Source organism: Halomonas stenophila (assembly GCF_014192275.1).
In the GTDB taxonomy this organism is placed as follows: Bacteria; Pseudomonadota; Gammaproteobacteria; order Pseudomonadales; family Halomonadaceae; genus Halomonas; species Halomonas stenophila.
Genome location: NZ_JACHXR010000010.1, coordinates 1 through 115,343 on the forward strand (window position 1 = coordinate 1; position 115,343 = coordinate 115,343).

At 68.8% G+C, this 115,343-nt stretch carries 92 protein-coding genes (1 of these 92 running past the window's edge); 50 read left to right on the top strand and 42 right to left on the bottom strand.

The genetic code is table 11. The features are described 5' to 3' along the window. Nucleotides 1-10: 10 nt before the first annotated feature. Nucleotides 11-1,807 (bottom strand): Ig-like domain-containing protein, encoded by a 1,797-nt coding sequence (locus tag FHR97_RS15060; protein ID WP_183384621.1) that lies wholly within the window; start codon nt 1,805-1,807, stop codon nt 11-13. A 340-nt stretch (nt 1,808-2,147) separates the two neighbouring features. Between FHR97_RS15060 and FHR97_RS15065 the strand changes: the two genes are divergently transcribed. Then, on the top strand, nt 2,148-3,260 hold the full coding sequence (locus FHR97_RS15065; RefSeq protein WP_183384622.1) for a helix-turn-helix transcriptional regulator: 1,113 nt from the start codon (nt 2,148-2,150) through the stop codon (nt 3,258-3,260). A 129-nt stretch (nt 3,261-3,389) separates the two neighbouring features. On the opposite strand, the gene hrpB is transcribed toward FHR97_RS15065, so the two are convergent. Then, nucleotides 3,390-5,831 (bottom strand): ATP-dependent helicase HrpB, encoded by a 2,442-nt coding sequence (gene hrpB, locus FHR97_RS15070; protein ID WP_183384623.1) that lies wholly within the window; start codon nt 5,829-5,831, stop codon nt 3,390-3,392. Between the two features lie 176 nt (nt 5,832-6,007). On the opposite strand from hrpB, the gene FHR97_RS15075 reads away from it, so the two are divergent. After that, the gene (locus FHR97_RS15075) at nt 6,008-7,384 is read left to right on the top strand and encodes an NCS2 family permease (protein ID WP_246404062.1); all 1,377 of its coding nucleotides are present in this window, start codon (nt 6,008-6,010) and stop codon (nt 7,382-7,384) included. Here FHR97_RS15075 and FHR97_RS15080 read toward each other — a convergent pair. After that, entirely contained in the window at nt 7,371-8,054 is a 684-nt protein-coding gene (locus tag FHR97_RS15080) for a TetR/AcrR family transcriptional regulator (protein ID WP_183384624.1), read from the bottom strand. The genes FHR97_RS15075 and FHR97_RS15080 overlap by 14 nt on opposite strands. A 178-nt stretch (nt 8,055-8,232) precedes the next feature. Here FHR97_RS15080 and xdhA point away from each other — a divergent pair, with 178 nt between their 5' ends. The 4 genes from xdhA to guaD are packed head-to-tail and all read left to right on the top strand — an operon-like array spanning nt 8,233 to nt 14,379. Continuing rightward, on the top strand, nt 8,233-9,705 hold the full coding sequence (xdhA, locus tag FHR97_RS15085; RefSeq protein WP_183384625.1) for a xanthine dehydrogenase small subunit: 1,473 nt from the start codon (nt 8,233-8,235) through the stop codon (nt 9,703-9,705). Continuing rightward, on the top strand, nt 9,689-12,133 hold the full coding sequence (gene xdhB / locus FHR97_RS15090; protein ID WP_183384626.1) for a xanthine dehydrogenase molybdopterin binding subunit: 2,445 nt from the start codon (nt 9,689-9,691) through the stop codon (nt 12,131-12,133). Before xdhA ends, xdhB begins: the two co-directional genes overlap by 17 nt. Then, nucleotides 12,120-12,986: a xanthine dehydrogenase accessory protein XdhC gene (gene xdhC, locus FHR97_RS15095; RefSeq protein WP_183384627.1), complete on the top strand. Its 867-nt coding sequence runs from the start codon at nt 12,120-12,122 to the stop codon at nt 12,984-12,986. The genes xdhB and xdhC overlap by 14 nt, the downstream gene beginning before the upstream one ends. 34 nt (nt 12,987-13,020) lie before the next feature. Further along, nucleotides 13,021-14,379, top strand: coding sequence for a guanine deaminase (gene guaD, locus FHR97_RS15100; protein WP_183384628.1), 1,359 nt, complete (start codon nt 13,021-13,023; stop codon nt 14,377-14,379). A gap of 98 nt (nt 14,380-14,477) precedes the next feature. Here the strand turns inward: guaD and FHR97_RS15105 are convergent, their stop codons facing one another. From FHR97_RS15105 to FHR97_RS15130, 6 genes are all read right to left on the bottom strand, one after another. Next, nucleotides 14,478-15,473: an adenosine deaminase gene (locus FHR97_RS15105; RefSeq protein ID WP_183384629.1), complete on the bottom strand. Its 996-nt coding sequence runs from the start codon at nt 15,471-15,473 to the stop codon at nt 14,478-14,480. Nucleotides 15,474-15,499: 26 nt separating this feature from the next. Further along, complete coding sequence (cydC, locus tag FHR97_RS15110) at nt 15,500-17,245, bottom strand: thiol reductant ABC exporter subunit CydC (RefSeq protein ID WP_183384630.1); 1,746 nt, start codon at nt 17,243-17,245, stop codon at nt 15,500-15,502. After that, the gene (cydD, locus tag FHR97_RS15115; RefSeq protein WP_183384719.1) at nt 17,238-18,914 is read right to left on the bottom strand and encodes a thiol reductant ABC exporter subunit CydD; all 1,677 of its coding nucleotides are present in this window, start codon (nt 18,912-18,914) and stop codon (nt 17,238-17,240) included. The genes cydC and cydD overlap by 8 nt, the downstream gene beginning before the upstream one ends. Further along, the gene (cydB, locus tag FHR97_RS15120; RefSeq protein WP_183384631.1) at nt 18,907-19,908 is read right to left on the bottom strand and encodes a cytochrome d ubiquinol oxidase subunit II; all 1,002 of its coding nucleotides are present in this window, start codon (nt 19,906-19,908) and stop codon (nt 18,907-18,909) included. Before cydB ends, cydD begins: the two co-directional genes overlap by 8 nt. Before the next feature lie 3 nt (nt 19,909-19,911). Then, complete coding sequence (locus FHR97_RS15125; protein ID WP_183384632.1) at nt 19,912-21,330, bottom strand: cytochrome ubiquinol oxidase subunit I; 1,419 nt, start codon at nt 21,328-21,330, stop codon at nt 19,912-19,914. Between the two features lie 258 nt (nt 21,331-21,588). Then, entirely contained in the window at nt 21,589-22,572 is a 984-nt protein-coding gene (locus FHR97_RS15130) for a calcium/sodium antiporter (RefSeq protein WP_183384633.1), read from the bottom strand. Nucleotides 22,573-22,806: 234 nt separating this feature from the next. On the opposite strand from FHR97_RS15130, the gene FHR97_RS15135 reads away from it, so the two are divergent. From FHR97_RS15135 to FHR97_RS15175, 9 genes are all read left to right on the top strand, one after another. Further along, a complete protein-coding gene (locus FHR97_RS15135; RefSeq protein WP_246404064.1) occupies nt 22,807-24,048 on the top strand; it encodes a PqiA/YebS family transporter subunit in 1,242 nt (413 codons plus the stop codon). Next, a complete protein-coding gene (pqiB, locus tag FHR97_RS15140) occupies nt 24,029-25,711 on the top strand; it encodes an intermembrane transport protein PqiB (RefSeq protein ID WP_183384635.1) in 1,683 nt (560 codons plus the stop codon). The genes FHR97_RS15135 and pqiB overlap by 20 nt, the downstream gene beginning before the upstream one ends. Then, nucleotides 25,708-26,298 carry a PqiC family protein gene (locus tag FHR97_RS15145; RefSeq protein WP_183384636.1) on the top strand — a complete coding sequence of 197 codons (591 nt, stop codon included), beginning with the start codon at nt 25,708-25,710 and terminating at the stop codon, nt 26,296-26,298. Before pqiB ends, FHR97_RS15145 begins: the two co-directional genes overlap by 4 nt. A gap of 142 nt (nt 26,299-26,440) precedes the next feature. Beyond that, on the top strand, nt 26,441-27,748 hold the full coding sequence (locus FHR97_RS15150) for a DEAD/DEAH box helicase (protein WP_183384637.1): 1,308 nt from the start codon (nt 26,441-26,443) through the stop codon (nt 27,746-27,748). A gap of 87 nt (nt 27,749-27,835) precedes the next feature. Continuing rightward, on the top strand, nt 27,836-28,339 hold the full coding sequence (locus FHR97_RS15155; protein ID WP_183384638.1) for a hypothetical protein: 504 nt from the start codon (nt 27,836-27,838) through the stop codon (nt 28,337-28,339). A 4-nt stretch (nt 28,340-28,343) separates the two neighbouring features. Then, complete coding sequence (locus FHR97_RS15160) at nt 28,344-28,892, top strand: hypothetical protein (protein ID WP_183384639.1); 549 nt, start codon at nt 28,344-28,346, stop codon at nt 28,890-28,892. Beyond that, nucleotides 28,879-30,096, top strand: a complete 1,218-nt coding sequence (locus FHR97_RS15165; RefSeq protein WP_246404078.1) for an MFS transporter — start codon at nt 28,879-28,881, stop codon at nt 30,094-30,096. The genes FHR97_RS15160 and FHR97_RS15165 overlap by 14 nt, the downstream gene beginning before the upstream one ends. A gap of 84 nt (nt 30,097-30,180) precedes the next feature. Then, nucleotides 30,181-31,245, top strand: coding sequence for an asparaginase (locus FHR97_RS15170; RefSeq protein WP_183384640.1), 1,065 nt, complete (start codon nt 30,181-30,183; stop codon nt 31,243-31,245). 72 nt (nt 31,246-31,317) lie between these two features. Continuing rightward, a complete protein-coding gene (locus tag FHR97_RS15175) occupies nt 31,318-31,554 on the top strand; it encodes a DUF2789 domain-containing protein (RefSeq protein ID WP_183384641.1) in 237 nt (78 codons plus the stop codon). A gap of 29 nt (nt 31,555-31,583) precedes the next feature. On the opposite strand, the gene FHR97_RS15180 is transcribed toward FHR97_RS15175, so the two are convergent. Next, the gene (locus FHR97_RS15180; RefSeq protein ID WP_183384642.1) at nt 31,584-31,994 is read right to left on the bottom strand and encodes an SRPBCC family protein; all 411 of its coding nucleotides are present in this window, start codon (nt 31,992-31,994) and stop codon (nt 31,584-31,586) included. 105 nt (nt 31,995-32,099) lie between these two features. Then, nucleotides 32,100-33,515 (bottom strand): prephenate-dependent tRNA uridine(34) hydroxylase TrhP, encoded by a 1,416-nt coding sequence (trhP, locus tag FHR97_RS15185; protein ID WP_183384643.1) that lies wholly within the window; start codon nt 33,513-33,515, stop codon nt 32,100-32,102. 412 nt (nt 33,516-33,927) lie between these two features. Between trhP and queC the strand changes: the two genes are divergently transcribed. From queC to FHR97_RS15205, 4 genes are read left to right on the top strand one after another with little or no spacing between them, the layout of a single operon-like run. Next, nucleotides 33,928-34,647 (top strand): 7-cyano-7-deazaguanine synthase QueC, encoded by a 720-nt coding sequence (gene queC, locus FHR97_RS15190; protein ID WP_183384644.1) that lies wholly within the window; start codon nt 33,928-33,930, stop codon nt 34,645-34,647. After that, nucleotides 34,640-35,284: a 7-carboxy-7-deazaguanine synthase gene (queE, locus tag FHR97_RS15195; protein ID WP_183384645.1), complete on the top strand. Its 645-nt coding sequence runs from the start codon at nt 34,640-34,642 to the stop codon at nt 35,282-35,284. The genes queC and queE overlap by 8 nt, the downstream gene beginning before the upstream one ends. After that, on the top strand, nt 35,284-36,129 hold the full coding sequence (locus FHR97_RS15200) for a 6-carboxytetrahydropterin synthase (RefSeq protein ID WP_183384646.1): 846 nt from the start codon (nt 35,284-35,286) through the stop codon (nt 36,127-36,129). The genes queE and FHR97_RS15200 overlap by 1 nt, the downstream gene beginning before the upstream one ends. Beyond that, nucleotides 36,126-36,395, top strand: coding sequence for a YkgJ family cysteine cluster protein (locus FHR97_RS15205; protein ID WP_183384647.1), 270 nt, complete (start codon nt 36,126-36,128; stop codon nt 36,393-36,395). Before FHR97_RS15200 ends, FHR97_RS15205 begins: the two co-directional genes overlap by 4 nt. A 93-nt stretch (nt 36,396-36,488) precedes the next feature. Here the strand turns inward: FHR97_RS15205 and FHR97_RS15210 are convergent, their stop codons facing one another. Genes FHR97_RS15210 through FHR97_RS20540 form a run of 3 tightly spaced genes read right to left on the bottom strand, consistent with a single transcriptional unit; the run spans nt 36,489 to nt 41,517 of the window. Then, nucleotides 36,489-40,388 carry an ATP-binding protein gene (locus FHR97_RS15210; RefSeq protein ID WP_183384648.1) on the bottom strand — a complete coding sequence of 1,300 codons (3,900 nt, stop codon included), beginning with the start codon at nt 40,386-40,388 and terminating at the stop codon, nt 36,489-36,491. Between the two features lie 32 nt (nt 40,389-40,420). Beyond that, nucleotides 40,421-41,056, bottom strand: a complete 636-nt coding sequence (locus FHR97_RS15215) for a MiaE family protein (protein ID WP_183384649.1) — start codon at nt 41,054-41,056, stop codon at nt 40,421-40,423. Nucleotides 41,057-41,082: 26 nt separating this feature from the next. Next, nucleotides 41,083-41,517 (bottom strand): DUF1289 domain-containing protein, encoded by a 435-nt coding sequence (locus FHR97_RS20540; RefSeq protein WP_183384650.1) that lies wholly within the window; start codon nt 41,515-41,517, stop codon nt 41,083-41,085. Between the two features lie 236 nt (nt 41,518-41,753). Between FHR97_RS20540 and acnB the strand changes: the two genes are divergently transcribed. The 3 genes from acnB to FHR97_RS15235 all read left to right on the top strand — a co-directional run bounded on the left by acnB (nt 41,754) and on the right by FHR97_RS15235 (nt 47,170). Continuing rightward, entirely contained in the window at nt 41,754-44,354 is a 2,601-nt protein-coding gene (acnB, locus tag FHR97_RS15225) for a bifunctional aconitate hydratase 2/2-methylisocitrate dehydratase (protein ID WP_183384651.1), read from the top strand. Between the two features lie 376 nt (nt 44,355-44,730). Then, on the top strand, nt 44,731-45,216 hold the full coding sequence (gene rraA / locus FHR97_RS15230) for a ribonuclease E activity regulator RraA (RefSeq protein ID WP_183384652.1): 486 nt from the start codon (nt 44,731-44,733) through the stop codon (nt 45,214-45,216). A 70-nt stretch (nt 45,217-45,286) separates the two neighbouring features. Further along, nucleotides 45,287-47,170, top strand: a complete 1,884-nt coding sequence (locus tag FHR97_RS15235) for a glycerophosphodiester phosphodiesterase (RefSeq protein ID WP_183384653.1) — start codon at nt 45,287-45,289, stop codon at nt 47,168-47,170. A gap of 8 nt (nt 47,171-47,178) precedes the next feature. Here the strand turns inward: FHR97_RS15235 and FHR97_RS15240 are convergent, their stop codons facing one another. The 5 genes from FHR97_RS15240 to ppsA all read right to left on the bottom strand — a co-directional run bounded on the left by FHR97_RS15240 (nt 47,179) and on the right by ppsA (nt 55,267). Further along, on the bottom strand, nt 47,179-49,008 hold the full coding sequence (locus FHR97_RS15240; RefSeq protein WP_246404066.1) for a gamma-glutamyltransferase family protein: 1,830 nt from the start codon (nt 49,006-49,008) through the stop codon (nt 47,179-47,181). 57 nt (nt 49,009-49,065) lie between these two features. Beyond that, nucleotides 49,066-49,488, bottom strand: a complete 423-nt coding sequence (locus FHR97_RS15245; RefSeq protein ID WP_183384654.1) for a hypothetical protein — start codon at nt 49,486-49,488, stop codon at nt 49,066-49,068. A 52-nt stretch (nt 49,489-49,540) separates the two neighbouring features. Then, nucleotides 49,541-50,317: a universal stress protein gene (locus FHR97_RS15250; RefSeq protein WP_183384655.1), complete on the bottom strand. Its 777-nt coding sequence runs from the start codon at nt 50,315-50,317 to the stop codon at nt 49,541-49,543. Further along, on the bottom strand, nt 50,304-52,712 hold the full coding sequence (locus FHR97_RS15255) for a Lon protease family protein (protein WP_183384656.1): 2,409 nt from the start codon (nt 52,710-52,712) through the stop codon (nt 50,304-50,306). The genes FHR97_RS15250 and FHR97_RS15255 overlap by 14 nt, the downstream gene beginning before the upstream one ends. A gap of 182 nt (nt 52,713-52,894) precedes the next feature. Beyond that, nucleotides 52,895-55,267 (bottom strand): phosphoenolpyruvate synthase, encoded by a 2,373-nt coding sequence (ppsA, locus tag FHR97_RS15260; protein WP_183384657.1) that lies wholly within the window; start codon nt 55,265-55,267, stop codon nt 52,895-52,897. A gap of 245 nt (nt 55,268-55,512) precedes the next feature. Here ppsA and ppsR point away from each other — a divergent pair, with 245 nt between their 5' ends. Next, on the top strand, nt 55,513-56,346 hold the full coding sequence (gene ppsR / locus FHR97_RS15265; RefSeq protein ID WP_183384658.1) for a posphoenolpyruvate synthetase regulatory kinase/phosphorylase PpsR: 834 nt from the start codon (nt 55,513-55,515) through the stop codon (nt 56,344-56,346). 3 nt (nt 56,347-56,349) lie between these two features. On the opposite strand, the gene FHR97_RS15270 is transcribed toward ppsR, so the two are convergent. The 5 genes from FHR97_RS15270 to FHR97_RS15290 form a co-directional block, all read right to left on the bottom strand. Next, a complete protein-coding gene (locus tag FHR97_RS15270; protein ID WP_183384659.1) occupies nt 56,350-57,555 on the bottom strand; it encodes a CaiB/BaiF CoA transferase family protein in 1,206 nt (401 codons plus the stop codon). A 261-nt stretch (nt 57,556-57,816) separates the two neighbouring features. Continuing rightward, nucleotides 57,817-58,998, bottom strand: coding sequence for an acyl-CoA dehydrogenase (locus tag FHR97_RS15275; protein WP_183384660.1), 1,182 nt, complete (start codon nt 58,996-58,998; stop codon nt 57,817-57,819). 91 nt (nt 58,999-59,089) lie between these two features. Further along, on the bottom strand, nt 59,090-59,992 hold the full coding sequence (mmsB, locus tag FHR97_RS15280) for a 3-hydroxyisobutyrate dehydrogenase (protein WP_183384661.1): 903 nt from the start codon (nt 59,990-59,992) through the stop codon (nt 59,090-59,092). Nucleotides 59,993-60,319: 327 nt separating this feature from the next. After that, nucleotides 60,320-61,474 (bottom strand): enoyl-CoA hydratase/isomerase family protein, encoded by a 1,155-nt coding sequence (locus tag FHR97_RS15285; protein ID WP_183384662.1) that lies wholly within the window; start codon nt 61,472-61,474, stop codon nt 60,320-60,322. Nucleotides 61,475-61,496: 22 nt separating this feature from the next. Beyond that, nucleotides 61,497-62,663 carry an acyl-CoA dehydrogenase family protein gene (locus FHR97_RS15290; RefSeq protein ID WP_183384663.1) on the bottom strand — a complete coding sequence of 389 codons (1,167 nt, stop codon included), beginning with the start codon at nt 62,661-62,663 and terminating at the stop codon, nt 61,497-61,499. A 234-nt stretch (nt 62,664-62,897) separates the two neighbouring features. Here FHR97_RS15290 and FHR97_RS15295 point away from each other — a divergent pair, with 234 nt between their 5' ends. Then, nucleotides 62,898-63,341, top strand: coding sequence for a MerR family transcriptional regulator (locus tag FHR97_RS15295; RefSeq protein WP_183384664.1), 444 nt, complete (start codon nt 62,898-62,900; stop codon nt 63,339-63,341). A gap of 70 nt (nt 63,342-63,411) precedes the next feature. Continuing rightward, complete coding sequence (locus FHR97_RS15300) at nt 63,412-65,127, top strand: AMP-binding protein (RefSeq protein WP_183384665.1); 1,716 nt, start codon at nt 63,412-63,414, stop codon at nt 65,125-65,127. 114 nt (nt 65,128-65,241) lie between these two features. Here the strand turns inward: FHR97_RS15300 and FHR97_RS15305 are convergent, their stop codons facing one another. Together FHR97_RS15305 and nagZ are read right to left on the bottom strand one after the other, a co-directional pair. Continuing rightward, nucleotides 65,242-65,820: a hypoxanthine-guanine phosphoribosyltransferase gene (locus FHR97_RS15305; protein ID WP_183384666.1), complete on the bottom strand. Its 579-nt coding sequence runs from the start codon at nt 65,818-65,820 to the stop codon at nt 65,242-65,244. A gap of 33 nt (nt 65,821-65,853) precedes the next feature. Beyond that, nucleotides 65,854-66,867, bottom strand: a complete 1,014-nt coding sequence (gene nagZ / locus FHR97_RS15310; RefSeq protein WP_183384667.1) for a beta-N-acetylhexosaminidase — start codon at nt 66,865-66,867, stop codon at nt 65,854-65,856. 161 nt (nt 66,868-67,028) lie between these two features. On the opposite strand from nagZ, the gene FHR97_RS15315 reads away from it, so the two are divergent. Genes FHR97_RS15315 through FHR97_RS15330 form a run of 4 tightly spaced genes read left to right on the top strand, consistent with a single transcriptional unit; the run spans nt 67,029 to nt 69,674 of the window. Next, nucleotides 67,029-67,880, top strand: coding sequence for a prepilin peptidase (locus FHR97_RS15315; protein ID WP_246404068.1), 852 nt, complete (start codon nt 67,029-67,031; stop codon nt 67,878-67,880). A gap of 1 nt (nt 67,881) precedes the next feature. After that, complete coding sequence (coaE, locus tag FHR97_RS15320) at nt 67,882-68,511, top strand: dephospho-CoA kinase (RefSeq protein WP_183384669.1); 630 nt, start codon at nt 67,882-67,884, stop codon at nt 68,509-68,511. 54 nt (nt 68,512-68,565) lie between these two features. Further along, a complete protein-coding gene (gene yacG / locus FHR97_RS15325; RefSeq protein ID WP_183384670.1) occupies nt 68,566-68,799 on the top strand; it encodes a DNA gyrase inhibitor YacG in 234 nt (77 codons plus the stop codon). 5 nt (nt 68,800-68,804) lie between these two features. After that, complete coding sequence (locus tag FHR97_RS15330) at nt 68,805-69,674, top strand: DNA replication terminus site-binding protein (protein WP_183384722.1); 870 nt, start codon at nt 68,805-68,807, stop codon at nt 69,672-69,674. A 9-nt stretch (nt 69,675-69,683) separates the two neighbouring features. Here the strand turns inward: FHR97_RS15330 and FHR97_RS15335 are convergent, their stop codons facing one another. The 9 genes from FHR97_RS15335 to FHR97_RS15375 form a co-directional block, all read right to left on the bottom strand. After that, entirely contained in the window at nt 69,684-69,956 is a 273-nt protein-coding gene (locus FHR97_RS15335) for a hypothetical protein (RefSeq protein WP_183384671.1), read from the bottom strand. Between the two features lie 486 nt (nt 69,957-70,442). Next, complete coding sequence (locus FHR97_RS15340; protein WP_183384672.1) at nt 70,443-70,820, bottom strand: histone-like nucleoid-structuring protein, MvaT/MvaU family; 378 nt, start codon at nt 70,818-70,820, stop codon at nt 70,443-70,445. 305 nt (nt 70,821-71,125) lie between these two features. After that, nucleotides 71,126-72,802, bottom strand: coding sequence for a 30S ribosomal protein S1 (gene rpsA / locus FHR97_RS15345; protein WP_183384673.1), 1,677 nt, complete (start codon nt 72,800-72,802; stop codon nt 71,126-71,128). A gap of 178 nt (nt 72,803-72,980) precedes the next feature. Next, complete coding sequence (gene cmk, locus FHR97_RS15350; protein ID WP_183384674.1) at nt 72,981-73,670, bottom strand: (d)CMP kinase; 690 nt, start codon at nt 73,668-73,670, stop codon at nt 72,981-72,983. After that, on the bottom strand, nt 73,667-75,946 hold the full coding sequence (locus FHR97_RS15355) for a bifunctional prephenate dehydrogenase/3-phosphoshikimate 1-carboxyvinyltransferase (RefSeq protein ID WP_183384675.1): 2,280 nt from the start codon (nt 75,944-75,946) through the stop codon (nt 73,667-73,669). The genes cmk and FHR97_RS15355 overlap by 4 nt, the downstream gene beginning before the upstream one ends. A gap of 1 nt (nt 75,947) precedes the next feature. Then, nucleotides 75,948-77,039: a prephenate dehydratase gene (gene pheA, locus FHR97_RS15360; protein ID WP_183384676.1), complete on the bottom strand. Its 1,092-nt coding sequence runs from the start codon at nt 77,037-77,039 to the stop codon at nt 75,948-75,950. Between the two features lie 3 nt (nt 77,040-77,042). Then, on the bottom strand, nt 77,043-78,146 hold the full coding sequence (serC, locus tag FHR97_RS15365; protein WP_183384677.1) for a 3-phosphoserine/phosphohydroxythreonine transaminase: 1,104 nt from the start codon (nt 78,144-78,146) through the stop codon (nt 77,043-77,045). A 49-nt stretch (nt 78,147-78,195) separates the two neighbouring features. Further along, nucleotides 78,196-80,856 (bottom strand): DNA gyrase subunit A, encoded by a 2,661-nt coding sequence (gyrA, locus tag FHR97_RS15370; RefSeq protein WP_183384678.1) that lies wholly within the window; start codon nt 80,854-80,856, stop codon nt 78,196-78,198. Nucleotides 80,857-80,965: 109 nt separating this feature from the next. Continuing rightward, the gene (locus FHR97_RS15375) at nt 80,966-81,388 is read right to left on the bottom strand and encodes an acyl-CoA thioesterase (RefSeq protein ID WP_183384679.1); all 423 of its coding nucleotides are present in this window, start codon (nt 81,386-81,388) and stop codon (nt 80,966-80,968) included. Nucleotides 81,389-81,540: 152 nt separating this feature from the next. Here FHR97_RS15375 and FHR97_RS15380 point away from each other — a divergent pair, with 152 nt between their 5' ends. From FHR97_RS15380 to FHR97_RS15400, 5 genes are all read left to right on the top strand, one after another. After that, nucleotides 81,541-82,491: a recombination-associated protein RdgC gene (locus FHR97_RS15380; RefSeq protein ID WP_183384680.1), complete on the top strand. Its 951-nt coding sequence runs from the start codon at nt 81,541-81,543 to the stop codon at nt 82,489-82,491. Continuing rightward, complete coding sequence (locus FHR97_RS15385) at nt 82,488-83,675, top strand: 1-acyl-sn-glycerol-3-phosphate acyltransferase (RefSeq protein ID WP_183384681.1); 1,188 nt, start codon at nt 82,488-82,490, stop codon at nt 83,673-83,675. Before FHR97_RS15380 ends, FHR97_RS15385 begins: the two co-directional genes overlap by 4 nt. 4 nt (nt 83,676-83,679) lie before the next feature. Next, nucleotides 83,680-84,843 (top strand): cation diffusion facilitator family transporter, encoded by a 1,164-nt coding sequence (locus FHR97_RS15390; RefSeq protein WP_183384682.1) that lies wholly within the window; start codon nt 83,680-83,682, stop codon nt 84,841-84,843. Between the two features lie 75 nt (nt 84,844-84,918). Next, on the top strand, nt 84,919-85,635 hold the full coding sequence (locus FHR97_RS15395) for a transglutaminase-like cysteine peptidase (protein WP_246404072.1): 717 nt from the start codon (nt 84,919-84,921) through the stop codon (nt 85,633-85,635). A 4-nt stretch (nt 85,636-85,639) separates the two neighbouring features. Further along, on the top strand, nt 85,640-87,556 hold the full coding sequence (locus FHR97_RS15400; protein WP_183384683.1) for an EAL domain-containing protein: 1,917 nt from the start codon (nt 85,640-85,642) through the stop codon (nt 87,554-87,556). A 62-nt stretch (nt 87,557-87,618) separates the two neighbouring features. On the opposite strand, the gene FHR97_RS15405 is transcribed toward FHR97_RS15400, so the two are convergent. The 6 genes from FHR97_RS15405 to FHR97_RS15430 form a co-directional block, all read right to left on the bottom strand. Then, nucleotides 87,619-87,957: a tryptophan synthase subunit beta like protein gene (locus FHR97_RS15405; protein WP_183384684.1), complete on the bottom strand. Its 339-nt coding sequence runs from the start codon at nt 87,955-87,957 to the stop codon at nt 87,619-87,621. 104 nt (nt 87,958-88,061) lie between these two features. Next, nucleotides 88,062-91,247, bottom strand: coding sequence for a retention module-containing protein (locus FHR97_RS15410; RefSeq protein ID WP_183384685.1), 3,186 nt, complete (start codon nt 91,245-91,247; stop codon nt 88,062-88,064). Nucleotides 91,248-91,416: 169 nt separating this feature from the next. After that, the gene (locus tag FHR97_RS15415) at nt 91,417-92,028 is read right to left on the bottom strand and encodes a response regulator transcription factor (protein WP_183384686.1); all 612 of its coding nucleotides are present in this window, start codon (nt 92,026-92,028) and stop codon (nt 91,417-91,419) included. Further along, nucleotides 92,028-93,455 (bottom strand): HlyD family type I secretion periplasmic adaptor subunit, encoded by a 1,428-nt coding sequence (locus FHR97_RS15420; protein WP_183384687.1) that lies wholly within the window; start codon nt 93,453-93,455, stop codon nt 92,028-92,030. The genes FHR97_RS15415 and FHR97_RS15420 overlap by 1 nt, the downstream gene beginning before the upstream one ends. Next, on the bottom strand, nt 93,452-95,623 hold the full coding sequence (locus FHR97_RS15425; protein ID WP_343065611.1) for a type I secretion system permease/ATPase: 2,172 nt from the start codon (nt 95,621-95,623) through the stop codon (nt 93,452-93,454). The genes FHR97_RS15420 and FHR97_RS15425 overlap by 4 nt, the downstream gene beginning before the upstream one ends. Before the next feature lie 55 nt (nt 95,624-95,678). Beyond that, nucleotides 95,679-97,589 (bottom strand): TolC family outer membrane protein, encoded by a 1,911-nt coding sequence (locus tag FHR97_RS15430; protein ID WP_246404074.1) that lies wholly within the window; start codon nt 97,587-97,589, stop codon nt 95,679-95,681. Nucleotides 97,590-97,948: 359 nt separating this feature from the next. Here FHR97_RS15430 and FHR97_RS15435 point away from each other — a divergent pair, with 359 nt between their 5' ends. Both FHR97_RS15435 and thiI read left to right on the top strand, forming a co-directional pair. Beyond that, nucleotides 97,949-98,230 (top strand): hypothetical protein, encoded by a 282-nt coding sequence (locus FHR97_RS15435; RefSeq protein ID WP_183384688.1) that lies wholly within the window; start codon nt 97,949-97,951, stop codon nt 98,228-98,230. Nucleotides 98,231-98,339: 109 nt separating this feature from the next. Then, nucleotides 98,340-99,818: a tRNA uracil 4-sulfurtransferase ThiI gene (gene thiI, locus FHR97_RS15440; RefSeq protein WP_183384689.1), complete on the top strand. Its 1,479-nt coding sequence runs from the start codon at nt 98,340-98,342 to the stop codon at nt 99,816-99,818. 15 nt (nt 99,819-99,833) lie between these two features. Here the strand turns inward: thiI and FHR97_RS15445 are convergent, their stop codons facing one another. Then, entirely contained in the window at nt 99,834-100,532 is a 699-nt protein-coding gene (locus tag FHR97_RS15445) for a TVP38/TMEM64 family protein (protein WP_183384690.1), read from the bottom strand. A gap of 992 nt (nt 100,533-101,524) precedes the next feature. On the opposite strand from FHR97_RS15445, the gene FHR97_RS15450 reads away from it, so the two are divergent. The 14 genes in view from FHR97_RS15450 to FHR97_RS15515 are tightly spaced (at most 21 nt apart) and all read left to right on the top strand, a layout consistent with a single transcriptional unit that may run on beyond the window. Next, nucleotides 101,525-103,861: a phage tail sheath family protein gene (locus FHR97_RS15450; RefSeq protein WP_183384691.1), complete on the top strand. Its 2,337-nt coding sequence runs from the start codon at nt 101,525-101,527 to the stop codon at nt 103,859-103,861. Nucleotides 103,862-103,872: 11 nt separating this feature from the next. Beyond that, a complete protein-coding gene (locus tag FHR97_RS15455; protein WP_183384692.1) occupies nt 103,873-104,349 on the top strand; it encodes a phage tail protein in 477 nt (158 codons plus the stop codon). Nucleotides 104,350-104,370: 21 nt separating this feature from the next. Then, the gene (locus tag FHR97_RS15460; RefSeq protein ID WP_183384693.1) at nt 104,371-105,117 is read left to right on the top strand and encodes a T4 family baseplate hub assembly chaperone; all 747 of its coding nucleotides are present in this window, start codon (nt 104,371-104,373) and stop codon (nt 105,115-105,117) included. Nucleotides 105,118-105,129: 12 nt separating this feature from the next. Continuing rightward, the gene (locus FHR97_RS15465) at nt 105,130-105,987 is read left to right on the top strand and encodes a hypothetical protein (RefSeq protein ID WP_183384694.1); all 858 of its coding nucleotides are present in this window, start codon (nt 105,130-105,132) and stop codon (nt 105,985-105,987) included. Continuing rightward, nucleotides 105,988-107,340, top strand: a complete 1,353-nt coding sequence (locus FHR97_RS15470; protein ID WP_183384695.1) for a Pvc16 family protein — start codon at nt 105,988-105,990, stop codon at nt 107,338-107,340. After that, entirely contained in the window at nt 107,341-109,236 is a 1,896-nt protein-coding gene (locus FHR97_RS15475; RefSeq protein ID WP_183384696.1) for an ATP-binding protein, read from the top strand. Further along, nucleotides 109,233-109,934, top strand: coding sequence for a hypothetical protein (locus tag FHR97_RS15480; RefSeq protein ID WP_183384697.1), 702 nt, complete (start codon nt 109,233-109,235; stop codon nt 109,932-109,934). Before FHR97_RS15475 ends, FHR97_RS15480 begins: the two co-directional genes overlap by 4 nt. 11 nt (nt 109,935-109,945) lie before the next feature. Next, nucleotides 109,946-110,230, top strand: a complete 285-nt coding sequence (locus tag FHR97_RS15485) for a hypothetical protein (protein WP_183384698.1) — start codon at nt 109,946-109,948, stop codon at nt 110,228-110,230. 1 nt (nt 110,231) lies between these two features. Continuing rightward, nucleotides 110,232-111,485: a hypothetical protein gene (locus FHR97_RS15490; protein ID WP_183384699.1), complete on the top strand. Its 1,254-nt coding sequence runs from the start codon at nt 110,232-110,234 to the stop codon at nt 111,483-111,485. Further along, on the top strand, nt 111,482-112,033 hold the full coding sequence (locus tag FHR97_RS15495; protein ID WP_183384700.1) for a phage baseplate assembly protein V: 552 nt from the start codon (nt 111,482-111,484) through the stop codon (nt 112,031-112,033). The genes FHR97_RS15490 and FHR97_RS15495 overlap by 4 nt, the downstream gene beginning before the upstream one ends. Nucleotides 112,034-112,043: 10 nt before the next feature. Further along, entirely contained in the window at nt 112,044-112,364 is a 321-nt protein-coding gene (locus tag FHR97_RS15500) for a hypothetical protein (RefSeq protein WP_183384701.1), read from the top strand. Beyond that, nucleotides 112,345-112,737 carry a GPW/gp25 family protein gene (locus FHR97_RS15505; protein ID WP_183384702.1) on the top strand — a complete coding sequence of 131 codons (393 nt, stop codon included), beginning with the start codon at nt 112,345-112,347 and terminating at the stop codon, nt 112,735-112,737. Before FHR97_RS15500 ends, FHR97_RS15505 begins: the two co-directional genes overlap by 20 nt. After that, the gene (locus FHR97_RS15510; RefSeq protein ID WP_183384703.1) at nt 112,734-115,220 is read left to right on the top strand and encodes a baseplate J/gp47 family protein; all 2,487 of its coding nucleotides are present in this window, start codon (nt 112,734-112,736) and stop codon (nt 115,218-115,220) included. Before FHR97_RS15505 ends, FHR97_RS15510 begins: the two co-directional genes overlap by 4 nt. After that, nucleotides 115,217-115,343, top strand: partial view of a baseplate J/gp47 family protein gene (locus tag FHR97_RS15515; RefSeq protein WP_183384704.1) — the 5' end (the start) only. 2,120 nt of this gene lie beyond the right edge of the window; only the first 127 of its 2,247 coding nucleotides appear in the window; its start codon is at nt 115,217-115,219; its stop codon lies off the right edge, out of view. The genes FHR97_RS15510 and FHR97_RS15515 overlap by 4 nt, the downstream gene beginning before the upstream one ends.

Consider the following 115,343-nt stretch of genomic DNA (forward strand, 5'->3'; position numbering starts at 1 on the left):
GTCAGCAACGTCAAGTTCCAGGACGGGGAGCAGGTAGCCGATCAATCAGACAGGAATGCGGCCTGACCGCCATCCACCAGATTTGACGATAACTCATCACCACGAAGCCACCATCGCTCAGGGAAGCCACAGAGGGATATACTTGAGAGCTCTGGGTGTATGTACTGATCTGGAACTCCCCTGCCACGGCCGTGCCGTCGGCGGCATAGCGCTGCCCGTAGATACCATAGCTGGAGCCATCCTGATTATAGGACTCCCAAGCAGCCACGAAGCCGCCATCGGCTAGTGAGGCAATGGATGGATAAAGTTGGTTGCTGGTGGTGGTTGTATTGATCTGGAACTCATTTCCTACAGCCGTGGCGTCGGCGGCATAGCGCTGGCCGTAGATGCCCCAACCGGAGCCGTCCTGATCATCTGAGGACCAAGTCACCACGAAGCCGCCATCGACAAGCGAAGTCACGGCGACATCCCTCTGATCATTAGAGGTATGAGTATTTATCAGGAACTCCGATCCTACTGCCGTGCCATCTTCCGCATAGCGCTGACCATAGACGCCCCAACCGGAGCCGTCTTGGGAACTCCAGACCTGCACATAGCCTCCATCCGGTAACGCGGCAATATCATGAGACCGAAAGCCGGAGAAAAGATCGTCAATTGACACATTGGCCACATGGATCGGATCGCTGCCTAGTTGCGTATAGCCGTCGGGAACGCCAGACATACTGGACGCGATATCGACCGTGACGGTGGCAATCGAGGCTTCTCCGCTCTCGTCCACCACCATAAACTGAAAGTCGTCCGCGCCGCTTTCACCAACCTCCGGGGTATAGGTGAAGCTTCCATCGGCCTCGATGGCCACCGCGCCCTTCGCCGGCCCGGTCTCCAGCGTGAAGGTCAGTGGGTCGCCGTTATCCGGGTCAAAGGCCGTGAGCGACCCCGACGCCTCCCGGTCCTGGTTGGTGGCCACCAGGCTATCGATGGCGACCGGCGCGTCGTTCTTCCCGGTCACCGTGACGGTGACGTCGTTGGTGGCAGTGGCGCCGTGGGCGTCGGTGGCGGTTACGCCGATCACCACCTCGCGGGTCTCGCCCTCGGCCAGGTCCTGGAAATCGCTGCCCGGATCGAAGGTCAGCGTCGATCCGCTGATCGAGGCGCTGCCCTCGCCAGGGGCCGTGCTGATGGCATAGCCGAGGCTGGTGCCGTCGTCGTCGCTGTCGACGTCATCGCCCAGGGTGGCCAGGTCGACCGTGATGACCGCGCCGTCCTCAGCGGCGGCGCCGACCCCGGCGGCCAGCGTCGGCGCATCATTGCTGCCGGTGACGGTGACGGTGACCCTGGCCCAGCTCAGCGGACGGTTCCCATCCTGAATGGCGTAGATGAAGGAATCCGTCCATGTCTCGCCCTCGGCCAGGGCATGCAACTCATCCGCGATCGGCCGGATGTCATAGGCCACCACCTCGTTGCCTGTCGCGTCCTCGGTGATCCAGATCCGTGCCCCTTGTTCACTGCGATCGGGATCGTACCCTTCGGGACTCTCGATCTGCTCCAGGGTGTACTTGACGTCGGCGTCCTCGAGATCGACGACGCTATCCTCCCCTTCTTCCCCAGTATCCAGGGAGTACAGAACGCCGGCCCCGTCATCCAGGTCGTTACCCATGACATCGAAGAAGGTCACACCACTGATGAGGCCGCCGAACAAGGCATCCTCCGAGACGGCGTACTCGTCATCCACAGTGAGCGATTGATTGATAGTGGAGTTCCCTCCCCCCTGACCGCCATTGCCGTTATTGCCATTTTTCTTTGCCATGATGACCTCCCAGCACTGCCAACGTGATGAATAAGTGGCATACTCTCCTGGCCTTAAGACTGATGCCATCTCAGTGAATAAAGTTAAGAGACCACATCACCTACCGTCACCTTCGGGAGAGCCATATCTCCACGAGACTGGTAATGGATCGCTCGACAATCCATCCAGTCTCCATGGGTATGTAAACCATAGATAACCGAAAACAAACCACCCCTATCCAGATGGATAGTTCTAACCTAAACTAAGATAAAAAAGGATCACCCTCTCGCGAACAATACTTAATCAAGAACAATGATGACGACCAACTCATTGAAATATGGTTGATTTTTGAGGGTTAACGATGAACGCGGCGGTGCTTACCCTTATCGATGACATCTATTCCGCTGCGGCGGATGCAACTCGGTGGCCAGAAGTGGCACAGCACATCAAGCGCACGATCGGTGGGCACAGTGTCAACCTGGCGCTCGAGGACAGGCACGACCACCGCTTTAGTTTCTTTTTTACCGATGGAGCGAATGCTTCATCGATTGCGCATTACGAAAGCAACATCATTGAGCATGATGAGTTTGGGGCTGTCTTGGAAAGGCAAGAGGCTGGGACTTCTCTTCTGTCCCAAGACTTATGGGGAGAACGCGAGCTTTCCGAGATCTACCCCTACGAGGATTTCTATAAACCCCTGGGATACACCTACTTCAATTCTGGACTCTTCTACAGGGATGCGGCCTATCGCGGCTGGGTGTCGGTGGTGAGAAGCCTGCAAGACACGCCGTTTAGCCGGGATGAGCATTTGCTGATGAAAGCCCTGATGCCGCACCTCAACCGGGCCTTCTTGCTGAACCTGCAGCTGGTAGAGGCAACTCGTGTATCGCGGTTGGCTCTCGACGCCTTGGAGCGGGTATCGGCCGCTGTCCTCCTGCTGTCGGCAAGGGGACGCGTCCTGCAACACAATGCGTTGGCCGAGAGATATCTTTGCGCAACCCGCAAACTTACCGACTACCAGGACCTGAGGTTGCCCGATGCTGCGGCCAATCGGATGTTATACGACGCCATCACTCGGCAATTCGCGACATGCCTCCCCGATGCTCAGGCCTTCATCCCCTTCACCGATGAGACCATCAAGAAGGTTGCGTTGTGCTTTCCCTGGCGTTCGAGTCCGGCGCAAGTCGACTGGTTAGGGAGAGCCACTGGCAGCATCATATTCATCCTCACGCCGGGGGCTTCACAGCCGTCCACCATTCACCTGGAACAAGCCTATCAGCTGAGCAAGGCAGAGAACCGGGTGCTCATGGGGCTGCTGGAAGGAAATACCGCCGCTGAGTTAGCCGACCGACTCTTCGTGTCCCAACCTACCATTCGCTTTCATATCCGCAGTCTGTTGCGCAAGTTCGATAGCCGGAATCAGGCGGACATGATCATCAAGGCCTTAGGCTGTGGTGCCGTCCACCTGGGCTAAACGGTGTCATCCCACCCAGTTCGTCATGGAGTATTCTACTCGGCTGACGGGAAGTGGACTTGGGCATGGTGGACTCCTCCTTCTCAAAGGGTCAGATGTCCACCAAACCGGGTCAACTTCAGATCACGCCTAGAAACGCGGCTTAGTGCGCGCGGTGGCCTCGGCCGACCAGGGGTCCTCCGGCCAGGGGTGCTTGGGATAGCGCCCCCGCATGTCCTTGCGCACCTCCGGATAGCCGTTCGCCCAGAAGCTCGCCAGGTCCGCGGTCACCTGCAGCGGCCGGCGCGCCGGCGACAGCAGGTGCAGCAGCGGCGCGACCCGCCCGCCGACCAGCCGCGGCGCCTCGCGCCAGCCGAACACCTCCTGGAGCTTGACCGCCAGCACCGGCAACTCGCCGCGGTAGTCCAGCCGGACCCGCGAGCCGCTGGGCACCGCCAGATGGGTCGGCGCCAGCTCGTCGAGCCGCGAGCGCAGCGGCCAGTCGAGATGATCGAGCAGGATTCGGGCGAACGGCAATCGCTCCACCGCCTCGAGGCGCGTCAGCCCGTCGAGGTAGGGCCCGAGCCAGGCCTCGAGGTCGTCGAGCAGGGCGGCATCGGACCAGTCGGGCCAGGGCTCGCCCAGCTCGCGGCGCAGCAGCGCCACCCGGCCGCGGAGCTGCTCGGCGGCCTCGTCGAGGGGCAGGCCGCGGCGGCGCAGCGCCGCGAGCAGGGCCCGGCGCACCGCCTCCGGTGGCAGGTCGTGCAGGGGCCGTCGCTCGAGCACCACCGCCCCGAGACCGCGCCGTCGCTCGCCGACCAGCCGGCCCGCCTCATCGGACCATTCGAGGTGCTCGCGCCATTCGCCGGCCTCGGGGTGCAGGGCCGGCAGGCGCTCCGTGTCAAGGGCCGCGGCCCGGAAGATCCGCCCGCCGCCTGCCTCGCCGTCGAGGGCCACCGCCACCAGCAGCCCGGCGTGGGCCAGGGGGTGGTCGTCGGGCAGGGTCGCCTGGCCGCCGCCGGCCAGCCGGAAGCGACCGGGGGCGAGCCGCTGGGCGATGCGCTCGGGCCAGGCCAGGGCCAGCAATTCGCCCAGCGGGGCCAGGCTCGGCGCCTCGAGCCGGCAGCCCATGCGGCTCGCCAGCCGCCTGGCGTCGCGCTGCCAGGCGCGGTCCTCGCGGGGAGCCGCGAAGCGGCGCTCGAGTGCGGCGGCCAGGTCGCGCTCGTCATCGGCGTCGCGGCCCTCGAGCAGCGCGGCGAGGCCGCAGGCCAGGCCCTGCGCCTCGAGCTCGCCGGCCCGCTCCAGCATCACCGCCAGGCGCGGATGGGTGGGCCAGCGCGCACAGGCCCGGCCCAGCGCGGTCAGGCGATAGCCGTCGTCCAGGAGCCCGAGCCGGATCAGCAGCTCGCGCCCGGCGGACAGCGCCCCCGCCGGCGGCGGCGTGATCCAGGTCAGGGCCGCGGGGTCGGCGATCCCCCAGCGCGCCAGCTCGAAGGCCAGCGGCGCCAGGTCGGCCTGGCGGATCTCCGGCTCACGGTCCGGGGCCAACGGCTGCTCCTCCGCCCACAGCCGATAGCAGACGCCGGGGCCCTGGCGACCGGCACGCCCGCGGCGCTGGTCGGCGCTGGCCCGATTGACGCGCCGGGTCTCCAGGCGGGTCAGGCCGGTACGCGGCCGGAACACCGGCAGGCGCTCGCGGCCGGCATCGATGACCAGCCGTACCCCGTCCACGGTCACGCTGGACTCGGCGATGGCGGTGGCCAGCACCACCCGGCGGCGCCCCTGCGGGTCCGGCCGCAGCGCCCGGCGCTGGGTCGCCAGGGGCAAGCGGCCATGCAGCTCCATCACCGTCAGGTGCGGGGCCCGTGTCGACAGCTCCCGGGCCAGCCGGCGGATCTCGCCGACGCCGGGCAGGATCACCAGGGCGTCGCCGTCATCCGCTGCCAGGGCCTCGGCCACCACCGCCGCCTGGTGGCGGGCCGCGTCGTCCCGGGCCCGGGGCGGGCGGTAACGGGTCTCGACCGGGAACTGGCGTCCCGGGCAGTCGATCACCGGCGTGGCCTCGCCGAGCACGGCGGTGAGCGAGGCGACATCGAGGGTCGCCGACATCACCAGCAAGCGCAGGTCGTCGCGCACCGACTGGGTGTCCAGGGCCAGCGCCAGTCCCAGGTCGGCCTCGAGGCTGCGCTCGTGGAACTCGTCGAAGATCACGCCCGCCACGCCCTCGAGCAGGGGGTCGTCCTGAAACATGCGCGTCAATACCCCCTGGGTCACCACCTCGAGCCGGGTGGCCGGCCCCACCCGGGACTCGCCGCGCATGCGATAGCCCACGGTCTCGCCGACCGTCTCTCCCAACAGGTCGGCCATATGCCCCGCGGCCAGCCGGGCCGCCACCCGACGCGGCTCCAGCAGCAACAGCCGTCGGCCCCGACACCACTCGGCCTCGAGCAGGGCCAGCGGGACCCGGGTGGTCTTGCCGGCCCCGGGCTCGGCCACCAGCAGGGCCCGGGCATGGCTGGCCAGCGCCTGGCGGATCTCGGCCAGGCGGGCCTCGATGGGCAAGGCCGTCGGCGAGGCTCCCTCATCGTTCATGGTGGCATCGGTCTCCCATGGTGGCGCATCGGCACCTGCTTAATCGTATACAAAAATCACCCTGACTGTTGCCTAGTCGCCGACTTGTTGACTAGTCTTGAACACCGACAACCTGACCAAAAGGTCAAGTTGTCGGGATTCCGTCTCCATGCCGACCAACAACAAAGGTAAGACGCATGCAACATTCCTCCTCTGCCCGCCCCACGGACGTCACGGCGGGCGATGTCCCGCAGGCCGCTCCGGCTCCGTGGCTGGACACCTATTTCGGCGTCAGCCGCCGTGGCTCCACCCTCAAGACCGAGATACTCGCCGGCATCGCCACCTTCCTGGCCGGCATGTACATCATCGTGGTCAACCCCGCCGTGCTCAGCGACGCCGGCATCCCCTTCTCCGCCGCCCTCTCGGCCACGGTGCTGATCAGCTTCATGAGCAGCCTGGCCATGGGCCTCTATGCCCGCAATCCCATCCTGGTGGCGCCGGGCATGGGCATGAACGCCCTGTTTACCTATACCCTGGTGCTGGGCGCCGGCCTGACCTGGCAGGTGGCCCTGGGCTGCGTCTTCTGGTCCGGGGTGATGTTCGCCGTGCTGGCCATGTTCAACGTGCGCAAGGCGATCATCGAGGCCATCCCGCTATCGCTGCGCTACGCCATCACCTGCGGCATCGGGCTGTTCATCACCTTCATCGGGCTGCAGAACGCCGGCTTCATCATCGGCAGCGACGCCACCCTGGTCACCCTGGGCAACATGGATGCGAGCCTCGCGACCTTCTTCCTCGGCCTGGTGGCCACCGGCGTGTTCGTCATCCTGCGCTTCAACGGCGCCCTGATCATGGGCATCGCCCTGACCACCCTGCTGGCCGCGCCCATGGGCCGGCTGTGGGGCGACGAGGTCATGGTGGCCTGGAACGGCCTGGCCGCCTGGCCGGACTTCGGCGCGGTGATGCAGGTCGATATCGTCGGCGCCCTCAAGGTGGCCTACCTGCCGTTCATCTTCGTGATGCTGTTCACCAACTTCTTCGATGCCCTGTCCTGTTTCATGGCCCTGTCCGAGTCCGCCAACCTCAAGGACAAGGACGGCAACCCGCGCAACCTGAAGCGCTCCATGACGGTGGATGCCTTCGCCTCGATGATCGCCGCGCCGCTCGGCACCAGCGCCGCCCAGACCTTCATCGAGTCCGGCGCCGGGGTGGCCCAGGGCGGGCGCACCGGCCTGGTGGCGGTGGTCATCGCCCTGCTCTTCCTGCCCTTCCTGTTCCTGTCGCCGCTGCTGTCGCTGGTACCGGGCATCGCCACCGCGCCGGCGCTGGTGCTGGTCGGCCTGTTCATGATGGCGCCCATCGGCAAGATCGACTGGCAGCACTTCGATCAGGCCCTGCCGGCCTTCCTGGCGATCATCCTGATGCCGCTGACCTACTCCATCACCCTGGGCATCGCCTTCGGCTTCATGAGCTTCGTGCTGATCAAGGCGCTGACCGGTCGTCTGGGCGAGATCAAGCCGGCCATGTGGGTGAGTGCGGCGCTGTCGGTGCTGATGCTGCTCACCGCTCAGTGAGGGTCGCCGGATCCTCGGCCCGGGGCGCGGGGTGCCTCACCCCGCAGCCCTTGATGACCACCCGGGTCAGGAACTCGGTGATCTTCTCCAGGTCCTCGTCGCTGAGCGCGTCGCGACCGGTGATGCCCAACACCTGGGCCTCGAAGTCGGCGTAGTGCTGGGTCGAGGACCAGATCAGGAAGATCAGCCAGATCGGGTCGACCGGGTCCATCAGGCCCCGATCGGCCCACTCCCGGAACACCGCGGCCCGGCTCTGCACCCAGTCGCGCAGCTCGCCGCTGAGGTACTCCTGGAGGAAGGGCGCCCCGCCGAGGATCTCGCTGGCGAACAGCCGCGAGCCCTCCGGGTGACGACGCGAGATCTGCATCTTGGAACGGATGAAGGCCGAGAGCACCTCGGCCGGGTCATCCTCCGGCGAGATGTCGTCGAGCATGGCGTTCCAGCGTTCCATCATCCTCTCGAGCAGCCGGACGTAGAGCTTGCGCTTGCTGCCCATGTAGTAGAGGACGTTGGACTTGGGCAGCCCCGCCTGCTCGGCGATCTCCTGCAGGCTGGCCCCGCGGTAGCCATGGCGGGCGAAGACTCGCTCCGCCGCCGCCAGGATCGCTCGCTCGTTGCGCCGCCGGATGGCGCCCCCTTCCTGTTCGCTGATGTTGTCTACCTTGGCCATGGGCCCTCGCTGTTCGAACCGGTCATGGGGCGAAAGCTTGCCTGAGAGGCCGGGACCAAGGCAATTCGGCGGCCCGGAGAAAAAAATCGCTCCCGGCGCTTGCGAAAGCTGACCACATGGTCAAGAATCAATTCATCCCCTTGTCCTTCGGCCAACACAACCACAAACGGAGCCGGCCATGATCGACTTCTACCTCAACGGCAAGCGGCAGCACTGCACTGACGTGACCGCCGACACCAGCCTCCTCGAGCTGCTGCGCACACGACTCGGCCAGACCGGAACCAAGGAGGGCTGTGCCTCCGGGGATTGCGGTGCCTGCACCGTGGCCATCGGCGAGCCCGACACCAGCGGCGAGCTCGTCTACCACAACGCCAACGCCTGCATCACGCCGGCCCATCAGCTCGACGGCTGCCATCTGGTCACCGTGGAAGGGCTGGCGCGGGGTGACACCCTGCATCCCGCCCAGGCGGCCATGGTCGATTGCCACGGCAGCCAGTGCGGCTTCTGCACGCCGGGCATCGTGATGTCGCTGTTCACCCTCTACGAGAACCAGCGCCGCCAGCCGGCCCCGCTGACCCAGGCGCGCCTGGAGGAGGCCCTGGGCGGCAACCTCTGCCGCTGCACCGGTTACCGACCGATCCGTGACGCCGCCCTGACCATGGGCGACTACCCGGCGGCCGATCCCGAGTGGGCCGAGGATCCCCAACTGGGCGGCAACGTCGCCTGGCTGCGCCGCCCGCGCAACGGGGAGCCGGCCGCCGGGGGCCACTACGTGGCCCCCCAGGACCTCGCCGCCCTGCGCGCGCTCAAGGCCAAGCGTCCCGGCGCCCGGCTGGTCGCCGGCGGCACCGACCTGTGGCTCGAGACCACCCAGCAGCTCAAGGCGCTGGACGACATCATCGACGTGCGCCAGGTCGCCGAGCTGAACGCCATCGAGGAAACCGCCGACGGCTGGTGGATCGGTGCCACCGTGACCCTGGCGCGACTGACGCCGCTGCTCGCCGAGCCCTACCCGGCCTTCGAGCACCTGATGCACCGCTTCGCCTCCTCGCAGATCCGCAACCGCGCCACCCTGGGCGGCAACATCGCCAACGCCTCGCCGATCGGCGACACCCCGCCGGTGCTGCTGGCTCTCGATGCCCGGCTGCGTCTCGACGGCCCGCGGGGCAGCCGGGAGCTGCCCCTGGCGGACTTCTTCCTCGACTACAAGCGCACGGCGCTGGCCGAGGACGAATTCATCGCCAGCGTCTTCCTGCCGCGGCCGAGTGCCGAGCAGAATCTCAAGGTCTGGAAACTGTCCAAGCGTCGGGAGGACGACATCTCGGCGGTGCTCGCCGCCTTCGCCTGGCGACTCGAGGAGGGCGTGATGCGCGACGTCCATCTGGCCTTCGGCGGCATGGCGGCGATCCCGCGTCGGGCCCCCGCTGCCGAGGCGGCCCTGGAGGGCCGGGCCCCGGACGCCACCGCCTTCGCCGAGGCCCGCGCCGCGCTCGCCGAGGAACTGACGCCCATGTCGGATGTGCGCGGCAGCGCCGACTACCGCCGCCTCGCCGCCGGCAACCTGCTCGAGCGGCTGCGCCTGATGATCGCGGCCGATGCCGACAACAACAACCCTGCGACCAAGGTGACCCTCGATGCGTACGCTCACTGAACTCGACCTGCCCCGCGACAAGACCCGGCGCAACCAGGGGGACGCGCCCCTGGCCCGCGAGACCGTCGATCCTCAGGGTGGCGCGGGCACTTCCCGGGCCCACGAGAGCGCCATCAAGCACGTGACCGGTCGCGCCGCCTACATCGACGACATCCCGAGCCCCGCCGGCACCCTGCACGTGGCCCTGGGCCTGTCGCCGGTGGCCCACGGCCGGCTGACCCGCCTCGACCTCGAGAAGGTCAGGACCGCCCCCGGCGTGGTGGACGTCATCACCCTGGCCGACGTCCCGGGCCATACCGACATCGGCCCGGTCTTTCCCGGCGATCCCCTGTTCGCCGATGACGAGATCAGCTACGTCGGCCAGTGCCTGTTCGCCGTGGCCGCCGAGAGCCACAAGGCCGCCCGCCTGGCGGTCCAGGCGGCGGTGGTCGAGATCGACGAGCAGCCGGCCTCCCTGGACCCGGTCGCCGCCGCCGAGCGCGAGGACTTCGTGCGCCCCACCCATACCCACGAGCGCGGCGACTGGCGCCGGGCGCTGACCGATGCCCCCCACGTGCTGGAGGGCGAGCAGTTCGTCGGCGGCCAGGAGCACTTCTACCTCGAGGGCCAGGCCTGCCTGGTCCAGCCCAGCGAGGACGAGGGGGTGATGGTCTACACCTCCAACCAGCACCCCAGCGAGACCCAGAAGCTGGTCGCCGAGGTGCTGGGCATCCCCTTCCATGCGGTGACCATGGAGATGCGCCGCATGGGCGGCGGCTTCGGCGGCAAGGAGACCCAGGCCTCACCCTGGGCCTGCATCGCCGCCCTGGTCGCCCGGCGCACCGGGCGCGCCACCAGGATCCGCCTGCCCCGGGCCGAGGACAGCCGCGCTACCGGCAAGCGTCACCCCTTCCACAACCGCTATCGCCTGGGCTTCGACGACCAGGGGGTGCTGGCCGGCGGCGAGATCACGGTGATCGGCGACTGCGGCTATTCGCCGGATTTGTCCGACGCCATCGTCGACCGCGCCATGTTCCACTCCGACAACGCCTACTCGCTGGGCGACGCCCGGGTCACCGGCCAGCGGGCCAAGACCCACAAGGCCTCCAACACCGCCTTCCGCGGCTTCGGCGGCCCCCAGGGGATGATGATCATCGAGCGCGCCATGGACGACATCGCCCGTCACCTGGGCGAGGACCCGCTGACCATCCGCCAGCGCAACCTCTATCGCCAGGGCCGGGACGTCACCCACTACGGCCAGCGGGTCGAGCAGCTCGGCCTGCTGCATGACATCGTCGCCCAGCTCGAGACCAGCAGCGACTACTGGAACCGCCGCCGCGAGATCGCCGCCTTCAACGCGCGAAGCCCGATCGTCAAGAAGGGCCTGGCGCTGACCCCGGTGAAGTTCGGCATCTCCTTCACCGTCCAGCACCTCAACCAGGCCGGCGCCCTGCTGCTCGTCTACACCGATGGCAGCGTGATGATCAACCACGGCGGCACCGAGATGGGCCAGGGCCTGCACACCAAGGTCTGCCAGGTGGTGGCCCGGGAGCTGGGCCTGGACCTGGAGCGGGTGCGCATCAGCGCCACCCGCACCGACAAGGTGCCCAACACCTCGCCCACCGCCGCCTCCAGCGGCGCCGACCTCAACGGCCAGGCGGCCCGGGACGCGGCCTGCAGGCTGCGCGAGCGGCTGTTCGACTTCGCCAGCGCCCACTTCGACCGCGAGGCCGGTGGGCTCGACCGCGAGAGCATGCGCCTGGAGGACGGCCAGCTGGTGGCCGGCATTGGCGAGGCCGAGCGTCGCATCCCCTGGGGCGAGCTGGTCCAGGCGGCCTACCTGGGTCGAGTGTCGCTGTCCGAGAAGGGCTTCTACGCCACCCCGCTGATCCACTACGACCGCGCCACCGGCCGCGGCCGGCCCTTCTACTATTACGCCCACGGCGCCGCCGTGGCCGAGGTGGAAGTCGACACCCTGTCCGGCGAATACCGCCTGGCCCGGGCCGACATCCTCCACGACGTGGGCGATTCCCTGAACCCGGCCATCGACATCGGCCAGATCGAGGGCGGCTTCATCCAGGGCATGGGCTGGCTGACCAGCGAGGAGCTGATCTGGAACGACGCCGGGCGCCTGGTCTCGGACGGTCCGGCCACCTACAAGATCCCGGCCTTCGGCGACCTGCCCGAGACCTTCAACGTCGAGCTGCTCCAGGGCCACCCCAACTCCCAGGCCAGCATCTATCGCTCCAAGGCGGTGGGCGAGCCCCCCTTCATGCTGGCGATCTCGGTGTGGTCGGCGCTGCGCGATGCCCTGGCGAGCCTCGCCGACTACCGGGTGAGCCCGGCGCTGGACACCCCGGCGACGCCCGAGCGGGTGCTGATGGCCGCCGAGGCCCTGCGCCAGGCCCAGCAAGCGCCCGCCGCGAGGCCCGACCATGCACCGGCCTGAAGCCTGGCACGCGGCGCTGGACCGCCTGCAGCGCGAGGCCCGGCCCCACGCGCTGGCCAGCGTGGTGGGGGTGGCCGGCTCCACGCCCCGGGAGCCCGGCGCCAAGATGGTGATCACCGAGGATGGCGTCCACGACACCCTGGGCGGCGGCACCTTCGAGTGGCAGGTCATCGAGGCGGCCCGGGAGGCGCTGGCCGCGGGCCAGGCCGGCACGCGGCTGGAGGCCTTCCCGCTCGGCGGGCGTTCCGGGCAGTGCTGCGGCGGCTACGTGCACGTGCTGATCGAGCTGTTCGCCGGCGCCGAGATGTGCGTGGCGCTGTTCGGCGCCGGCCATGTGGGCCAGGCCCTGGTGGAGGTGCTCGCCCCCCTGCCCTGGCGGGTGCTGTGGTTCGACAGCCGCGAGGACGCCTTCCCGGCCACGGCAGTCGAGGGGGAGCGCGTGCGCCGGCAGCGCATCGCCCCGGGCGCCGAGGGTCCGGACGTGGCCGCCGCCGTGGACACCCTGCCCGCCGGCTGCCATGCCCTGGTGATGACCCATGATCACGCCGAGGATCGCGCCCTGGTCGACACCCTGCTCCGGCGCGGCGACTGCGCCTCCCTCGGCCTGATCGGCTCGCAGAGCAAGTGGGCGAGCTTCCGCCGCCGGCTGGCGGACGCGGGTCACGGCGAGGCGGCGCTGGCGACGGTGCGCTGCCCCATCGGCGTGCCCGGCGCCCATGGCAAGCGCCCCTACGAGATCGCCCTGGCCGTGGCCGCGGAGCTGCTGACCCTCAAGCCCGAGAGCGAGCGCCAGGACCGCCGCGGCGTGTCCCCCGAGACCCTGCGCGAGACCTTTTCCCCGTCACGTGACTGAGCGCCGGCCTGCCCGGCGCCCACCGGAGAGATTCATGACCGACCCACGTTCCCATATGCGCGTCCTGCGCGGTCCCCTGCTGAGCTTCGACGCCGACCCCGGCGATGGCGACACCCCGACGCCGGACAGCGTACGCTACCTGGAGGACGGCGCCCTCTGGCTGGTCGACGGCCATATCCGCGCCGTCTCCGACTACGCCACCCTGGCACCCCACCTGCCGGCGGGCCTCGAGGTGGTGGACTATTCGGGCAAGCTGATGCTGCCGGGCTTCATCGACAGCCATGTGCACTATGCGCAGCTCGACATCATGGCCTCCTACGGCCGCCAGCTGCTCGACTGGCTGAACGACTACACCTTCCCCGAGGAGTGCCGCTTCGCCGAGCGCGCCCATGCCGAGGCCGTGGCCGAGGCCTTCCTCGACGAGTCGCTGCGGGTCGGCACCACCACCGCCCAGGTGTTCTGCACCTCCCACCCGGGGTCGGTGGACGCCTTCTTCGCCGCCGCCAGGCGTCGCGGCCTGCGCATGCTGGCCGGCAAGGTGCTGATGGACCGCCATGCCCCGGAGGGCCTGGTGGACGACACCCTGGGCGGGCTCGCCGACAGCGAACGGCTGATCGGTGACTGGCACGGCAAGGGGCGCCTGGGCTACAGCCTGACGCCGCGCTTCGCCCCCACCTCGAGCCGTGAGCAGCTCGAGGCCACCGGCGCCGTGCTGCGCAATGCCCCCGACCTGCACCTGCAGACGCACCTGTCCGAGAACCAGGGCGAGATCGCCTGGGTCGCCGAGCTGTTCCCGGAATGCGAGGACTACCTGGCCGTCTACGAGCGCTTTGGGCTGGTGGGCCCGCGCAGCACCTTCGCCCATGGCATCCACCTGGACCAGGGGATGCGCCGGCGGCTGGCCGGTGCCGGGGCCAGCATCGCCTTCTGCCCCACCTCCAACCTCTTCCTCGGCAGCGGCCTGTTCGACCGCCAGGCCTGCCGGGAGGCGGGACTCGCCACCAGCCTGGCCAGCGACGTGGGCGGCGGCACCGATCTCTCGGGCCTGGCTACCCTCAAGGCCGCCTACCAGGTCGGCCAGCTGCTCGGCCAGCCGCTGACCGCCTGGCAGGGCTTCTACCGCCTGACCCTCGGCAATGCCCGGGCGCTGCACCTGGACGGCCAGGTCGGTCGGCTGCGCGAGGGGGGCGAGGCCGACATCGTGGTCCTCGATCCCGAGGCCACCCCGCTGCTGGCCCGGCGCACCGCCCATTGCCGGACCCTGGCCGAGCGCCTGTTCGCGCTGATGATGCTCGGCGACGACCGGGCCGTGCTGGCCACCTGGGCGGACGGCCGCTGCGTGCATCGTCGTGACGCCCACGCAGCGGAGGCGACGGCGCCCGTCGGCGCCTGATCACCGAGCAAGATGGGGTGTAGACCTTGGGCGACCCGGCAGCGGGTCGCCCCTTTTTTTGGCGGATTGTGGCCGACGGCGGGCCTGGGGGACGGGGCTTAGCGGCAGGCCGCGAGGCGGCGACGCAGCTCGGTGCGGCGCGCCTCGGGCATGAAGGCCGCCTCGATGGCGTTGCCGGCCAGGTCGAGGAAGACCTCCCGGGACCAGCCGAAGGCCCGGCGGCAGGCCAGGAAGTTGTCCAGCACGCCGCCGCCGAAGTAGGCGGGATCGTCGGAGTTCAGGGTCAGGGTCAGCCCGGCCTCCAGCAGCCGCGGCAGGGGGTGGTCCTCCATGCGCTCGACCACCTGGAGGCGCAGGTTGGAGAGCGGGCAGACGGTCAACACCATGGCCTCCTCGCGCAACCGCTCGACCAGGGTCGGATCCTCGAGGCAACGCACGCCGTGATCGATGCGGCAGACGTCCAGGGTGTCCAGGGCCTCGAGGATGTAGTCGGGCGGCCCCTCCTCGCCGGCATGGGCGACCCGGGCCAGGCCCAGGGCCCTGGCCCGCTGGAACGCCTCGGCGAACTTCGCCGGAGGATTGCCGAGCTCGGCGCTGTCCAGGCCCACCGCGTCCAGGGTCTCCCAGTAGGGGGCGGCCTCTTCCAGCAGCCTCAGGGCCTCGTCGGCGGGCCGGTCGCGCAGGAAGGCCAGGATCATCGCCGTCGACAGGTCGAGCTCACGCTCGGCCCGGCGCCTGGCCCGGCCCAGCCCCTCCATCACCGTGGCCAGCGCCACGCCCCGGGCCAGGTGGGCCTGGGGGTCGACGTGCATCTCCACGTGCACCACCCCCTCGTCGTGGGCCCGCCGGAAGTAGGCCATCGCCAGGTCCTCGAAGTCCTGGGCGGTGCGCAGCACGCTCATGCCCTGGAAGTAGAGGTCGAGGAAGGACTGCAGGTCGGTGAAGTCGTAGGCGGCGCGTATCGCCTCCACCGAGGCGTAGGGCAGCGACACGCCGTTGCGCTCGGCCAGCGCCATCATCAGTTCCGGCTCGAGGGTCCCCTCGATATGCAGGTGCAGTTCGGCCTTGGGCAGGCGCTTGAGGAAATCCCGCATGGCTCACCTCGCTAGGGTCCTTTGCCCTATCCTCCAAGATTCCGCGTCCGGGCGCAAAGGGCGTGTTGCGCTGCCGTGTCCAGCGCCAGGCGGCGCGTCACCCCCGGCAGCAGCCCATCGGCGGTGCCCGGGGCATGCACCAGGTAGAGCACGCTGCGTCCCCGGAGCCAGGCGTCCAGGCGCCCGGCCAGTCGCTCGGCCAGGGCCCGGTCCAGGCCCGCGAAGGGCTCGTCGAGGATCACCAGGCCCGGGTCGCGCAGCAGCAGGCGAGCCAGCGACAGGCGCCGGGCCTGGCCGCCGGACAGCCGCCGGCCGCCCTCGCCCACCCGGGTGGCGAGCCCCCGTGGCAGGCGATCGGCCCACTCGGCCAGTTCCACCACCGCCAGCACCTCCCAGAGCCGCGCCTCCTCGGCCGAGGGGTCGGCCAGGCGCAGGTTGGCCGCCAGGCTGTCGTCGAACAGCTCGGTGAGCTGGGTCAGGCAGGCCGTGCGCCGCCGCAGGTCGGCCTCGGCGATGGCGGCGAGCGGCCGGCCGGCGAGCCGCATGCGGCCCGCGCTCGGCACGAGCTGGCGCGTCAGCAATGCCGCCACGCTCGACTTGCCGGCCCCGGAGGCGCCATACAGGGCCAGGCGCTCCCCCGGCGCGAGGGCCAGGTCGAACCCGTCGAGGGCCGGGGTCAGGGCGCCGGGATAGCGCAGGCCGACCCGCTCCAGGGAGACCGCCAGCGGCCCCTCGGGCAGCGACGCCGTGACCGGGGAGGACGGTGGACGGCGGGCGGCCCTCAGGGCATTCAGCCGCTCGGCGGCGGCCTGGGTGGCGCCGGCCTGGGTGAAGGCCGAGGGCAGGGCCGTCAAGGCCTCGTTCAGCGCCAGCACGGCCAGGGGCATCATCACCATCACCGGCCCGGCCAGCTCGCCGCCCTGCCAGGCCCGGGCGGCCAGCCACAGCGCGGCGAGCCAGGTCGCCCCCGTGGCCAGTCCGGCCAGGGCGTTGCCCAGCGCCGCGGCGAGCCCCAGCCGCCGGTGGTCGGCGGCGAGCCGTGCCTCGACGGCCTCGAGCCGCTGGCGATGGGCCGCCAGGCTGCCATAGGCCTCGAGCTCGGCGAGGCCCTGGAGCTGCTCGATCACCCGCCCGCGCAGGCGCTCCAGCGCATCCACGCGACGCCGGCTGGCGGCCAGGCCCAGCCGCGCCTGGCCCAGGGTCAGCCACAGCCAGGCCAGGCCCAGCACCGCGGCCACCGTGCCCCCCACCGCCGGCGACCAGAGCGCCAGGAAGCCGGCCAGGGCGAGGATCGCCGCCAGGGCCACCGCCGCCGGCGCCAACAGGCGCAGGAAGAGGCTGTCCAGGGTATCGATGTCGGCGGTCAGGCGATTCAGCCAGTCACTGGCCCGCCGTCGGGCCAGGCGGGCGGCATCGAGGTCGGCGAGGACCGCGAACATCCCGGCACGCAGGTCGGCCAGCAGGCGCAGCACGGTGTCGTGGTTGTACAGGCGTTCCAGGTAACGGGCCACGGTGCGGGTCAGGGCGAAGGCGCGGATCCCCCCGCCGGGCACATAGACATCGAGCGTCAGCGCGGCACCGGCGGCCAGGGCGATGCCGGCCAGGCCCGTGGCGGTGATAAACCAGCCGGAAAGGGCCAATAACCCCAATGCCGAGGCCAGCGCCAGGGCCATCAGGCCGGCACCGGCCAGCAGGCGACGTCGTCGCCGTCCCAGCAGGCGCAGCCAGGGCCCCAGGGTGGCCCGCCACCCGGGCCGCGAGGGCTCAGCCATGAACCGTTCCCGCCTCACGGCCCTCGTGCAGATGCAGGACGCGCCGGGCCAGCGCCAGGGGGGCCGCCTGGTGACTGGCGATGACCAGGGTGCGCCCCTCCGCGGCCAGGGCGGCCAACCCCTCCAGCACCCGGGCCTCGCTGGCCGCATCCAGGCTGGCGGTGGGCTCGTCGAGGAGCACCAGGGGCGCCGGCGAGAGGAAGACCCGAGCCAGGGCCAGGCGCTGGGCCTGGCCCCCGGAGAGTCCCACGCCGCGCTCGCCGAGCCGCGTCTCGAGCCCGGCGGGCAAGGCGGCCAGCAGCTCGCCGAGCCCGGCCCGCTCGAGGGCGTGACGCAGGGCGTCCTCGTCGGCCTCGGGCGCGGCCAGGCGCAGGTTGTCGGCGAGGCTGCCGTGGATCAGCACCGGGCGCTGGTCCATCCACGCGAAGGCATGGTCCGCCGCCACCCGCCGCGCGCCCTCGGAGGGCCCGACGAAGCCCGCCAGCAGTTGCAGCAGCGTCGACTTGCCGGCCCCCGAGGGCCCGCTCACCCCGACGATCTCGCCCCGGGCGAGCGTCAGGTCCAGGGGGCCCAGCACCCGCCCCCGCTCGGGGTGCGAGACGCCGGCGCCGACGAGCTCGACGAGGCCCCCGGGGGCCTGGGGCATCGCCTCCCTGGCATCCGGGGGCCGGCGTGGCCGCTCCGCCAGCAGGGCCACCAGGCCCTCGGCGGCGCCCAGGGCCGCGGCCCGGTCGTGGTAGTGCTGGGCGAGGCTGCGCAGCGGCTGGAAGAATTCCGGGGCCAGCAGCAGCACGAGGAGCCCGCTGAACAGGGTCAGCGCGTCCGCCGGGCCATAGCCGATATAGCCCAGCAGGCCGAAGCCCACGTAGATGGCCACCATGGCGATGGCCACGGCTGCGAAGAACTCGAGGACCGCCGAGGACAGGAAGGCCAGGCGCAGGGTGCGCATGCTGCGACGCCGATAGTCGTCGGCGGCGGCATGCACCTCGCGGGTGGCCGCCCGGGTGTGGCCGAACAGCTGCAGGGTGGTGAGGCCCCGCACCCGATCGATGAAATGCCGCGACAGCCGCGAGACGGCGTCGAACTGCTCGCGGTTGAGCCGCTCGGCCCCCATGCCGACCAGGGCCATGAACAGCGGGATCAGCGGTGCGGCGAGCAGCAGGAACAGCGCCGCCAGCCAGTCCAGCCAGGCCACCACGGCGAGGATCAGCAGCGGCATGGCCACGGCCAGCTGACGCTGGGGCAGGAAACGGGCCACATAGCCGTCCAGGGCCTCGACCTGGTCCACGACCCGGTTGGCGAGACTGGCCGTGTGGTGGCCGGCGACGCCCACGGGCCCCAGCTCCGCCAGGTGGTCGAGCAGCTGCGCCCTGGCCCGGGTCCGCAGGCGCAGGCTGGCGGCGAGCCCGGCGGCGTCCTGGCCCCACTGGGCCAGGGCCCGCAACACGAGCAGCGCCGCCAGCGCCAGAAAGCCCGGCACCAGGGCCGAAAGCGGCGTGCCGTCCACCAGCAGGGCCGCCACCAGCCAGGCCAGCAGGGTCAGCTGGGCGACGGTCAGGCCGCCGGCGACGAGCCCGGCGGCCACCGCCAGGGCCAGCCACCGGCGCTCGGCGTGCGCCAGGCGCGCCAGCCAGCGGCGGGCGGTGAGCGTCTCGGTGGCCTCAGTGATACCCCTCGCCCTCCCGGACCTTGCCGCGGAAGATCCAGTAGGTCCAGGCGGTATAGGCCAGCACGATGGGAATCACGAAGAGCATCCCGAGCAGCAGGAAGAGCTGGGATTCCGGCGCCGAGGCGGCCTCCCAGAGGGTGTAGTCCGGCGGCACGATCACCGGCCACTTGCTCACCACCAGTCCCAGGTAGGTGAAGACGAACAGCCCCAGGGTGGCGATGAACGGCTGGCCCTCGCGGCGCTCCTGCACCGAGCGCCACAGCCAGGCCGCACTGGCCAGCGCCAACGCCGGGAAGATCCAGATCAGGTGCAGCTGGCCGAACCAGCGGTCACGCACGTAATCGTCGACGAAGGGCGTCCACAGGCTGATGACGGCGAACACCGCCAGCACCGCCAGCAGCAGCCGCGGGGCCAGCCGGTAGGCCCAGTCCTGGGTATGGCCCTCGCTCTTCATGATCAGCCAGGTGGCGCCGAGCAGGGCATAGCCCGCCATCAGGCCGACCCCGGTGAGGATGGTAAAGGGCGTGAGCCAGTCCAGGGGCCCGCCGACATAGACGAAGTCCTCCACGGCGAAGCCCTGGATATAGGTGCCCACGACCGCGCCCTGGGCGAAGGCGGCCACCGCCGAGCCCCAGCAGAAGGCGCGGTTCCACCAGCGGCGGTTGCGGTGGGACTTGAAGCGGAACTCGAAGGCGATGCCGCGGAAGATCAGCCCGGCCAGCATCAGGAAGACGCCGATATAGAGCGCCGGCAGGAAGACCGCATAGACCAGCGGGAAGGCCGCCAGCAGGCCGGCCCCACCCAGCACCAGCCAGGTCTCGTTGCCGTCCCACACCGGCGCCACCGAGTTCATCATCACGTCCCGGCTGCCCTCGTCCGGGGCGAAGGGGAAGAGGATCCCCACGCCCAGGTCGAAGCCGTCCATCAGCACGTACATGATCACGCCAAAGCCGATGATGGCGGCCCAGATCAGCGACAGATCGAACATTTCCATGGCTCAGCTCCTCCCCGGGTGGCTGGCGGCGTCTTCGAAGGGCACGTGGGCGGCGGAGAGGGGGCGCTTGGGCCGCTCGACCTCGTCCTCGTGGGGCGCCTCGGGCAGCATGCCCTGGCGGACCACCCGGGTCAGGTAGAGCACCCCGGCCCAGAACACCACGGCATAGACCAGGCCATAGCCGACCAGGGTGAACAGCGCCATGCCCCCGGTCAGCGAGGGGGTCACGGCCTCGGCCTGGCTCATGATGCCGTAGACCAGCCAGGGGGCGCGGCCGGTCTCGGTGACGAACCAGCCGGCGAGCACGGCCAGGAAGGGCGTCACCGACATCAGCCGCATCAGTTGCAGGTAGCCGCGATGCGCATGGAGCCCGAAGAGCCGCCCCTTGAGGCGCAGCCAGAGCCCGGCGACCGCCACGGCGATCATCGCGAAGCCCAGCCCCACCATGACGCGGAAGGACCAGAAGACGATCCACACCGGCGGCTGTTCCGCCGGGGGCACCTCACTGATCCCCGGCAACTCGCCGTCCAGGTGATGGGTCAGGATCAGGCTGGCCAGCCCCGGGATGCCGAGTTCGAAGCGATTCTCCTGGGCCTCCTGATCGGGCCAGGCGAACAGCAGCAGGGGGGCGCCCTGCCGGGTTTCCCAGTTGCCTTCCATGGCCGCCACCTTGGTCGGCTGGTGCTCCAGGGTGTTGAGGCCATGGAAGTCCCCCACCACCGCCTGGGTCGGGGCCAGCACCAGCAACAACCACAGGCACATGGAGAAGGCCTTGCGGTTGGCCTCGACGTCGCGGTCGATCAGCAGGTACCAGGCGCTGACGCCGGCCACCACGAAGCCCCCGGTGAGGAAGGACGCCAGCACCATATGGGTGAAGCGATAGGGGAAGGAGGGATTGAAGATCGCCTCGCTCCAGTCGGTGACGTGGAAGCGCCCGTCGATCAGTTCCATGCCCACCGGCGTCTGCATCCAGCTGTTGGCGGCGAGGATCCAGAAGGCCGAGATGAAGGTGCCGATGGCCACCATGATCGAGGCGAAGAGATGCACCCCCTGGGGCACCTTGCCGCGGCCGAACAGCAGCACGCCGAGGAAGGCCGCCTCCAGGAAGAAGGCCGTGACCACCTCATAGCTGAGCATCGGTCCGAGGAAGTTCGCGGCCGCGAGGGAGAAGTTGCTCCAGTTGGTGCCGAACTGGAAGGACATCACGATCCCCGAGACCACGCCCATGCCGAACACCACGGCGAAGACCCGTGCCCAGAAGATCGCCAGGCGCTCCCAGGCGGGGTTCTGGGTACGATAGAAGAGGCCATTGAGCACGGCGAGATAGGATGCCAGGCCGATGGAGAACACCGGGAAGATGGCATGAAAGGACACCACGAAGGCGAACTGCAACCGCGACAACAGCAGGGGATCTAGCTCCATGAGACACTCCTCGGTCCTGCGGGCGAAGGGGCAAGGATGCACCGGGCACTGGCCGTGCCCGGTGCATCGGACGCGGGAGCGTCCTGCCGCATTCATCGGTCGTGCCTGAACAGCCTAGCCAATCCCGACGGATGGCGGGCTCGCGCGTCACCCGGCCAGCGCACATTCAGGCAATCCCCGCCATCATACCCCCGGCACGGGACGAGGCGAGGTCTTGCCCGTGCCGGGCGCTGTGTCGCGTTGTCGCAGCCGGCCGGCTCAGGCCGTCGCGCTGCCGACCACCAGGCTGATCATGAAACCGATATAGGCCGTGTACATCGCCAGCAGTGCCCCGCCCTCGAGGCGGTTGATGCGCCCTGCCCGCCCCCGCCAGCCCATGGCGAAGACCATCATCAGCACGGTCATGGCGGTCATCAGGCTCCAGTCGCGCAGCAGCACCTCGCGGCCGGCGTCGATGGGCGCGATCACCGCGGCGAGCCCCACCACCCCGAGGGTGTTGAAGAGGTTGGAGCCCACCACGTTGCCGAGCACCAGGTCATGCTCGCCCCGCCGCAGGGCGCTCAGCGAGGACGCCAGTTCCGGCAGCGAGGTGCCCACGGCCACCACCGTCAGGCCGATGATCAGGTCGCTGACGCCGAAGCTCTGGGCGATGGCCACCGCCCCCCAGACCAGCAGCCGGGAGCTCGCCACCAGCAGCACCAGGCCGATGCCCGTCCAGGCCAGGGACGCGCGCAGCGACATGGGATGGGACGCCAGATCGGTCTCGGTGTCGGCGGAGAGGGGGTCGCTGCCATCGCGCAGCCCCTTGACGACGCTGACCGCCATGAATCCCCCCAGCAGCACCAGCAGCAGCACGCCCTCCAGGCGAGCGATGCCGCCGCCCAGCAGCAGCAGCGCCGACAGCAGGGTCGCGGCCCCCAGCACCGGCAGTTCCCGGCGGACCACACCCGAATGTACCGCCAGCGGCGAGATCAGCGCCACCAGGCCCAGGATCAGGCCGATATTGGCGATGTTCGAGCCGTAGGCGTTACCCAGGGCCAGGCCGGGATTGCCCTGCCCGGCCGCGATGGCCGAGACCACCAGCTCCGGCGCCGAGGTACCGAAGCCGATCACCAGCATGCCGATCAACAGGGGGGAAAGGCCGAGTCGTGCAGAGGTCGCGGCGGCACCGTCGATGAAGCGCTCGGCGCTCCATACCAGCAGGATCAGGCCTGCCACCACCGCCAGAACGGGAAGCATCATGGGATCTCCAAGGGGGAACATTCAGGCCCGCATGTTTGACTATGGTGCCCCCGGCGTCAACGTGACACACTCCGTAACAGTGCCGTTTATCGTCAGGAGGACCCCTCGCCAGTGCCAAGGCCGGCCTTTCGCCATGTCGCCCTGCCCCGGCAAGCGCCCCTCGTGGATCGCGCCCCGCCGGAAGTCCGGGTCTCCCGGCGACGCCTGCGCGCGTGCCACGAGTGCGACTGGCTGATGGCCCTCCCGCCCCTGCATGCCGGCGAGCAGGCCGTCTGCCCGCGCTGCCGCCATCCGCAGGTCCGACGCCACCGCTACCCCGCCCAGCGCAGCCTGGCCCTGTCCCTCGCCGCCCTGACGGCGCTGGCCCTGGCCGTGGCCTTCCCCTTTCTCGGCTTCAGCGTCAGCGGCGTCGGCAACCGCATCGAGCTGACCCAGACCGCCGCCCAGCTGATCGGCCACGCCGCGCCCCTGGTGGCGATCGCGGTGCTGTTGACCATCCTGGTGCTGCCGGCCCTCTACCTCGCCGGCGTCGTCTGGCTCCAGGCGGGGCTGCTGCGGGGCTCGCCCCTGCCGGCGAGCCGGGGCATCGCCCGCACCCTGGCCCATCTGGAGCCCTGGATGATGGCCGACGTCTTCCTGATCGGCACCCTGGTCAGCCTGATCAAGATCGCGGGACTCGCCCAGGTGGAACTGGGCCCCTCCTTCTGGGCCTTCGGGGCCTTCGCCCTGTTGCTGCTGGCCACCTCCCAGTCGGTGGATCGCGACTGGCTATGGTTCGCCCTGGCCGGGGAGCCGAGCGCCCCGGACGGCAGCCGCACCGGCGAGACCGCCGCCGCCCAGGGCCTCACCGGCTGCCCCACCTGCGGCCTGGTCAATCGACTCGAGGCCGACGGCAAGGGCCGCTGCCGGCGCTGCCACGAGCCCCTGCATTCGCGCCATCCGCGGAGCATCCAGCGCACCTGGGCGCTGCTCGCCGCGGCGGCCATCTGCTACGTTCCGGCCAACGTCTACCCGATCATGACCACCACCAGCCTGGGCCGCAGCAGCCCGTCCACCATCGTCGGCGGCATCGTCGAGCTGATCGAGATGGGCTCCTGGCCGGTGGCACTGGTGATCCTGGTGGCCAGCGTGATCGTGCCGGTGGGCAAGCTGCTGGCCCTGTCCTGGCTGTGCCTGGTGGCGCCCCGGGCCCACAACCACTTCGCGCTGTCGCGCACCCGGCTGTATCGGCTGACCGAGTTCATCGGCCGCTGGTCGATGGTCGACATCTTCGTGGTCGCCATCCTGGTCGCGCTGATCCGCGCCGGCAACCTGATGTCGGTCACGCCCGGCCCCGCGGCCCTGGCCTTCGGCGCCGTGGTGGTGCTCACCATGCTGGCGGCCATGAGCTTCGACCCCAGGCTGATCTGGGACATCCCTACGCCCCCGAGACCTGCAGCGGACAAGGACGCAGCCCATGAACGACTCGCCCCGTGACGACACGGCCGACGATGTGCACCGTGCCCGGGCCACGCCCCAGGCACCGCTCTCGCCGATCTGGATCGTGCCCATCGTGGCGCTGCTGATCGGCGCCTGGCTGGTCTACGACAACTACCTCGGTCGCGGTCCCCTGATCACCCTGACCATGGAGAGCGCCGACGGCATCGAGGCCGGCAGCACCCTGATCAAGACCCGCAACGTGGAGATCGGCCGGGTGGAGGCGGTATCGCTGTCGGATGACCTCTCCCGGGTGGTGATCAAGGCGCGGATGAAGCCCGAGGCCACCCCCCTGCTCGTCGAGGACAGCACCTTCTGGGTGGTCAAGCCGCGCATCGGCCGGGAGGGCATCAGCGGCCTGAACACCGTGCTCTCCGGCGCCTACCTGCAGCTCGAGCCGGGGCGCAGCGAGGAGGACGAGCGCACCTTCCGGGTCAGCGAGCAGCCGCCGGTGGCGCCTCCCGGGGCCGAGGGCCTGAGGGTCAACCTGATCAGCCAGCTGGGCAGCTCCCTGACTGTCGGTGACCCGGTCACCTACCAGGGCTTCGCCGTGGGCCGCGTCGAGGAGGCGGATTTCGAGGTGGAGTCCCGGCGCATGCACCACCGCATCTTCATCGAGAGCCCCTACCACCGCCTAGTCACCGAGAACACGCGCTTCTGGACCGCCAGTGGCGTCGACCTGCGTCTCGACTCCGAGGGCGTGCGCGTGCAGCTGGAGTCCCTGGAGGCACTGCTCGGCGGCGGGGTGACCTTCGGCGTGCCCGAGGACCTCCCCCGCGGCCTGCCCGCCGACCCCGACACCACCTTCACCCTCTATGCCGACGAGGACAGCGCCCGGCAGGGCACCTTCGATCGCTACCTCGAGTACGTGCTGCTGATCGAGGACACGGTCCGCGGGCTGAGCCGCGGCGCCCCGGTGGAGTTCCGCGGCGTGCGGGTCGGCACGGTGGCCAGCGTGCCCTGGAACTTCACCGCGCCCCAGCCCGACGGGCGGGACCGGCTGGCCATCCCGGTGCTGATCCGCATCGAGCCCCAGCGGCTGGGCATCGACAGCCAGGCGCTGGACCTCGAGGACTGGCGGGCTCGCTTCGACCGGCTCTTCCAGCGTGGCCTGCAGGCATCGCTGAAGAGCGGCAGCCTGCTGACCGGGGCGCTGTTCGTGGACCTGACCCTCGACCGCCAGCGGGCCGGCGAGTACCAGCCCGAGACCTTCGCCGAGCGCACCGTCTTCCCCACCACCTCCGGTGGCCTGGCCCAGATCCAGGCCCAGGTCACGGCCCTGCTCGACAAGCTCAACGAGCTCGAGGTGGCGCCGATCCTCGACGGCCTGGCCCGCAACCTCGCCACCTCGGAGGCGATGCTCGAGGAAGTCCGCGAGCTCACCGCCGGGGTGCAGACCCTGCTCGACGACCCGGGCACCCGAGCGCTGCCCGGCAACCTCAACGCCACCCTGCAGGAGCTGCGCGGCACCCTCGAGGGCCTCTCGCCCGAGGCCCCGGCCTACCGCGACCTGACCGACACCCTCGACCAGGTCGAGCGGCTGATGCGCGACCTGCAGCCGATGGCCCGCCAGTTGGGTGACGATCCCCGCGCCCTGCTATTCGACAGCCTGCAGACCGAGGACCCGATGCCTCGTGCCCCGACCGGGAGGAGCCCGCCATGACCCGTGCCCAAGGCCTCGCCATCCTGTTGCCCCTGCTGTGGCTGGGCGGCTGCGCCGTCGGTGGCGAGCCGCCGACCCGCTATACCCTGCCCGACGATGCCGCACGCCCGTCCGATCGGGCCTCGGGCGCGGCGGCCCGCCACCAGCTGGTGCTGCGCCCGCTGCGCCTGGCCCGCTACCTGGACGTCGAGGGCATCGTCTTCCAGCTCGATGACATCACCCTGCAGGAGGCCAGCGGCCACCGGTGGGTCGAGCCCCTGGGCCGGCAGCTCGAGCGCGGCCTGCGCGAGCGGCTCGCCCATCGGCTTCCGGAAACCCGGGTAATGCTCGAGGCCGACGCCGGGGCCGAGACCTCGCAGCGACTGCGCGTCGAGGTGGAGCGCTTCCAGGGCCGCCACGACGGCCTGGCCGTCACCGAGGGCCGCTGGCAGCTGCGCGACGCCGACGGCCACCTGCTGGCCCTCGAGCCCTTCCGGGTGACCACGCCCCTGGCGGCCGACGGCTACCCCGCCCTGGTGCGCGCCCTGGGACACGGCTGGGACAGCGTCGCCGACGAGATCGCCGCCGACATTCGCCGGCTGCGCTGACGGCGCCGCTGTGGCATAATGCCCCCTCTCGCGGCTCCCTCGGTCCCTTCCGCCGCGTCTTACCCCATTCCCACGCCCCGGCCCGGGACTGGCCAGTCGCACTTCCGACTGGCGCGGACCGAGGCGTTGTTGCGGAGACCGCATGACCTTTTCCGACCTCGGCCTGAGCGCCGACCTGCTTCGCGCCATCGATGCCCAGGGCTACACGACCCCGACCCCGATCCAGCGCCAGGCCATTCCCGCCGTCCTGCAGGGCGGCGACCTGCTGGCCAGCGCCCAGACCGGCACCGGCAAGACCGCCGGCTTCACCCTGCCCATGCTGCAGCGCCTGTCCGGCGGCCAGCGGCCGGCCAAGCGCGGCGTACGCGCCCTGGTGCTGACCCCGACCCGCGAACTGGCCGCCCAGGTGGGCGAGAGCGTGCGCGACTATGGTCGCCACCTGCCGCTCACCTCCCACGTGATCTTCGGCGGCGTCGGCCAGCAGCCCCAAGTGGACGCCATCCGTCCCGGCCTCGACATCCTGGTGGCGACCCCGGGACGCCTGCTCGACCTGCACCAGCAGGGCCATGTCGACCTCTCCAGGGTCGAGATCCTGGTGCTCGATGAAGCCGACCGCATGCTCGACATGGGCTTCATCCACGACATCAAGAAGGTGTTGAAGCTGCTGCCCGAGAAGCGACAGAACCTGCTGTTCTCGGCGACCTTCTCCAACGAGATCCAGGCGTTGGCCAACAAGCTGCTCGACGCCCCGACCCTGATCGAGGTGGCCCGCCGCAACACCACCGCCGAGACCGTGGACCAGGCCATCTATCGGGTCGACCGCGAGAAGAAGCGCGACCTGCTGGCCCACCTGATCAGCGCCCACCGGTGGTACCAGGTGCTGGTCTTCACCCGCACCAAGCATGGCGCCAACCGGCTCGCCGAGCACCTCGGCAAGCAGGACATCCCGGCCATGGCCATCCACGGCAACAAGAGCCAGTCGGCCCGCACCCGGGCGCTGTCCGCCTTCAAGTCCGGCGAGTTGCAGGTGCTGGTGGCCACCGACATCGCCGCCCGCGGCCTGGATATCGACGAGCTGCCCCACGTGGTCAACTTCGAGCTGCCCAACGTCGCCGAGGACTATGTCCACCGCATCGGCCGCACCGGCCGGGCCGGCAACGACGGCCAGGCGGTCTCGCTGGTCTGCGTCGACGAGCACGGCCTGCTCAGGAACATCGAGCGGCTGATCAAGCGCGACCTGGAGAAGCACATCGAGCCGGGATTCGAGCCGGATCCCAACGCCAAGCCGGAACCGATCGAGAACGGTCGCGGCAACCGCGGCGGTGGTCGCGGACGCAACGGCGGCGGCGGCGGCAAGCCTCAGCAGGCCCAGGGCGGCCGCGGCAGCGACGACGGCCAGCGTCCCTCGCGTCGCCGGCGCCGCGGCGGCCAGGGCCGCCAGCAGGCCTGAGGCCCGGGCTGGCGGGCCACCGCGGAATATGCGACGGTGGCCCGGCCGCCAGGCGTGACGTTCCCCCATCCAGAGCAAGGAATGCCCATGGAGTCCAACGACCCGATCCACGACTATCAACGCTGGCTCACCTTCCAGCGGCAGGCCCAGCTGGACCGCGAGCATCGTGCCGCCTGGCAGAAGCTCGAGTCTTCGGGAGTCTCGGCGACCCGCACCACCGAGGCCTATCGCAGCATGGCCGAGAAGGCCGCCGGCCAGGGGGCCTGCTATCGCACCCTCTTCCTGCGCCAGCACCCGAGCGGCCAGGCGCTGGCCTGCGAGGGCTGGCTGTTCGTGCGCCGCGTGCTGGCCGAGGGCGGGGCCACCCGGGTGCGCGCCACCCTGCTGCCGAGCTTCACGCTGCAGGAGGGTCCGCTCGAACCGGGCGCGGCCGACGCCGAGAAGCTGACCCTGGAGATCTTCGACCAGTTGTCGGTGGGACGCGGCATGGCCAGCGTCGCGCGGGTCGACCGCATCGATGCCTCCGGCGACAGCCACTTCATCGCGCTGCTGGACAGCGTGCGGGGCGACCTGCGCCGCCACCTGGGATAGGCCCATGTGGAAGAAACTCTTTGGCCGGACGCCCGTGCGGGTCTGGGTCATCAAGCAGATCGACCGGGACCTCCTCCACCTCTGCGGCGAGGGTCGCCTCGACACCGGGCGCAAGGCCGATGCGGTGCTGGCCGAGCTGAGCGAGGGACGCTACCAGGGGCCGGTGCAGATGGGCGACGGCGGCCTGATCCTCAACGCCCGGCTGTTCGCCGCCCTGATCCCCCACGACGGCCTGCACCTCGGCGCCGATGGCCAGGCCCACTGGCGGGGCCACAACTGGCGGGTCGCCCGGGTCCCGCAGCGTTGCTGGGCCTACGAGGGCCGCCTGGTCCCCCAGATGACCTCCCAGGGGCGCCTGCACCTGACCAGCACGGAAGACCTCTCCGGCATCAGGCGCCGCGCCGACAGCGACCGTGCCGCCCCCGGCACGGTGCACTTCCGTGCCGCCAACGAGCTCGAGGACGAGGCCGCCTTCAGCGAGCGACAGCAGCGGCGGCGCGCCCGGCCGGCCCCGCACCGGGAGTGGCGGGAAGATGACCATGGTGGCCGCTGAACACGCTCCGTCGCGGCGGCGTCCGCTGGTGTTCATCGCGCTGATGATCCTGGTGGGACTCAACCTGCGCCCGGCGCTGTCGTCCCTCGCGCCTCTGCTGCCTCGCATCGAGACCCAGGCCGGCCTGCCGGTACTCGCCATCGGTGCCCTGACCACCCTGCCGGTGCTGTGCCTGGGGCTCTTCGCCCCCCTGGCCCCCTGGCTGTCCCGGCGCCTGGGGGCGGAACGCACCCTGTCGCTGGCGCTGCTCGCCCTGACCCTGGGCCTGGCCCTGCGTGGCCTGGCGAGCCCCGCCTGGCTGTTCGGCGGCACCCTGCTGGCCGGCGCGGCGATCGGCATCGCCGGCACGCTGCTGCCGGCGCTGGTCAAGCGCGAGCTGGCCGAGAGCGCCGACCTCATGACCGGGGTCTATACCATGGCGCTGTGCCTGGGCGGCGCCCTCGGGGCCGGCCTCAGCATCCCGCTGGCCGAGGGCCTCGACGGCTGGGCGGCGAGCCTGACGGCCTGGGCCGGCCTGTCCGCCCTGGCCCTGGTGGGCTGGGCGGCCCTGATGCCGAGCCCCAGGACCTTGCCGCCGCCCCCCGCCCCCACCGGCAATACCCGGGCCCTGCTGCACCAGCCCCTGGCCTGGCAGGTGATGCTGTTCATGGGCTTCCAGTCGTCGCTGGCCTATATCGTCTTCGGCTGGCTGCCGCGCCTGCTGGTCGCGCGCGGCTACGACGAGGCCACGGCCGGCTGGATGATGGGCGTCTCGGTGATGGTCCAGCTCGTCGCGGCCCTGGCCGCCCCCTGGCTCGCCCGCCTGGGACGGGATCAGCGGCCGGCGCTGCTGCTGGTGTTGTCGCTGGTGGGCAGCGGCCTGTGGCTGCTGCTGCTGGGCCCGGCGGCCTGGCGCTGGGCGGGGGTCGTGCTGCTCGGCCTCGGCCAGGGGGGCGGCTTCAGCCTGGCGCTGACCCTGATCGTGCTGCGCACCGCCGATTCGCGCCTCGCCGGCAAGCTCTCCGGTCTGGCGCAGGGCGGCGGCTATACCCTGGCCGCCCTGGGCCCGCTGGCGGTGGGGGTGATGCTCGACCGGGCGCTGAGCCTGGCGCAGATCACCGCCGCCCTGCTGGGCATCGTGGTGGCCGCCGCCGGCTTCGCCCTGCTGGCGGGGCGCAACCGCCGGCTCGAGACCAACGCGCAGGGCCGCCTGGTGACCCACTAGCCGATCCAGCGAGATTTCACCGGCGCGCTTGCCCGGTGACGCCACGCCCGTATCATGACGCCAATCCCCCGGCCCGGAGACCCCATGACGAGCAGCGCCCCCGCCTCCCCCCTGCTGGTGATCTATACCGGCGGCACCCTCGGCATGGTCGACGGCCCCGATGGCCTGGTGCCCGGCCCCGACTTCGAGGCGCGGCTGCGCCGCGCCCTGGCGACCCTGCCGCCGGCTCGCCGAGCCGCCCTCCCGGACTTCGAGCTGATCGCCACCCCGACGCCCATCGACTCCAGTGCCGCCTCGCCCCGGGACTGGCAATGGCTGGCCGGCCTGATCGCCGGGCGCTACCAGCGCCATGCCGGCATCGTGGTGCTGCATGGCACCGACACCCTGGCCTGGACCGCCGCCAGCCTGGCCTACCAGCTCCAGGGCATCGACCGCGGCGTGGTCCTCACCGGCGCCATGCAGCCCCTCGAGGCTCCGGCCAGCGATGCCCTGGCCAACATCGAGGCCTCGCTACGCTTCGCCGCCGATCCCCGCCTGCAGGAAGTCGCCCTGTGCTTCGCCGGCCGCCTGTTGCGCGGGGTACGCAGCCGCAAGTGGCAGACCCGCCGCGCCGACGCCTTCGCCAGCCCCAACCATCCGCCCCTCGGCGAGTGCGTGGACGAGGATTGCGTGCTCTACCCGACCCGTGGCCTGGAGCGCCAGCAACGCGGGGCCCCGCGCTTCGAGCTGCCGGACTACGCCGCCCTCGGCGAGGGCGGCGTGCCCCGCATCGTGCTGTGGCCGGGTCTCGCCGCCTGGCAGCTGGAGGCCTGGCTGCTCGACGACCGGGTGCGCGGGGCCCTGCTGGAGGTCTGGGGCGGCGGCAACCTGCCGGACGATCCGGCCATGACCGGCGTGCTGGCCCAGGCCGCCGGCGAAGGCAAGCTGATCGCCGCCATCAGCCAGTGCCCCCATGGCGGGGTGACGATCGGCGACTACGCCGCCGGCCGCCCGCTGGTCGAGGCGGGGGTGCTGTCCGGGGACGACATGACGCCCGAAGCCGCGGCCACCAAACTGGTCCACCTGCTCGCCCAGCCCCTGGACGAGACCGAGCGCCGCCGGCGTTTCCTGACCCCCCTGGTGGGAGAGCGCGAGACGCCGAAGCGTTGAACGACACCGGTGCCTGGTCGCGTCGCGACGGGCTAGAGTAAACGGCACACTTGGCAGCCTCCGGAGTGGCTCATGGAACACCCCGATCATCCCTTCAGCGAACTCTTCGAGCAGCTCGGACTGGCCTCGGACCCGGCGTCCATCCAGCGCTTCATCGAGCGCCATGCGCCGATCCCGGACACGGTAGCGCTGCCGGATGCCCCCTGCTGGAACGAGGGCCAGGCGGAGTTCCTCCGCGAGGCCATCGCCGACGACGCCGACTGGGCCGAGGTGGTCGACCATCTCAATGCCTCGCTGCGCAAGGCCTGATCGCGGCGGCCCGCCGGGAAGGGGGACGACTAGAGCCGTGCCTCGACCCGGTCGAGGATCTGCTGGCTGACCTTGTTGACCAGGGGCCGGACCGCCCGGTTGACCGCCTTCTCCACCAGGCGGTTCTTGATCTCGTATTCCAGCGTCAGGGCCACCTCGGTGCCCTCCGGCACCGGGCTGAGCCGATAGCGGCCGCGATTGTGGACGCCGCTCAACGACTCCCAGGCCAGCACCTCCGGGGCGCGGGACTCGGTGATCGCCACCTCGAAGGTCCAGTCCATGCCCACCGCGTGCACATGCCAGCGATAGTGCCCGTCACCCAGCGGCTCGATGTCCCGGATCAGGTCGGAGTAATCGACGAAGTCCTCGACCCGCTCGAGCAGGCTGAAGACCCGCTCAGGCGGCGCCGGGAGGGTGGCGCTGTGCTCGATGATGGCCATGCCGGTTCCTTCTGGTCGATGTCATCGGGAGGCTGGGCAGCCCCCGCCGGTCCCAGCTTCCCCGAAGGCGACCGGCGCTGTCCAGCCCGGCGTTCGCGCCGGGGCTCAGCCCAGGTCGCGCATCAGCAGCGCGAATTCGATGCGCTCCGGCGCGATGGGCTCGCCGGGCACCGGGATGCGCACCACATGACCCGAGCCGGGGGCGGCGTCCACCGATTCGCCGCGCCGGTTCTCGATATGTTCGAGGGAGAAGCGGCGGTTGCCGCCGGGCAGCATCAGCTCCATGCCGTCGCCGACCTCGAAGCGATTCTTGACGTCGATCTCCAGCACCCCCCGATCGGGGTCGTAGCCGGTGACCTCGCCGACGAACTGCTGATGGACGCCCACGGAGTTGCCCTGCTCGTAGTTCTGGTACTCGTCGTGGACGTGGCGGCGATAGAAGCCTTCCGTATAACCGCGGTTGGCCAGGTTGTCGAGCTCGTCCATCAGCCGCATGTCGAAGGGCCGGCCGGCCACGGCGTCGTCGATGGCCCGGCGGTAGACCTGGGCGGTTCGCGCCACATAGTAGGGCGACTTGGTGCGGCCCTCGATCTTCAGCGAGGTGACGCCCATCTCGGTGAGCCGGGGCACGTGCTGTACGGCGCGCAGGTCCTTGGAGTTCATGATGTAGGTACCGTGCTCGTCCTCGTACACCGGCATCAGCTCGCCGGGCCGGGTACGGTCCTCGATCAGCGCCGAGAGCTCGTCCTGGCCCTCCACGCCGCCGGCGGTGGCGGTGCTCACCTCGGCGCTGCCCCCGGCGGAGGCGATCATGCCGCCGCCCTGCCCCGGGGTCCAGATGCCGCTGGCGGCATGGGCGCGGGCCGAATTGGCCGGCACCAGGTCGCCGGTCTCGTCCTCCGCCGCCGCCACGGTGTTGTACTTCCAGCGACAGGCATTGGTGCAGGTCCCCTGGTTGGGGTCCCGGTGGTTGAAGTAGCCGGACAGCAGGCAGCGCCCGGAATAGGCGATGCACAGGGCGCCGTGGACGAAGGTCTCGATTTCCAGGTCGGGGCACTCGGCGCGGATCTGGGCGATCTCCTCGAGCGACAGCTCCCGGGACAGGATGATCCGGCTGATGCCCTGCTGCTGCCAGAACCGCGCCGCCGCGTAGTTGACCACGTTGGACTGCACGGAGAGGTGGATGACCTGCTCGGGCCAACGCTCGCGGATCATCATGATCAGGCCGGGGTCGGACATGATCAGCGCATCGGGGCCGGCCTCGATGACCGGCTCCATGTCGCGCAGATAGGTCTTCAGCTTGCTGTTGTGCGGTGCGATGTTGGACGCCACGTAGAACTGCTTGCCCCGCTCGTGGGCATAGGCGATGCCCTTGTGCAGGTTATCGAGCTTGAAATCGTTGTTGCGCACGCGCAGCGAATAGCGCGGCTGGCCGGCGTAGACCGCATCCGCCCCGTAGGCGAAGGCATAGCGCATGTTCTTGAAGGTGCCGGCGGGCGACAGCAGTTCGGGGGCTTGCATGGAGATCACCGTTGTCAGGACGATGGCGCGCGAAGGCGCAGGATGTGAAGGGGCAGGGATTATAGCAGGGGTGAAGGGTGAGCGCCGAGCCGCGTATGTCGGGTAAGCGAGCCTGCGAGCGCACCCGACAGATCAGACAGAGAGCGTCTCCTCCTGCGATAGCGCCGAGGGGCGCCGGGGACAGGTCGAAGAGGGGGTCCTACGCCATGGATGGCGTCGGTAGCGCCCAGGGAGGGGTTCACAGCGCCCCCTCGCAGACCTGTCGACGGATCAGCCCTGAGCAACAACCTTAATTGCGATTGCCCTGGCCGAGGGGCGAGCCAGCTTGGCGCCTGTCCCTCTGGTCAAGTAGACTATGGGGCCTCCCGGACCGGACCCCGGTTAAGAAAATTCTCCGACCCACAGGTATCCCATGTCCAAGCCCGTCTCACCGGCCACCGTGGTGATCTACTCCGGTGGCATGGACTCCTACACCGTGCTGCACCGCGCCCTGCGCGAGGGCCGCGAGGTCCACGCTCTGTCCTTCGACTACGGCCAGCGCCATGCCCGTGAACTCGACATCGCCCGCGAGGTCTGCCGCAAGCTCGGCGTGCCCCACCAGGTGATCGACATCACCGCCATCCATGGCCTGATCGACGCCTCGGCCCTCACCGACAGCGGCCGCGAGCTGCCCGACGCCGACTACGCCGAGGCCAATCTCAAGGACACCGTGGTCCCCAACCGCAACATGATCCTGCTGTCGCTGGCCATCGCCAAGGCCGTCAACATCGGCGCCGACCGGGTCGACTACGGCGCCCATGGCGGCGACCACGTGCTCTACCCGGACTGCCGGCCCGAGTTCGTCGAGGCCATGAACGCCGTGGCCGGCATCGCCAACTTCGAGCCGGTCACCCTGCACGCGCCCTACCTGCGGGCCGGCAAGGCCGAGATCCTCGCCGACGGCCTCGCCATGGGACTCGACTACGCCGAGACCTGGACCTGCTATCGCGGCGAGGCCCTGGCCTGCGGGCGTTGCGGCAGCTGCCGGGAGCGCCTGGCCGCCTTCGCCGCCAACGGCGTCCACGATCCCCTGGACTATGCTCGGCGGCCCGATGCCGCCGCCGGAGCCCCCGAGGATGCCGGCGATGTATAGCGTCAAGGAAGCCTTCTACTCGCTGCAGGGGGAAGGCGGCCAGGCCGGGCGCGCCAGCGTCTTCTGCCGCTTCGCCGGGTGCAACCTCTGGTCGGGCCGCGAGGCCGACCGGGCCGGCGCCGCCTGCCGCTTCTGCGACACCGACATCCGCGGCACCGACGGCCAGCACGGCGGGCGCTTCGCCAGCGCCGCGGCCCTCGCCGATCACCTGGTCGCGCTCTGGCCGGACGCCCCCGGCACGGCCACCCCCCAGGTCATCTTCACCGGCGGCGAGCCGCTGCTGCAGCTCGACGGTGCCCTGATCGAGGCCATGCACGGCCGCGGCTTCGATGTCGCCGTGGAGACCAACGGCACCCTGCCGGCGCCCCCCGGCATCGACTGGCTGTGCGTCAGCCCCAAGGGCACCGCGCCCCTCGTCCAGACCTCGGGGGATGAACTCAAGCTGGTCTACCCCCAGGACGACGCCCCACCATCGCGCTTCGTCGACCTGGACTTCCGGCATTTCTTCCTGCAGCCCATGGACACCGCCACCCTGGGCGGAGGGGACGCCCCCCTGGCCGAGACCGTGAGCTACTGCCTGGGCCATCCCCAGTGGCGGTTGTCGCTGCAGACCCACAAGATCGCGGGGATCGACTGATGACGCTTTTCGTCAACCGCCTCACCCACCTCGACGTCTCCCTGTGGTGCCCCGAGCGCGGCCTCATGGGCGCCAGCTGGCGCGTGGACGCGGAGCTCGACGGCGAGCTCGGCGGGGACGGCATGCTGTTCGACTTCGGCGAGGTCAAGCCGTGGATCAAGTCGCGCCTCGACCAGGGCGCCGACCACACCCTGCTGGTGCCCACCGAGGCCCCCGGGGTCAGCGTGCGCGACTGCCCCGAGGGCCTCTGCCTGCGCACCGAGACCCCCTATCCCATGGAGGTCCGTGGCCCCCGCCAGGCCTTCACCCTGCTCCCCTGGCCGACGATCACCCCGGATCGGCTGGCCGACCGGCTGGCCGCCGAGCTGATGCGCCAGCCGCCGGAGCGGGTCAGCGACATTCGCCTGACGCTCCTCGAGGAGGCCATCGAGGGGGCGAGCTACACCTACAGCCACGGCTTGCGCCGCCATGCCGGCAACTGCCAGCGGATCGCCCACGGCCATCGCTCGCGGCTGCACGTCTGGCAGGACGGCGAGCGACGCCCCGAGCTGGAGGCCGACTGGGCACGGCAGCTGGCGGATCGCTACCTGGTGGACGAGGCGGATATCGCCGAGGGGCGCGAGGCCTCCTTCCTCGGCCGCCTGACCAGCCGCTACCAGGCCGACCAGGGCCGCTTCGCGCTGACCCTGCCCCGCGAACGCTGCGTGGTGCTGCCCACGCCCACCACCGTCGAGCATATCGCCGCCTGGCTGGCCGGCGAGATCGCCCGGGAGACCGGCCGGGCCACCCGGGTCCAGGCCTTCGAGGGCATCGACAAGGGGGCCCTCGCGGAGGCGCGCCCATGACCGCGCGCCAGAACAGCGGCGGCTGCCGTCCCGGCTGCGGCGCCTGCTGCATCGCCCCGTCGATCAGCTCGCCGATCCCCGACATGCCGGCGGGAAAACCCGCCGGCGTACGCTGCACCCAGCTCGACGCCGACAACCTGTGCCGGCTGTTCGGCGACCCGCGACGCCCGGCGGTCTGCGCCCACTTCGATTTCGACCCCGACCTGTGCGGTGAGCATCGCGACCAGGCGCTGGCACGCATCGCCGCCCTGGAAGTCCAGACCTGAACGGCCCTCCCCGCCCCCCTCCAAGACAAACGCCCGGCGGCGCTCTCCTCTCGAGCGCCGCCGGGCGTCATGCTGCCTCGTTCCGTTGCGGTATCAGTCTTCCAGATCGGCGGTATGCGGCAGGCGCTTGTCGAGCAGGGTCCGCCAGCGCACCAGCACCGGCGCATCGCTGTGACTGACTTTCCCGAGCAGGGTCCGGAAGGCCTCCCGGGCCGCCTCGTCGCCGGGATCGACCAGGGTCAGCCAAGCTTCCAGGGCACACAGTTCCTGGTGCAGGTTGCCATCGCCCCGGGCCTGCTGCAGGGCCTGGTCGGTCAACGCCCGCACCTCCTCGGCGGGGTGGCCGAGACGGTGCCGCACGCGGGCCAGCTGGATCGCCAGCTCGGGCACGAACAGGGTGGTGCGCTCCCGGGCGATCATCAGGCACTGATCGAGATAGTCCTCGGCGCGGGCCAGCTCGCCCAGCGACACGCAGGCATCGACCAGCCACAGCGCCGGCCGCTGGTGGGGATCGCGGCCGGTGACCTCGGCGAGCTCCTCCAGGGCGGCCTCGATGCGGGTCAACCCCCCGCGGTCGCCCGATAACGCCCGCTGCCAACCCAGCACGGTGCGCGACGAGGCCTGCCAGAGGTGCAGGTCCGGCGTGCCGGTGATCTCGAAGGCCCGCTCGGCGCGGTTGGCCGCCAGGTGCACGTGGCCCACCTGGCGGTACAGGGAGGCGGCATACATCAGCGCCATGGCCAGGCTGCCGGGATGGTTGATCCGCTCGGCGAGACGGATCGCCGACTCCACCTGCTGCTCGGCGCGACGGTAGTCGCCGCGCAGGCACAGGGCCCAGCCCTGGAAGCAGGCGGCGGCCACTTGGGGGTGGTCGGAGAACGGCAGCCACTCGATCATCATCGACACATTGAGCGGATCGATCTCCTCGAGATGCTCATAGGCCTGCTGGATGCGTCCCGCCCAGTACTCGCAGCTCGCCCGGGCGAAGTCGGCCAGGCGGCGATAGCGGGGATCCTCGAGCTGCGCGGCCAGATCGGCCAGCCGCGCGGCCAGCAGGAAGGCATCGGCATGGGCGTTGCGCTGGCTGCAGCCCACCCACAGGCCCCACTTGACCAGGAAGGCCTGCTCCAGGTCCTCGCTGTCCTCCGGGGCCTCCTCGGCGCTGGTCAACAGCTCCCGGGCCCGCACGAAGCACTCGTGGGCGGTGGGCGAGCCATGCCCCTCGAGGGCGAAGGCCGCCTGGCCACGCACCGTGTGCAGGCTGATCTCACGCTCCTGCTGCCCCTCCACGTGACGCAGGCTGGCCAGGCCGAAGTCGGCCATGCGCAGCGCCGTGCGATTGGCGCTGACCTTGAGCGCCTCCCGGGCCGCCAGCTCGAAGTAGCGGGCGCCGCGGGCATAGTGGCCGCTGCGCCGCAGGTGGGTGGCGAAGTCGCCCGGATGGCGGCTGATCCATACCGGGAAGCGCTCCTCGATCAGGCCGACCACCTGCCGGTGGATATTGACCCGCACGTCGCGGGGACAGGCCAGGTAGGCCGCCTCCTGGAGCAGTTGATGGGTGAACTGGTACTCGCGGCCCTCCTCGGCGTCCTCGGCCGGCTCGATGATCTCCAGCCGACACATCTGCTCGAGGGCCGAGGTCAGCCGGGACATCTCCCAGCCGCTGCATTCGGCCAGGAAATCCAGCCGGAAGCGGCGCCCCAGCACCGCGGCCACGTGGGCCACCTCTCGGTCGGCATCCAGCTGGTCGATGCGGCTGGCCAGCAGGCCGAGCAGGCCGCGGGGCAGCTCGTCCAGCTGGACGCTGCGCCCCTCGCGTCGATCCATGTCGACGCGGCGGCAGATCTCCTGGAGGTACAGCGGCACGCCGTCGCAGCGCTCGATGATCTGGCTGCGCAGCCGCGGGCTGAGATGCAGCCGGTAGCGCCGGGCGAGCTGCGACAGCAGCCGCGAGGCCTGCATGGGATCGAGACGCCCGAGGGTGATCTGCTGGTCCCAGTCGAGTCGCGCCGGGAGGGCCTCCCGGCCATGGTGGCTGGCCACCAGCAGGAAGGGACAGTTGATCGGCAGGCGGGCCTGGAGACCGGCCAGCACCTTGAAGGAGGGCTCGTCGAGCCACTGCAGGTCATCGATCATCAGCACCAGGGTGCGCTCGGCGGTCAACTGACCGATCAGCCGGTGCACCAGCCCGACCACCAGCTCCACGGCCTCGCCGCTCTGGGCCAGGGCCGCCAGCTCGCGGGGCTCGCGCACCCCCAGGGCCTCTTCCAGCAGTAGCCGATGATCGTCGTCCCGCGCCACGCCCTCGATCCCGGCCAGGGCGTCGGCGTCGATGGCCCCGCCGAGGTGCCAGCGCAGCAGCTGGCGGGCCACGCCGTAGGGCTCCTGGACCGACAGGCGGGTGGTGGGCTGCCAGCAGATCGCCGCCTCGCGACTCTGCTCGAGCTGGCGAAAACCGACCAGCAGGGCCGACTTGCCGAGCCCCGAGGGGCCCCGCACCAGCACGCTCTGCCGCAGCCCGATCCCGGCCCGGGCCAGGGCGTCGCGCAGGGTGCGCATCGCCGACTCGCGCCCCACCAGGCTCGGCGGCAGGGCCTCCCGGCCGCCCTCGTTGGCCCCGAGCACCAGCGCCCGCAGGCGCACCCGGCCATCGCTGGCCACCAGCCGCGAGGAGAGCCGGGGCTGCAGGTCCAGGGCCGGCGGCATGTGCTGGCTGGCATCCTGGGAGATCACCAGCTCGCTGCCCTCGGCCGCGCTCATCAGGTCCAGGGCGCCCTGGGTCACCTGGCCCAGCGGATCGACCAGGTGGCGCTCGGGCAGGTAGACCACCCGACCGCTGTTGAGCCCGGCATCGAGGGCGATCCGCGGCGGCTCGCCCTCGCCGTTCCAGTGCCGCTGGCATTCGTCGGGCAGCACGCGGCGACAATGCTCGTAGAGGGCCACCAGCTCGGCGAGCTGGTGGGCCGGGCCATGGGTGCCGAAACAGGCCAGGCCCAGGCCGCCGGTGGCACCGGGCAACCAGAAGCCGCCCAGGTGGTGGCACTGCTGTTCCAGCCAGCGCATCAGCTCGATCTGCAGGGCCAGGCAGGCCCGGGCCTCGCTGCGCGAGGAGAGATCGGCGTCCAGGGTCAGGCGAATCGCCATCACCGAGAGCTGGCGCTGCTCGATCTCGTCCTCGCGCAGCGGCGAGCTGTCGGGGGCCAGCGCCCGGGAGAAGGCGCCGCTCGGCCCGGTGCTCTGCTCGGGCTTGCCGTCGGACCAGTAGCGGGCCAGTTGCAGGAAGGCCGGATCCGGCTGCTGGCCGGTCAGCGCCAGCAGCTGCAGGTAGGCATTGTACTGCTCGTGGGCGGCGGCCAGCTGGCCGTGCTCGGCCAGCTGGCGCACCAGCCGCTCGTGGAAGGGGCCATAGCCGGAAAAGCGGCTGACCAGCGCCTGCAACAGGCTGTCCGGCAGCGGCTCGTGCTGCTCGAGCACGGCCTCGGCGAAACGGATCACCCGCTGACGCCACTCGTTGCGAACCTGGACCAGCCAGCGCTGGAAGTCCGCGCAGGCGGAGAGCTGCAGCTCCTCGACGAGATCGCCCTGGTAGCAGGTCAGCACCGCCTCCAGGCTCGACACATCGGCCGGGGCGTCGAGCAGGGCCTGCAGCTCATGGAGGTCGAAATGCCAGCTCTCGGGCAGCTTGAAGGCGATGGTCTGGCGGGAGACCGACAGCACCTGCTCGGCCTGCTCGCCCAGCGACTGCCGCAGGCAGTGCAGGGCGTGGCGCAGGTTGGTGCGACCCGATGACAGCCCCTGGTCCGGCCACAGCAGCTCGGCCAGGGTGGCCCGGTTGACCGGCTGATCGTGGAGCAGCAGGTAGACCAGCAACGCCTTGACCTTGTCATAGCTGAAATGGGTCAGGGCGTCGTCGCCCAGGGTCAGCGAGAAGTGACCGAAGAGGGCCAGGCGATCCTGGTCGTCATGAGTAACGGCGTCGGAAGCATCCCGCATGGTGATCGGCCCTGCTGGGCGGCGCGGCGGCCTCAGGCCGGTACGCCGCTGTGAAAACGAAATGCCGTGTCCGGCATGGTGATCAGTTCGGCCTCGCGTTCGGCGAAGAAGGCGAGGCGTGTGTCGAGCGCCTCCGGGGCGAGCTGCCGCGCCAGCATCAGATAGTCCTCATAGTGGCGCCCTTCCGACTTAACCAGACCGCGATAGAACTTGGCAAGCTCGGCGTCCAGGTGCGGGATCAGGCGAGCGAAGCGCTCGCAGCTGCGCGCCTCGATCAGGGCCCCGACCAGCAGGATGTCGACCAGCCGGTGGGGCTCCTCGCCGCGCACGTGCCGGCGCAACCCCTCGGCATAGCGCGACGCCCCGATATGGCGGTAGACGATGCCCCGAGCCTCCATCAGCTTGATCACCTGCTCGAAATGCAGCAGTTCCTCCCGAGCCAACTGGCACATCCTGGACAGCAGCAGGGGCTGGTCCACATAGCGGTGGAGCAGGCTCATGGCGGTGGCGGCGGCCTTCTTCTCGCACTGGGCATGGTCGATCAGCAGCAGCTCGGGATTGGCGAGCGCCCAGTCGACCCAGGCATCGGGGGTGGCACAGGGCAGGAAGTCGAGCAGCCCCGGGGGGAGCAGGTCGTCGAGATCGGGCGCGGCAAGCATCGCAGTCATGTGGGGAAGTCCGGCGGCTCAAGGGTTCAGGAGAGGGGCACGGCCGCATGCCGGCGCGTCTCGGCGGCGGCCATCAGCTCGGCCGAGATCCGGGCATGCAGGGCCGCGGCGTCCAGCCGCTCCCGCGGCGCCAGGCCGTAGCGGGACAGGTCGCGGATCCGCCCGCGCCCCACCCGCAACAGCTCCACGGCCCGGGACAGCGGGGGCTGCTCGGCACGAAAGCGGATGCGATGGCGTTGCAGCTGGGCCTCCAGGGCCTCGGCATCCAGCACGACCAGGTGGCGCCCGGCCACCGCCACGCGGAGGGCATCGAGCTCGGCCATGCGCCGCTCGCGCGCCTCCCCTGCCAGGGCCGGCCAGTCGCGGATCTCGCCATCCAGGCGTTGGCAGCCCCGGCAGACGCGGTCGCCCACCGTGGTCGAACAGAGCCCCACGCAGGGTGAGGTGACGCGCCCGGCCATCGTCCGCTCCTCTCCGTTGATTCGTTATCCATGGTAACGCGGCACGGGCGCGCTGGCACCCTGCGGAGGGCGCAGACCAAAGTTCAAGGGCCGGCGGGAGGGGCGTCCTTAACATTGTCGACAGTTTCTTCTAGAATTGCGCCACCGTTGACCGTGTCGATTCACGCGCCGAGTCGGCCGCGCGACGGCCCCGTCGCGCGGCCGACTCGGCTATCACCACCAATGAGGGCCACCACGTGCTTGAAGCCTATCGCCAACATGTCGAGGAGCGTGCCCAGGCCGGCGTTCCGCCGAAGCCCCTGAACGCCGAGCAGACGGCTGCCCTGGTCGAGCTGCTGAAGTCCCCGCCCGCCGGAGAAGAAGAGGCCATTCTCGACTTGCTCACCAACCGCGTCCCGCCGGGCGTCGACGAGGCCGCCTACGTCAAGGCCGGCTTCCTCACCGCCATCGCCAGGGGCGAGGCCGAGTCCCCGCTGATCGACCGCGTCCATGCGGTCAAGCTGCTGGGCACCATGCAGGGCGGCTACAACATCGTCTCCCTGGTCGAGCTGCTGGACGACGAGGCGCTGGCCACCGAGGTCGGTGAACAGCTCAAGCATACCCTGCTGATGTTCGATGCCTTCCACGACGTGGAGGAGCGCGCCAAGGCAGGCAACGCCGTGGCCGAGGACGTGATCCGGTCCTGGGCCGAGGCCGAGTGGTTCCTCTCCCGGCCGGCCCTCGACGAGAAGATCACCCTGAGCGTGTTCAAGGTGCCCGGCGAGACCAACACCGACGACCTCTCCCCGGCCCCGGATGCCTGGTCGCGCCCGGACATCCCCCTGCACGCCAACGCCATGCTCAAGAACGAGCGCGACGGCATCGAGCCGGTCGAGCCCGGCGTGACCGGCCCGCTCGAGCAGATCGAGGCCGTCAAGGCCCAGGGCTTCCCGGTCGCCTACGTCGGCGACGTCGTCGGCACCGGCTCCTCGCGCAAGTCCGCCACCAACTCGGTGCTGTGGTTCTTCGGTGACGACATCCCCAACGTGCCGAACAAGCGCGCCGGCGGCTTCTGCTTCGGCGGCAAGATCGCGCCGATCTTCTTCAACACCATGGAAGACTCCGGCGCCCTGCCGGTCGAGATGGACGTCGAGAAGCTCGAGATGGGCGACGTCATCGACGTCTATCCCTACGCGGGCAAGGTCTGCCGTCACGGCAGCGACGAGGTGCTGACCACCTTCGAACTCAAGACCCAGCTGCTGCTCGACGAGGTGCGTGCCGGCGGCCGGATTCCGCTGATCATCGGCCGCGGCCTGACCGCCAAGGCCCGCGAGTCCCTGGGCCTCGCGCCCTCCGACGTCTTCCGACTGCCCGAGCAGCCCGCCGACACCGGCAAGGGCTTCACCCTGGCCCAGAAGATGGTCGGCAAGGCCTGCGGCATGGACGGCGTGCGTCCGGGCATGTACTGCGAGCCGAAGATGACCACCGTGGGCTCCCAGGACACCACCGGGCCGATGACCCGCGACGAGCTCAAGGACCTGGCCTGCCTGGGCTTCCAGGCCGACCTGGTGATGCAGTCCTTCTGCCACACCAGCGCCTATCCCAAGCCGGTCGACGTGGAGACCCACCACACCCTGCCCGACTTCATCATGAACCGCGGCGGCGTCTCGCTGCGTCCGGGCGACGGCATCATCCACTCCTGGCTGAACCGCATGCTGCTGCCCGACACCGTGGGCACCGGCGGCGATTCCCACACCCGCTTCCCGATGGGCATCTCCTTCCCGGCGGGCTCCGGGCTGGTGGCCTTCGCCGCCGCCACCGGGGTGATGCCGCTGGACATGCCGGAATCGGTGCTGGTGCGCTTCAAGGGCCAGCGTCAGCCCGGCGTCACCCTGCGTGACCTGGTCCACGCCATCCCCTACTACGCCATCCAGCAGGGCCTGCTGACCGTCGAGAAGTCCGGCAAGAAGAACGCCTTCTCCGGTCGCGTCCTGGAGATCGAGGGCCTCGAGGACCTCACCGTCGAGCAGGCCTTCGAGCTCTCCGACGCCTCCGCCGAGCGCTCCGCGGCCGGCTGCACGATCACCCTGGGCGAGGACTCGGTCGCCGAGTACCTGAAGTCCAACATCACCCTGCTCAAGTGGATGATCGCCAACGGCTACGGCGACAAGCGCACCATCGAACGCCGCATCCTGGCCATGGAGGAGTGGCTGGCCGAGCCGAGCCTGATGCGCGCCGACCAGGACGCCGAGTACGCCGAGGTCATCGAGATCGACCTCGACCAGCTGGCGGAGCCGGTGCTGTGCGCCCCGAACGACCCGGACGACGCCCGCCTGCTCTCCGAGGTGGCCGGCGAGACGATCGACGAGGTGTTCATCGGCTCGTGCATGACCAACATCGGCCACTTCCGCGCCGCCGGCAAGCTGCTCGAGAAGCAGCCCGCCGGCAGCCTGAAGACCAAGCTGTGGCTGGCCCCGCCGACCAAGATGGACCAGCACCAGCTGACCGAGGAAGGCTACTACGGCATCTACGGCCGTGCCGGCGCACGCATGGAGATGCCCGGCTGCTCGCTGTGCATGGGCAACCAGGCGCGGGTCGCCGCCAAGAGCACCGTGGTCTCCACCTCCACCCGCAACTTCCCCAACCGCCTGGGCGACGGCGCCGACGTCTACCTGGCCTCGGCGGAGCTGGCCGCGGTGGCCGCGGTGGAAGGCCGCCTGCCCAGCGTCGACGAGTACCGGCGCTACATGAGCGAGTTCGACGCCATGGCCGGCGAGATCTATCGCTACATGAACTTCCACGAGATCGAGGAGTTCCAGAAGGCCGCCTCGAACGTGATTCCGGTGGCCGAGGCCTGAGCCGGAGCCCACCCTTCGACTCCGATGCTCGCACCATCGAAGGCCCGCCGCCCCGGCGGCGCGGCCGGAGCCGATGACCGAAGCGCCCCGTTACGGGACGCTTTTTTTGTACCCACCCGGCCGGCCACCACCAGGGCTATCGCAGTTGCCTATAGCGAGGGGCGCCGGGGGCAGGCCGTAGAGGAGGTCCTACGCCAGGGATGGCGTCGGTAGCGCCCAGGGAGGGGTTCACAGCGCCTCCTCAAAGGCCTGTCGACGGATCAGCCCCGAGCGATCCTGCTATCTGCGATACCCCTGCGGCCACCACCAAGGAGGGATGGCCTTCGCCGGCCGCTATGGCATCATCGAGACCTCATTCCGAGACGAGGACGTTGCCATGTCCCCCATCGTGACACCCGATATCTGCGACGCCTATCCCGAGGTCGCGGTCCTCGAGCCGCTGTTCGTCAACTTCGGTGGCGTGGAGGCCTTCTGCGGCCCGGTGCGCACCGTGAAGTGCTTCGAGGACAACTCCCTGGTCAAGCAGGCCGTCGACGAGCCCGGGGACGGCGCCGTGCTGGTCGTCGATGCCGGCGGCTCGACCCGCTGCGCGATGCTCGGCGACATGCTGGCCGAGCAGGCCGCCGGCAACGGCTGGGCCGGCGTGATCCTGTACGGGTGCGTGCGCGACGTGGACATCCTGGCCGAGACCGAACTCGGCATCCAGGCACTGGCCGCCCATCCGCGCAAGAGCGAGAAGCGCGGCGAGGGCCAGCGGGATCTCCCGGTCAGCTTCGCCGGGGCGACGATCACCCCCGGCCAGTGGCTCTACGCCGACAACAACGGCATCCTGGTGGCCGACGAGCGCCTGACGCTGCCGTGAGCGACCGAGGATTTGCCTCGGCCCCCGGCCGGTGCCACCCTGAGGCCATGACCTCGTTCCCGCGGTGTTCATGCAGGCCCTGCCACGACTGACCGGCGATGTGCTGCGCAGCATGCGCGAGCACCTGCGCCCGCTGGTCGCCTATCACCTGTTCTTCACCCTGCTGGCCTCCAGCCTGCTGCTGCCGGCGGCGGGCTGGGCCCTGGCCCACCTGCTCGGGCACTTCGGGCGGCCGCTGCTCTCCCCGGGGGCCCTGCTCGAGATCCTGCTGACCCCCGGTGGCCAGGCCTGGCTGCTGGCCGCCCTGGGCGTCATCTTCCTGCTGCTCTACCTGCAGCAGGCCGGCATGACCCTGGTCGCGGTGCGCCCGCGGGACCATCACGTCCGCCTGGCCTTCGAGGCCCTCTGGGGCTGCCTGAGGCGGCTGCCGGCGCTGTCCGGCCTGGTCGTCCTGCAGGTCGGCAGCCAGCTGCTGCTGGCGCTGCCGCTGGTGTTGGCCCTGGTGGGTCTGCATGACCTCATCCTGGGCCACCTGGACAGCTACTACGTCCAGCAGGTGCGCCCGCCGGCGTTCTGGGGCTTCCTGTCCGCGGCCCTGCCGCTGGTGCTGCTCTGGGCGGTGGCAGCCGCCACCCTCTACACCCGCTGGCACCTGGCCCTGCCGGTGCTGATCCTCGAGGAGGCGTCTCCCCGTCGTGCCCTGGCCCGCAGCGTCGCCCTGACCCGCGGCCGCGGGCACGACATCGCCCTGTCGATCCTGGTGCTGCTGGCGGTGATCCTCGCCCTGCCACTCGCGGCGAGCGCCGCCTTCGATGCTCTCTTCACCCCCTTGCTCGGGCACCTGCCCGACCGCCAGGCGGTGCTGGTTCCCGCCATGCTCGGCTACGTGGGGCTCTATGTACTGGTCACGCTGGCCATCGCCTTCCTCGGCATCGCGGCCAACGCCCTGATGGGGGCCTGCCTCTACCTGCGCCTGGCCCATCGCGAGCCCAAGCCGCCGGCCCCACCCCCCGGCACCCATCCGGGCCGACTGGCCTGGGCCGTGGAGCTGGCGGTGGTGCTGTTCGCGATCAGCCAGGCCTGGTTGATCGTCAACCGCTTCGAGCTGCGCGAGGAGGTGGCGATCATCGCCCACCGCGGGAGTTCGCTGAAGGCGCCGGAGAACACCCTGGCGGCCATCGACCAGGCCATCGTCGACGGTGCCGATCTCATCGAGGTCGATGCCCGCCTGACCGCCGACGAGCAGGTGGTCCTCCACCACGACAGCAGCCTGGCACGACTCGCCGGTGATTCGCGACGCATCGCCGACCTCGACCGTGCCAGCCTCGCCACGGTGGACGTGGGCAGCTGGTTCGGCGACCCCTTCGTGGGCACCCGGATTCCCGGCCTCGACGAGGCGCTGGTGCGGGTACGCGGTCGCGCCGCCCTGATGATCGAGCTCAAGCCCGCGGCGGGGGACGGCGGGACCCTGGTGCGGCGGGTGCTCGACGTCCTGGCCGAGGAACGCGCGGTCCGCCTGGCCTGCCGCGAGCGCGCCCCCGACGGCATCCGGCGGGCCGCCTGTGGCGAGCCCGCCGTGCTGGAGCAGGTGGCACTGGCGACCCAGGCCTACCCGCTGCTCGCCGAGATCGAGCGGCAGGCCCCCCGGGCCCGCACCATCCTGCTGGCCCAGCTGGTGATGCGCGGCACCCTGCCGCGACGGGGCTTCGATGCCCTGGCCCTGCGCCACAACCGGATCGATGCGGACGAGGTACGCCGCGCCCACCACTATGGCTACCGACTCCACGCCTGGACCATCAACGACCCGGCGCGCATGTCGCGGCTGATCGACCTCGGCGTGGACGGCATCATCACCGACCGGCCGGACCGGCTGGCGGCACTGATCGCCGAACGCCATCGCCTCGGCGATGGGGCCCTGATGCTGGTCAAGCTGCGCAACTGGCTGCGGGGGTGACGGCCGCGTCAGTCACCACTCGCGGTGCCGACCCCTCGCGGGTCGCTGGCCCCGACCAGGCCATCGTCGGCGCGTCGCAGGACCTGAAGACCACTGGTCAGCTCGCCGGTCTCGACGTCATGCCCCCGCTCGGCGAGGGCCGCGTGGACCGCCTCGGGGTAGCCGTCCGCCTCGAGGCGGATCCCCCCGTCGCGGGTGACCACGTGCGGCAGGCCGATGGCCGTGGCCGGATCGAGCCGCCAGTCCAGCAGGGCCACCAGTGTCTTCGCCAGGTAGTGGACGATGGCGGCGCCGCCGGAGGCCCCCAGGCTCGCCACCAGCTCGCCGCTCGCCCGGTCGAAGACCAGGGTCGGGCTCATGCTCGAGCGCGGTCGCTTGCCGGCGGCCACCCGGTTGGCGAATGGGGTTCCCTGGTCATCCGCCGGTCGCCAGGAGAAATCGGTCAGCCCACTGTTGAGCAGGTAGCCCCCGGCCTTGCCGGTGCCCCCGTCGGCCAGTAGCCGGGCCCCGAACGCCTGCCCGATGGAGGTGGTCATGGCCACGGCCTGTCCCTCGCCATCGATGACGCTGACATGGCTCGTGCCGTGCTCCGGCTGGACGGGCTGCATCGCCCAGGCGCTGTCCAGCGGGCCCGGATTGCCCGCCAGCGCCCGATCATCGCCCATGCGCTGCTCGCCGATGAGGCCGGCGCGACTGGCCAGGTATTCGTCGGCCACCAGCGTCGACCAGTCGCCACCCGGCGGATCAACGAAGTCCGGATCGGCGACATAGCGGTTGCGGTCGGCGAGCGCCAGCCGCGAGGCCTCGACGAAGCGGTGCAGCCAGGCCGCCGTGGGCCGCTCCTCCTCCAGTGGCGCCTCCAGCGGGGACAGCTGGGCGAGCGTGCCGAGGACCTGCATGACGGAGAGGTGACCGGAGGACGGCGGGGGGAAACCGCAGACACGCCAGCGCCGCCAGGGGACACAGAGCGGCTCGCGCTGCTTGGCGACATAGGTGGCGAGATCCTCGAGGCTCAGCGCGCCGGGCAAGTCGGGATGGCCCTGGACCCGGGCCACCAGGTCCTCGGCGACGGCGCCGGTATGCAGCGCCGAACTGCCCTGTTCGGCGACCCGGCCGAGGATCGCCGCCAGGGCGGGGTTGGTCAGCGTCTCCCCCGCAGCGAGCGGCTCGCCGTCCTCCGTGAAGTAGAGGGCGGCCGCCGCGCCGTCGTCGGCGAGCTCGGTGGCCGCAGCCAGCTCGTGGTTCAAGCGGTGGCTTACCGGGACCCCCTGCTTGGCCAGCGCAATGGCCGGCGCGACGAGGCTCGCCCAGGCCAGGCGGCCATGGGCGTCGTGGGCCACCTCCAGCATCCTCAGCAGGCCCGGCACGCCGACGGCACGGCCACTGGAAGCGGCCACGGAAAAGGCCAGCGGCTCGTCCGCCCCATCCATGAACAGCGTCGCCTCCACGCCCGAGGGGGCACTCACCCGACCATCGAAGGCCCGCACCTGCTCCCCGTCGTAGAGCATCAGGAAGCCACCACCGCCGATGCCGCTGGACTGCGGCTCGACCAGGGTCAACACCAACTGCGCGGCGACGGCGGCATCGATGGCCGCGCCACCGGCCGCGAGGACCTGGCGGCCGGCATCGGTGGCCAGCGGGTGCGGCGTGACGACGGCGAAGGAGGTGGCGGCCACGCTGGACGGGGCATCCTCATCGGCGGCCCGCTCAGGGAGCGAGTCGGGGCGTTGATACTGGAACGACGACTCGGCCTCGCCCAGCACCGGCATCAGTACCAGCAGGGCGCCCAGGGCCGCCTGCCCCAGGCGTGGGCTGACTAGTGGGGGATCTCTATCCATGGCCACGGCTCCCGTGACGAAGAAGGTCAGGCTCCTCCCAGCATAGGCGATGCCGGCTCAGCGCCGACATCGCCAGGCCGCCAGTAGACCGATGCCGGCTAGGGCGCCCAGCCCCACGGCCCCCCAGCCCAGTGCCTCGACGATCTGGAGGAACTCGCCGGGCAGGGAGTGGGGACGGGCGGCCATGCCATGGGCGGCCAGCCGGGTCCCGCCATGGAGCAGCAGGACCAGCAGGGCCAGGGGCCAGGCGCCGTGCAGCCGCGCCAGCGCCTGGGTGAGACGCCAGGGGCCTGACGGGGCGGGCCGGCGCGCGGCGCGAGCGGCGTTGCCGCGCCGCCGGGGGGTGGCGGCGGAACGCGACGGCGTGGCCCGCCGGCGGCCCAGGCGACCGAACAGCCAGCGACCGGTCCGCCACAGCCCCCAGCCCAGGGTGAAGGAGACCGACAGCGCCAGCCCGCCCATCACCAGGAAATACGTCATGGAAAGAGTCCTACCAGGGATGGAGGCCGACATGATGCCAAAAGTCGCCGGCTCAGGGCACCACGACGACCGGCATGGCCAGACGGGACAGCCAGTCGGGGTCCTCGGCGAGCAGCCCGCGAAGCGCGTCGCGATGCAACAGCAGGGCGCCGCCGCGGCACACCGCCAGCCGACGCGTCAGCGCGGCTGCGTCGCGGCGGGGAATCGCCTCCGTGCCGTCGAAGAGCGTCGACAAGGGCGTGGGGACCGAAGGCGCGTCGCCGGAGGCCGGATCCACCAGCACCCGCAGCGGGCCCGGCATCGCCGGCGCCCTCCCCTCGTCCCAGACGACCACCGGACAGGGCGCGGAGAGGATCAGCCCCAGGCTGGTGGTGCCCAGCCGGGCGCCGAAGCGACCGGCCAGCCCGGCCTTGCCGAGCAGCATGATGTCCCCGGGGGTGGCGATGGACAACGCCTCGGGGATTACCCGGCCCCGGCTGATCTGCAGCGAATGCCGGAGCCGCCGCCCGGCCACGGCGAGCTCCAGCGCCTGGCTGACCCGCTCCGCCTGGCGTGCCAGGCTCGCCTCGAGCTGGGGGGCGGTGAGGCGACGCACCTGGCCGGAATGGCCCCCCACCTCCCGGGCGAAGGGAAAGGCGACGCTGTGCAACAAGTCCTGATCCTCGACATAGACCGCGACCAGCTCCACCCCCTCCCGCTCGGCGAGACGCACGGCGGCGGACAACGCCGCCAGGCTGTGGCGGGAGGCATCGAGCAGGGCCAGCACCCGGGCCACGGCCACGGCGATGTCGCCTTCCGTGCCGTCCTGATGCCTATCATTCTCGGCCATCGGCTTCCCCCACGTCTCCATCGCCGTGATTGCCGTCCCCCCCATCACTGGTCGTGGCGGGGCGCGAACGGCTGCGCCGGACGGCCGCGCGGAACGCCCTCAGGCGCTCGGCGACCCGGTCATCCAGCGAGTGGTTCTCCTCTTCCGCCTCGGTCAGCAGCTCCAGCGCCTCGTCGACGTGGCGGATGGCGTAGAGTCGGAATGCGCCCGACGCCACGGCCTCGCGGACCTCGCTACGCAGCATCAGATGCTCGAGGTTGGCGGCCGGCAGGATCACCGCCTGCCCCTCCGCCCCTCCCCGGGCCCGACAGACCTCGAAGAAGCCCTCGACCTTCTCGTTGACGCCGCCCACCGCCTGCACCTCGCCATGCTGGTTGATGGACCCGGTCACGGCGAAGGCCTGGTCCAGCGGTATCCGGGCGATGGCCGAGACCAGCGCACAGGCCTCGGCCACCGAGGCGCTGTCACCCTCCACGCCCCCGTAGGACTGCTCGAAGGCCAGGCTCGCGGACAGCGACAGCGGCTCGTCGCCGGCATAGCGATTGGCGAGGTAACGCGACAGGATCATCACCGCCTTGGAGTGGATGGGCCCGCCCATCTTGGCCTCGCGCTCGATATCCACCACCTGGCCGTTGCCGGGGCGGGCGGTGGCGGTGATGCGGATCGGCTGACCGAAGCCATGATTCGTCAGCTGCATCACCGTCAGGCCGTTGACCTGCCCGACCCGGGTCCCCTGGGTGTCGATCAACAGGGTGCCGCGGATGATCGCCTCCTGGCTACGCTCGCGGACCCGGCCGGCCCTGTGGCGCTGCTCATCCACGGCGCGCTCCACGGCCTCGCGGCCGATCACCTCCCGACCCGCGATTCCGGCCCAGTGGTCGGCCTCCACCAGCAGGTCGTGCAGGTCGCGATGGCGGGCGGTGAGTCTGCACTGGTCATCGGCCAGGCGGCTGGCCCGCTCGATCACCGCGGCCACCCCCTCCGGGTCCAGGGGACGCAGGCGCTCCTCCTGGACGAGCATGGCCACCATGCGCGCATAGAGATCGAGCTTGCCGTGGTCGCGGTCGAACTCGTCGTCCAGGTCGGCCTGGACCTTGAACAGTGCCAGGAAGTCCGGGTCATGCTCGCAGAGCAGGTAGTAGAGCAGGCGATCACCCAGCAGCACGACCTTGACATCCAGCGGCACCGGTTCGGGTTCGAGGGTCATGGTGCTGATCAGCCCATAGGCCTGTTCGAGGGACTCGGTGCGGATCTGCCCGCCGTCCAGCACCCGCTTGAGGGTCTCCCAGGCCCCGGGTTGGGTCAGCAGGGCGCGCACATCCAGCACCAGGTAACCGCCGCTGGCCCGATGCAGGGCGCCGGCGCGGATCAGGCTGAAGTCGGTGAGCAGGGTGCCATTGTGTACCTGATGCTCGATCCGCCCCACCAGGTGCTGATGGCTGGGCAGGTCCTGATAGACCACCGGCGCGCCCTCGGTGTCGCCGTGGTCCACCAGCAGATTGATGCGCAACCGGCTGAACACCGCCTCGGGCGGCACCTCGGGCTGGTCGGAATGGAAGGCATCGACATGATGGAGGATCGACTCGCGGATACCCGACAGGTGGGCCAGCACGCCCTCATGATCCGCGTAGCGTTCCTCCAGCTCGCCCAGGGGGGCGCCAATGACGGACTGTAGCATCTCCTCGTTGAGGGCATTGACCTGCTCGCGCAGGGACTTGGTCAGCTTGGGCATCTGGCGGATGGCCTTGGTCAGCTTCTCCTGCAGGATCTCCACGGTGCGCTCGATGCGCTCGCGTTCCTCCTGATCCAGGGCCTGGTAGGCATCCGGCGACATCATCTCGCCGTTCTCGTCGGCGGGGGCGAAGGTGAAACCGCTGGGCGTCGAGAGCAGCAGGATGTCGTGTTCCCTGGCCTCGCGGCGCACCGACTCGACGGCATCCCGCTGCTGCTCGCTCATGGCCTGCTTGAGCTCATGGAGGCGGTTCTGGTACTCATCACTCTCGAACACCGCCGGGATGGCACCTCCCAGCTCCTCGATCAGCCGCTCGATATCGCCGCGCAGCTGCCGCCCCAGGCCGGGCGGCAGACGTAGCAGCACGGGACTGGCGGGGTCGTCGAAGTTGTTGAGGTAGCACAGGTCCGGGGGCACCGAGCCCTCGGCGGCGCGCCCTTCGAGGAAGCGCGTGACCAGGCTACGCAGGCCGTGTCCGGCCGGGCCCAGCACGTAGAGGTTGAAGCCCTGATGTCGGACGCCCGTGCCCAGGATCAGGGCCTCCCGGGCCCGATCCTGGCCCCCGATCAGGTCCAGGGGGTCGAGTTCGCTGGTCAGCTCGAAGTCGAAGCTCTCGCTCGGGCAGCGCCGGAACACCGCCTCCACCGTCAGGGGGTCCACCATGGCGTATCTCCTGTGCCGATACGTCCAGTATGGAAGATGGCACCGCGACCCGCCCGACCCGGGTCATGGTCATCGCGATCGGCGCAGGATGGCGCGACGCCGGCCGATCCCGGGCACCAGACGACGACACCCGGGCAAGGCCCGGGTGTCGCGGTCGAGGTGGCGGTGGCGGCGAGGCCGGCTCAACCCAGCTTTTCGCCGGCCAGCATGAACCAGGTCTCGAGCACCGCATCGGGGTTCAGGGATACCGAGTCGATGCCCTGCTCCATCAGCCACTTGGCGAGGTCAGGGTGGTCCGACGGCCCCTGGCCGCAGATGCCCACGTACTTGCCCTGGGCCTTGCAGGCCTGGATCGCCATGGACAGCAGCTTCTTGACCGCCGGGTTCCGCTCCTCGAAGAGGTGCGCGACGATGCCGGAGTCCCGGTCGAGGCCCAGGGTCAGCTGGGTGAGGTCGTTGGAGCCGATGGAGAAGCCGTCGAAGTACTCCAGGAACTCGTCGGCCAGCAGGGCATTGGCCGGCAGCTCGCACATCATGATGACCTTGAGGCCGTCCTGCCCCCGTTCCAGGCCGTTGGCCGCCAGCAGGTCGACCACCTCGCGGGCCTCGTCGGTGGTGCGCACGAAAGGCACCATGATCTCGACGTTGTTCAGCCCCATCTCGTCGCGGACGCGCTTCAGTGCGCGGCACTCCAGCTCGAAGCAGGGGCGGAAGGCGTCGGAGATGTAGCGCGAGGCCCCGCGGAAGCCGAGCATGGGGTTCTCTTCGCCGGGCTCGTAGAGCTTGCCGCCGATCAGGTTCTCGTACTCGTTGGACTTGAAGTCGGAGAGGCGCACGATGACCCGCTGGGGATAGAAGGAGGCCGCCAGGGTGGAGATCCCCTCCACCAGCTTGTCGACATAGAAGCTGACCGGGTCGGCATAGCCCGCGGTGCGCAGGTCGATGGTCTGCTGCAGGTCGGCGGGCAGGGTGTCGTACTCCAGCAATGCCTTGGGGTGCACGCCGATCATGCGGTTGATGATGAACTCCAGGCGGGCCAGGCCGACGCCGGCATTGGGCAGGCCGGCGAAGCCGAAGGCGCGGTCCGGGTTGCCCACGTTCATCATGATCTTGAAGGGGATCTCGGGCATGGCATCGACGCTGGTGACGTTGCGGTCGAATTCCAGCAGGCCGTCGTAGACATGGCCGGTATCGCCCTCGGCGCAGGACACGGTGACGTCGCGGCCATCGGCCAGGGCCTCGGTGGCGTCGCCACAGCCGACCACCGCCGGGATGCCCAGCTCGCGGGCGATGATCGCCGCGTGGCAGGTGCGACCGCCGCGGTTGGTGACGATCGCCGAGGCCCGCTTCATGATCGGCTCCCAGTCCGGGTCGGTCATGTCGGTGACCAGCACATCACCCGCATGGACCTTGTCCATGTCGTCCGGCGAGAACACGACCTTGACGGTGCCGCGGCCGATGCGCTGGCCGATGGCGCGGCCGGTGACCAGGGTGCGCCCCTTCTCCTTGAGCTGGAAGCGCTCCAGCTTGCCGCCCTCCTGCTGGGAGACTACCGTCTCGGGACGCGCCTGGACGATGTAGAGGCTGCCGTCGTCGCCATCCAGCGCCCACTCGATGTCCATGGGACGGCCGTAGTGCTCCTCGATGGTCACCGCCTGGCGGGCCAGCGCCATGACCTGCTCGTCGTTGATGCTGAAGCGGCTGCGGTCGGCCAGGGGCACGTCGACGGTCTCCACCGACTTGCCGGCGCTGGCATCCTCGGTGTAGACCATCTTGATCAGCTTGGAGCCCAGGCTGCGGCGCAGCACCGCCGGGCGGCCGGCGGCCAGGGTCGGCTTGTGGACGTAGAACTCGTCGGGATTCACCGCGCCCTGTACCACGGTCTCGCCCAGGCCCCAGGAGGCGGTGACGAAGACCGCATCGCGGTAACCGGACTCGGTATCCAGGGTGAACATCACGCCGGCGGCGCCGGTCTCGGAGCGCACCATCTTCTGCACGCCGGCGGACAGCGCCACGTTCTCGTGGGCATAGCCACGGTGCACCCGATAGGAGATCGCCCGGTCATTGAACAGCGAGGCGAACACCTCGTGGACGGCGCGCTTGATGTTGTCGAAGCCCTCGATGTTGAGGAAGGTCTCCTGCTGGCCGGCAAAGGAGGCGTCCGGCAGGTCCTCGGCGGTGGCCGAGCTACGCACCGCCACCTTGAGATTGGGGTGCCGGGCCAGCAACTGTTCGTAGCTGTCGCGCAGGGCCTGCTCGAAGGCCGGCGGCAGCGGGGTATCGATCACCCACTGGCGGATCTGGGCACCGACCCGGGACAGCTCGGCGACGTCATCCACGTCCAGGGTGGCCAGCGCCTGGTTGATGCGGTCGTTGAGCCCCTCGTGGGACAGGAATTCCCGGTAGGCGTCCGCCGTGGTGGCGAAGCCACCGGGAACGGTGACGCCGGCACCGGCGAGGTTGGAGATCATCTCGCCGAGGGAGGCATTCTTGCCGCCCACTCGCTCGACGTCGTCCATGCCCAACTGATCGAACCACAGAATGTACTCGTCCACGTGAGACCCCCCTTGGATGGCGTCGCCGGGAACCCTGGGCGCGCCGTCATGACTGGATGCTGGCGACTCTACCAGCGGCGATCCATATTCGCCATTGGTCTAACATCGAAGTCACTGGAGGTTTTTTACAACATCGGCCCGCGAGAGCCGATTCCTGTAGTGCCCCCCCCCATGCCGCGGCTTGTGCCGTGATCGATCTCGCTCGACAATGGAGGCCATTCCCACAGCCTGAGCGACGTCCCGCCATGCCCCGTACCGCCTTCTTCATCTCCGACGGCACCGGCATCACCGCCGAGAGCCTGGGCCGCAGCCTGCTGGCCCAGTTCGAGAACGTCGATATCCGCATGCTCACCAAGCCCTATATCGACAGCATCGAGAAGGCCAGGGGGCTGGTCGAGATCATCGAGGGCGCGGCGGTCAAGGACGGCGAGCAGCCGATCATCATCGACACCATCGTCGACCAGGACGTGCGCAACGTGATCCGCGATGCGCCGGGCTTCAAGGTGGACATCTTCTCCACCTTCCTCAAGCCCCTGGAGCAGGAGCTGGCCACCCACTCCTCCTACAGCGTGGGGCGGACCCACGCCATCGGCAGCGATGACGTCTACATGGACCGTATCCACTCGGTGCATTTCGCCCTGGACAACGACGACGGGGCCCGCACCCACCAGTACGACAAGGCCGACGTCATCCTGGTGGGCGTGTCGCGCTGCGGCAAGACCCCCTCCTCGCTCTACCTGGCGCTGCAGTTCGGCATCCGTGCCGCCAACTACCCGCTTACCGAGGACGACCAGGACGAGGACGGCAACCTCAAGCTGCCCAAGGCGCTGGAACCCTACCGCCACAAGCTGTTCGGCCTGACCATCGATCCGCGGCGGCTGGCGGCGATCCGCCACGAGCGGCGCCCCAACAGCCGCTACAGTTCCATCGACCAGTGCGTACAGGAGGTCCAGCAGGCCGAGGCCCTCTACCGGCGCATGCATATCCCCTTCATCGATACCACGCGCTTCTCGGTGGAGGAGATCTCCACCCGGATGATCGCCGAGACCGGCATCAATCGGCGCTTCTCGCCGCGCTAACCCTTACCTCACCACCCCGGCCCTTCTGAGCCGGGCGATATCGTCCGCGGACAGGCCCAGCTCGGCCAGCACCGCATCGCTGCCCTGCCCGAGGCCGGGCGGCGGGAGCTCGCTGGTGACGCTGTCGCCATCGAAGCGCAGGGGGTTGGCCACCTGGGGGATGCGCCGCTCCCCGTCCGTCACCTCCCGGCACAGGCCACGGTGGCGTACCTGGGGATCGGCGAAGACCTCGGTGAGGGTGTTGATGGGGCCGGCGGGAATGCCCCTCGCCTCGAGTTCGGTGAGCCAGGCATCCCGCTCGCCGGCCAGCAAGGCCTCGGCGATCCTCGGCACCAGCACCTCGCGGTTGCCGACCCGCGCGGCATTGGTGGCAAAGGCCGGGTCCTCGGCCCAGTCGGGATGACCGAGCAGGTCCGCGAGTCGCGCGAACTGGGTATCGTTGCCCACGGTCAGCACCAGATGCCCGTCGGCACAGGCGAAGGCCTGATAGGGCACGATATTGGGGTGGGCATTGCCGTGGCGGTGGGGATCCTGCCCGGTGACCAGGGCATTGAGCGCCTGGTTGGCCAGGGTGGCCAGCTGGACGTCGAGCAGCGCCACGTCGATGTGGCGCCCCCGGCCGGTGCGGCGACGCTCGTGCAGTGCGGCCAGCACCCCGATGGTCGCATAGAGCCCGGTCATCACGTCGGTGATCGCCACGCCGGTCTTCATGGGCATGCCGTCGGACTCGCCGGTCAGGCTCATCAGCCCCCCCATGGCCTGGATCATGAAGTCGTAGCCGGCGCGATGGGCATAGGGGCCGTCCTGGCCGAAACCGGTGATGGAGCAGGCAATCAGCCGCGGATTGCGCTCGCGCAGGCGCGCCGGGTCGAGGCCGTAGCGGGCCAGGCCACCGACCTTGAAGTTCTCGAGCAGCACGTCGGCCCCGGCGGCCAGTTCACGCACCAGCGCCTGGCCGTCCGGGGTGGCGATATCCACGGCCAGCGACTGCTTGCCGCGGTTGGCGCAGAGGTAGTAGGCCGCCTGGCGCTCGGCGGCGTGCTCACCGTCCAGCCAGGGCGGCCCCCAGCCCCGGGTGTCGTCGCCCCGCTCGGGATGCTCGATCTTGATCACCCGGGCGCCCAGGTCGGCCAGCAGTTGGCCGGCCCAGGGGCCGGCCAGTACCCGCGACATGTCCAGCACCACCACGCCGTCCAGTGGTCCACTCATCTTGACTCCTCGCTCACTCGGGGCTGATTCGGCGACAAGCCCCGAAGTGTCGGACCATCGAGGAGGCGCTGTGAATATCTCCCTGTACGCTACCGACGCCCTGCTGCGCTCTCGCGTCCTGCTCCGCTTGCAGGGCCGGTGCTGGCCATCCCTGGCCAGCCCGTTCGGAGGAGTCCTCCTCACCCATGGCGTAGGACCTCCTCTTCGGCCTGTCCCCAGCGCCCCTCGTTAGAAATGTCTTTGCAACTCCGATGAGGCAATTCAGCAGGTGAAAGCCTGCAGGCCGGTCTGGGCCCGTCCCAGGATCAGCGCGTGGACGTCATGGGTACCCTCGTAGGTGTTGACCGCCTCGAGGTTCATCATGTGGCGGATCACGTGGTACTCGTCGCTGATGCCGTTGCCGCCGTGCATGTCCCGGGCCTGCCGGGCGATATCCAGGGCCTTGCCGCAGTTGTTGCGCTTGATCAGCGAGATGGCCTCCGGCACCAGCTGGCCCGCGTCGATCATGCGCCCCACCCGCAGCGCCGCCTGCAGCCCCAGGGAGACCTCGGTCTGCATGTCGGCGAGCTTCTTCTGGATCAACTGGTTGGCGGCCAGGGGGCGACCGAACTGCTGGCGGTCGAGGGTGTACTGGCGGGCGGCGTGCCAGCAGGCCTCCGCCGCCCCCATGCTGCCCCAGGCGATGCCGTAGCGGGCCCGGTTGAGGCAGGAGAAGGGCCCCTTGAGGCCGGTGACGCCGGGCAGGCACTGGTCGTCGGCAACCTCCACGTCCTGCATGGCGATCTGGCCGGTGACCGAGGCGCGCAGGCTGAACTTGCCCTCGATCTTGGGGGCGGACAGCCCGGCCATGCCCTTCTCGAGCAGGAAGCCGCGGACCACGCCCTCGTCGTCGCGCGCCCAGACCAAGAAGACATCGGCGATGGGCGAGTTGGTGATCCAGGTCTTGGTGCCGTTGAGTCGCCAACCCCCGTCGATGCGGCTGGCCCGGGTGGACATGCCGCCGGGGTCCGAGCCGTGGTCGGGCTCGGTGAGGCCGAAGGCCCCGACCCACTCGCCGCTGGCCAGCTTCGGCAGGTACTTGTCGCGCTGGGCCTCGCTGCCGAAGGCGTCGATGGGATACATTACCAGGCTCGACTGCACGCTCATGGCACTGCGGTAGCCCGAGTCGACCCGCTCGACCTCCCGGGCGATCAGGCCATAGCTGACATAGTTCATGCCGGCACAGCCATGCCCCTCGAGGGTGGCGCCCAGCAGCCCCAGCTCGCCCATCTCGTTCAGGATCTCGCGATCGAAGTGCTCGTGGCGGTTGGCCTCCAGCACCCGGGGCATCAGCTTGTCCTGGCAGTAGTCGTGGGCGGTCTGCAGGACCATCCGCTCGTCCTCGTCGAGCTGGTCGATCAAGCGCAGGGGGTCATCCCAGGTGACGGGGGTGATCCGGCTCATGGTGGCGCTCCTATAAATTTCTACATTTCGTATAAATGTAGACCAAAAGCGCGCGATTGCCAAGCCCGGATCCCCCTGCGGCGTCAGGGGATCACTGCCCCTCCCCCGCCCGGTAGAGGGTCTGGATGCTCGAGAAATCCAGCCCACCGTTGCCCTGGGCGCTGTGCAGGGCGAAGAGGTTACGCGCCTGGGAGCCCATGGGCACGCTGGCCCTGGCCTTGAGCGCCAGCTCCCAGGCCAGGCCCAGGTCCTTGGCCATCAGGTCGGTGAGAAAGCCCCCCTGATAGCCCCGGGAGGCCGCCGAGCCCTCCATCACCCCCGGCCAGGGATTGTAGACGTTGAGCGCCCAGTTGCCGCCGCTGCTCTGCTTCATGATCTCGGAGAGCACCGCCGGGTCCAGGCCGTTCTTGACGCCCAGGGACAGCGCCTCGGCAGTGCCGCTCATCAGGATGCCGAGCAGCATGTTGTTGCAGATCTTGGCCACCTGGCCGGCACCGATCTCGCCGGCATGGAAGATGTTCTTGCCCATGCCCTCGAGCACCGGTTTCGCCTTCTCGAAACCGGCTTCCTCGCCGCCGACGATGAAGGTCAGGGTGCCGGCCTTGGCCCCGCCGACCCCGCCGGAGACCGGCGCGTCCAGGTAGGTCAGGCCGCGCTCGGTAGCGGCGGCGCCCACCAGCCGGGCATCGTCCGGGGAGATGGTCGAGGCCTCGATGATCAGCGGCTCGTGGCCCAGGGCGTCGAGCAGGCCGCCCTGGCCGTCGCGGCCCAGGTAGAGGCCGCGCACATGGACGCCGGCGGGCAGCATGGAGATGACCACCTCGGCGTCGCGGCAGGCCGCGGCGGCGCTCTCGCCGCGCCGCGCGCCCTGCCCCTCGAGGTCCGCCATGGCGGCCTCGACCAGGTCGAAGACGCAGAGGTCATGCCCCGCGCCCAGGAGGTTGGCGGCCATGGGCGCGCCCATGTTGCCGAGTCCGATGAATGCGATCTTCATGGCGTTGCTCCTTGGTGTCTTGTGAGTTGTAGCAGAGAGTGAGAGCCAGACCCCACAGGGCTATCGCAGTTGAGTCTGACGAGGGGCGCCGGGGACAAGCCGAAGAGGAGGTCCTACGCCAGGGGTGAGGAGGATTCCTCCGAACGGGCTGGCCACGGATGGCCAGCACCGGTCCTGCAAGCGGAGCAGGATGCGAGAGCGCCGCAGGGCGTCGGTAGCGCCCAGGGAGGGGTTCACAGCGCCTCCTCGATGGTCCGACACTTCGGGGCTTGTCGACGGATCAGCCCCGAGAGATACCGCTATCTGCGATAGCCCTGACGGTCCCGATCAGCCTACACGGTGGCCCACCCCCAGATCCCTCAAGGGGTGCTTCTCGTCGCTCCAGGGCGAGGTCATCAGCGCCTGGATGTCCGCTTCCGGGACGCTGGCCACGTCGACGTGGCTCCAGCGCGGCTGCTTGTCCTTGTCGATCAGCAGCGCCCGCACCCCCTCGGGGAAATCCCCCTGCCGGCAGCACTGCACCGACAGCCCGAGCTCGTCGCGGAAGGCATCGGCCAGGCCGCTGTGGCGATGGCGCTCGAGCATCCGCCACACCAGGTGGGCGCTCATTGGGCAGCCGACCTCGAGGCGTGCCCGGTTGGCGGCGAGCCAGGGATCGTCGCGGGTATCGGCGAGGATGCGCGACACGGCATCGGCGGCCCCCGTCTCCCCCACCAGCGACTGCAGATGGTCACGCTGCGACCAGACCTGCCCCTCGGGCGCCTGGTCGCGGGCCTCGAAGCGATCGAGCACCGTCTCCACCGCCAGTCGGCGGGCCGCACTCCCCTGGTCGCCGTAGTCGGCCTCGGCCAGGGCACCGAGCAGGTCGTCCCGGCGGCCGCGGGGGATGAGGCGGTCGGCCAGGCCCAGGTCCAGGGCATCCCGGGCATTGAGTTGGGCACCGGTCAGCCCCAGGTAGGCCCCCAGGCCGGGCGGCATGCGCCCCAGGAACCAGCTGGCCCCGATGTCCGGGTAGAGGCCGATGGTGATCTCCGGCATGGCGATGCGCGTCGTCTCGGTGACCAGCCGCTGGAAACCACCGGCCATCAGGCCCAGCCCGCCGCCCATCACGATGCCGTCGCCCCACACCAGGATCGGCTTGGGATAGGTATGGATGCGATGGTCGAGACGGTACTCGGCCGTGAAGTAGGTCTCGGCGAAGAGGCCGTCACGCTCGGCGACGTGGGTGTCGTCCTGCTCGGCGAGGGAACGGTACAGCGCCACCACGTCGCCGCCGGCACAGAAGGCCTTGTCGCCCGCCCCCTCCAGCCAGACCGCGACCACGCTGCGGTCCACCGCCCAGGTGTCGAGCTTGGCCTCGAGGCGCTGGATCATTTCCAGCGACAGGGCGTTGAGGGCCTTCGGCGCGTTGAGCCTGGCCACGCCGACGCGGCCGCCGCCGCGGGTCGGTAGTTCGTCGAAGCAAACCGCGAGGTCCGACATCGATGTCCCTCCTGGTGTCCGGTTACTGAAGCGATTCGATGACGCCGTCGGCCAGCAGCCGGCGGGCGACGATCAGCCGCATGATCTCGTTGGTGCCCTCGAGGATCTGGTGCACGCGGGTGTCGCGGACCAGGCGTTCGAGGGGATATTCGCGGATATAACCATAGCCGCCGTGCAGCTGCAGGGCCTCGTTGCAGACATTGAAGCCCATGTCGGTGGCGAAGCGCTTGGCCATGGCGCAGTGGGCGGTGGCCTCCGGGTCGCCCTGGTCGAGCCGCCAGGCGGCGTGGCGCACCATCAGCCGGGCGGCGGTCAGCTCGCTGGCCATGTCGGCGAGCTTGAACTGCAGGGCCTGGAAGCTCGACAGTTCGCGCCCGAACTGCCTGCGCTCGGCCAGGTAGTCCCGGGACAGGGTCAGCGCCTGCTGGGCGGCCCCCAGCGAGCAGCTGGCGATGTTCAGGCGCCCGCCGTCGAGGCCCTTCATGGCGAACTTGAAGCCCTCGCCCTCGGCGCCCAGGCGGTGGCTCATCGGCACCCGCACGCCGTCGAAGCTGATCAGGCAGGTCGGCTGGCTCTTCCAGCCCATCTTCTCTTCCTTCTTGCCGACCTCGACGCCCGCGGCATCGGCCGGCACCAGGATCGCCGAGACGCCGGCGGCGCCGCTGTCGGGGGCGCCGGTGCGCGCCATCACCACCAGCACGTCCGTGGCCCCGGCACCGGAGATGAACATCTTCGAGCCGCTGATGACGTACTCGTCACCCTCGCGCACCGCCTTGGTCTTGAGGTTGGCAGCATCCGAGCCGGCTCCCGGCTCCGTCAGGCAGTAGGACCCCAGCGCCTCACCGGCTATCATGGCCGGGACATAGCGCTCGCACAGGGCATCGTCCCCCCAGCTGGCCACCATCCAGGTGACCATGTTGTGAATGGTCAGGTAGGCGGTGGTGGAGATGCAGCCCTGGGCGAGCTGCTCGAAGATCAGCGAGGCGTCCAGTCGCGACAGCCCCAGGCCCCCGCGCTCCTCGGGAGTATAGATGCCGAGGAAGCCCGCCTCGCCGGCGCGGCGGATGACGTCCACCGGAAAGTGGCTGCGCGCATCCCAGTCCGCGGCATGCTCGGCCAGCTCGGCCCGGGCGAAATCGGCGGCGGCAGCGGCCAGCGCCTTCTGATCGTCGGTCAGCGCAAAATCCATGGGAACCTCTCTTCGAACGGCAATGGGGTGTGGATGGCATCGGCGCCCTGCCCGGCGGGGCCGTCGCAGCGATGGACGCCCGCTCCGCTGGCTGGACACCAACCTAGCACTTGCTCGGTTTATCCCATATCACCCCATGGTCGAACAAGCACTTTACGTTAACGTAAACCTCGTCTAGGGTTTCCAGACGAGGTGGGAAACCGCCGGCGGACCACCCGGCTACAGGACAACGCCATGAGTCGATCGTCACCCCAGGCCCCCGACGCCCAGACGGACACCCTGCCCCGGCAGCAGCGTACCTACAGCATCGGCGAACTGGCGCGAATGTTCGAGGTCACGCCTCGCACCATTCGCTTCTATGAGCAGGAGGGGCTGTTGGCCCCGACCCGCCAGGGCCAGAAACGCATCTATCGGGAAAAGGATCGGGTGCGGCTGAAACTCACCCTGCGCGGCAAGCGGCTGGGATTCTCGCTGGCCGAGATCCGCGAGGTGGTGATGATGTATGACGCCATGCCCGACGGCAACGCCCGCCAGCTCAAGCGGCTGCTGGAGATCCTCGCCGACAAGCGGGCCAACCTCGAGCGTCAGCTGGAGGATATCCGCCTGATGCGCATGGAGATCGATGACGTGGACCAGCGGGCACGAGAGGTGCTGCGCCAGCTGGGAGACGATGTGTAGCCGGGCCATGGCCGCCGCGTGAGTTTCCCGGTGCCCGACGCTTTCACGCCACAACAAGACGAGAGCCACCATGCCACGCCAAACCCCTCAGATCAGCTATGTGAGCGGCATCAGCGATACCCCCTTGAAGGGCCAGACCATCGGCGACTGTTTCGACGCCACCGTCGAGCGCTTCCCCGAGCAGGATGCCCTGATCAGCCGCCATCAGGGGCTGCGCTACAGCTGGCAGCAGCTCCAGCAGGCCGTCGACCAGGCGGCCCGGGGCCTGCTGGCCCTGGGCGTCGCCAAGGGCGACCGGGTGGGCATCTGGTCCCCCAACTGCGCCGAGTGGACCATCACCCAGTTCGCCACGGCCAAGGTCGGCGCCATCCTGGTCAACATCAATCCCAGCTATCGCACCCATGAGCTGGAGTACGCCCTCAAGCAGTCCGCTACCTCCACGCTGATCCTGCAGGGGAGCTTCAAGACCTCCGACTACGTGGCCACGCTGGCAGAGCTGGTGCCGGAGCTCCGGGAAGCGCAGGCCCCCGAGCTGCGCGACGGCTCCCCGGACGGCCTCGCCAGCGCCCGCCTGCCGGAGCTCAAGCGGGTGATCTGCCTCGACGAGGAACGGGCGCTCCCCGGCATGCACAGCTGGAGTGGCCTGCTGGCGCATGCCGACCGGGTCGACGCCGACCGGCTCGCCGAGGTCCAGGCCGGGCTGGAGTTCGACGAACCGATCAACATCCAGTACACCTCCGGGACCACCGGGGCCCCCAAGGGCGCCACCCTCTCCCACCACAACATCCTCAACAACGGCTTCTTCGTGGCCCGCACCATGAACCTCAGCGAAGCCGACCGCATGGTCATCCCGGTACCGCTCTACCACTGCTTCGGCATGGTGATGGGCAATCTCGGCTGCGTCACCCACGGCGCCACCATGATCTATCCCGGCGACGGCTTCGATGCCCAGGCGACCCTCGAGGCCGTGGCCGAGGAGCGCGCCACCACCCTCTACGGCGTGCCCACCATGTTCATCGCCGAACTGGAACACCCGGCGTTCGAGCGCTTCGACCTGAGTAGCCTGCGCACCGGCATCATGGCCGGCTCCATCTGCCCCATCGAGGTGATGCGCAAGGTCATCGACCAGATGAACATGCAGGACGTCACCATCTGCTACGGCATGACCGAGACCAGCCCGGTGAGCTTTCAGACCCAGACCGACGCCCCGCTGGAGAAGCGCGTGACCACGGTGGGCACCATCCACCCGCATCTCGAGGTCAAGCTGGTCAGCCCGGACACCGGGGCCGTGGTCCCGCGTGGCGAGACCGGCGAGCTGTGCACCCGGGGCTACAGCGTGATGCTCGGTTACTGGAACAACGAGGAGGCCACCGCCAAGGCCATCGATGCCGCGGGCTGGATGCATACCGGCGACCTGGCCACCATGGACGAGGAGGGCTATGTGGCCATCGTCGGCCGCATCAAGGACATGATCATCCGCGGCGGCGAGAACGTCTACCCGCGCGAGATCGAGGACTTCCTCTATACCCACCCGGCCATCTCCGACGTCCAGGTGATCGGCGTCCCCGACGAGAAGTACGGCGAGGAGGTCATGGCCTGGGTCAAGCTGAGCGAGGGCGAGGAGCTCGACGAGGAAGGCCTCAAGGCCTTCTGCCAGGGCAGGATCGCCCACTACAAGGTGCCGCGCTACGTGAAGTTCGTCGACGCCTTCCCGATGACCGTCACCGGCAAGATCCAGAAATACAAGATGCGCGAGGAAGCCACCCACGAACTCGGGTTGGACTGACAGCTGGAAGCTGGAAGCTGGAAGCTGCCCCCAGACCTCAAGTCAAGTTTTCTTCCAGCTTCAAGCTTACGTCCGCGAAGCGGACGATCTTCAGGCTCCCGGGCGAAGCCCGGGCTACAGGCCCTTGGGCGCAAAGATCCCCGGCGCGTTGCGCCAGTAGCCCTTGTAGTCCATGCCGAAGCCGAACACATAGCGGTCGACCACCTCGAGGCTGCAGTAGTCCGCCTTGAGATCGGGCACGGCCTTGCGGTCATGGCGCTTGTCCACCAGCACGGCGGTGGTGATGCTGGCGGCACCGGCCTGGCGACAGTAGTCGAGGATCGCGGCGAGGGTCGTGCCCTCGTCGAGGATGTCGTCGACGATCACCACGTGCCGGCCGGCCATGGGGATCTCCGGAGAGACGCGCCAGAACAGCTCGCCGCCCCGGGTGCCGCCGCGATAGCGGGTGGCATGCAGGTAGTCCACCTCCAGGGGGAAGCCGAGCCGCGTCAACAGGTGCCCGGTGGTGATCAGGCCGCCGTTCATGACGCAGTAGAAGACCGGCAGCTTGTCGCCGAGGTCGCGGGTGATCGCGTCGGCCATGCGGTCCAGGGCGCGCTCGACCTGCTCCTGGTCGATCAGGCAGTCGGCGGAGTCCATGACCGCACGCATGTCGGCCAGGGACGGGAGGGCGTCGGCATCGAGTTTGGGCATCGTCGGGCTCGTCGTTCAATCAGCGGTGAGACGTCAGTCGGCGGCCATGGCCTCGAGACGGGCATGCACGCGGCGCCAGCGGGACAGCGCGCCCAGGGCGTCGAGGTCGGGGCGGGCCCGGCCGTAGCGCAACCTGGCGGCCCGCTTGGTCGTGCGCCCCTCGCAGGCCTCGACCACCTCGAGGGCCGCGGCGCGATCATTGCACACCAGCAGCATGTCGCAGCCGGCCGCCAGCGCCAGGCGCGCCCGCTCGGCGGGTGCTCCGGCCGAGCAGGCACCGGCCATGCTCAGGTCATCGGAGAAGATGGCACCCTTGAAGCCCAGCGATTCGCGCAGCAGGCCGAGCCAGGCCGGCGAGAAGCCGGCGGGGCGAGGGTCGAAGGCCGGATAGACCACGTGCGCGGGCATCACGCCCCCCAGCCGCGAGGCCAGGGCCTCGAAGGGCATCAGGTCATGCCGGCGCAGTGCCTCCAGCGGACGCTCGTCCACGGGCAGCGCCAGGTGGGAATCCGCGGCCACGCCGCCGTGACCGGGGAAGTGCTTGCCGACCGCCACCATGCCGGCCTCGTGGAGACCCTCGACGAAGGCCCCGGCGAGGCGCGTCACGCCCTCCGGCGAGGCGCCGAAACTGCGATCGCCGATCACCGAGGAGCGCCCGGTATCGACGTCGAGCACCGGCGCGAAGCTGAGGTCCAGGCCACAGGCCGCCATCTCCATGCCCAGCAGCCAGCCCGCATCCTGGCAGAGACGCTGGGCCACCTCGGGTGCCGCCGCGGCCTCGCGACCGAGCCGCCCCATGGCCGGCAGGCGGGTCACCCCCTGGCGCAGGCGCTGCACGCGCCCCCCCTCCTGGTCGATGGCCAGCAGCAGCGACGGCGACTCGCGACGGATCGCCTGGCACAGCTCGCGCACCTGGAGGGCATCCTCGACGTTGCGGCCGAACAGGATCACCCCACCGACCTCCGGGCGCCGCAGCAGCTCGCGTTCCTCGTCGCGCAGGCGGGGACCTTCCAGGTCCAGCATCACCGGTCCAAGCGTCTGGGTCATGGTCGCTTCCTGACGTGTGAAGGGGGAAGATTCTAGACCAAAGGCGCCAGCCGGGACAGCCCGGGGCTCGACGCGACGCTCTCAGCATAGAAGAGACCGGACAAGTCGGGGCCCGGGCCGATAGAATGGCAGGCAGACCCCATCGCGGAAAGGAGCGCCCCTTGCTAGTCGACCTCCCCCCTTCCCTGCTCTGGCCGCTGGCGGCGGTGTTCGGCCTGTGCCTCGGCAGCTTCCTCAATGTGGTGATCACCCGGCTGCCGGTGATGCTGATGCGTGAATGGCGGGCCGAGGCGCGGGACGCCCTGGAGCTCGAGGCCGAATCGTCGGCGCCGTTCAACCTGGTCCGCCCGCCCTCGCTGTGCCCGCGCTGCGAGGCTCCCATCGCCTGGCACGACAACATCCCGCTGATCGGCTGGCTCAAGCGTCGCGGGCGCTGTGCCAGCTGCCAGGGACGGATCAGCGCCCAGTATCCGCTGGTGGAGCTGGCCGGCGGCCTGCTGACCCTGGCGGTGGTGGGGCTCTACGGTCCCAGCCTGGAGGGCCTGTTCATCCTGGGCGCCTGCCTGGCCCTGCTGGCCATGGCCATCATCGACATGCGCACCCAGCTGCTCCCGGACATCCTCACCCTGCCGCTGCTCTGGGCGGGCCTGCTCTATCAGCTGGTCTTCCAGCCGCCGGTGCTGGCGGCGGCGGTAATCGGCGCCATGGCCGGCTACCTGGCCCTGTGGAGCTTCTACTGGCTGTTCAAGCTGGTCACCGGCAAGGAAGGCATGGGCTATGGTGACTTCAAGCTGCTCGCCGCCCTGGGCGCCTGGCTGGGCTGGCAGTTCCTGCCCCTGGTGCTGATCCTCGCCGCGGGTGCCGGCGCCCTGGTCGGCGTCCTGGCCCAGCTGACCCTGCCGCGCCTGCGGGGGGCGCCGATGCCCTTCGGCCCCTGGCTCGCCGTGGCCGGCTGGATCACCCTGCTCGCCGGCGAGCCCCTGATGGCCACCTACCTGAGCCTGGTGTTCTGAGATGGCTTCCAAGACCCTGATCATCGGCGTGACCGGCGGCATCGCCTCCGGCAAGTCCACGGTGACCCGGGCCTTTGCCCGGCTGGGCATCCCCTGGGTGGATGCCGACGATACGGCCCGGGAGGTCGTCGAGCCCGGCGAACCGGCCCTGGCGGAGATCGCCGCCCGCTATGGCGCGCGGGTCCTGCAGGGGGATGGCCGACTCGACCGCCGTGCCCTGCGCGAGATCGTCTTCGCCGCCCCGGAGGAGCGGCGCTGGCTGGAATCGGTCACCCACCCACGGATCCGCGAGCGCCTGGTCGAGCGCCTGGCGGCCTTTCGTCGCGGCGAGGCCCCCTATGCACTGCTGATCTCGCCGCTGCTCTTCGAGTCGGGACAGGCGGCGCTGGTCGACCGTCGCCTGGTGATCGACGTTCCCGAGGCCGTGCAGATCGCCCGCACGGCACGGCGGGACGACGTCGACGAGGCACAGGCCAGGGCCATCGTGGCCGCCCAGATGCCTCGCGAGAAGCGACTCGCGCGAGCCGATGACGTGATCGACAATGCCGGCGACGAGGCCGGCCTGGCCGACCAGGTCGCGGCCCTCGACCGGCGCTACCGCGCCCTGGCCGGTTTGCCCGGATCGCGCTGATTCGTCATCCTTGGGGTCAATCCCCTGACATCCACCACCTCACGAGTGACCGCGATGAGCCACGCCCCCAACGACCGCCCCCTCGAGGTCGCCTGCCCCCAGTGCCGCCAGAAGGTGCGCTGGACCGAGGACAACTCCTATCGGCCCTTCTGCAGCAAGCGCTGCCGCCTGCTGGACCTGGGCGCCTGGGCCGACGAGTCACACCGCATCGCCGGCGAGCCGGCCATGGACGAGACCGACATCGACGCCCTGCTGGCCCGGGCCGACCGGGACGGTGACGGCGCGTGACGACCATGGCGGCGCGCCCGGAGTATCGCCTGCTGGCGGAGCTGGAAGCCGCCTATGACGGCCTGGTGGACAGCACCGAGGGGCTGGTCGCCACCTGGCGCGCCTCGCGAGGAGCGGCCTGGGCCTTTCCCCAGGGCGTCGTCGACGCCGACTGGCTGCATGCCGTACTGATGGACTTCTGGTACCAGGATGGCCAGGACGGCCGCAGCACCCGGAGTCATGTGGGACTGGTCGCGGCCGACGCGGCCGTGATGGAGCAGGCGGCCCGGGTGAATGCCGCCAAGCAGGCCTTCGCCGCACTGCTGGCCCGGATCCGCGAGCAGGCACCCTCGCTGATCCCCGAGATCAAGGCGGTGCTGCCCTTCCGTCATCCCGGCCTGCACGGCCACCTGAGCGGCAGCGGGCTGGCGCGCCTGCACCTCAAGCAGTGCTGGCGCGCCCTGCCCCTGGCGCCGGCACCGGTGGCCAGGGTGCGGCTGGCCTGGTATGCCAGCGGGCGCTCCATCAAGCGCCTGACGGTGCGTGACGCCGAACAGCGGCTGCTGGCCCTCGACACCGAGGCCCCGCATGTTCGCATCCAGCTGCGCAAGTTGGCCGGCCTGCCCGCCGACGAGCCGCTGGCCCAGGTCCAGCCACAGGCGCCACTGATGCGGGCCAACCTGTTCTTTCGAGACCCCTTGCCGGACGGCCATGCCCGCCGCGCGATGAACGTCGCGCTGCCGCTGTTCGTGCCATCCGAGGACGGGCGACTGCCCGACCACAACCAGCCACCGCCGGGCCCGCCGGAAAGGCGCACACGAGCACGCCGCCGCGATGAGCGCCTGGAGGAGGCTCCCCTGCTGCCGAGCCTGAGGATCTATCGGTATCGGAACTGACGCCTCCGATCAGGCGATATGGCCGAGGGAACGCAGTGTCTCGAGGAGGCGACGGACGCTCTCGGCAGGCTGCGCATAGTCCTGCATGAGAGCCTTCAGACGACGCTCGAAGGCCTGCTGGAGGACGGCCTCGTCGTCCGGCCGCTCCTGAGCCTCGAGGGAGCGCACGGGTGGGCCGGTGGGGATGTCCAGTCGACTGTCGGGGTTTTCGAGCTCTCTCAGCGCTTCGGCGAAGGCATCGTCGAGCTCGCGGAACTTGCGCAACTTCTCACGCTCATCCATTGGCTTTCGTGAATTCTGCTGTTTCATTCGCTACCAATCGGTTCAAGGCACAGGCCGGGGACACAGGAATGACACTGCCCATGGGATGGTACGGGGTGCCTGGGAAGTATACCCGCTTACCGCTCCCCTATCATCATCCGCGCGCGGTCATGCCGGACAGGCATCATCATGCCGAATCGCTCGCTGCCGAATGGCAAACTTGCCTTTGTCCCTGGTGGCCGGCATAAATGATGCTTTCGAATAGCCTAATAGAACATCACGATATCTCGGAGAGTCGGTGCGATTCTCCAGTGTCGGCATCATCGGAGCACGGCGCTCCCGCCACTCGCCGGTTCAATAAGCGGGCACCGCCATAACAGGGTCAGTCTTGAGAACGGACATGCGGCGCGCGGCAATCCGGCGGCGGGAGCCCCCGGGCACGGGGCCCCCAACGCAGCGACGCCGCCCGGAGGCGGCGCCGTCAACGATCGGGACCCTGATGACCGATCACTCCTCGACGCGGACCAGCCAGGACTCCACGGTGTCGGCACCGAACTCGTCCTTCCAGGCCTTCAGGGTCTTCTGGTTACCGCCGCGGGTCTCCACGACCTCGCCGGTATTGGGGTTCTTGTAGATCTTCAGCTTGCGCTTGCGACGACCACCGGCACTGGCGGGTGCCGACTTGGCAGCCGGTGCGGGCTGCGGATTGAGCAGTTCGATGACGTCGCCGGCACTCTTGCCAAACTCCTTCATCAACTCTTCAAGTTTGGTCTTGAACTCGAGCTCGGCCTTGAGACGCTCGTCATGCTCCAACTTCTCGAGTTCGGACTGGAGCTGCTTGAGTTGCTGCTCCTTCTGCATGTAGTTGCTCAGCAGTGATGACATCGACTCTCTTCCTTTTGTCAGGACTAAAAACTCAGGGGATGCCCGAATATTATTGCTCCGAATATCAACATATGCAACTCGTCACTAATAAAACCGGCAGACAAGCCGCCAAACTCGGCCACTTCGCTAAAGTTCAAGACCGGCCCCTCACCGTTATTGGAAGCCATCCCGCGACAATGCCCCTTTCGCGAGTCGGGTTCATGCCATGCCCATCGGATGAACGTCCCTGACTCCCATAAAAAAACGCCGCCCCGAGGGGCGGCGTCTTGGATGGGCGCCTGAGGCGCGGCAGCAGTGCCCGCGACTCAGTCCTGACCCATCTGCTGCTTGATCAGGTCGCCGATGGTGGTCGGACCACCGCTCTCGACTTCCTGCTCGCGCAGCTTGCCCATGTTGCGACGGGTATCATCCTGGTCCTTGGCCTTGACGGACAGGCTGATCTGGCGGTTCTTGCGATCGACCCCGATGATACGGGCCTCGACGCTGTCACCCTCGTTCAGGACGTTGCGGGCATCCTCGATGCGATCGGCGCTGATCTCGGAGGCCTTCAGCACGGCGACGACATCGGTGGCCAGCTCGACGTGGGCTTCCTTGGCGTCGACCTCGACCACACGGCCGGTGACGATGGAGCCCTTGTCGTTGACGGCCAGGAACTCGGCGACCGGATCGGTATCGAGCTGCTTGATGCCCAGCGAGATGCGCTCACGCTCCGGGTCGATGGACAGGATGACGGCTTCCGCCTCGTCGCCCTTCTTGAACTGGCGTACGGCTTCTTCGCCGGTCTCGGTCCAGGAGATGTCGGAGAGGTGCACCAGGCCGTCGATGCCGCCTTCCAGGCCGATGAAGATACCGAAGTCGGTGATCGACTTGATGGTACCGGCCACACGGTCGCCCTTGTTGTACTGGGCGTTGAAGGTTTCCCACGGGTTGGCGGTGCACTGCTTGAGACCCAGGGAGATGCGGCGACGCTCCTCGTCGATGTCGAGCACCATGACGTCCACGTCGTCGCCGACCTGAACGACCTTGGACGGATGGATGTTCTTGTTGGTCCAGTCCATCTCGGACACGTGGACCAGACCCTCGACACCCTCTTCCAGCTCGGCGAAGCAGCCGTAGTCGGTGAGGTTGGTGACGCGGGCATGCACCTTGGTGCCTTCCGGGTAACGATCCTTGATGTTGACCCAGGGATCCTCGCCCAGTTGCTTGAGGCCCAGGGACACGCGGTTACGCTCGCGGTCGAACTTCAGCACCTTGACGTTGATCTCGTCGCCCACGGAGACGATCTCGCTCGGATGCTTGATGCGCTTCCAGGCCATGTCGGTGATGTGCAGCAGGCCATCGACGCCGCCGAGGTCGACGAAGGCACCGTAGTCGGTGAGGTTCTTGACGATACCGACGATCTGCTGGCCTTCCTGCAGGGTGGCGAGCAGGGCCTCACGCTCGGCGCTGTTCTCGGCCTCGAGCACGGCGCGGCGCGACACCACGACGTTGTTGCGCTTCGGGTCGAGCTTGATGACCTTGAAGTCGAGTTCCTTGTTCTCGAGGTGCGTGGTGTCGCGCACCGGACGCACGTCGACCAGGGAGCCGGGCAGGAAGGCGCGGATGGAATCCACGTCGACGGTGAAGCCGCCCTTGACCTTGCCGTTGATCACGCCCTTGACGATCTCTTCCTTCTCGAAGGCCGCTTCCAGCACCTTCCACGCCTCGGCGCGCTTGGCCTTCTCGCGGGACAGGCGGGTCTCGCCGAAACCGTCCTCGACGGCTTCCAGGGCGACATGCACCTCGTCGCCGACGGCGATGCTCAGCTCGCCGTTCTCGTCGCGGAACTGGGCCGCGGGGATCTGACCTTCGGACTTCAGGCCGGCATTGACGGTGACCCAGTCACCCTCGATGTCGACGACGGTAGCCGGGACGATGGCGCCCGGTTCCATGTTGATGTCCTGGAGAGACTGTTCAAACAGTTCAGCAAAGCTTTCGCTCATGATGTTCCTACGTGATCAACGTTGTGTGCGGCAGGGCCGCTCCTCCGCACCACCAGCGAGTGCGGGCCATTTCAGACTACCTTCGGGGATGTTGGCGCTGGTTCGACCTGGCCGGGCTCACGGGAAACGGGGTGCCCGACCACGTCATCACATCTTGCCGAAGGCGCCGCAAGGGAGTTCAGGTGTCGGATGCCAGGCCACGCTTGGCCAGCAGTTCCGTCAGCCGATCCACCACTTCCGGTATCGTCAGGCTCGTGGTGTCCAGCTCGACGGCGTCATCGGCCGCTACGAGCGGGGCCACGCTGCGCTGCATATCGCGTGCATCGCGTGCCTGAATCTCCTTGAGAAGACTCGATAGATTAGCATCCACCCCGGCCTCCCGCAACTGCAGGTGGCGCCGCCGGGCCCGCTCTTCCGCGCTCGCCGTGAGGAAGATCTTCAGCGGTGCCTCGGGGAACACCACCGTCCCCATGTCGCGCCCGTCCGCCACCAGCCCCGGGGCCTGGCGGAAGTCACGCTGGCGCTCGAGCAGCGCCTGGCGCACCGCCGGCAGCGCGGCCACCCGGGAGGCGGCATCGCCGACCTGCTCGGTGCGGATCGCACGGCTGGCGTCCGCCCCCTCGAGCAGGATGCGCGCCTCGCCGTCCTCGGCCAGGAACACCACGTCCAGGGCGGCGGCGACACCGGCGAGCGCGGCCTCGTCGTCCAGCGACACCTCGTGCTTGCCGGCGGCGAGCGCCGTCAGCCGGTAGAGGGCCCCGCTATCCAGCAGATGCCAGCCCAGACGCTCGGCGACCAGGCGACTGATGGTGCCCTTGCCGGCCCCGCCGGGGCCGTCGATGGTCAGCACCGGCGCTGCCTCGCTCATGACGCCTCCTGCTCTTCCTCGAGGGACAGGCCGACCCGCCGCGCCAGGGTGACGAAGCCGGGAAAGGAAGTGGCGACGTTGGCACAATCGTCGACGACGATCTCGCCGGACGCGCGCAGCGCGGCCACGGTGAAGGCCATGGCGATGCGGTGATCGCCCAGGCTGTCGATGCGACCACCGCCATAGCTCGGCCCTTCGCCGTCCTGCCCTTCAAGACGGCCGACGATATCGATGCCGTCCTCATACAGGCGGTTCTCGACGCCCAGCACGGCGAGGCCGTCGGCCATGGCCTTGAGGCGATCGGATTCCTTGACGCGCAGCTCGGCGGCCTCGCGCAACCGGGTCGTGCCCTCGGCATTGGCGGCGGCGACGAACAGCGCCGGGAACTCGTCGATGGCCAGCGGCACCTGGTCGACGGGGATATCGATGCCCTTGAGCGAGGCGTGACGGATATGCAGGTCGGCCACCGGCTCGCCGCCCACCTCGCGCTGGTTCTCGAGGCGCAGGTCGGCGCCCATCAACTGCAGGATGTTGATCACCCCGATGCGCGTCGGGTTGATGCCCACGTGCTCGAGCACCAGGTCGGCGCCGGGCGTGATGGCCGCGGCCACCAGGAAGAAGGTCGCCGAGGAGATGTCGGAGGGCACGTCGATGGGCGCGGCGGTCAGCTTGCCGCCGCCGGTCAGCCAGCAGGTGTCGCCGTCCCGCTCGACCCTGTAGCCGAAGCCATTGAGCATGCGCTCGGTGTGATCGCGGGTCGGCGCCGGCTCGCGCACCCGGGTCTCGCCGTCGGCATAGAGGCCGGCCAGCAGCAGGCAGGACTTCACCTGGGCGCTGGCCATCGGCATGTCATAGTCGATGCCCTGGAGCGCCTGGCCGCCCTGGATCCTCAGCGGCGGCCGGCCCCCCTCGGCGGTATCGATGACCGCGCCCATCTCGCGCAGCGGGTCGGCCACCCGGCCCATGGGCCGCCTGGTCAGCGAGGCATCACCGGTCAGCTCGGTATCGAAGGCCTGGCCGGCCAGCAACCCGGCGAACAGGCGCATGGCGGTGCCGGCATTGCCCACATAGAGCGGACCGGCGGGCGCCTGGAGGCCGTGCAGGCCCACGCCATGGACGGTCACCCGCCCCTGGTACGGTCCCTCGATGGCCACGCCCATCTCGCGGAAGGCCTGCAGGGTCGCCAGGCTGTCCTCCCCCTCGAGGAAGCCGGAGACCTCGGTCACCCCGTCGGCCAGGGCGCCGAGCATGATGGAGCGGTGGGAGATCGACTTGTCGCCGGGCACGCGAATGCGCCCGGCCACGGCGCCACCGGGGCTGACCCGGTAGCGCAGCTTGCCATGTGCTTGCATCTGGTATTCCGCCTGATAACTGGTCTGGTTGAGCAGGGTATCGAAGTAGTGCCGGGCGTGGCTGGCGCGGTCGAAGGTCGCCAGCATGGCATCGGTGTCGCCGCTCTCCACGGCCTGGCGCAGCCGGGCCACCCCGGCCTCGAAGTCGTCGAGGGCCGCGAGCACCGCCTCGCGATTGGCGATGAAGATGTCGCGCCACATCACGGGGTCGCTGCCGGCGATCCGCGTGAAGTCGCGGAAGCCGCCGGCGGCGTAACGAAAGATCTCGAGGCGCTCGTCCTGGCGGGCCAGGGTGTCCACCAGCGAGAAGGCCAGCAGGTGCGGCAGATGGCTGGTGCGGGCCAGCACCTGGTCATGGCGCGCCACGTCCATCTCCAGCACCTCGGCGCCGGCGGCGCGCCACAGCGCGCGCACCCTGGCCAGGGCCTCGGGGTCGGTGGTGGGCTCGGGGGTCAGGATCACCTTGTGGCCGACATACAGTTCGGAATTGGCCGCCGCCACGCCGCTCTTCTCGGATCCGGCGATGGGGTGGCCCAGCACCAGGTTGGGCGGCAGTCGGCCGAAGGCCTGCTCGGCGGCCTGGCGGATCGCCGACTTGGTGCTGCCCACATCGGTGATCGCCAGGTGGGCGGCGGTACGCCCCAGGCCCGCGGCGAGCTCCTCCATCACGCCGCGCATGGCCAGCACCGGCACCGCCAGCACCACCAGGCTGACCCCGTCGAGCACCGCCGTCAGGCGCGTGTCGCCGCGGTCGATCAGCCCCATCTCGACGCCCCGCGCGATCTCCTCGGCGTCCGGGTCGCAGGCCAGGATCTCGCCGTCGAAACCGACCCGGCGCAGGGCCGCGGCCAGGGAACCACCGATCAGCCCGAGCCCGACGATCAGCAGCCGCGACTCGGCGGGTATCGTCTCTTGCCGGGTCATCCTAGAGCACGCCCTGGGGGTAGGAGCCCAGGACCTTGACCTCCGCGGCCCGCAGACGCACCTCCTCGAACATGGCCGCGATGCGGGGCTCGTCGTGGTGCCCCTTGAAGTCGATGAAGAAGACATAATTCCACACGCCGCTGCGCGACGGCCGGGTCTCCAGGCGCGTCAGGTCGATCTGGTGACGGTGGAAGGGTTCGAGCAGATCGTGCAGGGCGCCGGGCTGGTTGCGCATGGCCACCACGATGGAGGTCTTGTCCTCGCCCGACATGGGCACGTCCTGGTTGCCGATGATCAGGAAGCGGGTGGAGTTGTCCGGGCGATCCTCGATCTTCTCGGCAATGCGGGTCAGGCCGTAGAGCTTGGCGGCCATGTCGCCGGCGATGGCGGCGCTGTGCCACTCGGTCTTGACCAGGCGGGCGGCCTCGGCGTTGGACGATACCGGCACCCGCTCGGCGTGCGGGTAGTGGGCGTCCAGCCACTTGCGGCACTGGGCGAAGGACTGCGGGTGGGAATAGATCCGCGAGACCTTGTCGCGCCGGGTGGTGTCGGAGACCAGCAGGTGGTGATGGATGCGCAGCACGACCTCGCCGCAGATGCGCAGGGAGGAGTCCATGAAGGAATCCAGGGTGTGGTTGATCACGCCCTCGGTGGAGTTCTCCACCGGCACCACGCCGTAGTTCACGGCGCCGGCCTCCACCTCGCGGAACACCTCGTCGATGGCGGCCATGGGCAGGCTGACGGCGCTCTCGCCGAAATGCTTGAGGGCGGCCTGCTGTGTGAAGGTGCCTTCCGGCCCCAGGTAGGCGACCTTGATCGGCTGCTCCAGGGCCAGGCAGGCGGACATGATCTCGCGAAACAGCCGAGCCATCTCCTCGCTGTCCAGGGGCCCGTGGTTGAGCTCCATGATACGGCGCAGGACCTGGGCCTCGCGCTCGGGGCGGTAGAAGACGGTCTGGGGGTCGTCCTTCGCCTTGATCTCGGCGACGCCCCGGGCACATTCCGCCCGCTCGCTGATCAGCCTCAGGATGTCGCTGTCGAGCTGGTCGATGCGACTGCGCAGCTCATCCAGGCTCTTGGGGGTGTCGGTCATGCGTTATCCCCTGCGTTGTTCGAAATCGGCCATGAAGTCGATCAAGGCCTCCACGGCGGCCTCCGGCACGGCATTGTAGAGGCTCGCCCGCATGCCGCCGACGCTGCGATGCCCCTTGAGGTTGAGCAGGCCGGCGGCCGTGGCCTCCTCCAGGAAGGGCTTGTCCAGGCGGTCGTCGGCCAGCACGAAGGGGATGTTCATCCGCGAGCGGTTGCGCCGGGCGATCGGGTTCGAGTAGAGCTCGCTGCCGTCGATGGCGGCGTATAGCCGCTCCGCCTTGCGGCTGTTGATGGCGTCCATCGCCGCCAGGCCGCCGATATCGGCCTTGAGCCACTGGAAGACCAGGCCGGCCAGGTACCAGCTGTAGGTGGCCGGGGTATTGACCATGGAAGCGGCCTCGGCCAGCGTCCGGTAGCCCAGCAGGCTGGGCATGTCGGCGCGAGCGCGATCGAGCAGGTCCTCGCGGACGATCACCACCACGAGCCCCGCCGGGCCGATGTTCTTCTGGGCACCGGCGTAGATCACCCCGAACCGCGACACGTCCAGCGGCCCGGCGAGGATGCTGGAGGACATGTCGCAGACCAGCGGCACCTCGCGTCCGTCGGGCCGCACCGCCTCGGGAATGTAGTCGAACTCCAGCCCGCCGATGGTCTCGTTGGCGGTGTAGTGCAGGTAGGCGGCATCCTCGGTCAGGGCGATATCCGCCTGGCGGGGCACCGCGGCATGGCCACCGGCCTCGCTGGACGCCGCGACCGGGGCGTCGCCGAACAGGTGGCGGGCCTCGGCCATGGCCTTCTTTCCCCAGATGCCGGTATGCAGGAAGTTGGCCCGCCCGCCGAGCCCCAGCAGGTTGTAGGGCACCGCGGCGAACTGCAGGGTCGCCCCGCCCTGGGTGAACAGCACCCGATAGTTGTCGGGAATGGCCAGCAGCTCCCGCAGGTCGCGCTCGGCCTGCTCGGCGATGGCCACGTATTCCGGGGAGCGGTGGCTCATCTCCATCACCGAGAGGCCGTGCCCCCGATAGTCCAGCAGCTCATCCCTGGCCCGGGCCAGCACCGCCTCCGGCAGCGCGGCGGGCCCGGCACAGAAGTTGTAATGGCGTGTCATCAGCGTCGTGAATGGGGGACAGACCCTCATTTCCTCTGTTCAGGTGTCTTTATGTGGCGTCGTCGGCGTCGAAATGGGGGTCTGTCCCCGATTCCTCGTCCTCATCGACCGGCTCGTCGATGCGCACCGTCTTGACCAGCGACTCGGCCTCGCCCAGGCGGATCAGCATGACGCCCTGGGTATTGCGCGACGAGATGGAGACCTCGTCGACCCGGGTCCGCACCAGGGTGCCCCTGTCGGTGATCAGCATCATCTCGTCGCTGGCGTAGACCTGCATGGCCGCCACCAGGGAGCCGTTTCGGCTGCTGGTCTGCATGGCGATGACCCCCTGGCCACCCCGGCCCCGCAGCGGGAACTCCTCGAGGCGGCTGCGCTTGCCGTAGCCGTTCTCGCTGGCGGTCAGGATGTAGATCTGGCCGCCGTTGCCGTTCGCGACCTCGCCCCCCTCGCCGCCTTCCGTCTCGTCCTCGGCGTCGATCCGCTGGCTCTGGGGGATGATCAGGCTGATCACCTCGGCGCCGCCCGCCAGGCGCATGCCGCGCACCCCTCGGGCGGTCCGCCCCATGGCCCGCACGTCGCCTTCCTCGAAGCGAATCGCCTTGCCGTTGGACGACAGCAGCATGGCGTGGTCCGAGCCGCTGGTGATGGCGGCCCCCACCAGGCGGTCGCCCTCCTCCAGGTCGATGGCGATCAGGCCCACGCTGCGGGGGCGGGAAAACTGGTCGAGGCTGGTACGCTTGACCGTGCCCTTGGCGGTGGCGAAGAAGATATAGCTGTCCGGGTCGTAGTCGTGGACCGGCAGGATGGCGTTGATCGCCTCCCCCTCGTCCAGCGGCAGCAGGTTGACCAGCGGCTTGCCGCGGGAGCCACGGCTTGCCGCCGGCATCTCGTAGACCTTGAGCCAGTAGACCTTGCCGCGGTTGGAGAACAGCAGCACGGTGTCGTGGGTGGAGGCCACCAGCAGGTGCTCGATGACGTCCTCGTCCTTCATCGCCGTCGCCGACTTGCCGCGCCCCCCGCGTCGCTGGGCCTGGTAGTCGGAGAGCGGCTGGGTCTTGGCATAGCCGGAGCGGGACACCGTGACCACCATGTCCTCCTCGGCGATCAGGTCCTCGATGGACAGGTCGAGATGGCTGGCCTGGATCTCGGTGCGCCGCGGCTCGCCGAACTGGTCGCGCACGGCGGTGAGCTCCTCGCGGATCACCTCCAGCAGGCGATCGGCGGAGGCCAGGATCTCGGTGAGCTCGGCGATCTTCTTGAGGATGCCCAGGTACTCGTCGAGCAGCTTCTCGGTCTCCAGCCCGGTCAGGCGGTGCAGGCGCAACTCGAGGATCGCCTGGGCCTGGGCCGGCGACAGCCGGTACTGGCTGGACGCCTGGTCGAGGCCATAGCCCTCCTCGAGGTCCTCGGGCTTGCAGGAGGTGGCGCCGGCGCGCTCGAGCATGCCGGTGACCTGGCCCGGTGGCCAGCTTCTCGCCAGCAGCTTCTCCTTGGCCTCGGCGGCGGACGGCGAGGCCTTGATCAGCTCGATCACCTCATCGATGTTCGAGATGGCCACGGTGAGGCCTTCGAGGATATGGCCCCGCTCCCGGGCCTTCTTCAGCTCGAACAGGGTGCGCCGGGTGACCACCTCGCGCCGGTGGCGGATGAAGGCCTCGAGGACCTCCTTGAGGTTGAGGGTGCGCGGCTCGCCGCCATCCAGCGCGACCATGTTGATGCCGAAGACGTTCTGCAGCTGGGTCTGGGCGAAGAGGTTGTTGACCACCACCTCGCCGGACTCGCCGCGCTTGACCTCGATGACGACCCTGAGACCGTCCTTGTCCGACTCGTCGCGCAGCTCGGCGATGCCCTCGATCTTCTTGTCCTTGACCAGTTCGGCGATCTTCTCGATCAGCCGCGCCTTGTTCACCTGGTAGGGCAGCTCGGTGACGATGATATGGTCGCGACCGGTCTTGTCGTCATGCTCGATGGTGTGGCGGGCGCGCACGTAGATGCGCCCGCGGCCGGTGCGATAGGCCTCGAGGATGCCGGCACGGCCGTTGATGATGCCGCCGGTGGGGAAGTCCGGCCCGGGGATGTGCTCCATCAGGTCGTCGACGGTGAGCGTGTAGTCGTCGATCAGCGCCAGGCAGCCGTCGATCACCTCCACCATGTTGTGGGGCGGGATGTTGGTGGCCATGCCCACGGCGATCCCCGAGGAGCCGTTGATCAGCAGGTTCGGCACCTTGGTCGGCAGCACGTCGGGAATCCGCTCGGTGCCGTCGTAGTTGTCGACCCAGTCGACGGTATCCTTCTCGAGGTCGGCGAGCAGCTCGTGGGCGAGCCGGGCCATGCGCACCTCGGTGTAACGCATGGCGGCGGCATTGTCGCCGTCGATGGAGCCGAAGTTGCCCTGGCCATCGATCAGCACGTGGCGCATGGAGAAGTCCTGGGCCATGCGCACGATGGTGTCGTAGACGGCACTGTCGCCGTGGGGATGGTACTTACCGATGACATCGCCGACGACACGGGCGGACTTCTTGTAGGCCTTGTTCCAGTCGTTGCCGAGCTCGTGCATGGCGAACAGCACCCGCCGATGCACCGGTTTCAGGCCATCGCGCACGTCGGGCAGCGCACGGCCGATGATCACGCTCATCGCGTAATCGAGGTACGACTGCTTGAGCTCGTCCTCGATGTTGACTGGCAGAATCTCTCTGGCGATGTCACCCATGGGTCGTCGAATCCTTTGCACTGCAACAGGTTGGCGCGTCACGTGGCCGTGACATGGCGCGCAATAACAGCCTCACATCATATCACCCCGGACGGGCCAAAGCAGCGGGCTATTGCGCAACCACCAGGGGGGCCAGGGCATCGCGAAGCTCCCCGGCGATCGCCACCGCCTTGTTGGCGTGCACATCCAGCAGCACGAAGGTCACGTCGGCGCCGGCCACGAGCCTGCCGTCCCGGGCCCGCCGGATGTCCTGATGCATGCGGGCACTGCGGGTGCCGAGCTCGGCCAGGCCCGTCACCACCTCCAGGTCGTCGCCGGCCACCGCCGCGCGGCGATAATCGATATTGAGGTTGACCGCGACGAAGGCCACCCCGAGACGCTCTAGCATGCCGGCCAATGCCGGCCGCTCGTCGAAGAAGGCCCAGCGCCCCTCTTCGAGGAACTCCAGGTAGCGGGCATTGTTGACGTGGCCATAGCCGTCGAGGTGATAGCCGCGCACGCGCAGCGAGGCCGTGGTCTGGCGAGGCTCCATGGGACTAGACTCCTGTTGTTGGGCACCCCGCGATTCTAGGCAGGCCGCCGCCCCGCATTCAAACGATAGTTTTAGCCCCGAACCGGTTCATCGCTGGCACCCCCGGCTCCCATTCGCCATAATGTGTCTCCTTTTCACCCGGGAAATGCTTCATGTGGTTCAAGCACTTGCATCTCTACCGCCTGCACGGCGCTCCCGACCTGGCGGCCGCCACCCTGGAAGAGGCGCTCGGCGAGCAGGCCTTCCGCCCCCTGGGCGGCAGCGAACCGCGCCGTCTCGGCTGGTGTCCGCCGGCCGGCCGCGCCGGGACCCAACTGCTGCATGAGTTGCAGGGCCAGCGCCTGATGACGGCCCTGCGCCAGGAGCGGATCCTGCCGGCTGCCGTGGTGCGCGAGGAAGTGGAGGAGCGCGTGGACGCCCTCGAGACCGCCGAGGGCCGCAAGCTTCGCCGCCAGGAGAAGCTTGCGCTCAAGGAGCAGGTCTACGAGGAGCTGCTGCCCCGCGCCTTCGTGCGTAGCCAGAAGGTCGACCTGTGGTGGGACAGCCGCCGGGCCCTGATCGCCGTCAACAGCAGCAGCCGCAAGCGTGCCGAGGAGATCCTCGACCTGCTGCGCGAGACCCTGGGCAGCCTCAAGGTGACGCCGCTGGCCAGCCAGACCCTGCCGATGCGCGCCATGACCACCTGGCTCGGCGACCCCGGCTCACGCCCCGCCGACCTGGTGCTCGGCGACCAGGTGGAGCTCAAGGCCAAGGGCGACGACGGCGTGCTGCGCGCGCGCCAGGTGGACCTGGACAGCGACGAGATCCAGCAGTTGCTGGAAAGCGGCCGCCAGGCCAGCAAGCTGGCCCTGAGCATCGAGGGGCGGCTGGCCTTCGTGCTGCATGACGACCTGGCCGTGAAGTCGCTGCGCTTCGATGACGCCCTCATCGACGAGGCCAACCAGGCCGATGACGGTGGGGATGCCCTGCTGCGCCTGGAGACCGACTTCCTGCTGATGACCCAGGCACTGGCCGAGAGTGTCGAACGCCTGCTGGCCTGGCTGGACGGCGAGGCCAATGCCGCCGGCGACACCCACCCCGTCCTGACTGCCGATCCCGCATGACCGAGCACGCCTCCGCGCCCATGAACACGACGCCAGACATGCACAACAACGATCCCTGGGCCGAGATTCGCCCCTACCAGGACGACGAGGTCGCCGAGGTACTGCAACGGCTCGCCAGCGACCCGGAGCTGCTCGATGCCCTGACCCGCTTCCGCCTGCCGCGCCTGGCGCGCATCCTGCCACGCCTGTCGCGGGCGCTGGCCAGTTTCGCCATTCGCCGCGAGGTGCGCGGCGTGACCAGCGTGCGTGCCTTCCAGGGCCGCATCGCCGGCTACATGGAGCGGATGATCCGCAACTCCACCACCGACTTTCGGGCCGACGGCCTGGATCGACTGGACCCGCAGGCGGCCTACCTGTTCATCGGCAACCACCGTGACATCTCCCTGGACCCCGCCTTCGTCAACTACGCCCTGTACCTGGCCGGCCGGGACACGGTGCGCATCGCCATCGGCGACAACCTGCTGAAGAAGCCCTATGTCACCGACCTGATGCGGCTCAACAAGAGCTTCATCGTGCCGCGCAGCGCCCGGGGCAAGCGGGCCATGCTGGCCGCCTACCAGAAGCTCTCCGCCTATATCCGCCACTCCATCACCGTGGACAATCACTCGATCTGGATGGCCCAGCGGGAGGGGCGGGCCAAGGACGGCATCGACCGCACGGACCCGGCGATCATCAAGATGCTGACCATGGCGCGACGCGGGCAGGACCGCCAGGCTGGCCTCGGCGAGGCCATCGCCGAACTGCGCGTGGTGCCGGTGTCGATCAGCTACGAGTTCGACCCCTGCGACATCCAGAAGGCCCGTGAGCTGTACTCGGTCCACGAGCGCGGCAACTACGAGAAGAGCGAGTTCGAGGACATCAGCTCCATCGTCGCCGGCATCACCGGCCACAAGGGGCGGGTCCACCTGCGCTTCGGCACGCCGCTGTCCGCCGACTTCGACACCCCCGAGGCCGTGGCCGAGGAAGTCGACCGTCAGGTCCTCGAGGGTTACCACCTCTTCCCCAGCCATTACCTGGCCCTGGAGGCCCTGGGCAACGCACCGGAGCTGGTCGACCTCGGCGAGGTGACCGATGCCGATCGCGCCCGCTTCCAGGCCCGCCTCGCCGAGGTGCCCGAGGAGCTGCGCGCCTGGTGGCTCGCCCAGTATGCCAACCCGGTCCGCAGCCGAGCTGCCCGGAGCTGAGACGATGCCGGCCAGCGAGATCCGCGACCGCCAGACCCGCGAGGCCCACAGGGTCACCCTCATCGGCGCGGTCGTGGACTTCGTGGTCGGCATGGCCAAGTTCATCGCCGGCCTGCTGGTGGGCTCGGCGGCCCTGGTGGCCGACGGCATCCACTCCTTCTCCGACATCGTCACCGACGTCTTCGTGATCGCGGCGACCCATTTCGGCCGCCAGGCGCCCGACAGCGACCATCCCTACGGCCACGGCCGTATCGAGACCCTGGCCACCCTCTGGCTGGGCAGCGTGCTGATCTTCGTCGCCGGCGGCATCGCCTGGGCCAGCCTGAGCCGCCTGCTGGACGGCGAATCGGCCCCCGCGCCCGGCGGCTGGGCCATCGCCATCGCCCTGGCCGCCCTGCTCGGCAAGGAATGGATCTACCGCTACACGATGCGCGTCGCGCGGCGCATCGGCTCCCGCCTGCTCGAGGCCAATGCCTGGCATTCGCGTTCCGATGCCCTCTCCACCCTGGTGGTCCTGGTCGGCCTGCTGGCGGCCCAGGCCGGCATCGGCTGGATGGATGCCGTGGCGGCCATCGTGGTGGGCGTCATGGTCGGCCAGGTGGGCGGAAAGCTGCTCTGGGATTCCAGCCAGGAACTGATCGACACGGCGCTGCCCCTCGCGGACCGGACGGCGCTGCAGACCACCGCCGAGTCGGCCCCCGGCGTCAGGGGCGTCCACGACCTGCGGACCCGCAAGCTCGGCAGCGACGTGCTCCTCGACCTGCATATCGTGGTGCCGCCCCGGGTCACGGTCTCGGAGGCCCACGAGATCGGCAACGAGGTCACCCGGCGGCTTCGCGAGGGATTTCCGAGCCTCTCCGACGTGACCTTCCACATCGATCCCGAGGATGATGCCGGGGAGACCGCGCACAGCCTGAGACCCGGCCTGCCACTGCGCGACGACGTGGAACGGCGGCTGGATGCCGCCTGGCACGACCTGGCCATCTGGCGGCAGCGGGTCGACCTGGATCTGCATTACCTGGACGACCGTATCGACGTCTCGCTCTACGTCGACCGCCTGCCGGGGAATACCAGCCTCGACCAGGCCGCCGACATGCTGCGTCACCGCGCCGGCAACCTCCCCTGGGTGGGTCGACTGCGCCTGTGGCAGGGGCCCGGTCGCGGCTGAGCCAAGATCACACGCTCGCATTAGCGCTTCCTGCACCCTATGATTGAGTAAAAGCTCATCAATCGGCGAGACCGCATGGCCGACCGCTCGACTCATGCTCCTGCATCGCCCGGGCGCCGCCGTTTTCTGACGATGATGGGCAGCCTGGCGTCCGCCGGCGTCCTGGGCCTGCGACCTGACCGGGCCGAGGCACGCCTCGATGCGACGCGGTTGCGTCGCAGCATGGCAGACGCCTACGGCCAGCCGGGGCTCGATGTGCTCGACGAGTGGTTCGCCCTGCTCGATCGCCTGGCCGGCGCCGACCTCGACCGCCAGCTGCGCGAGGTCAACAGCTTCTTCAACCGTCGCGTGCGCTGGCTGGACGACAGCCTCATCTGGGACCGGGAAGACTACTGGGCCACGCCCCTGGAAACCCTGGGCCGCGGCGAGGGGGACTGCGAGGACTACTCCATCGCCAAGTACATCACCCTGCAGCAGCTCGGCATACCCACCGACCGGCTGCGAATGATCTATGTCCGGGCCCGGATCGGACGCAGCCAGATCACCCAGGCCCATATGGTGCTGGGCTATTACGAGACGCCGGACGCCGAACCGTTGATCCTGGACAACCTCGTGCCCTCCATCACGCCCGCCAGGGATCGCACCGATCTGGATCCCCTTTTCAGCTTCAACAGCGGCGGCTTGTGGGCCGGTAGTTCGAGTCGTTCCAGGGCCAACCCCGTCGCCAGACTCTCGCGCTGGCGGCGCGTCCTCGACCGAATGCGACGACAGGGATTCATCCAGGGGAGATAATGTGATGTCGCTCATCAAGCAACTGTGGCTGATCATCGTGGGACTGCTGTTGCTGGCCTTCGGCGGCAGCCTGTTCATCGGCGTGACCTCGAGCCGCGCCTATATCGAGCAGGAGGTCCGCATCAAGAATGCCGACAACGCCAACGCCCTGGCGCTGACCATGAGCCAGATGCCCAAGGACGCCGTCACCCTGGCGCTGCTGGTCTCGGCCCAGTTCGACACGGGCTACTATCGGCGGATCGAGCTGCGTGACCTCGACGGCGCGGTCATCGAGCAGCGCCAGGCCGATGCGGCCATCGAGGACGTGCCGGCCTGGTTCACCGAGCTGATCGATTTCGATGTGCCCGCCGGGACGGCCGTGGTGCAGGATGGTTGGCAACAGTTCGCCACCCTGAGCGTGGAGAGCCAGCACAGCTACGCCTATCGTTCTCTCTGGCAGAGCACCCTGGAGCTGGCGGGGTGGTTCCTGCTCGCCGGCGGCCTGAGCCTGCTGCTCGGCTGGTGGCTGGTGCGCTCGATCCGCCAGCCGCTGCACCGGGTCGTGGAACAGGCCCGCAACATCGGCATGCGCCGCTTCACGACCTCGCAGGTGCCCCGGACCCACGAGCTGCGCGAGGTGGTCGTGGCCATGAACCAGCTCGCCGACACCGTGGGCGAGATGCTCGGCACCGAGAGCCAGAAGCTCGATGTCCTGCGCCGCCGCCTCCAGCACGACGCGGTGACGGGGGCGCTGAATCGCGAGGCCTTCCTCAGCCAATTGCAGATCCACCTGGAGAGCCACGACTTTCGTGCCAGTGGCACCCTGGTGCTGGTGCGCGTCAGCCGACTGACGCAGATCAACGAGCAGCTCGGCCATGCCGCTACCGATGCCCTGCTCAAGGCCTTGACCGAGTCCCTGGAGCAAGTGGCCCAGGTGCATGGCAGTGGCCTGGCCGGCCGCCTCAACGGCAGCGACTTCGCCCTGCTGCTGCCCGGCCTGGATGACGCGGAATACGTCCATCAGGAACTGGTCAAGCGTCTCAAGCCCCTGATCCGCGACAAGGACGCCATGATCGGCCTGCCCGCCGCCATCAGCCGGTACTGCCAGGGCGACAGGCGCAGCAGCTTGCTGGCCGGCCTGGACGGCGCCCTGTCCAGCGCCGAGGGCCGCGGCCAGCACAGCATCACCATCATCGAGGAGGGCAAGCAGCGGAGCCTGTTCCCCAACCATGCCCAGTGGCGTAGTGCCCTGCAGCAGGCCATGCAGGAAGGCGTCTACCTGGCGCACTTCCCGGTGCTGGACAGGGACGGCAAGCTCCTGCACTACGAATGCCCCTCGCGCCTGCGGCTCGGCCAGCAGTGGCAGGCCGGCGGGGTCTTCATGCCCTGGGTGAGGCGCCTGGGCCTCGAGACGGAACTGGACCTGGCGGTGGTGGAGGCGGCCCTGCAGGACATCGATCAGCGCGACCAGGCGGTGGGCATCAACCTGTCGGCCGCCACAATTCGCGATGCGCGCTTCGTCCTCGAGCTACGCTCACGGCTGCACGCCCGACCCAGCGCCGCCGCCAGGCTGTGGATGGAGCTGCCGGAGACCCTGGCCATCCAGGACCTGCCGAGCTTCCGGACCCTCTGCCGAGAGCTGCTCCCATTGGGCTGCAAGCTGGGACTCGAGCACGTCGGCGCCGAATTCACCCATATCGCCGACCTTCAGGACCTGGGCCTGACCTACCTGAAGATCGACAGCAGCCTGGTCGGCGGGGTGACGGACAGCCACGAGCAACAGACCATCCTGCGCGGCATGGCCACGCTGTGCCATTCGCTGGGGATCCTGGCCATCGCCGAGGGCGTCACCAGCCACGCCGAGGCCATGACGCTCTTCGAGCTGGGGCTCGATGGCGTCACCGGCCCCGGGATACGTCAGCACGACAAGTCATCCCTATGATCCAGCGGGCAGGCCGCCTGCCCGAGGGGCCGGCGGTACCCGCACCTGACAAAAGCAAGCGGTCAGATGACATCGTCCTCGCCCGCCGCGGGGGACACCAGCTGCAGGCCATTCAAGCGGCGACGCAGCGCCTGACGCGCCATCACCTTCTCCTGGGCGGCCTCGGGCAGTTCGGTGAACCGGATCACCCCCTTGTCCATGAGCAGATCGATCACGTCTTCCAGCACGCGCACGAAGGCCAGATCCGACGCCTGGAAGCGGGCCGATTCCCTGCCGACCTCTCCCTCCATGAGAAACGCCAGTAGCTCGGGCGAATCCGCCGGGAGGTACTCGCTACACTCCGACGTGGGCTCGCGACTGACGAGCCGTATCCGCCCCTGGTCGTCGCGCTCGATGTACATGGGCCGCTCCCCGACTTGGACTGGTGTGAGCATCATAGGCAGCCTCGCCCCCGACGCACAAGACAGCGCCCGACCCGGTGGGACGCAGCGGATGCGGCTCTGGTTCACTCGATATCGAGCTGGCCACTGTCGATCAGGGACTGAATGAAGGCGGAGGAATCGGCGCCCTCCATGCTGACGCCATTCAAGGCGATGACCTGGTCCGACTCCGCCGAACTGAAGCCGTCACTGAAGGCGCCACTGGTACTGACGTGCAGCAGCGTGTTGCCTTGACCATCGTCGATGGCATGGAGGTAGTTGGCGAAGTCCGAGCCGGCATCGCTGTCCTGCAACAGGTCACTCAGCAGGAGCGCATCGCCCTCGTCGGCTTCGTTCAGGTTGAAGTCGGCGACGAGATCGGAAGCGGGCGTCCCCGGCACGCCTTGATCGCCCCCGTCGCCGAACTGCCAGGCGAAGGTATCGGCACCCAGGCCACCGGCCAGGACATCGTCGCCTTGTCCGCCCATCAGGGTATCGTCACCCTCGAGACCGAACAGGCTGTCATCCTCGCCGGTGCCCGACAGCCTATTGTCCTGACTGTCACCCACGATGCTCTCCGAATCGGGGTAAAGGGTGATAGCGACCCGACCATCGAGGTTGTCACCATCCGCATCCTCTCCGGTGACCGGCAGCTCGAAGCTCACGGGAGAAAGGCTCGGCTCCACACCATAGCTGAAGCCTCCCAGCTTGAGGCTGGTGGTAGCGCCATCGGCCAGTTCGGCCCCCTCGATCTCGACGGCATTGAAGGCCTCGGGATCCAGGCTGCCATCGACGCTGACGATCGCGAAGCTCCAGCCATCCTGGAGCCCCTCGACCCGCACCGAGCCGTCGGCGCGGGCGGTGACATGACCCGACTGTTCGATGCCGGTCTCGTCGTAGATCCTGACCTCGCCGGCGGCGAGGGACAGCTGACCCTCGCCGCCGGGGCCGGAGACCAGGGACTGCGTCTGGTCCGTGGCAGCATTCTCCAGCCCCATGGAATAGATCCGCAGGTAGAAGCTCGCTTCCTTGCCACCGGAGACGACGATACTCTGCGAAAAGGCCAGGGTCTGCTGATACCCATCGAAGCTGTACGACTCGGCATTCCGGGTGTCATCGACCGAGAGATTGTTGACCAGGTCAAAGCGCACGATCTCGCCGCTGGAAATCTCGGCCCCCTGGCCAACCCCCAGGGTCGCGTTGGTAGTGTTGACGGTACCCTGGTCCGTATCGTCCAGGGGAAGGATCTCCGAGGACACCAGGACATCATCCGTGCCATCCGGATCCGGCGCCTGCTTGGTGCCGATATTCAGCCCCTTGAAGGCGACATTGCCACCCCCGATACCATCCAGCTCGGTCACCGTGGTGAGCTTGCCGTCCGTCATGAAGGAGCCCGAGAAGACCGTGTAGGCGACATTGCCCTCGGTATCGATCGTCGCCTCGAAGCCGATGTCACCACTCTCGGTGACGGCCTGGATGCCGTGGTGGGTGTCGTCCGTGTACTGGAGATAAAGCGCCTCGTTATGGAGGTAGAGCTGATCTCCCTCGACGCCGAGGAAGGCCTGCTTGCCATCCACCAGCGCCAGGTCGAAGACGATATCGCCGAGCCCATCCGTGCCCGGCAGGAAGTTCAGTGACTGCGTCACAGGCTGCTGTGTCGCTTCCGCCGCATCGACCGCCAGCAGGACATGGGCGGCCTGGGGGAAGAAGGCTTTGGGGCCGTCGTCATCGAACAGGAGGTTGCCGCCCAGATCCATCGTCTCGCTGTCGCTGGCCGTGTCACCCTCGCCGTCGGTGATGATCACCGTGCCCACCAGGTTCACCAGCCCCGTGTCCAGCCCTTGCCGGTCACTGGCGTAGTCGCCGGTATCGGCGGTGTCGTGGTCGAGCGCCGCCCTCTGAGTCAGGGTCACGCTGCCGCTGGCATCCACCGCCAGGGTGAAGACGGTGTTGACGTCGGCCACCGCAGCGGCGCTCGCGGCCGTGGCGCCGATGACCTCGCCGCCGACCAGGTAGAGATAGACGGGATCGCCACCACTGGTCAGGCCCGAGTCGCTGCCGTCGGCCGCCGCCAGTTCGAGCGCATAGCTCCAGTTGGTGGTGCCGGCTCCGTCGGCGCCATAGGCACTGCTGCCCACCGTGAAGGCAGCGGCAAAGCTGGCCGTGGCGGTGTCGGTGAGCTCGGCGTCCTGGGTGTTGAGGGTCACGCCGTCGCCATCGGACACGCTGGCCGTGATGCTCGGGCCGTCGTCGTTGATGCTGAGGGTCAGGGTCGCCTCCGGCGAGACATCGCCGTCGTCGTCGGTGACCCGCACCGCGAACGGCTCCTGCACCCGGTCGGCGTCGCCCGTCAGGCCGGTACCGGCATGGTCCAGGGTGTTGGCGTCGAGGCTGTAGCGCCAGCCGCCGTCTGTGTCGACCGTCAGGGTGCCATGGGCGCCCTGCACGGTGGTGCCGTCGGCGGTGATGGCGATCCAGGCGCCGTTGGCGTCCTGCACCTCGATCAGCGCCAGTTGATCGTCGCCGGTGTCGATCTGCAGGCGGCCGCTGGTGGTCGTAGTGCCGCCGCCGCTGCCCTCGGGCAGCGCGGACTCCCAGACCACGTCGCCGTCGCCACCGGGGTCGGGCGTGGCCACCGTCGGCACATCATCGGGATCTTCCGTCGCCACGCCGTCGCCATCGAGATCCTCGGGGCCCACCACCGGCACATCATCGGGATCTTCCGTCGCCACGCCGTCGCCATCGAGATCCTCGGCGCCCACCACCGGCACATCATCGGAGTCTTCCACCGCCACGGCCCCGCCCTCGAGCGGGACCTCGTCGGGTCCCTCCAGCGCCGTGGCAGCGAAGTCGAAGGTCAGCGGATCGACGCTCTCGCTGATTCGCGCCAGGCGCACGAAACCGTGCCCCCCATCACTGCCACCGCCGGCCCCGGCCCCGGCCGCGGTCGCGTCCAGATCCTCGAGCAGGTCCCCCCGGCCCTCGCCGATGGCCGTCAGCAGGGCCTCGAGGTCCGCATCCTGGGCGCTGGCATCCGCCGCCTCGACAGCCGCATCGGGGGCGAGCTCGGGCGTCATGACGACCTCCCGGCCTTCGCCGATCGTCGTCGGCTCGAGAGGGTCGCCGAAGTCGAGTATCACCCGGCCATTGTCCGAGGTGACGAGGGTCTCACCCTCCTGCAGGCTGTCGCCGACGCGGAGTTCACGCAGCTGGCCGTCGGCGTCACGTGCCCAGGCCTGACCGGTGATGGAAAGAACGGTGGCGATGGTCATGGCATGCTCCCTTGATAGACACCAGCCGAGACACGAGGCGGTACTACTCGGCCCTCATACCTTCAAGTTAGGGGGTGGAGCCATGCATCGGTATTGGACCGATGGACAGGGTGACAAGGGGTAACAGGGGCAAGCCGTCACCCGGCCGAGTCGCGACAGGGGGCGGCGATCACAGCGCATTCTGTTCCTGGCGGGAGAGCTTGAGGATCAGCTGCATGCGGTCGCGCACGCCGAGCTTGCGAAACACGGCCCCCAGGTGTGCCTTGACCGTTCGCTCGGTGATGGCCAGGCGCCTGGCCACGGCCTTGTTGCTCAGCCCCTCGGCCACGGCCAGTGCCACCGCCCGCTCGCGTTCGGTCAGGCACGCCAGGGTCTCCTCCTGCAACATGGCCTCGCCTCCCAGGGTGCGGAAGGCACCGCCCACCACCCGGGCGAGCAGTTCCGGCCAGACCCAGATGCCCTGGTGGGTCACCACCGTCTCCACCTGGCGCAACAGCTCGGGCGGCGAGAGGGCATGGGCATAGCCCCGGGCGCCGGCCCCCAGCGCCTGGAAGGCCTCGAGGGAATTCGGCGCATGGCTCAGCACACAGAGGATGGCACCACGTTGACTGAGGGTGGCGACGAGTCTCGGCCAGGCCTCCAGGTCGCTCATCACCCAGACCCGGTCTCCGGTACCGGCCTGAGCCCGCGCCTGGCCGGGCCCGACCAGTCGGGCCTCGGCGAAGGCCTCGCGCCAACGAGGCATCTCGTCGCCTCCCCGGCACACGAACAGCTGCGCCATCATCGCTCTCCCATGGCATTGTCCCAGACCCGCAGGACCGGCTGGAGAAGGTACTGCATTACCGTGCGCTTGCCGGTGAGGATATCCACCTGAGCGGTCATTCCGGGAATCACGTCCAGCGCCTCGTGCGCGTTGCCGCCCTCCCGGGTACGGACCCGAACCAGATAGAAGGTGTTGCCCTCCTCGTCGGTGATGGTGTCGGCGCTGATATGGTCGAGCTCGGCTTCCAGGCCACCGTAGATGGCGAAATCGTAGGCGGTGAGCTTGATGATCGCCGGCTGCCCCGGATGCAGGAAGGCGATGTCCTGGGGGGCGATGCGCGCCTCCACCAGCAGGGCATCGTCGGTGGGCACGATATCGACCACCTCCTGGCCAGGCTGCACCACGCCCCCGAGGGTGGTGACCCCCAGGCGCTGCACGACCCCCTCGACGGGCGAACGGATCTCCGCCAGCCGCACCCGATCCTCGAGGCCGGTACTCGATTCATCCAGCGCCCCCAGCTCCCCGAGCGTCCGGGAGAGCTCATTGCGCCACTCGTTGCGGGCTTCCAGGGTCACCTCGCGGAGTTGCGCCTGGGCCTCCTCGATGGCGGCCTGCAGCCGCTCCACCTGGGACGCCGCCTGGTTCCGCTCGCCGCTGGCCTGGGAGACCTCGCGCTGCAGCCGCAGCACCTCGACCTCGGAGACCGCCCCGCTCTCCAGCAGCGGGCGGGTCAGGTTCAGCTCCCGGCCAGCCATGTCCAGATCCCGCGCCGCGGTATCACGCCGCGATCGGGCCTCGTCCAGCTCGGCGCGACGCTGCGCCAGGCGCTCCTCGAGGATGTTCCTCTGCTCGGCCAGCGCCTCCAGGCTGCTCTCGTAGAGCTCCCGCTCCCGGGCCACGAGTTCCGGAGCCTCCTCGCCCAGTGACGCGGAGGGCGTGAACTCGGACGCCGTGACCAGCGCCCTCAGGCGCTCGGCGCGGGCCTCGAGGGCCTGGGCCTTGGCGCGGTTCTCCCGGAAGGTGGCCAGGAAGCGCGTCGGGTCGATGCGCATCAGCAGCTGCCCCGCCACCACCCGGTCGCCCTCCGCGACCAGGATCTCCTGCACCACCCCGCCATCGAAGGACTGCACCCTCTGCAGCTGGCTGGAGGGGATCACCCGCCCGACCCCGCGGGTCACCTCGTCGATGGCGGCAAAGGCCGACCAGGCAATGAGGGCCGCCACCGCCAGCAGCACCCCATAGAGGAAGGCCCTGGCCCGCAACGGATCCTGCTGCAACCGGGCCCAGTCGGCGTCGCTCGCCCAGTCGCGATCGAGATGCGCCGCCGTCACGCGGCGGGCGAAGAGGCGATCGATGAAGGGCCGGAAGGGACGTCCGCCGGTCTCGGAGAACCGACCAATGGCCTCGAACCCCTGCTGCTCGGCACTGCGACGCGAGGACCTCATCCGCCGGCCCTCCCGATCTGGCCCTTGCGCAGGGCCTCCACCACCGTGTCCCGGGGCCCGTCGGCCACGACCCTGCCGGCGTCGATGACGACGATGCGATCGACCAGGGACAGCAGCGAGGTGCGATGGGTCACCACCACCATGGTCTTGCCCTGGGCATAGCGCTTGAGCCTGGCCTTGAAGGCCTCCTCGCTGGAGTGGTCCATGGAACTCGACGGCTCGTCGAGCAGCAGTACCTGGGGGTCATGGACCAGGGCCCGGGCGATGGCCACGGCCTGGCGCTGCCCGCCCGAGAGCCGTCGCCCCCGCTCGCCGACGTTCAGCGCGACGCCCTGGGGATGCCCATTCACCAGCTCTTCGAGGCCGCCGAGCTCGATGGCACGCAGCAGCGCCTCGTCCTCGACGCCATCGCTGCCCCCACCGGCCACGATGTTGTCCCGCAAGCTGCCATGGAACAGGCTCACGTCCTGGGGCACATAGCCGATATGGCGCCGCAGCTGGATGGGGTCGAACTGGCGAATGTCCACGTCGTCGAGCCTCACCGCCCCGCTGGAAGGCACATACAGGCCCAGTACGAGCTTGTTGAGGGTGGTCTTGCCGCAACCGACCCGACCCAGCAGCGCCACCTTCTCGCCCGCCTCGATGCTCAGCGACACGTCCCGCAGGGCATCCTGCTCCTCCCCGGGATAGCGGAAGGTCACCTTGTCGAAGCGGATATCGCCCCGGACCACCGGGCGATCGATGAAGCGCTGTCCGTCCGGTCGCTCGACCGGCAGCTGCATCACCTCCTCCAGGGACCGCAGGGCCGTGGCCGACTGGTGGTACTGGGCCAGGAGCGCCGCCGCCTGGCTCACCGGCGCCATGGCCCGGGAGGAGAGCAGGTAGGCGGCGATCAGGCCGCCCTGGGTCAGCTGGCCGTCGATGATCAGGTAGACCCCGATGAGAATCACCACGACCGCCACGCTATGCTGGGCCCACAACGCCACACTGGATACCGAGGAACTCACCAGCCTCAGCTGGGCCGCGGTGCGCGAGAGGAAGGCCGAGGCCCGCTCCCAGGTGCCCTGGATGCGGCTCTCGCCGCGCAGCGTCTTGACGGTCTCGAGCTGGGAGACCGACTCCACCAGGGTGGCATTGCGCTGGGCACTCGCCCGCCAGGTCGTCTCGGACAGCTCGTGCAGCTTGCCCTGTGCCGCCAGGGCATAGAGCAGCACGAAGGCGATGCCGACCAGCACCGGAATCACCAGCGGCGGCCCGATCAGGGCGATGATGCCGGCGAACAGCAGCACGAAGGGCAGGTCGACCAATCCGACCACCGTGGCGGAGCCGATGAAGGCGCGCACCGACTCGAAGGATTGTAGCGTCGCCGCGAAGGAGCCGGTGGAAGCGGGTCGTGCCGCCATGCGCAGTCCCAGCACCCGGGACATGATCGCCGAGGACAGCTTGACGTCGGCCCGGCTCGCCGCCAGGTCGACGAAGGCATTGCGCATCAGGCGCAGGGCCAGGTCGAAGCACAGCACCACGAAGATGCCCACCGCGAGCACCCAGAGCGTCTCGGTGGCATGGTTGGGCACCACCCGGTCGTAGACGTTGAGCACGAACAGCGGCATGGCGACCGCGAACAGGTTGATCACCACGGAGCCGGCGATCACGTCTCGATAGAGCCGGCGGTTCTCGCGGATCACGCCCCAGAACCAGTGCCGTGAGGACTGGCGCCGGACCTCCGGGCCTCGGGCATCGAAGCGAAAGCGCGGACGCACGTAGATGGCCTGGCCGCTGTAGCTGCGCTGCAAGCCGTCGAGTTCGACCTCGGTCTCGGCCTCGCCGAGCTCGGGAAAGATCACCCGGGCGCGGCGGGACCTCAGGTCGAGGGCCACCAGTACGCAGGCTCGCCCGGGCTCGAGCAGCAACACGGCCGGGAACAGGGCGGGATTCAACTGCACCAGGCGGGACTTGACGATTCGTGCCGACATGCCGGCACGGGCCGCCGCTCTGGGGAAGACCCCCGGGGTGAGCCGCCCGGCCTCCAGGGGCAGGCCGGCGGTCAGCGCTTCCGCGCTGACGTCATGATCATGGACGAGGGCGAGCGTCTGCAGGCACGCCAGCAGTTCGTCACTAATCGCCGAGCCGGCACCGACGCCCTCTCCCAGGGTTTCCTGTTGTGTCACGGACACCTCTGCATTCGGTCACGGGCGCCGGGAGCCCGACGACTCCGGCTTGGCCTCATCCCGCGACGCGCCCCTGAAGGCCGGGCGCGCGCTGGCTCAGGTCGAGATGTTCCCCGACCCGCTCCAGGGTGACCTCCACCCGGCGGTTCTGACCCCGTCCCTCCACGGTGTCATTGGTGGCCACCGGACGACGCGACCCGAACCCTTCGGTCTCGATCAGGCCGGCCGAGACGCCCTGGGCCACCAGATACTCCCCCACGCTCTCGGCACGCCGCCGCGACAGCGGCTCGTTGATGGCATCGGTCCCCGTGGCATCGGCATGGCCGGCGATGTACACGCGCACCAGGTCGTTGCGCGCGCGAATCCGCTCGGCCAGCGAGCGCAGCTCCTCGCGGGCCTCGAGGCTCAGCTCGGCGCTGTTGATCTCGAACAGGGCATCGGCGGAGAGGGTCACGTCCGGGGCCCGGGTCGGGGCCGGGGTGATGCCGTCGGTGAAGTCCGCCAGGGTATAGCCGCTGGGTCCCGGCGCCGGACAGATCGTCTCGGGGTCGAGTCGAACGCCCTCGCCGCCCAGTTCCGACAGGCTGGGCAGATCGTCGCGGCGCACCTCCAGCACCTGCATCAGCTGGCCCATCGCGGCCAGGGTACGGGCGTCGGCCAGGGCCACGTCATACTGGGCGTTGACATGGGCACGGCTGGCCTCGAAGAACTCGTTCTCGGTGTCGAGCACATCGAGCAGGCTGCGCTGGCCGATATCGAACTGCTGCTGGTAGGCTCCGCGCACCCGGTCGGTGGACTGGCGATGCTGATTGAGGTAGGCCAGCTGCTCGCGCAGCCGCCGGGTATCGTTGTAAGCGACCTGGATGGTCTGGCGGAGATCCACGCAGGCCTTCTCGCGCAGGTCGATGGCCTGCTCGACCCGGTCGCTGGCGGCACGGAACTCCGCCAGGTCGCTGCCACCACGGTACAGGTTCATGCTGGCCACCAGCTCGATGCTGTGGCGGTCCTGCCGCTCGTCCGGCGTCAACAGGCTGGTGCTGTCGCCATCCTGATAGGTGCCGGTACGCCCCACCAGGTCGAGCCGGGGCTGGAAGTCGGACCGGGTGCCGCGTCGCTGCGCCCGGGAAGCGGCGATGTTCTCGATGGCGGCGTGGAATTCCGGGTTGCCCTGGAAGGCCAGGTCGAGGGCCCGGGAGACATCGGCGGGTAGCCGGTCGTCGAAGGTCGGTGCCGGCGCCAGGCTCGCCGCCGGGAGATCGCCGACGATGCGCTGATAGCGGGCGGTCACGTCATGCAGGTTGGACGCCTCGGTCATCAGGTTGGACTCGGCCAGGGCCAGGCGGCCGCTGATCTGTTCCAGGTCGACCCGGCGACCGGCCCCGGACGCCACCCGCAGCTCGATCTGGTTGAAGACTTCCAGGTGCTTGCGATAGTTGTCCTGGGCGAGCCGCACCAGCTCGCGGTAACGCTGCACATCGAGGTAGGCCCGGGCGGCCTCCAGGGCCACCTCCTCACTGGCGCCGAGCAGCTCGTAGTAGCGCACCCGTTCCGCGCGGTCGAGGCGCTCGACCTCGCTGCGGGTGGCGAAGCCGTCGTAGAGCATCTGGGTCAAGGCCAGCTCGGCGTAATCGGTGTCGTAGCTACCCCGCCCATCGTTCTCGCGATCCTCGATGCCCACCCCGGCATTGACGTCGACGCTGGGCAGGTAGTTGCCCCAGGCCGCGCGGGCATCATGTCCCGAGGCCTGGAAGGAGCGCCAGGCGGCCTGGACCTCGGGATTGGTGGAAATGGCCTGTTGCACCACCTGCCGAAGGTCGGCGGCGCCTGGCGACATCAACCCGGAGGGCAACGATTGCGCCACCGCCGAGGCGAGGGGCAACAGGACCAGGGTGGCACCGGCGGCCACGCCCCTGGCGAGGCGCTTCCCGATCCTGGTCGATGACGGCTTGGTGCGCGCGCGTGTCATGGCAGTTCCCTTCGTTGTGCGTAATCGGGCGGAGGCATGGGGAGACGCACGCTGGCCGATACCACAGGCGTCTACCTGCCTCCTGCCTTTCTTGTGGGGATGCCTCATGTCCTGCGGCGCCGGCCCATCATGCGCCAGCATGAGAAATCCCTTGTCCCCAGCATTACATACAACATACTGTTACACACATTAACAAGGTTTGTCAGGCTTGGCAGCCGGTCCGAAGGGATTCCCTGTAAGTGATCGACCACGAACCATATAAGCGATGTCTTACACGGCATGGCTCCGGCCTCTCGCGCCCGGGGCCAAACATGGTATCGTCTCGGCAAGACAGCACCGGCCCGCACAAGGAGAACGCCATGTCCTCATCGGAAATCCAGAAGACCCGTGTGATCAACGAGCTACGCAGCTTCATCAAGAAGCTGCTCCAGGACCCCAAGATCCTCGAACAGTCCCTGGTGATCGCCCGGCAGCGCCTCGGCGACGGCGACCAGGCCGATGTCATGGCCCGCATCGCCAACGAGATCTCGGACACCACCAGCGTGCACATCCCGGAGGATCCCGCCGAGCACTCCGAGGCCGACCGCCTCTTCCTGGAGCTGCTCAAGGAAGTCGTCCGCGAGGAGCAGGCCCTCTACTGACCGCGACGGGGTCGCGTGGCGGCCACCGCGGTGCCGCCAGCCGCCACGCCCCTGCACCTCGCGGCGACGCCTGATAGAATGGCACGACACTTTTTCAACGCCTCGCCGCATGTCCTACCTGATCAAGCTGCACCCCGAGATCACCATCAAGTCGCGCTCGGCCCGACAGCAGATGACTCGCTGCCTGACCGGCAATATCCGCACCATCCTGCGCCGCCATGACGAGCGCATCCGGGTTCGTGACCAATGGGACTCGCTTCGCGTGCGACTGCCCGCCGGCCTGAGCCCTGGCCTCACCGCGACCATCGAGGACGACCTGGCCCGCATCCCCGGCATCCAGGAGATCCTGGCGGCGGAGGATGTGCCCTTCGTCTCCCTGGACGATATCGCCGCGCGCCTCGTCCCCCTCTGGCGCCCGCTCATCGAGGGTCGCCGCTTTCGCGTCAAGGCCAAGCGCCGGGGGCAGCATGACTTCACCTCGGAGGATATGGAGCGCCACCTGGGCAGCGCCCTGCTCCGCGCGGCGCCCTCCGCCAGGGTCGACCTGGGCCATCCGGAGGTGGTGGTGCCGGTGGAGCTCACCAACGGCCGCCTCCAGGTCATCCGTGCCCGCTGGCCGGGCATCGGCGGCTATCCGCTGGGCGTGCAGGGCCAGGCCCTGGCGCTGATATCGGGGGGGTTCGACTCGCCGGTGGCCGCGTGGCGCATGATGCGCCGGGGCGTGAAGACGCACTTCATCTTCTTCAACCTGGGTGGCCCGGCCCATGAAGCCGGCGTCCGCGAGGTCACCCATCACCTCTGGGCCCGTTACGGCGCCTCGCACCGGGTCCGCTTCCTCTCGGTGCCCTTCGAGGGCGTGGTCGGGGAAATCCTGCGCAGCGTGCCCGACGGGCTGATGGGGGTCGTCCTGAAACGCATGATGGTGCGTGCCGCCGGCCGGGTCGCCCAGCGGGCGAGGATCCCGGCGCTGGTCACGGGTGACGCCATCGCCCAGGTGTCGAGCCAGACGCTCACCAACCTCGGCCAGATCGATGCCGCCAGCCCGGTCCCCATCCTTCGCCCGCTGCTCACCGAGGACAAGCAGGCCATCATCGATCAGGCACGGGAGCTCGATACGGCCCGCTTCGCCGAGACCATGCCGGAATACTGCGGCGTGATCTCGCGGCGACCGCATATCAGGACCGACGCCCAGCGGCTCGACGCCGCCGAGGCCGACTTCGACTTCTCGGTGCTGGATGCCGCCCTGGAGGCCGCCGTCGCCACCCGCAGCGATCGGCTCGGGGAGCCCGCCGGGCCACTCGGCGAGGTGCTGACGGTGGACTCACCGCAGGCGCTTTCGGCGCTGCACGCCCCCTGCGTGATCGACATCCGCGCGCCGGCGCAGCAGGAGGCCGCACCGCTGGAGGTCGGCGAGGTACCGCTGCTGGAGATTCCCTTCTACGAACTGCAGGAACGCGCCCCGGCCCTGCCCCGGGACCGGCACTACCTGCTGTTCTGCGACCAGGGCGTGATGAGTCGCATGCAGGCGCTCCACCTGGCCGACCGCGGGCTGGACCACTTCGGGGTCTATCGCTCAGAACCGCGCTGAGCGGGGGCGGGCGCCCTAGCGAGGATGCCGGAAGTGGTCGACGAACGTCCGCCAACGCCTGGGCACGGGGATCCAGCCGGCATCGACCAGCCGAGGCAGGGCGATCAACACGCCCACGACCACCAGCCCGACCGCCATCGCCCAACCGCTGTCGAGGGCGATCCCCTTCCCCGCCAGCACATAGATCAGGGTCATGGGGGCCATGCCCAGTGCCGTCGCCACCAGGAAGCGGCCGGTGGTCAGCGCCGTCAGTCCCGCCGCATAGCTGATCAGGGCGAAGGAGAGCACGGGAATCAGCCTCGCCAGCAGCACCATGCCGAAGAGGAGGCGCTGGGGACACTCGGGGAACAGCGCCACCCGGCCATGGAACAACCGCTCGATCACCGCCCGCCCCACCCACCGGGCGATCCAGAAGCTCAGGCTGGCCCCCAGCAGGGCACCGGCCATGCTCAGCAGGAACGCCAGTAGCGGGTCATAGAGCATCCCGGCCGCCACGCTGACCACCATGGTCGGAATCGGCCCCACCACCACCGTGAGCGCCATCACGCCCGCCAGTGCCGGTGGCCCCCAGGGCCCCAGCCTCAGGCCCAGGCGCTCCAGGCGGTCGGGGTCGATCCAGCCGGACTGGTAGACCCAGAGCCCCAGTGCCACCAACCCCAGCAGTGCCAGCCCCGCCAGCAGCGCCTGACGACTGTGCCGCGGATCGACCTTCATCTCGGCCCCCTCCGGCCATCGTGGACAAGGCGGGCTTGCGACCTCGCAGGACGGCGGATGCCCCCAGTCCCCCCTGATTGGCCCGGTCGACCGCTACCCACGACAGGGAGATGCCCGGGCCCACTCCCAGTCTAGTCCGGCGGCCGACGGCGCAGGGCGAGAGCCCTCACGCCGTCGGACGACAGACGGCACACCCGCCCAAGGCAAGCCGGTAACGTCGGAGCCTCCAGCAGGGGAACCGCATGACGGCCATGTGCCGGCATGAAAGTCCATCTGTCGAGATAGCACGGCGTCATATTCCGACCTCACGGCCCTCTGAGCCTGCGTTTTCCCGATCGAAAAGGGCCTCCCAAGACGAGCGAGTCGCGATTGGTGAATCCAACCTCCGGCCCCGCATCGGTGCACCAGGACGCTCAGAGTTCCTTTATTTTCTCGACGCCTCATGGCCAAAAACCCTTGCCGACACCCGGCCTTTTCTCCGTGGAAGGACCGTCTCATCCTTTGGTACTAAAAATAAATACTAATAAAGACAAATTTTTTATATGCATTGCCTCATATAAAGAAGGCAAGCCCAGGGCACAACGCCTCCGTCGCCCCGTCTCGAAGCCGATCCACTCGCCTATGGCCATGTTCTGTTTGGCCTTTCTGCAACACCACTCGCTGCCAACCGGCCGCCTCACGGGCCGGCCGAGGAAATTCACTCCCGGCATCATGGCAAACCGGGATACCCCGGGCTAAGTTGAGAAAAGTAATCAACGCAGCATCGGATCGGTACCGTTTTCGGACTACGGCGCCGGGAACGACAGCCCAGGCTGGAACTGGATGGGGTTGCGGGCTACGACGCCAACTCCTCCTGCTGTATATAACACTATGTGTAGACAAAGCTGCTAATAATGGACTCGCTGAATTGAAAATTCATTTTAAAGTCAGTCAGTTGCTTTTATTTGTAAACAACCTCTAAGTCGCATTGCATTTAATCCTAGGTGAGACAAATGTCGATTATGTTATCCCCTGGAGTTCGCACCTTTGAGCATCCTTCCGGCCAGTCTGTCGCCCGTGGCGCAATTTCCAACCGACTTCTCGCTATCGGCATGGCACGGAAAGGCCCGATCAACACGCCCATCGCGGTCCGCAGTTTCGAGCAATACGTCGCACGGTTCGGCGACGACCTGACCTACGGCGAGCTCGGCATACAGATGCGCCAGGCCTTCACGGCGGGCCTCGGGAGCGCGGTGGTCGTCCGCACGGCCAATAGCCCACGCGCGGCGCATCATGTCATCGAGAGCGAGTTCAGCAATGACGCGCTCCGCGTCGAGGCGGTTGACGCCGGCGTCCTCGGCGACGCGATCCGGGTCGCGGTCGACTACGACACACTCGATCCCGAACTGACCTTCAACATGACACTCTGGCGCGAGACGGTCGACGATCAGGGCCGCCTCGGGCAGGCCGAGAACGAGGCCTACAGCAACCTCTCCATGGACCCGCAGGCATCGAACTTCGTGCAACGCGTGGTGAACGGAGCTTCCAGACTGGTCCGCGTGACGGCTGTCCACGACGCCCCGGACTTAACGATAAACAACGAGGATCAGGTCTACAGCCAGTCCGGTTCCTACTTCGCCAACGGGGCGGCGCTGGACACCTTCCTGGCCGACATCGCGGAGGAACAGCGGATCACAGTCGAGATCGACGGCCGCGACCAGGTAACGGCGATCCTGACACCGCCGATCAGCCCGAACTCTATTCACGACGCGATCGAGGCGTCGCTCATCGCCCGTTCGCTCTCGGCCCGCGTGAACGTCACCGGTCACGACAGCGGGAACGGCATCGCCCTGCGGATCGCCGTGGACAGTGCCGACGGTACCCGCTCGATCCGCATCCTGCCCGCTGGGCAGAACGACGGCACCGGAACCCTCGCGCTCGGCAGCCTGAGGGGCGGGATCGAGGTCGGGCTCTATTCGGATCACCGGCCCGCGATGACCGGTGTCACGACGCGGCCCTTCGCGGCGGCGGGCGACATCACACCACTCGAGGCGTTGCTCGGCGTCGGAGCCGGGGCGGCCTGGCCGATCGACTTCGAGGACGGCACCGCGGACGGCACCATCTCGGGGCTGAGCTGGGGCGTCGCGGGCGCGACGAACCCGATGGACGACGGGGACGGCGGCACGCCGTTCTCGCTGGAGAGCCTCGCCGGCAACCTCGATAGCCTGGTGGCGACGCTGAACGCCGCCGATCCGCTGGGCGACATCTGGACCTTCAGCCGCATCGGCTACCGGGTCCGGGCCATCCGGGACGACGGCATGCTGACGCCCTCCGAAGCGGGAACCCTGGATACCGGAGGCGCGATCGCCTACGTCGACGACGCCGTGGCCAACCGCCCAGCCTACGGTCTCGGACAAGCCGGCGGCGCGACGACAGGCAGCGACGGTCAGATGCCGGTACTAACGGATTACCAGACCGTGTTCCAGCGGGTCTCGCGCGAAGTCGATATCTTCAACATGATGATCCTGCCCCGCGGCCACCAGCAGACCGACGATCAGCGCGGCGGGATCTGGGGCGCCGCCAGCGCCTTTTGCCGCGAACAGAACGCACTTCTCATCATGGACCCGAGAAGTGACGACAACGCCTGGTCGACGGTCGACCAGGTCACCGCGAAAGCCCAGCTCATCGAGTTCAAGAGCGGCGTGATCCCCGAGGTGTCCTGCGTCTTTTGGCCCCGGGTCAGAACGCCGCTCGGGCGCACCCAGGTCCACGTCGATCCTTCCGGCACCATGGCGGGTGTGATCGCCTCAACCGTCGCGCGGCTCGGCGTCTGGAACGCCGCCGCAGGCCTCTCGGCGCCACTCGTCGGGGTCACCGGGCTCGAATACCCGATGTCGGACGCCGACAACGGCGTCATCAACCCGCGCGGGATCAACGCACTGCGCGCCAAGTCGACCGGGAACGTCATTTGGGGCGTCCGCACGCTGGCGGGGGACGACGCCTTCTCGAACCGCGATTTCGCCTACATTCCCGTCCGGATGACGACAGACTTCATCAAGAACTCGCTTCAGGTGGCGCTGCAGGAATACGTCTTCAAACCGAACAACCGAGTCACCTGGGCGAACATCGAGATGATGTGCCGCGCCTTCATGCACGGCCTCTATGAGAGGAAGGCATTCCGCGGCGCGACTGTCGATGACGCCTACAACGTGCGCTGCGATGAGACCACGACTTCACCCACCGACATCGCGCTAGGCATCATGAACGTCTGGGTCTTCTTCGCCCCGCTATTCCCTGCCGAATTCATTCACCTTCACGTTCAGCACAAGTTCGAGCAACCCTCATTCTAAGGGAAGCGATCATGCCCATTACGCCCGTCACGGTCCGTCCTACCCCTCTGACCAACGCCTATTTCGAATTGTTTCTCGAAGGTCAGTCAGTCGCTGCCGTCACCGCCATAGGCGCCATCAAGTCGAATGTCGCGGCGAACCCGTCCAAGGACGGCACCCAGCTCTACTCGGTCTACAGCCCCGGCGCGGTGACCTACGAGGCCTGCGAGATCAAGCAGGCACAGGTACTCGATGTTGCGCTGCTGAACTGGTTCGAACTGGTGCACAGCCCCGTCAGCGCCGGTGCTATATCGGTCGACGGGATGAAGAAGAATGTGATGATCCACGTCAAGGACAGCCAGATGCGCCCGCGCATACAGCATGAGCTTTTCGCCTGTCTACCGACTTCGATCGCCTGGGACGCGCTAGATTCCAACGCCGAGGCGAACACGTTTCTGACCTTCTCGCTGCAGTACGAATACAGCCTGACGAAATACCTGGAACCCTGATCACAGGGAGTAATGTGGCAGATGATGACTGGACATGTCATTTATGGCGTCGGGAAACGGCGTAGCTATTCGTGCCGCCCTTTGGACGAGCAAGCGCTGTTCCGGCAGGGCGCAGACCCAGACCGGCTGATGCCGCTGGCTATTGTGCAAGGCGAGGACAGCCTGTCGTCGGAGGACCTGCCCGAGCTTCCGCTCATCGACTACGAGTTGATGTTGGCGCATCTCTACGTAGGCACATTCGGAGCCACGATCGACCAGAACGTCGACTGTCCGGATTGCGGCAAGAAATTCTCCGTGGCGTTCTCACTCAACGCCTGGGTGGGCGGGGTCCGCCGCGCGGTGGCGCCGGACGAGGGCAGAGCCTTCGACGGGGCGCCCTACGCGCTCCCGACGTGGGCGATCCTGAAATCGGTAAAGCGGGATCGGAGCGCACTGGCAAGCAGGCTTTGGCAAGGCGAGACGGCCCTTCCTCCGGAGAGGATCGCCGCCTTCGAGGCGCATGTCGCGAGGGCCTGCCCGATCCTGGCGGATGACATCGAGGCCCCCTGCCCGCGCTGCGGCGAGGTCGTGCGCAAGCGCTTCGTCCTGAGAAACCACCTCGCATCGCGCCTTCGCACCCGGTTGCGCGCGCTTCTGTCCGACATCCACGTGCTGGCCTCCAGCTACCACTGGTCAGCCGTCGACATCCTCGATCTGCCGCGCCAGACAAGGGTCGCGCTGATCGACACCATCCAACTACAGCGCCGTCGCGCGCACGGTTCGCGCTGAGGGGGGAGAGGAATGGCAAGCTACTTCGAAGACATCCTCGAAAGTTACCGTCCGGCCGAGAAAACGACCAGCGTGGATACGCCATGGTCAGACCCGATCATCGAGGCCACCGCTCAGGACCTGCCGTTTTCGGACGCGGGCGCTCCGGCAAGCGCCGAAGGGGAGACCGCGCCGCTCGCCTATCCGGAGATTCCCGACGCCGATCATTTTCCGGAGCACCTTCAGACCTCTCCAGCCCCTGCCGAAGACCCCGTACAGCGCCCGGTGGCCGAGCCGTTCCAGCCGGCCGAGAAGATCGTCGAACGCGAGACGCGGATCATCGAGAACCTCGCCGACATGCCCCCGCCCCCTGAGCCTGGCGACGATACGCCGTGGCAGGTGCCCGCTCCGGACGTTCATCTCCAAGAACATGTCGATCGGTCGACCACGCATCTCCACGAACACCTCCGGATCGTCGAGGACAGCGTGGATTTCGAGCCGGACCAGGATGACGCCGGAACTCCTGCACCACCGGACCGGTGCCCTGCGCCCGAGCCGGCCGAGCCGACCGAGCACGGTCCCGACCCCGCGCTCGCGGAGATCGAGGCCGAGTTGGCCCGCGCCCTCGCCCGGCTCCACGACGAGTACGAACCGCAGAAGCCTTTCGTCTCTCCCGACGATTTCGAGCCCGAGACACGTGACGACCCGATCCCCCCCGACATCGAAAGCGTGCGCGAGGTCACCCGGGAAGTCGTCACCGAGATCCACCATCACCACACGACCGAGAGCCGCGTCGAGCCACCTGCTACGCCCGCACCCCGGACCGCAGCCGAAGCCTCGCGGATCGGCCCGATCCGCTTCGCCTCGGCCTGGAAGACGGGGGAGCCTTAGATGGCCGTCACCCAGCTTTCCCAGGTCACGACGACCCTAGAGACGCTGCTCGCAGCGAACATCGAGCGGCGGATGGGAGGCGCGTTGACGGTCAACACGAGTTCGGTCTCACCGCTCGACGTGTCGCCCACGACGAATCTCGTCAACATCTTCCTCTATCACCTGCACCCCGAGGGTAAGCCCGACGTTGCCGAGGAGCCGGCTGTCAATCCGCCCCGCCCTGCGTTCTTTTCCAAGCCGCTGACGCTTCACTACCACCTGACCACCCACCAATCGTCCGGGAATCTGCCGCACCTGTCCGAGCAGGACCTGCTGGGCCATGCCCTGGCGACACTGCTCGACCATTCCGAACTGGACGAAGATCTCGCCATCGGGTCGGTTCCGGTCTTCGAGGACGCGCTCGTCGGGGCCGATAACTGCTTCGAGATCGAGGTCGTTGTCAAGGCGGGCAGCGAGGCTCTGAACGTCTGGCCCGCCTACGACGGCGGCTCAGTTCGGCCGAGCCTCTATTTCAGGGTCAAGAACGTCCGGCTCCAGCCCGAGATGCCGCAGGAGCTTTCCGGGCCAATACTGACCATCGGCGACGCGACGCTGCCCAACATGGGGCCGCGCCTATATCGCATCTCGAGCACGATCACTGCGACCCTGCCCGGAGCAGGCGGGACCGCGCAGCGCCAGTTCACCCGGACGCCGGCCGAGCTGTTCCTGGGCGCGGGACCGGACGACAGGACTCTCGTGCTTCGTGGCACCTCCATCGCCCGTTTCGTGGACATCGAACTCACCGTGCCGGTGGGCGACGCGATGGAAACCTTCCGCGTCGATTTCGAGGCCAACGCCGCGAACGGCTGGGCGATTGATGACGAACGCGGCGAGGTTCGGGTGACCATCGGTGCGGTGGTCGACCGCCCGGTTGCCGGCGTGATGCAGCCACTCTCACTTGAGCCCGGCGATGCGCAGATCCGCGTTCTGACGAGCGAGACCATGATGCAGGACGGCGAACCCGTACCCTTCGAGATCCCGTCGAACCGCTTGCCCTTCACGCTGAACCCCCACGTCGCGCAGGCGACCCTCGTCTCCGGCCGGCGGTTCCGGCTCGACCTCGACGGTGACTTCGACCTCGAGACGATGGCGCCCCCGGACACCCATGCCAGCTTCCTGCGGCTGGCGCTCAGCGGCGCAATCTACAACGTGCGCGATACGGCGGCCAGTCTCGAGGCGGGAGAGGCCGCCATCGCCGGTCCAAGGCGGGTCGACTACGTGCTGTTCGATGACGCCGACGAGAATGCCCTGGCCTATCTCCAGCTCTGGATCCGCAACGCGGTCAGCCAGCCGTTCTGGGTGGGGGGAGCGTAGATGCGCAACTTCGCCGAGCTCTATGCCATCGAGATAGATGCCATCGTCAAACTGACCGAAGCATCGCTGACCGGCAACCACGAAGGCGAGCAGCTGGAAGCACTGCGCGCGCGGCTCGCCGACCCCGAAAGCTCGCGCTTTGCCAAGCTGACCCGGATGCTGGGCCTGAAACGGCCCGAATGCGACCTGCTGCTCTGCCTGATCGCGCATCACGTCCAGCCCCACCTCGACACAGCCATCCGCAAAAGGTCCACGCTGCCCTATGTCCATGAGGCGCTTGTCAGGGAGATTTTCCGACAGGACCGGATGCCGATCTACACTTCCGACAGCGCCCTGAACCTCTGGCAGCTTGTCCGGGCCCGCGACATGGGGCCCGGCGCGCCGATGGCATTCGACATCGACCTCGCGGTGATTGAATGGCTGGCCGGCAAACCGGGGCTGGAACCGGCCCTGCAGCAACTGCTCACGCGGGTCGAGGGACAGGCTGCGGATGACGGGATCGCGTGCGACCTGGCTCAGGCGATCCGGGCCGAGGGCAGCAAGGTCCACGGTATCATATGCGAGCTGACCGGCAGCTCCGAGACCGATTTCACCGAGGTCGCCGCCGGAGCGGCATCCATGTTGAATACCAGCCTGTGGGTCGTGCAGGCGCGCGAGGAACCGTTCGACCCCGATCAGGTTCTCCGCATCCACCGTTTCGTCACTGTCCAGAACGCGGCGCTCTACTGGCAGGCCCCCGAATCCCGGCACCTCGAACCGTGCATCTCGCCGTCCGCGCGGCTCCAGTTCATCGCCAATGCCGAGAGCCAGCCCGCCCGCACCTCCGCGACGCACCGATACCTGAGCTTCGAGGTTCCCGCCCCCCGCCGCAATACCCTCCGCAAGCGGCTGCGCGCGCACTTTCCCGATGCGCCGGAAGACAAGCTTCGTCGGGTGGCAGCCATACGCGGCGTGGACGCCCGGCTGATCGAGACTGCGCAGTCGTCCGATATCGACGCCCTCGCCCGCCACGCCCTGACACGAAGCACGCGCGCCCTCCACGCCTGGGCAATGCCGCTGTCGACCGACGTGGGCTTCGACGACCTCGTCCTGGACCCACCGATGCGGGAACAGCTCGAGGATCTAGTCGCCCAGATACGAATCCAGCACGAGCTGATGGACAGGCCCGAGGTCGCCCGGGTCTACGTTCAGGAACGGGCGCTCTCGATCCTGCTGCAAGGCCCGCCCGGCACCGGCAAGACGCTAAGCGCACGGGTTCTGGCGGGCGAGGCCGGTCTGCCGCTCTTCCGCGTGGACGTAGCGAGCCTCGTCAGCAAGTGGCGCGGCGAGACGAACAAGAATCTGCGCGAGATGTTCCGGGCCGCGACGCGGTCCGGCGCGATTCTGTTCGTAGACGAGTTCGACGCGGTCGCTTCGAAACGGACGGAAACCCGCAACGAGGTCGCGCGGGCCGACAACCAGAACACGGCCTATTTCCTGCAACTCATCGAGAACGCCTACGAGGGCACGGTGGTCTTTGCGACCAACCGGCCGAAGGAAATCGACGAGGCCATGCTGCGCCGCATCCGCCATACGCTCGACTTCCAGCCCCCGGGCGAGTCCGAACGCACGAAACTGTGGCGTCTCGCGCTGGCGCCCTTCGAACCGGCGGAGGACCTTCTGGCATTTTCCGAGGTCCTCGGCCCCGCCTTCAGCTTCTCCGGCGCCCGCATCAAGGCCGTCGTGCTGAACGCCTACGCGCAGGGCGCCGCCAGCGGGGACGATGCGCTGACCATCGATGGACTGCGGCGCGCGACGCTGGCCGAGGCCCGGCAGAACGGCCGTTTGCCCGGCAAGCGGGAACTGAGCCGCGTGCTCTCATACTGCAATTCCGAGATCAGGGCGGTGCAGTCATGACACTGACCACTCCGCCAGTGAAGTCCGTCAAGGGCGCGATGATCCAGCTCAATCCGAAGAGCGGCATGGCGGGGATCATGAACAACATCCCCAACGTCGTGCAGTTCGACATCAACCCTGAGACGTTAACCCGCAGCTTCACACCCTGGAAGGCGGAGGCGGAAGAAGGCGTCCCGAGCCCCGGCGCCCCAGTGCAGCCGATCGAGGTACCACAGAAGTTCACCGGCTTCGAGATCAGCATCGACCCCTATGCCACGAAGGGCTCGCTGATCCCGCCGAATTCGTTCAGCGTCGAGGCGCGCCTGGCGGCGCTGCGCAAGATGATCGAGCCTACCAAAGGTCTGATCGGGGACCTCCTGCAGTCGGTGGCCGATCTCACCAACACCGGTTCATCGGACTACACCCCACCGGAGGTCGCCCCGGTCATCCTCTGGCTCGGTGCGCGAATCATTCTGCCTGTCCAGGTCGAGAGCTTCACGATCACCGAGCATCAGCACGACGCACTCTACTACCCGATCCGGGCGACCGTCGCCATGGACCTGAAAGTGCTGACTCCCGACTACTTCCGCTGCAGCGACAGCGACGCCGCCGAGATCGCGATCGCAGCCTACGAATACACCCGCGCGCAAAGCGACCTGCTGGCGGTTGCCAGCCTGGCCGATCTGTCGCCGCTCTGGCGACTTATCGCACCAATTTGAAGGAAAAAACGATGGCCAAATTCTCGCCCGATAGCCGTTACAGCAGACACTCACAGCCCTTCAAGACCACCGACCCGCGCGGACGCGAGGTGCTGGCGGTCAAGCCTGCGGTGATCCCGGCGAAACGGAACCGCGGCGCGCATGTCGCGAAAGACCCGCAGCGGCTGGACCACCTGGCGTGGTTTTACCTCAAGCGCGCCGATGCGTTCTGGGAGATCACTGCGCACAACGGGCGCCTGCTGCCCGATGCCGTCCTCGTCCAGTCGCGCATCCGCATCCCGCTGGACGGAGATTGAGATGCTTTCCATCGTCCAGATCGTCAGCGGCACCGAGGGGACCCCCTGGACCCGGGAACAGCGCCAGTGTGTGCTCGAGATCCGCTCCGAACACAAGCTCAATGACCCGACGAGTTTCAGCATCCTGATGCACGACCTGCCCGACCGACGGGGCGTGCGCCACCGTCTGCTCGCCACGGGGCGCAAGGTTGCGGTTCTGGTTCGGCCAAAGAACCAGGGGGAGTGGCATGTTCTGTTTCAGGGCAAGGTCAGCGAGGTGGAGGAGCATCACACCCAGGGTGGCGTCGGCTCGACCATTCTCTATCGCGGTATGGACATCCGCACGATCATGGCGGCGCGGAGCTATACCGGCGCCTGGTCCGGTCAGGTCGACGCGGTCATGAAGCACCTGATTGAGCAGGACTTCTCCGAGCACGCCGTCGACGCGCCGGAGAACAACGAACTCGACGAGGAAGAGAACCCGCTCGGGCAGAACAGCAACAACCTCGATTTCCTCCGCACGCAGGCCATCGCCTTCGGCCACAACTTCTGGGTCAGCTACGCCCGCGTGCCCGAAGAGGCCCCCGGACTGGGCTCGCTCAATCCGCTCGACGACAGCGAGCCGAGCGTGACCATCACGCCGAAGATCCACTGGGCCCGTTCCCCCTATTTCGAGGAAGTCGGCGCGCCGCCCGCAGGCAGTGCCGGCACTGCAGCGGCTGACGCCGCGGCACAGGCGCTGCCGGGTATCGGTGGAGAGGATAGCGGGCCGATCAGCTTCAAGGTCCACATCGACCAGGCCAGCTGTCCCAACGTGACCGCCTTCGAGGTGATGTCCGAAGGCAGCAGCGTCCAGACCATGCACGAGCAATCCGGCGGCCAGACTTCGCCCGGCGTGCCCTCGCCGCCGACAAACCCGCTGGCGCCGCCCCCCGACGACGACACCCCCGGCGTCCATTTCGTACCCCGGGTCGTTCAGCCGGGCGAAGACGATGTGCAGGTCAATGAGGCGCTCGAGCAGGAGCGCAGCTTCGACCGCAAGGTGAAGCTGTCGACGACCATGGCGATGCTCAAGAGGCTCTGCCTCCCCAACGAACTGGCGACGCTGGAAGGGGTACCGGAAGCCGTGGCAAACAAGCTCTTTCGCATCAGCGAGTCGACGCACGTGATTCGCATAGACGGACACTGGGTGGATGCCGTTCTGGAGAGCGACGGCAGGGAATACGGCGCTGCCGACGAGGATGGGTTGGCAGATGCAACAGGAGGATTGGCATGAACGACATTGCGAATCGCGGCCCCACCATCGACGAGCTCTACCGCCCGAGCAGCGGGCGCCTCTACGGCAAGTACCTCGGCGAAATCACCGACAGGGACGATCCGAAACGACGCGGCCGCCTGCGCATCAGGGTCGACAACATCACCGACGCCAAAGGCATCTGGGCCGACCCCTGCGTGCCCTACGCGGGCGACGGCATCGGCTTCTTCGCGCTGCCGCCCGAGGGCACGAAGGTCTGGGTGGAGTTCCTCGGCGGGAGGATCGACCGCCTCGTCTACTGCGGCTTTCTCTGGCAGGAGGGCGAACTCGATGGGCAGGACTACGACCCCGCCCGCGTACATTTCGAGACCGGCTCGCTGCGGATCGAGGTCGATGACTCCGCCGACGAGATCAAAATCGAGATCAAGAACAACGGCGGCTCGATCACCATCAAGGGCGGCGAGATCACGCTGAAGGCAAACATCGTCACGCAGGAAGCGCAGGGCAACAAGGTGATCCTCGACGCCGCCGCCTTCGACGTCAAGAACGCCGCGCTGAAAGTCGTGTAAGGAGACACCGATGAGTAACCCCACCCTCACCATAGCCGCACACATTTCCGATTCCGCACAGGGCCGCGCCGCCGCCTTCGTGCCGGTAAACCAGCGCGTAACCTCGACCAACATGCCGCTTTCGGTGCAGGCGGACGTGCCGACCTTTCCCGGCACCTCGCCCGCGCTGACCGTCGCCGGCACCTGGACCGTCGCCGGGAGCCGCGTCACCGCCGGCGGCATCCCCGTTGTCAATACGCAGTCGGTGGGGGTCGGCTATACCGCCGTACCCGCCTCCTCCGGCCCGCTTCAGATCCTGCCAGGAAACCAGCATGTTCTCATCGCCTTCTGATCCGATCCACGCGTTGGCCTACCCCCTGACCCTCGACGAGGACCGCGGGCGCTTCGCCAAGACGATCGACTACGAGCGCTACGTTCAGGATCTGGTGCTGCAGACACTGATGACGGCACCGGGCGAACGCATCAACCGGCCGGAGATGGGCACCCCCATCCCGCAACTGCTTTTTGCGTCGATCGACGAGGAAGTGGCGGACCTGGTCAAGGCACAGATCCGCCGTGCAATGACGCTCTGGCTGGACAAGGTTGTCCGCGTCGAACATATCGAGACGCGCCAGCCCGAACTCTCCCGCTTCGAGATCGAGGTCAGTTACGTCATCCTCGCCACCGGCACGACGGATGTGCTGAAACGGACCATCGCGCGATGAGTGGGCTCGGACGCCATATCCTCCTCGCCGAGCAGGAGCCCTCGTTCGACCAGACAGGGATCGATTTCGTCGCTGTGGACGGCGCGGATCACGCGAGAGTCTACGTCTACTTCGTGATCGACCCGCTCGATCCCGACCTCGACTTCGCCGCGAACGAACTGGACGTCGAATGCCGGGGCGCAACCACCAGGGAACCCCGAATCGTCGACGCGCAAAGTTTCGAGGCGCATACCGACGCCCGGGGGCGGACGCGGAACGTGCTGGCGGTGGTCTTCGACTCGGGCGCGAGCTTCGAGATGCAGCACCTGCGCCTGGCCGACCTGACCGGGGCGCGGCTGGACCCGTTTAGCTCCGCCGCGCGCTTCTCGTTCAAGCAGGCCTGCCCGACCGTGTTCGATTGCGCCTGCCACGGCGTGCCGGACAAGCGCCCGGGCGCGGACTATCCGGTCGACTACCTCGCCCGCGATTTCCAGAGCTACCTCGACGCCTTCGCCACCTTCTCGCGCGAACGCTACCCCCAGTGGCAGATGAACATCGTACCGGATCAGGCGCGAATGCTCGGCGACCTGATCGCCGCGATCGGCGACGAGCTGGCTTTCCTGCAGGACGGCTACTATCTGCAGACCCAGTTCGATCACCTGACCGAACGCCGTTCCTTCCGGCAGATTGCGCGTATTCTCGGCTACAGCCTGCGCCCCGAGCTCCCGGCGCAGGGCCACGCCGTGCTGCGCCACTACCAGGGCACCCGGCCTGCGGGCCTCGCCGCTTTCGAGCAGGAGGTCATCGCCGGAACCGCCCTCGCCGGCTATGGCGACAGCGACATGGTGATACCTTTCGAGGTTGGCGCCAGCTTCGATGACATCCTTGCCGGCACCGCCTATCCGACGCACGCCCTCTGGACCGACATTCCGGTCCATATCCCGGACGAGAACTGCCCCTGGATTGCCAGGGGCGCGCGCGAACTGACCGTTGCGGGCACCGACCTAATCCACCCGGAGATCGGCCCCGGGACCAAAGTCCTGATCGAAACCCGGCCGGTCGAGCAGTCCGAGCCACTCCGCCGGACCATCGTGACGCTCGACGAGGATCCCGAGCTGGTGGAGGATGCACTGATCGGCACCGATGTCACACGGCTGCACTGGCAGGCCGGGGATGCGCTGCCGTTCGACCTGAAGCTGGAGCGGGCCTTCGTCAGCGCCAATATCGTACCGGTCGTGTCCGGCCTGACGTACAAAGAGCGCTTTACCATCGGAGAGAGCGGGCAGGACCTCCCCACCGCCATTGAACGCGAAGGTCCTCTGTCCGGAACCGAGGGCACGCGCCCCGTCATCTACCGCTTCCCGATGGTTCGCACCGCCGCCGATGGGCTGTCATGGCGTCCGGCCGAAGGCGACATGCCGTGGGACCGCAGATACGCGCCCGACGTCGCACTGACCCGGACCGACGCCGCGGGGGTCGTGCTCGAGGACTGGCGGGTGGTGGCCGACCTGCTGGCGGAAGGCCCGACCGACGAGGCCGCGACGGTGGAAGCCGGCCATTGGGGCCCGGTTTTCAGCTGGCTCGACGGCGGGCTACGCCGCCAGTACCGGGATTACATCGGCGACCCGGGCTGGTGCCTCCGCTTCGGCGCCAACGGCTTCGGGCTGACGCCGGCGGACGGCTCCTTCTTCACGCTGCGCTACCGCACCGCATGGGCGGCACACGCGAACCTGCCGCCCGACCGCATGCGCCTGCTCGCCGATCAACCTGAGGAGGCGCCCGACAGCCTGCCCATGCCGAACGCGATCCTCTCGGCCTCGAACCCGCTGGCCTTCGACAACGCGCAGCCGCCCGAGCCGCTGGCGCTCGCCAGGCTGACCGTGCCCCACGCCACCAAAGCCATGAAACTGCGGGCCGTCCGCGACAGCGATTACGAAGCGCTGGTGTCGGCCCGGGACGATATCGACGCGACCGTCGCCAGGTCCTACTGGCTCGGCACCTGGACCGGCACCTTCCTGGCCACCGATCCGAAGGACAGCGTCGCCCTCGACGACGACCTCCGCGCCGAGGTCACCCGCTTTCTGGAAGAGATCCGCCTTGTCGGCAGGCCGGCCTACCTCACCGGCGCCGCACTCCGTCCGCTCGATCTCCAGATCGTCCTCTGCCACGATCCGCGCATTCCCTGGGGCAATGTTGTCGAGGCCGTCCTGGCAGCGCTTGCCGCAGACGATCCAGAGGCCCTGTTCCACCCGGCCAACCTCACTTTCGGCAGCCGTCTCTACCGCGCCGCGCTGGAGGCGCGAATCGCCGCACAGAGGGGCGTCACCCGTATTCTCCGCATCCGCTACCGCTGGCGCGGCGAGGGTGACTTCAAGGACTTCACCGAAAGCTTCCTCGAAAGTGCGCCCGACCAGATTCCCGTTCTCAAGCACGACCCGCTGCGCCCGGACCTGGGCCGCCTGGAGATCTTCGAGGCCGAACTGCCGCAGGAGACTGCCCCATGAGTGTTGCCACCGACGGCCTCCACTGCCTGTGCCCGCCCCGCTTCCCGGCGCATCTGGACGCCGATGGACGGCCGCTGCCGAAGCTGTTCGCCGACCACCGGATCGAGGTGTTCCAGGCGCTCT

Coding starts and splice junctions, on each gene's coding strand:
- FHR97_RS15295 (WP_183384664.1), top strand. CDS start 62,898: ATGAGTCGATCGTCACCCCAGGCCCCCGACGCCCAGACGGACACCCTG.
- FHR97_RS15495 (WP_183384700.1), top strand. CDS start 111,482: ATGAACGACATTGCGAATCGCGGCCCCACCATCGACGAGCTCTACCGC.
- FHR97_RS15075 (WP_246404062.1), top strand. CDS start 6,008: ATGCAACATTCCTCCTCTGCCCGCCCCACGGACGTCACGGCGGGCGAT.
- FHR97_RS15305 (WP_183384666.1), bottom strand. CDS start 65,820: ATGCCCAAACTCGATGCCGACGCCCTCCCGTCCCTGGCCGACATGCGT.
- FHR97_RS15165 (WP_246404078.1), top strand. CDS start 28,879: ATGGTGGCCGCTGAACACGCTCCGTCGCGGCGGCGTCCGCTGGTGTTC.
- pheA (WP_183384676.1), bottom strand. CDS start 77,039: ATGACCGACACCCCCAAGAGCCTGGATGAGCTGCGCAGTCGCATCGAC.
- FHR97_RS15465 (WP_183384694.1), top strand. CDS start 105,130: ATGGCAAGCTACTTCGAAGACATCCTCGAAAGTTACCGTCCGGCCGAG.
- queE (WP_183384645.1), top strand. CDS start 34,640: ATGTATAGCGTCAAGGAAGCCTTCTACTCGCTGCAGGGGGAAGGCGGC.
- FHR97_RS15300 (WP_183384665.1), top strand. CDS start 63,412: ATGCCACGCCAAACCCCTCAGATCAGCTATGTGAGCGGCATCAGCGAT.
- xdhC (WP_183384627.1), top strand. CDS start 12,120: ATGCACCGGCCTGAAGCCTGGCACGCGGCGCTGGACCGCCTGCAGCGC.
- FHR97_RS15470 (WP_183384695.1), top strand. CDS start 105,988: ATGGCCGTCACCCAGCTTTCCCAGGTCACGACGACCCTAGAGACGCTG.
- FHR97_RS15375 (WP_183384679.1), bottom strand. CDS start 81,388: ATGGAGCCTCGCCAGACCACGGCCTCGCTGCGCGTGCGCGGCTATCAC.
- FHR97_RS15445 (WP_183384690.1), bottom strand. CDS start 100,532: ATGAAGGTCGATCCGCGGCACAGTCGTCAGGCGCTGCTGGCGGGGCTG.
- FHR97_RS15335 (WP_183384671.1), bottom strand. CDS start 69,956: ATGGATGAGCGTGAGAAGTTGCGCAAGTTCCGCGAGCTCGACGATGCC.
- trhP (WP_183384643.1), bottom strand. CDS start 33,515: ATGCAAGCCCCCGAACTGCTGTCGCCCGCCGGCACCTTCAAGAACATG.
- FHR97_RS15285 (WP_183384662.1), bottom strand. CDS start 61,474: ATGTCGGACCTCGCGGTTTGCTTCGACGAACTACCGACCCGCGGCGGC.
- FHR97_RS15255 (WP_183384656.1), bottom strand. CDS start 52,712: ATGGTGGACCCCCTGACGGTGGAGGCGGTGTTCCGGCGCTGCCCGAGC.
- FHR97_RS15145 (WP_183384636.1), top strand. CDS start 25,708: ATGACCCGTGCCCAAGGCCTCGCCATCCTGTTGCCCCTGCTGTGGCTG.
- FHR97_RS15330 (WP_183384722.1), top strand. CDS start 68,805: ATGGCGGCGCGCCCGGAGTATCGCCTGCTGGCGGAGCTGGAAGCCGCC.
- FHR97_RS20540 (WP_183384650.1), bottom strand. CDS start 41,517: ATGGCCGGGCGCGTCACCTCACCCTGCGTGGGGCTCTGTTCGACCACG.
- FHR97_RS15080 (WP_183384624.1), bottom strand. CDS start 8,054: ATGGCCAAGGTAGACAACATCAGCGAACAGGAAGGGGGCGCCATCCGG.
- FHR97_RS15500 (WP_183384701.1), top strand. CDS start 112,044: ATGAGTAACCCCACCCTCACCATAGCCGCACACATTTCCGATTCCGCA.
- FHR97_RS15250 (WP_183384655.1), bottom strand. CDS start 50,317: ATGGCCGAGAATGATAGGCATCAGGACGGCACGGAAGGCGACATCGCC.
- FHR97_RS15215 (WP_183384649.1), bottom strand. CDS start 41,056: ATGACTGCGATGCTTGCCGCGCCCGATCTCGACGACCTGCTCCCCCCG.
- FHR97_RS15205 (WP_183384647.1), top strand. CDS start 36,126: ATGACCGCGCGCCAGAACAGCGGCGGCTGCCGTCCCGGCTGCGGCGCC.
- FHR97_RS15435 (WP_183384688.1), top strand. CDS start 97,949: ATGTCCTCATCGGAAATCCAGAAGACCCGTGTGATCAACGAGCTACGC.
- xdhB (WP_183384626.1), top strand. CDS start 9,689: ATGCGTACGCTCACTGAACTCGACCTGCCCCGCGACAAGACCCGGCGC.
- FHR97_RS15485 (WP_183384698.1), top strand. CDS start 109,946: ATGGCCAAATTCTCGCCCGATAGCCGTTACAGCAGACACTCACAGCCC.
- FHR97_RS15510 (WP_183384703.1), top strand. CDS start 112,734: ATGAGTGGGCTCGGACGCCATATCCTCCTCGCCGAGCAGGAGCCCTCG.
- FHR97_RS15175 (WP_183384641.1), top strand. CDS start 31,318: ATGGAACACCCCGATCATCCCTTCAGCGAACTCTTCGAGCAGCTCGGA.
- FHR97_RS15490 (WP_183384699.1), top strand. CDS start 110,232: ATGCTTTCCATCGTCCAGATCGTCAGCGGCACCGAGGGGACCCCCTGG.
- FHR97_RS15405 (WP_183384684.1), bottom strand. CDS start 87,957: ATGTACATCGAGCGCGACGACCAGGGGCGGATACGGCTCGTCAGTCGC.
- FHR97_RS15245 (WP_183384654.1), bottom strand. CDS start 49,488: ATGACGTATTTCCTGGTGATGGGCGGGCTGGCGCTGTCGGTCTCCTTC.
- coaE (WP_183384669.1), top strand. CDS start 67,882: ATGGCTTCCAAGACCCTGATCATCGGCGTGACCGGCGGCATCGCCTCC.
- nagZ (WP_183384667.1), bottom strand. CDS start 66,867: ATGACCCAGACGCTTGGACCGGTGATGCTGGACCTGGAAGGTCCCCGC.
- FHR97_RS15240 (WP_246404066.1), bottom strand. CDS start 49,008: ATGGATAGAGATCCCCCACTAGTCAGCCCACGCCTGGGGCAGGCGGCC.
- gyrA (WP_183384678.1), bottom strand. CDS start 80,856: ATGGGTGACATCGCCAGAGAGATTCTGCCAGTCAACATCGAGGACGAG.
- FHR97_RS15390 (WP_183384682.1), top strand. CDS start 83,680: ATGCCGGCCAGCGAGATCCGCGACCGCCAGACCCGCGAGGCCCACAGG.
- mmsB (WP_183384661.1), bottom strand. CDS start 59,992: ATGAAGATCGCATTCATCGGACTCGGCAACATGGGCGCGCCCATGGCC.
- FHR97_RS15480 (WP_183384697.1), top strand. CDS start 109,233: ATGACACTGACCACTCCGCCAGTGAAGTCCGTCAAGGGCGCGATGATC.
- FHR97_RS15275 (WP_183384660.1), bottom strand. CDS start 58,998: ATGAGCCGGATCACCCCCGTCACCTGGGATGACCCCCTGCGCTTGATC.
- FHR97_RS15170 (WP_183384640.1), top strand. CDS start 30,181: ATGACGAGCAGCGCCCCCGCCTCCCCCCTGCTGGTGATCTATACCGGC.
- FHR97_RS15210 (WP_183384648.1), bottom strand. CDS start 40,388: ATGCGGGATGCTTCCGACGCCGTTACTCATGACGACCAGGATCGCCTG.
- FHR97_RS15505 (WP_183384702.1), top strand. CDS start 112,345: ATGTTCTCATCGCCTTCTGATCCGATCCACGCGTTGGCCTACCCCCTG.
- ppsR (WP_183384658.1), top strand. CDS start 55,513: ATGCCCCGTACCGCCTTCTTCATCTCCGACGGCACCGGCATCACCGCC.
- queC (WP_183384644.1), top strand. CDS start 33,928: ATGTCCAAGCCCGTCTCACCGGCCACCGTGGTGATCTACTCCGGTGGC.
- hrpB (WP_183384623.1), bottom strand. CDS start 5,831: ATGAACGATGAGGGAGCCTCGCCGACGGCCTTGCCCATCGAGGCCCGC.
- cydC (WP_183384630.1), bottom strand. CDS start 17,245: ATGGCTGAGCCCTCGCGGCCCGGGTGGCGGGCCACCCTGGGGCCCTGG.
- FHR97_RS15410 (WP_183384685.1), bottom strand. CDS start 91,247: ATGACCATCGCCACCGTTCTTTCCATCACCGGTCAGGCCTGGGCACGT.
- FHR97_RS15460 (WP_183384693.1), top strand. CDS start 104,371: ATGATGACTGGACATGTCATTTATGGCGTCGGGAAACGGCGTAGCTAT.
- FHR97_RS15135 (WP_246404064.1), top strand. CDS start 22,807: ATGGCCCTCCCGCCCCTGCATGCCGGCGAGCAGGCCGTCTGCCCGCGC.
- cmk (WP_183384674.1), bottom strand. CDS start 73,670: ATGAGCGAGGCAGCGCCGGTGCTGACCATCGACGGCCCCGGCGGGGCC.
- FHR97_RS15060 (WP_183384621.1), bottom strand. CDS start 1,807: ATGGCAAAGAAAAATGGCAATAACGGCAATGGCGGTCAGGGGGGAGGG.
- FHR97_RS15290 (WP_183384663.1), bottom strand. CDS start 62,663: ATGGATTTTGCGCTGACCGACGATCAGAAGGCGCTGGCCGCTGCCGCC.
- FHR97_RS15235 (WP_183384653.1), top strand. CDS start 45,287: ATGCAGGCCCTGCCACGACTGACCGGCGATGTGCTGCGCAGCATGCGC.
- serC (WP_183384677.1), bottom strand. CDS start 78,146: ATGACACGCCATTACAACTTCTGTGCCGGGCCCGCCGCGCTGCCGGAG.
- rraA (WP_183384652.1), top strand. CDS start 44,731: ATGTCCCCCATCGTGACACCCGATATCTGCGACGCCTATCCCGAGGTC.
- cydB (WP_183384631.1), bottom strand. CDS start 19,908: ATGGAAATGTTCGATCTGTCGCTGATCTGGGCCGCCATCATCGGCTTT.
- FHR97_RS15475 (WP_183384696.1), top strand. CDS start 107,341: ATGCGCAACTTCGCCGAGCTCTATGCCATCGAGATAGATGCCATCGTC.
- FHR97_RS15160 (WP_183384639.1), top strand. CDS start 28,344: ATGTGGAAGAAACTCTTTGGCCGGACGCCCGTGCGGGTCTGGGTCATC.
- FHR97_RS15380 (WP_183384680.1), top strand. CDS start 81,541: ATGTGGTTCAAGCACTTGCATCTCTACCGCCTGCACGGCGCTCCCGAC.
- FHR97_RS15270 (WP_183384659.1), bottom strand. CDS start 57,555: ATGAGTGGACCACTGGACGGCGTGGTGGTGCTGGACATGTCGCGGGTA.
- FHR97_RS15400 (WP_183384683.1), top strand. CDS start 85,640: ATGTCGCTCATCAAGCAACTGTGGCTGATCATCGTGGGACTGCTGTTG.
- FHR97_RS15130 (WP_183384633.1), bottom strand. CDS start 22,572: ATGATGCTTCCCGTTCTGGCGGTGGTGGCAGGCCTGATCCTGCTGGTA.
- FHR97_RS15420 (WP_183384687.1), bottom strand. CDS start 93,455: ATGAGGTCCTCGCGTCGCAGTGCCGAGCAGCAGGGGTTCGAGGCCATT.
- FHR97_RS15455 (WP_183384692.1), top strand. CDS start 103,873: ATGCCCATTACGCCCGTCACGGTCCGTCCTACCCCTCTGACCAACGCC.
- pqiB (WP_183384635.1), top strand. CDS start 24,029: ATGAACGACTCGCCCCGTGACGACACGGCCGACGATGTGCACCGTGCC.
- FHR97_RS15395 (WP_246404072.1), top strand. CDS start 84,919: ATGGCCGACCGCTCGACTCATGCTCCTGCATCGCCCGGGCGCCGCCGT.
- FHR97_RS15415 (WP_183384686.1), bottom strand. CDS start 92,028: ATGGCGCAGCTGTTCGTGTGCCGGGGAGGCGACGAGATGCCTCGTTGG.
- FHR97_RS15105 (WP_183384629.1), bottom strand. CDS start 15,473: ATGCGGGATTTCCTCAAGCGCCTGCCCAAGGCCGAACTGCACCTGCAT.
- FHR97_RS15180 (WP_183384642.1), bottom strand. CDS start 31,994: ATGGCCATCATCGAGCACAGCGCCACCCTCCCGGCGCCGCCTGAGCGG.
- FHR97_RS15150 (WP_183384637.1), top strand. CDS start 26,441: ATGACCTTTTCCGACCTCGGCCTGAGCGCCGACCTGCTTCGCGCCATC.
- rpsA (WP_183384673.1), bottom strand. CDS start 72,802: ATGAGCGAAAGCTTTGCTGAACTGTTTGAACAGTCTCTCCAGGACATC.
- FHR97_RS15385 (WP_183384681.1), top strand. CDS start 82,488: ATGACCGAGCACGCCTCCGCGCCCATGAACACGACGCCAGACATGCAC.
- FHR97_RS15200 (WP_183384646.1), top strand. CDS start 35,284: ATGACGCTTTTCGTCAACCGCCTCACCCACCTCGACGTCTCCCTGTGG.
- FHR97_RS15430 (WP_246404074.1), bottom strand. CDS start 97,589: ATGACACGCGCGCGCACCAAGCCGTCATCGACCAGGATCGGGAAGCGC.
- yacG (WP_183384670.1), top strand. CDS start 68,566: ATGAGCCACGCCCCCAACGACCGCCCCCTCGAGGTCGCCTGCCCCCAG.
- FHR97_RS15355 (WP_183384675.1), bottom strand. CDS start 75,946: ATGACCCGGCAAGAGACGATACCCGCCGAGTCGCGGCTGCTGATCGTC.
- guaD (WP_183384628.1), top strand. CDS start 13,021: ATGACCGACCCACGTTCCCATATGCGCGTCCTGCGCGGTCCCCTGCTG.
- FHR97_RS15340 (WP_183384672.1), bottom strand. CDS start 70,820: ATGTCATCACTGCTGAGCAACTACATGCAGAAGGAGCAGCAACTCAAG.
- xdhA (WP_183384625.1), top strand. CDS start 8,233: ATGATCGACTTCTACCTCAACGGCAAGCGGCAGCACTGCACTGACGTG.
- FHR97_RS15125 (WP_183384632.1), bottom strand. CDS start 21,330: ATGGAGCTAGATCCCCTGCTGTTGTCGCGGTTGCAGTTCGCCTTCGTG.
- FHR97_RS15155 (WP_183384638.1), top strand. CDS start 27,836: ATGGAGTCCAACGACCCGATCCACGACTATCAACGCTGGCTCACCTTC.
- FHR97_RS15065 (WP_183384622.1), top strand. CDS start 2,148: ATGAACGCGGCGGTGCTTACCCTTATCGATGACATCTATTCCGCTGCG.
- thiI (WP_183384689.1), top strand. CDS start 98,340: ATGTCCTACCTGATCAAGCTGCACCCCGAGATCACCATCAAGTCGCGC.
- FHR97_RS15450 (WP_183384691.1), top strand. CDS start 101,525: ATGTCGATTATGTTATCCCCTGGAGTTCGCACCTTTGAGCATCCTTCC.